The organism is Kitasatospora sp. NEAU-69 (assembly GCF_057158765.1).
Genome location: NZ_JBWXUE010000031.1, coordinates 1 through 95178, shown reverse-complemented (window position 1 = coordinate 95178; position 95178 = coordinate 1). Strand labels below are relative to the sequence as shown.

The following is a 95178-nucleotide window of genomic DNA, read 5'->3' as shown; positions in this document are numbered from 1 at the left end:
GGAACGGAGACTTCCTTCGAGCTGCTCTCGCAGTCCCTCCGGGCCCTTCGTTCTTACTTCGTAGAGCTTATCAGATCCGCCGTTGTGGCTTTTCCGACTCCCTCTCGGTGTTTCCGACCTTAGCAGGTCCTCCACACCGTTTCGGCCTCAAGTGGCCTTCGCCGTAACCGACCTGACGGCCTGTCCGACGTGTTGAACTTTAGCTGAACTCCGCTCCGAAAAGCGAATCCGACCGAAGTCCGCCCACGCAACCGAAATACCGGCACAGCACAGCAGGCCGGCCCACGCCGCCACAGACGGGCAGCACAGAGACCAGCACAGATGTACTGAGAGAGGTACTTCAGGAGAGTGGCCGCCCCGGGACCGTCCGCGCAGATGCGTGTCCGGTGCTCCCAGCCGAGCGACTTGAGAACACTAGGCAACCCGAGCCCCGGACGCAAATCCCCTGGCGCGGCGTCGCGCGGCGCCCAGACGGCGGGCCGGCGACGGGGAGACGGCCGGGCGCCCCACACCTCGAAGGTGCGGGGCGCCCGGTCGCGCGCTGAGGGTCAGGCCGGGCGGATGTGCTCCGCCTGCGGGCCCTTCTGGCCCTGGGTCACGTCGAAGGTGACCTTCTGGCCCTCCTGGAGCTCACGGAAGCCCTGGGCGTCGATGTTCGAGTAGTGGGCGAACACGTCGGCGCCGCCGCCGTCCTGCTCGATGAAGCCGAAGCCCTTTTCCGCGTTGAACCACTTCACGGTGCCGGTAGCCATAGTTTTCTCCTTCTCAAGGGGCACGGATCGGGTCCCGCACGGTGCGGGCCCCGGAGATGATCGCCTTGGTCCGGAGAAGCGCTGAACAGCAAAAACGCCCACGGCGTATCACCGCGGGCGAGAACTTCGGAACCACGACTGCTTAATAAGAACGTTACCTGGTCCGGGCCCCGGTTGCCAGGGGACTCGGGCGCGGGTTCAGGTGTTCTCGGTCGCACTCGCCGGCCGGACCCGGCCCCGCCCGCCCTGGCCTGCCCCGGCCCAGCCAGGCGCGCCTTGCCGGATCCGGCCGGGCCACGCGGGCCGCGCGGGCCGGACCGGCCGGGCAGCCGCGCCGTGGACCCGGGCGCCAGGTTCACCCGCTCGGGCGGAGGGTCCGTCCGGCTGTGCGACGCGGCGGCTCAGTCTTATGGGGTGGTTAGCGGTTGGTTAGCGGTCCTTTCAGACACGAATTCCGACCGTGACACCGGCCATACGATCGCATTTCCCGGATTCTCCCGGCGGCCCGGCGGCCCGGCGCCGAACAACGGATTTTCCTCGTACCGACTCCGCCGGTGACCCTTCCCGAGCGACTTGGACACCACATGACGACCGTCCCGACCGTCCGGCCGGCCGAAGGACTTCCCGAGCTCCTCCCCGAGCGGGCGCCGGTGAAGGTCAGCGTGGACAACAACCGGTGCCATGTGTATGGCATCTGCCAGCAGGAGGCGCCCGAGGTGTTCCGGATCGCCGAGGGCGGTTCGCTCCACAACACGGCGACCGTGCCGGCCCGCCTCGCGGCCGGCGCCCGGCAGGCCGTCCGCTGCTGCCCGATGCAGGCCATCGCCATCCGAGACGCTGCACTGCCCACCGAGGCCCGGCGCCCGCGTCACGGCGGCACCGGCGCCAAGCCCACACCGACGGCGGCTGATCGCCACCGGTGTGGACGCCCGGCGGCTGCCCGAGACGCCGGTGATCAGCGACCGGGTCCGCACCGTCCGCACGCTGGCCGACGCCGCCGCGATCCGGCGGGCGATGGCCACGGCCCGGGCCCGCCATGTGGTGATCCTCGGCGGTGGTTTCGTCGGCTGCGAGCTCGCCTGCACCGCCCGCGCCCAGGGCATGGACGTGACGCTGGTGGTGCACAGCGCGCCGCTGCTGCGCCGGGTGCTGGGCAGCCGGCTGGGCGAGCTGGTCGGCCGGATCCAGCTCCGGGCCGGGGTCGACGTGCGGCTCGGCACCCGGATCAGCGAGTGGACCGACACCGGCGCGGGCCTGCGCCTGCGGCTGGACGACGGAGAAGTCGTTGACGCCGACTTCGTCGTCCTGGGAGTGGGCAGCGTGCCGCGCACCGAGTGGCTGCACGGCAGCGGGCTCGAGATCTCCGACGGCGTGCTCTGCGACGCCACCTGTCACGCGGTGGACCCGGCCGGGCGGCCGGTGCCCGGCGTCGTCGCGGCCGGTGACGTGGCCCGGTGACCGAACGAGCGGTTCGACGCCGTGCCGCGCCGGGTGGAGCACCTGATCCACACCATCGAGATGGGCCAGCACGCCGCCGACGCGTTGCTGCGCGGCCCGGCCGGGGCGCCGGTCTTCACGCCCGTGCCCCGCTTCTGGTCCGAGCAGCACGGCACCCGCCTGCAAGCCGTCGGCATGCCCGCGCTGGGTGAGCGGATGGAGATCGTCGAGGGCTCGCTGCGCTCCGAGAGCTTCGTCGCCGCCTACCACCGCGACACGCCACGCGGCGCGCAGCTGGTGGCAGCCGTCGCCTTCGACATGCCGCGCCAGCTGCTCGGCTACCGCGACCGGATCGGCCGCACCGGCGCGCTCGCGCACGTGCCGGCGCCCCGGCGGGGGCGGCGCCGGTGAGCCGTCGCGCAGCCCGTCGCCGAGCCCGTCGCAGCCTGCTGCCGTACCTGCTGAGCCTGCCCGCGCGGAAGAACGTCCGGCGACGCTTCATCGGCGCCGTGATGATCGCCGCCATCGGCCTCTACGCCCAGCTGCTGCTGACCGCGCCGCCGATGCCGCCCGGCAAGGCGCCACTCCGGGCCGGCGTGCCTGGTCAGCCGCCCGCGGTCACGGCCTTCAGGTCGTCGAGCGACTCGCGCATGAGCTCCGCCAGGTCCGGCCGGCCGGGGCCGTTGATCCACCGCTCGAACGCGACCCGGAACACGACGATCCCCGCCTCGGCCGCGAGCGTCGCCGCCGGCTCGCCCACCCCGCGCCGGCGCAGCGCGTCGGCCAGCGCCGCGCCGAGGGTGGCGAGCTTGATCAGTTCGCGCTCCTGGAGCTCGGCGTTCGCGACGATGACGCGCTGGCGCAGCCGCGCGCCGTCCAGCCGGTCCTCGAACCCGGGGCCGAGCGCCAGCAGGGCCGCGGCCACCGCGTCGATCGGCGTCGCGGACTCCGGCGCGTCGACGACGGCGGCCACCATCAGCTCCTGGAGCGTGCCCGCACCCCCGAAGAGCACCTCGCGCTTGTCGGCGAAGTGCCGGAAGAACGTCCGCGGTGTCAGCCCGGCCCGCGCCGCGATCTCCGCGACGGTCGTCTGCGCGTATCCGCGCTCCACGTAGAGCTCCAGGGCCGCCTGTTCCAGGCGGCCGCGCGCGTTGGGCTCCCATCGAGTCATGCCCTGATCGTACGCGATGACACCGAATGACATCGAGGTGATGACACTGGACGACATCAGGTGTACGTTGATGTCACTGAATGACATCGATGCTCTCCGCCCGGCACCCGGACCAGGGACATCGAAGGACCAGGAGGTTTTCCCATGCGCGTCTTCGTCACCGGCGCCTCCGGCTGGATCGGCTCCGCCGTCGTCCCCGAACTGATCGGCGCGGGACACCAGGTCGTCGGCCTCGCCCGCTCGGACGCCTCGGCCGCCGCCCTGACCGCCGCGGGCGTGGAGGTGCAGCGCGGCACGCTCGACGATCTCGACGGCCTGCGCAGCGCGGCCGCCGCGTCGGACGGCGTGCTCCACCTCGCCTTCAAGCACGACATCGCCTTCTCCGGCGACTACGACGGCGCCGCCGCCGCGGACCGCCGCGCCATCGAGACCTTCGGCGAGGCGCTCGCCGGCTCCGGCCGCCCGCTCGTCATCGCCTCCGGGACGCTCGGGGTCGCGCCCGGCCGGGTGGCGACCGAACAGGACGGGCACACGCCCGCCCCGGCCGGCACGCCGGCGGCCGGCCCCCAGCTCCGGCAGGCCACCGCGCGGGCGACCCTCGCGCTCGCCGACCGTGGCGTCCGCTCCTCCGTGCTGCGGCTGCCCCCGACGGTGCACGGCGACGGGGACCACGGCTTCCTCTCGGCCCTGGTGGGCATCGCTCGGGCCAAGGGCCTCTGCGGCTACCTCGGCGACGGGTCCAACCGCTGGCCGGCGGTGCACCGGGCGGACGCCGCGCGGCTGTTCCGGCTCGCGCTGGAGCAGGCCGCGGCCGGCTCGACGCTGCACGCGGTCGCGGACGAGGGCGTGCCGATCCGCGCCGTCGCCGAGGTGATGGGCCGCCATCTCGACCTGCCGGTGGCCGCCGTCTCCCCCGAGGACGCCGGCGAGCACTTCGGCTGGCTGGGCGGCTTCCTCGGCGCCGACAGCCCGGCCTCGAGCGCGCTGACCCGCGAGCAGCTGGGCTGGAAGCCGACCGACCCTGGGCTGCTCGAGGACCTCGACCAGGGCCACTACTTCCGGCGGACCGCGGACCGGTAACTCGCCTGGCTCTTGCGGCAGTCGGCAGGACCGGCCGGTGCGTCGGCCTGCCGAGGTGCCGGCCGGCGCATGAGGATTCCGTGATGCAATGCGGCGGGCAGGTGCAGAATTCAGTCAACTTCCAGCCAAAGCCGCACCCTTGCCCCACTGCCCGCCACCCCGTTCGCGCACGCCCGTGCGCCGAGCGGGGTGACGTGTATCAGCCAAGTCAGTGGCTTTGGGTAATCGGACGTACACGGTTCGGATACGCTGTGTCCGTCCCAGTCCGGAGTGGGCCGCTCCGGGGACCACTGAACCAACTCCGTTGCCGCACCGGACCATTACCGAATCCCCTGGGACAGCCACGCCATCAACCGGGCCGGGGATCGGTCCGGGCCGGCAGGCGGAGTCGAGCACCGGACGGAACTCACACCAGACGGGAGGTCGACCAGCTGATGACGTTGACCATCGCGGACCTGCGGAAACGGCTGACGGACAGCACGGGCAAGACATTCCAGGTGACGGGCGCGGAGATCGGTGCGCCGGACCTGATCCAGCGGCACCTCGGCGGAACGCTCACCGTCGAGCAGACGGCCAACGGCGCGGACCTGACGGTCACCGGGACCTCCTCCCTGCCGGACGCGGCCGACCTGCCGGTCACCGTGACCTTCACCGCGGACGAGAGCGGCACCCAACTCGCCGGATTCGAGATCGCGTTCACCCTCAAGACCTGGACATTCCAAACCGCGTCGGCCGGCCTGGACTTCAGCTACCTCCCCGACTACGGCTTCGACGCGCCCAGGTTCGTGCTGCGCGGCGGCGAGGTCGGCGCGGTACTGGGCTGCACGCTCGGCGGCGCCGCGTATCGAGTGCCGATCGACGGGGACGGTCCGCCGGTGGCGGACGGCGACGGCGGCGCGTCGCTCCAGGCGGTGACGAAGGCGTTCGGTTGCGCGCTGGCCGGGGACCTGGGTGTCAGTCTCACCGGCGTCTGGTTCCGGTACGACCAGGAGAAGAAGACCCTGGTGGTGTCCGGGACCGTCGCGCTCGCCACCGGCAGCTCGCCCGCCACCTCCGGCTCCACCGTGACCTGGGCCCTGCTGGCGCTGCCCAAGCGCGGCAGCGAGCCCCGCCGCTACGTCGGCGTGGTCAAGGTGGATCTCGGCCTCTCGCTGTCCGGCCTGCCGATCGTGTCGGGGCTGGTGCCGGCCGCGAACGACCTGGTGATGCAGCACGTGGCCCTGCTGTTCAGCACGGCCGGGCTGGACCAGAGCGATGTCACCGACGTCAACGAGGTGCTCAAGGGCGTCCAGAGCGACTTCCCCGGCGCGGCGGCGCCGCAGCTGCCGGACGGCCCGCTGGACAGCGGCGTGACGGCGTCGCTGGCCTACGACCTCGGGGGCAAGCCCCGGGACCTGGTGAAGGTCCGACTGGGCGGGGCGTCGAAGAGTTGGACCGTGCCGCAGCAGGACGACGGGCCGAGCAAGGCGGCCGACGCGCCGGCGAAGGCGGAGTCCAGCGGCCCGTTCCGGCTGGGCGGGATCAACCTCGGCTACGCCGGCGGCGCGATCCAGGTCCTCGCGGACTTCACCGTCACCGCGCACGGGCTGGCCTTCGAGGCGCGCGGCTTCGGGTTCAGCGTGCCGGTGGCCGACCCCACCGCCACGACTCCGGTGCTCGACGGCCTGGGCATCAGCGCGAAGATCGACCCCATCGCGCTGGGCGCCGCCCTGCGCTGGCGCCCGGACGCGGACTGGCCGGTGCGCTTCGACGGCGCGGGGATGCTGACGGCGCCGGTGATCAGCGTCGGGATCGCCGGCTCCTACGCGCGCAAGGCGGACGGCACCCTCTCGCTCTTCCTCTTCGGCCAGCTCGGCACGGGCAGCAACCCGGAGTCGGGCTTCGGCCCGCCGCCCTTCCGGGTCAAGGACGTCTCGCTGGGCTTCGGCTACAACAGCGAGGTCCGCGTCCCGGAGATCACCCAGGTGGACACCTTCCCGCTGCTCAACCTGACCGACGCGGACACGACCCCGATGGGCGTGCTGGACAGGCTCACCGGCGGGACGGCGCCCTGGGTGGCGCCCAAGGTCGGTGAGGACTGGGTCGCGGCGGGCCTGCACTGGACGACCTTCGAGTTCGCCGACTTCCGCGCGATGGCACTGGTCGAGTTCGGCGACTCGCTGGTGATCTCGCTGCTCGGGCTGGGGCGGTTCGACTTCCCCAAGGACCGCGAGGCGGGCAAGGACCCGGCGGTGCGGGTGGAGATCGCGGCCCGCGCGCTGTACCGGCAGAGCGACGGCCTGCTCTCGCTGTCGGCGCAACTGACCGACGAGTCCTACGTCCTGGACAAGAACTGCAAACCGACCGGCGGCCTCGCGCTCTGCACCTGGGTGAACCCGAGCCCGTACGCCGGGGACTTCGTGGTCACCGTCGGCGGCTACCACCCGGCATTCAGCAAGCCCGACCACTACCCGGACGTGCCCCGGGTGGGCATCAAGTGGTCGATCAGCAACACGCTCACGCTGACGGCCCAGGCGTATGCGGCCGTCACGCCGCACGCGGCGATGCTGGGCGGCGCGCTGGCGCTGGTCTTCGACACCGGTCCGCTGCGGGCCTGGTTCACCGCGCACCTGGACGCGCTGATCCAGTGGTCGCCGTTCTTCTTCGACCTCAGCATGGGTGTCAGCATCGGGATCCGGGTCTCCATCAAGGTCTGGTTCGTCCACATCACCATCAGCCTGGAACTCGGGGTGGACGTGGATCTGTGGGGACCGCCGATCGGCGGCATCGCCACGATCCACCTGTGGTTCATCAGCTTCCACATCGGCTTCGGCAAGAGCCGCCCCGACCACCTGCCGGCGGCCAGCTGGACGCAGTTCCAGGTCCATCTCCCGCCCAAGCAACGGGCGTTGCAGGTGAACCCGGTGGACGGGCTCTCCTGGCAGCCCAGTTCGCCCTCGTCGGTCGCCCGGGTGCGCGACGGCGACACGGACGACCAGCCCTGGTACGCCTCCACACACGGGTTCAGCTTCACCACCTCCTCGGCGGTACCGGCCAGCCAACTGGTGTTCGGCAGCCGGACCGTGGCGGGCGGCGACGAGGACCTGCTGCACATCCGCCCGATGCAGAAGGGCGGTCTGACGGCCACCCACACCGTCACCATCACCCGGGACGGCAAGGCGATCGAGCACTCCGACTGGGCCGCCGAGCCGGTGTCCGCCAATGTGCCGCAGGCGCTGTGGGGGCCGGGCGAGAGCACGCTGACCGGCAGCGGACTGCTGCCGGACCGGCTGACCGGCCTGAAGGTCACCGTCCCGCCGCCGGCGTTCGGCGGGCAGCTGACGACGGTACCGGGTGCGCTCGACCTCGCCCCGCTCACACCGCAGGGCGCGCTCCCGCTGGACCCGGCGGCGGCCGCGGCGGGCCGGGTGCCCGAGGCCGACGCGCAGACCGTGGCGGCCATCACCGCGACTGCGACCGGCATCGCCGCGCAGGCGACGGCCGACCGCCGCGAGGCCCTGCGCACGCAGCTGGGCTCGCTCGGCTACCCGCTCGACGCCGCCGACCCGCTGACCCGCTACGCCGGCCTCGCCCGCACCGACCTGGCCGCCGAGCCGCTCCTCGTCCCGACAGGAGACTGATGCCCCGATGAGCAACCAACGCCTTGAGACGGCAAGCGGGTTCGAGTTCCACGACAATCTGGTCCCGGCGCTGGAGGCCGGCACCTACCAGATCAGCACGACGCACGGCATCGACGGCCTGGACACCGGCGACTACTTCGACACGCCGGTGGTGCGCACCCTGGAGGTCCAGGCCGCGCGGTTCGCGCTGCCCGCCGGCGCGGTGCACGGGGTGTATCCCACCGACGGCGCCACCGGCACGTTCGACCAGCTGCTGCCGCACATCACCCTGGACACACCGCCGCTGCCCTGGGAGCGGACCCTCACGGGCGAGGCGCCCGTCCCGGGGCAGCCGGTCGTGCCGTGGCTGGCCGTGCTGCTCTTCGCCGAGGGCGAGCTGCCGGGCGATCCGACCGCCGCCGGGCGCACCGTGACCAGGACCGTGGCCGACCTGCTGGCCACCTCTGCCGACCAGGCCATCGCCCCGGCCCTGACCGACGTGGCGGAGCAGGACCAGGCCGCCGTCTGCCAGACCGTCGACGTGCCGGCCGAGTTGTTCGCCGCGATCGCACCGCGCGCCGGCGAGCTGGGCCGGCTGGTCCACCTGCGGCGCGGCGACGACGAGCCGAGCGGGCTGCGCTCGCGCAGCGACCGCGCGGGGGTCCGCTCGCTGCGCGGCGTCCCACGCGCCGCCCCGCCGCGCTGGTGGCGGACGGCGCTGAACGACGACGCCTCGTACGAGGGGCTGCACGCCGTCGTCGTGGGCAACCGCTTCCCCAGCGCCGCCGGGGGCCAGTACGTGGCCCACCTGGTCTCGCTGGAGGGCTTCGCCGACCACCTCGACGGCACCCCGGCTAGCGCGCCGGTGCGCCTGGTGTCGCTGCGCGCCTGGTCGTTCCGGTCGCTGCCGGACTCCGGGGCGCACTTCGGGACGCTGATCGAGAACCTGGCCGCCCCCGGCCGCGACGACGCCGCCGCGCTGGGCCTGCGGCTGCCCCCGGGCACGGCCACCGGCGAGGCCGCCGACCGGCTCACCCAGGGCTACACGCCGCTGGCCCACCGGCTCGGCTCAGGTGAGCAGAGCTACGCCTGGTACCGGGGACCGCTCACCCCAGTGCCCGCCCAGGCGCTCCCGGACTCCGTGGCGCACAGCGCGAGTTCGGATGCGCGGCTGGTGTACTTGGAGGAGCACGGCCTGTTCGACGTCAGCTACGCCGCCGCGTGGAACCTGGGCCGGTCGCTGGCGCTGGCCGACCCGGCCTTCCCGCCCGCGCTGATGGCCTGGCGCACGGTGGCGCGAGCGCGGGCCGGCCGGATGCTCGCCGCGCGCGGCCGGGCCGGCCAGGGCAGCCTGGCCGGAACCGGCGCCGCGACCGGCCGCCTGAACGCCACGGCGGCGATCGGTGCCCGCCGGGCCCGGCAGGCGTTCGAGACCAGCGTCCGCGGCGGCCTTTCCGGCACCCTCGGCACCGCGCTGGCCGCCCCGCTGGACCCGGCCGCCGCCGGCCGCCGGCTGACCGCCGCCGTGCCGGTCCCGCCGCAGCAGGCCGCCGCGCCGTGGCTGCGCGGCCAGTTGGCGCAGCCCGACACCCGGGAGGCGCTGCGGGCGGCCACGGCCGCGCAGGCGGACCCGGTGCTGGACTGGCTGGACCGCCTCGCGCTGCTGTACCCCGTGCCGCTGGAGCACCTGCTGCCGCGCCAGGAGCTGCTGCCGAACGAGAGCCTGCGCTTCTGCTATGTGGACCGCGCCTGGCAGGAGGCGCTGGTGGACGGGGCGTTGAGCATCGGCATCGCGGGGAGCCTGGACAGCGAGCTGACCACCCTGCTGCACGAGGTCCTCACCGACCTGCCCGCCCGGATCTCGGGCTTCCTGGTCCGCTCCTCGCTGGTGCCCGGCTGGCCGGCCCTGCGCATGCACCTGTACGGCGGCGACAGCGGCGCGGACGAACTGACGGTGCTGCGCGCCGACGTGCTGGGCGAGGACGTGCTGCTGGTGCTGGCCGACGGCATCGTGGACCGGCTCGTCGTGACGGAACCGCCGCAGGGCCTGCACTTCGGCATCCAGGACGGCGACATCCTGCAACTGCGCGACCTCAGCGACCAGATCGGCACCGCCCTGCCGGACGTCAAGATCCCCCAGGTCAGCGGCTACCTGGACCCGGACACCCGGGTGCTGGACGTCAACCGGCTCGGCGACGCGATCACCGCCGCGCTCGGCGACCACGCCCAGCCCCACGGCCTGAGTTCGGCCGGCTGGGCGATCCAGATGGTCAAGGCGGCCCAGCAGATGACCTTCCAGCGCTCCTGACGCCCCAGCGCTCCTGACGAAGACGAAAGCGAGCACCATGCCGAACAACGACACCGGACCGCTGGTCGTCCCGGTCCAGGTCGACGCCCTGGCGGTCAACGACGAGGTCCGCTTCAGCGTGCCGTTCCTGCGCTGGAAGGCCAACTTCAAGCTGCTGCAGGAGAACACCTCGCCGGAGGGACAGCCCTTCGACAACAACGAGGCCGCGCACTGGGCCGACGATCCGACGGCCAACGGGGTCTACCTGCAGTGGCAGTTGCCGCAGGCGCTGCGCAACGGCCGGCACGACCCGGAGACCGGCGAGACCGGCTTCCCGCTGGTGCCCAACCGGTGGCTGGTCGTCCGCTACAGCGGCCCGGCGACCGACCGCTCCGCCACCGCCTGGGTGGTCGAGAGCGACTGGATCCCGCCGGACGACACCGCCACCGGCACCACCCCGTACCTGCGGCCGGGGACCAGCAGCAGCGTCCACATCGGCCGACGCCTCGCGGCGGGCGACTGGCCGGGCGAGAGTGGCGGGCAGCAGCCGTACGTCACCGCCGCCGGGCCGGGCCTGCTCACCTTCTCCGCCTTCCAGCCGTACAACGAGAACGTCCTCTCGCTGCACGACGACCTCGCCGGTGTCGCCGACCGGGACACCCTCGGCTACCTCGTCGCGGGCTGGTACTCCGCGCCGGACGCCGACCCGCTGCACGACGCGACCAGCCTGGCCGAGCTCGGCTGGGTGCTGGCCGGCGACCCCGGCACCGACCCGGCCGCCGACACCCCGCCCGCCGACCGCTCCCTCTACACCGGCCAGGTGCTGGGCCTGAGTTGGGACAGGACCGGCAGCCCGCCCGCCTCGGACCGGCCCGAGGGCGTGCAGGTGGACGTCGCCGTCGGCAACAGCTCGATCGACGCGCTCACCGCACTGCTGGTGGGCAAGGGCACCGATCCGGGCGAGGCCGCGCAGCTGGAGGCGCTGGCGCACGGCCTGCTCGACAGCCTGGACGACTCCGGCACCGAAGCCGTGGACCAGTCGATCCACCGTGCCTGGTTCGGCTCCACCCACGGCGGCTACACCTGGGACCTGGTCGCAGCCGACACCGACAGCCCGGCCGCGACCAGCGGCGATGACAGCGACAGCGATCTGGAGCAGCTGCGCACCCGGCTCAACACCGACCAGGCCGCCCACGACGCGAAGGTCCGTGAACTAGCCGACGCACAGTGGAAGTTGTACGGCGCCTGGTGGCTGAACAACGAGGACGACCAGCCCGACGCCTACACCGGCACGCTGCCGGCGGCGCTGGATCCCGGTACTGACGGCAGCCTCGCCGCCCGGGTCACGGCGCTGATCGCCGACATCGCCGCGCGCCGCACCCCCGGCTCCGGTCACCAGCAGCCGATCCCGTGGGGGGCCACCGACGAGGAGCTGGCCACCGCCGCGCAGGCGTACCTGACGGCGCGCGGCGCCGACCCGACCGCCTTGACGCTCAAGCGCTCACCGCTGGGCGAGTTCCACCACGCGCAGGACCCGGTGGTGCTGCTGAACGGCGTCAGGTCGCCGGCCCCGGCCGACCTCAGCGCCGCCCTGCCCTGCCGCACGCCCGATCAGCTGCTCACCGGCATCGACCTGGGCGGCACCATCGCCCCCGCGCCGGCCCCAGTGCCGGGGTGGCCGCTGGCGAACCTGCCCGAGGCCGCAGCCGCCACCGTCGACGCACTGCTCGGCGAGTTCTGGCTGCTCGACCAGGCCCAGGCCGCCGGCACGCTGGCCGACGCCGTCGCCGACCCGGGCGGGCGCGTCGCCGGCACCCTCCCAGCGCTGGGCACCGACAGCTGGCAGCAGCCGTGGAAGCCGCTCTACCTGCTCTACGAGCTGTTCTACTACCCGCTCCCGCACGACAGTGCCGACGGCGCCTGCTGGTCGTTCGACGGCACCCGCTACCACTGGAACCGGACCGGCGTACCGGCCACGTACCAGGTCTACTCCGGGCGGATGTTCCTCACCCCGCACGCCACCTTCAACCTCGCCGCCCAGATCAGGCAGTACCGGGCCAGCCACCCCGACGCACCCCAGGACGACCTCCAGCAGCTGGCCGACCGGGTCGCCGGCTGGGACCTGCTCAGCCAGGCCGTCGACGGGCTCACCACCCGCATCGCCCTGCGCGACCAGGCCCTCAGCGCCCACCCCGGCGACAGCACCGCGCCGGCCCCCCTGGTCGGCAACCAGCACCAGACGACCCCCGTCCCCGGCAAGCTGTCGTCAAGCGGCAAGTGGCAGGCCTCGGTCTTCCCCCACCTGCGCGCCGGCCAGTTCTACTTCAACCGGATCGCCGTCGTCGACCAGTTCGGCCAGGTCAGCGACCCGATCAACCCGCAGGGCAGCGGCAGCGAGACCGACAGCGACAAGAAGGCCCTGGTGCTCGCCGACAGCGTCCGGCCGGACGACGGCGCGACGGTCCTGCCGGAGTTCCCCGGCCGGTTCACCGAGCTGCGCCCCCGCCTGCTCCAGGGCGCCCGGCTGCGCTTCGACGCCGTCTCCGCCACCGACGACAGCCAGGTGCTCGACCTTCACGAGGGCGTGAACCCGGTCTGCGGCTGGCTGCTCCCGAACCACCTCGACGCCGCCCTCGACGCCTTCGACCCGGACGGCGGCGCACTCGGCCAGTGCCGGACCGTCTACACCGCCGACGGCGGGCAGCAGGTCGTCTGGGACCAGGCCCCCGGCTCGGCCTACGCCACGCCGGACGGTTTCGCCGCCGACATGCCGCACCTGGCCGCCTTCCTGAACGGACTGGTCGCCGCCGGGCCCGAGGCCCTCGCGGCGACGCTGACCGCGATCGACGAGACGCTCTACACCGTCAACCCGCTCGGCGGCTGGGACGACACCACGATGACCGTGCTCGCCGGGCGGCCGCTGGCGCTGCTGCGGACCCGGCTCGCCCTCGAACTCGACGGGCCGCCGGTGATGGACCCCAGTTGGTCACAGTGGCAGTACGTCCTCGACCCGGGCAAGACCGCGCCCCGGCCGCCGTCCCTGGACTACCCATGGGGCGTACGGCTCGGCGCACTGGAGAACCTCGCCGACGGCCTGATCGGCTACGCCGCCGGCGACGACTACGGCACCCTGCACGCCGTCCACCCGCCGAAGGACGCGCCGCCGTACCTGAGCCCGATCGGCGCCGGGTTCACCCTCACCACCGACGGTGCGCCGCAGTACCTGACACTCCTCGCCGACCCCCGGGCCCTCGTGCACGCGGTCAGCGACATCCTGCCGGTCTCCGTCTTCGGCGTCCCGGCCGAGTTCGTCGGGCCGGCGCTGTCCCGGATGGAGGTCTCCTTCCGGCTCGGCCCGTTCCTGACCGGCCCGCAGGAGGTCACCGGCGCCGACGGCCGGCCCACCACCGGCTGGACGCTGCCCCGGCCCTCGGTCCGGCACGGCGACTGGACCTGGACCGAACCCACCGCCACCGGCTGGCAGGACGCCCCGCCGGCGCCGTCCGGCGCCCCCGGCCACGTCCCGGCCACCCCGCTCAGCGCCCGCACCGGCCGGCTGCGGCTGCGCGGGGCGATCACCGACGCGCAGTAACCGGCTTGCCCTGAGAAGGAGTTCGAACCGTTGTTCATCAGTGCTGCCGCCACGGCGGACACCACCCTGAAGTACCTCGTCACCACCAGCCCGTCACCGCTGGAGATCACGCCGGCGGGCACCGCGCCCACCCCCGCCAAGATCACCGTCACCGCCGCCAACCCGGGTACCGACCCGGTTCACGTCACGATGGTCAAGTTCACCCTCCCCGAGGGCACCGGCGCCGGCGACCTCACCGAACACCTCGACCAGATCACCCTCACTGTCTCCCCCGCGACCGACTGGACCTTCACCCGCGAGACCGACGGCACGTTCCTCGCCGTTCCCGCCGGTGAGCAGGACTCCGTCGCGGTCACCGGCAAGGCCGTGCTGTTCGAACTCGGAGGCATCGCCGTCAACGGCGAGATCGGCGTCACCACCGTGACCATCGATGAGAAGACCCAGGACGACGAAGGCGACACCGTCAAGGGCACCGCCAGGTTCAACCTCGGCAAGTGCTATCCGAGCTTCCAACTCAGCGATCTACGAGCGACGTTCCTCGACAACGGCAAGACCAGCGTGAAGAACGGCGATCCGGTCACCCTGACCTGGACGGGCTCGTACGGCGTCAAGTACGACGTGCTCTACAACAACAAGTCCTACCCCGTGAGCGAGGCCGACGGCTACACCTGGACCTCGCCCGACCCCTTCCACTGCGACACCACCTTCTACCTGAAGGCCAGCCTCACCACCGACGGCCAGAGCGTCACCCACTACCTGCACACCACCGTCACCGTCGACAAGCCCGACCTCGACCTCGGCACCGCGTCGGTGGGCGGGGCGCTGTCGGTGGGAGGGGCGCTGACGGCGGCCGGAGACCTCAGCGTCGCCGGACAGAGCAACGTCAACGGACTGCACGCCGGGGGGACACTCGAGGTCGCCGGGGAGATCCACGTCGCCGGGACCGTGCACGGAGCTGACGCGAGCCATCCCGTCAGCCTCGGCGCCGCCGACATCGGCGGCACCCTCACCGTCGGCGGCCTGCTGACCGCAAACGGGGACCTCGACGTCTGGTACAAGGCGAACAACCAGCAGAAACTGACCACGAGCGGCGTCACCGGCGGGGTCCGGTTCCCGGGCAACACCACCACGGACGGGGACGCGACCGTCACCGGGGGCCTCACCGCCAACGGGGCGACGGCCGTCAACGGCACGCTGTACGTCGGCGGCGCGACGGACATGCTCGGCAACCGCTTCGTCCACAATTACGGGGGCAACGACTCCTTCAGCTGGACGGCCCCCACGGACGGGCTCCTCACGGCGGTCCTGGTCATGCAGGACCACACGAGATACGACGACAACGTCGGCCTGCTCGCTCGGCTCTTCCTGACGGTCGGCGGCAACGAATACTGGATCGACGCACCGATCCTCAGGCAGTCCGGCGTTTCCGGCCAACGCCACCCGCTGAGCGTCCTCGTCCGCAAGGGACAAGCCATCTCCGGCTACGCGCAAGCCACCGACAAGATCGTAGACATTAGCAGCGTCCCGATGCAGCTGTACTGGTTCCCGATCGGCCCCTCCAAGGACCTGATCGCCGCATAGCAGCAGGCCAACACCAGTCCGGGCCCACACCGGACCGTGCGGCTGCCCCGTCCCCTCCGGCGGGGCAGCCGCACATGTGCGGCGCTCCGTCAGGCCGCGTGCAGCCGGATCCCCGCGGCCACGGACTTGCCGCGCGTCCGCCGGGGCACGACGGCCCAGACGTCGCAGAGCGCGTCGACCAGCAGCAGGCCCCGACCACCGCACGCCTGCGGGTCGGGCGAGGCGAGGACGGGCCGACCGGACCCCGGGTCGGAGACGGCCAGCCAGTAGTGGCGTCACGGTCCAGGTCATCCCGTTCTCCGCTGGGGCGTTTCCCGGCTCGGGACAGTCCATGGTCTATGCCGAGGGGGACGTGCCGAGTCTGGACGTGGTGCAACTGGATCGAACAACTGCCGCCGAGTTCCTGCATCTCGAAGCACAGCTTCGCAAGTTCTCACTCCACCTTGATCAGATGCAGCGCATCGCACTGCCACCGGACCAGTCGCATGACCTGATCCACTCCATCGCACAACAGCTCTAGGAGAAGCCGCATGTCAGAAATTACGTGGGACGCGCCCTTTTGCCAGGATTCCGGGAGTTGCTTCCGCCTCGGCACGGACGCCGACGGCAACGCCTTCATCGCCGTCAACGGCCAAGAGGAACACGCCATCACCGATTCCATGACCGCCCTGCGCACCATGATCCTCGACATCAAGGCAGGCAAGGCCGACCACCTGCTCTAGGCAGTGTCCTGGCGATCACGAGCGGAGCCAGATGACGAGCGCGGCTGCGGTAACGGTTCCGAGGTAGACGCAGCCGCGCGTGTCGAACCTGGTTGCAAGCGCGCGGAAGGTCTTCAGTGCGTGGTGGTGTGCGCGCACGGACGTCGAGTCGACCGAGACGTCCCGGTCGATCTCGCCGGCCGCGTCCGCCTCGGCCTGGATCCGCCGCAGGAGCATTTCCCACGTTCCGTCCGCCGACCAGCGGCGATGCCGCTCGTGCACCGTCTTCCACGGTCCGTACCGCTCCGGCAGATCGCGCCAGTGCACGCCCGTGCGGATCCGGTACAGCACCCCGTTCAGGACCTGGCGGTGGTCCCGACACCTGCCACAGCGCCCATTGCTGACCGGTAGAAGCGGCTCCAGCCGCTTCTACCGAGCATCCGTCAAGTCACCTCTGTCTCCCACAGTCCTACCAACGACTGGACTGATCGTCGGGACGTCTTCCAACCCCCGGCGATGTTCGGTACTGACCGCTGAATACGGTGGAGGGGCCCGGTTGAATGAGAGGACGCGAAGACGTGGATGTGTATGAGGCCGTGGACAGTCGCCGGGCCGTGCGGGCGTTCAGCGATGAGCCCGTGCCCAAGGAGGTACTCGAACGAGTGCTGACCGCAGCGACGCGGGCTCCGTCCAGCGGGAACCTCCAGCCGTGGCATCTGTACGTCGTGACCGGTGAACCCTTGGCGGAACTCAAGCGGACCGCGACGGCCAGGGCACTGGTGGGGGACCCCGGCGACGAGCGTGAGTACCCGATGTACCCGGAGGGGCTGGCCTCGCCGTATCTGGACCGCTTTGCTGCTGCCGCCGCCCAGCGGTACGAATCGCTGGGGATTGAGCGCGACGACCCCGACCGGCCCAGGAAGATCGCTACCTTGAACTCGGAGGCGTTCGGGGCGCCGGCTGTCCTGTTCTGCTACCTCGACCGGACGATGGGGCCCGGACAGTGGGCTGACGCGGGGATGTACCTGCAGACGGTCATGCTGTTGTTGAGGGCCGAGGGGCTGCACAGCTGCCCCCAGGTGATGTGGACCGTGTACCGGGAGACTGTCAGCCAGGCAGTCGGAGCCGATGACGGACTCGTGCTGTTCTGCGGCGTCTCAGTGGGGTTCGAGAAGGAGGGCGTGCCGCAACTGCGCACCGGGCGGGCGGGCATGACGGAAACGGTGAGCTTCATCGGAGTGTGACCGTTGGACGGCCGAGATCGACAGGACAGGCCCTGACCCCATGGCAGTCGGGGCGGGCTCCACCCCGGCCGGGCCGGCCGGGATCGCCGGACTTCACCGTCAACCTTCGAAGCCATCAGGGCTGTTGACACAGTTGGACGTACAGCGTCGGACGGGGGCCGGCCCGCTGGCCGTTCAGCCGGAGCGGGGCAGCCACCGACCAAGGAGGATCCATGGCGCAGGTCGAACAGATTGAGCCGACCGAACAGGTCGTCATCGCCGGAGCGGGCCCGGTCGGGCTCTGGCTCGCCGCCGAACTCCGGCTCTACGGTGTGCCCGTCACGGTGCTGGAGAGCCGGGCCGAGCCCGACTCGCACTCCCGCGCGCTCACCATCCACCCGCGCACGCTGGAGCTGCTGGCCTGCCGTGGTGTGGCGGAGCCGTTCCTCGCCGAAGGGGTGCGGATACCCAGCGGGCACTTCGCTGCACTCGCCGAGCGGCTGGACTTCAGCAGCCTCAACACGCCGTTCCCGTTCACCATCGGGCTCCCGCAGGCCCGGACCGAGGAGCTGCTGGCGGAGCACGCCCGCTCGGTCGGCGTTCGACTGCTGCGCGGGCACCGGGTGACCGGCCTACGCCAGGACGCCGACGCGGTGACCGTGGACGTCGAGGGCCCGGACGGCCCACGGCAGTTGCGGACCGCCTACCTGGTCGGCTGCGACGGCACCCGCAGCACCGTGCGCACCGCGGCGGGCATCGCGTTCCCCGGCACGGACGCGACCGTCTGGGCCTGGCTGGCGGACGTCGTGCTGGACGAGGCGCCGCCGCGGCACTCCGTCTCCGGCCCGCACGGCACGCTGATGGCCTTCCGGCTGCCGGACGGGCTGTACCGGGTGGTCGGCAACGACGCCGAGAGCGTCCACACCCGCGCCGGTACGCCGACCCTGGAGGAGCTGCGCGCCAAGGTGCGGCGGATCGCCGGCACCGACTTCGGCATGCGCGACGCCCGCTGGATCTCGACCTTCGGCAACGCCACCCGGCAGGCCGCCGAGTACCGCAGGGGGCGGGTGCTGCTGGCCGGCGACGCCGCGCACCAGCACTTCCCGGCCGGCGGTGCCGGCCTCAACGTCGGCCTCCAGGACGCCGGCAACCTCGGCTGGAAGCTGGCCCAGACGCTGGCCGGCACCGCACCCGCCGGGCTGCTCGACAGCTACCACGCCGAACGCCACCCGGTCGGCGTCGAGTTGCTGCGCACCACCCGGGCAAAGACCGGTCTGATGACCGACTACACAGCCGAGGGACTGGCGTTGCGCGAGGTGCTCGGCGAACTCATCGGCGGTGTCAAGGAGTTCTCGGACGAGCTGGCGGTGCGGGCGGCCGGGCTCGCGATCAGCTACCCGCCTGCGCAGGGCGCCTCGGCGCACCCGCTGACCGGGTCCCGGGCGCCGGACCTGGCGCTGGCGCTGGCGCCGGCCGGCACCGACGGGCTCTTCGCGCTGCTGCGCCGGGGCCGCTACCTGCTGCTCGACCTGACCGGCCGGGCGGGCGCCGCGCTCACCCCGCTCGCGCACGACGTGCTGCCGGGCCTGGACGTGCACAGCGCGCCGCTCGACGAGGCGCAGCTCGACGAGGCGCGGGCCGACTGGTCCGGGGTCGGCGCGGCGCTGGTCCGGCCGGACGGCCATCTGGCCTGGCTGAGCCGGGAGACCGACCCTCAGGCGCTGTTCGAGGCCGCCCGGCGGGCGGTGGCAGCGACCGTGTCGCGGGTACCGGCGCTGCGCTGAACCACTGCCGGACCACTGCCGAACCGGCCTGGCGTGAGGCCGGTCCGAGCCTGAGGGGCGCCGGTCAGGCCGTAGCGGCGGCGGGCGACAGGCCCGCCGGCTCCGCCAGGCCGGCGGCCGCCGTGGCCGTCGTGGCCGGCCAGGCGGTGACCGGGCCCCGGGCGCGCAGGCCGACCCGGCTGCCGGTCGGCCAGGCCTCCCCGTCGGTCAGCCGGGCGGTGATCTCCAGCCGCTCCCCCGCCGCGCCCCGGCCGAGGCCGTCCAGCATGCAGCGGACCACGGCGTCGTGACCGTGGTACCGGGAGTCGATGACGACGGCGGTCACGGCTTCGTCCCCGGTCCCGTCCCCGGTCCCGTCTCCGGCGACAGGGTGGACCTCGACCTGCTCCGGGCGGAGCAGCACCACGGCCTCCCCGGCACCGGCGCTGTCCCCGTCGGACGCGGTGCGGGCGTGCAGCGGCAGGCTGCCGAAGACCGTCCGGATCGTGGCCGCGCCCTCGCCCTCGCCGGCCCGCGCTTCGAGCGTGCCGGGCAGCAGGTTCGCCTCGCCGACGAACGCGGCGAGCTGCGGATCCGCCGGCCGCTGGTAGAGCTCGCGCGGGGTCGCGCACTGCGCGATCCGCCCGTCCCGGACCACCGCCACCAGGTCGGCCATCGACAGCGCCTCGTCCTGGTCGTGCGTCACCAGGATCGCGGTGGCGCCGAACTCGCGCAGGATCGCCTGCACGTCCGCCCGGATGCTGGCCCGCAGCCCGGCGTCCAGCGCGGAGAACGGCTCGTCGAGCAGCACCAGCTCCGGCCGGACGGCCAGCGCGCGGGCGAGCGCGACGCGCTGCTGCTGACCGCCGGAGAGCTGGTGCGGGTAACGCCGGTCCAGGCCGCTCAGGCCGACCCGCTCCAGCAGTTCGCCGACCGTCGCGGTGTGCCGGCGAGCCCGGCCGGGCAGCCCGAACGCGACGTTGCCCGCCACCGTGAGGTGCGGGAAGAGGCCACCGTCCTGCGGCACGTAGCCGATCTTGCGCCGCTCGGGCGGCAGTTGGCGCCGCCCGTCGTCCACCACCAGGCCGCCCAGGCTGACCGTGCCGGCGTCCGCCCGTTCGAACCCGGCGACCACCCGCAGCAGCGTGGTCTTGCCGCTGCCGGACGGGCCGAGCACGGCGGCCAGCGCGCCGGTCGGAATCTCCAGATCGACTCCGTGCAGCACGGGTTGCCGGCCGTAGGACTTGGCGACCCCGCTCAGCGTCAGACTCGTCATGCGGTGTGCTCCTGTCGGGCTCGGACACGGTCGAACCAGCGGCCCAGCACGTAGCTCGGCACGGCGGCGATCGCCACCATCAGCGCCGCGTAGGGGGCCGCGGCGCCGTAGGAAAGATTCGACTCGTACTCCCAGAACCGGGTGGCCAGGGTGTGCGCGCCGGTCGGGATCAGAATCAGCGTCGCGGTCAGTTCGGTGACCACGGAGAGGAAGACCAGGCAGAAGCCGGCCGCCAGCCCCGGCGCGACCAGCGGCAGCGTCACCCGCAGCGCGACCGACCAGCGCGGCCGCCCGAGCGAACGCCCGATCTCCTCCAGCCCGACCGGCGCGGACGCCACCGAGGCGCGCACCGCGACCAGGGCCAGCGGGAAGAACATCACCGCGTAGCCGATCACCAGCAGCTGCGGGCTCTGGTACAGCGAGAAGGCGTAGCGGATCCCGAAGAACACGAGCCCCAGCGCGATCGCCAGCCCCGGCAGGCCCTGCACCAGGTAGGTGCTGCGCTCCAGCACCACGGTGAACCGGCTGCGGTGGCGCACCGAGAGCAGGCCGACCGGCAGCGCCAGCAGCGTGGTTAGCGCGGCGGCGCTGACCGCGTAGAGCGCGGTCTGGCCGGCCGCGCCGAGCAGCGAGGCGGGCGGCAGCGTGGTCGAGCCGCCGACGATGCACCAGTAGGCGAGCGTGCCCACCGGCAGCAGCAGCGCGATCGAGCTCAGCGCGGTCAGCGCCAGGCTGATCGCCAGGCCGCCGAGCACGCCGGGCCGGACCCGGCGCGGCGCGCGGACCGCGACCTGCCGGGCCACCCGCCCGCCGCCGCCCGCCGCGTACTCGGCGAGCAGCACGGCCAGGCTGAGCACCACGAGGACCAGCGAGAGCGCGCAGGCCGCGGGCCCGTCGAAGCTCTGCAGGTACTCGGTGAAGATCTCGGTGGTGAAGGTCTGGAAGCGCAGGATCTCGAACGCGCCATACTCCGCGAGCAGCGCCAGCGCCACCAGCAGGCAGCCGCCGAGCAGCGCCGGACGGATCTGGCGCAGCGTGACCTCGGCGAACGCCCTCAGCGGGGTGCGGCCGAGGCTGCGCGCCTGCTCCTCCAGCGCCGCGTCACCGGCCCGCAGCGCCGCGGCGACCGGGAGGTACACCAGCGGGTAGAGCGAGAGCGACATCACGATCACCGCCCCGGTCAGCCCGTGCGCGAACGGCACCCAGGAGGACCAGGCGTAGCCGACGACGAAGTCCGGCAGCGCGACCGGCAGGACCAGCAGCACGCCCCAGATCCGGCGGCCGGGCAGCGCGACCCGCTCCACGCAGTACGCGGCGGCCGTGCCCAGCACCGCGCAGCAGAGCGTGACGACCACCGTCAGCTCGACCGTGTTCTGCAGGAGGTCCCAGGTGAGCCGACGGAACATCAGCCCGGAGATGCTCGACCAGCCGGCCTGGTTCGCCTGGAGGAGCAGGAAGCAGAGCGGCAGGAGCAGCAGCGCGGCGACCGCGATCGAGAGGCCGGTGAGCAGCAGCGGGAGGCGGCGGCCGCGCCGGGCCTTTGACGGGCTCCGCAGGCTCGACGGACTCGACGGGCTCGACGGGCTTGACGGACTCGACGGGCTCGACGGGCTCGACGGGCTTGGCAGCACGCCGCCCGCCGGGCCCGCGGCGGATGCAGCGGGCCCGGCGGGCGAGGCGGTGTCGATGGGTTTCGTCATGGGTGCGCGCTCCTAGAGGAGCTGGGCCTGCTGGAGCAGGCTGACCGCCTGCGAGCCGTCACCGAGGTCCGCGATGCTCAGGTCGTTCGGCTTCAGCTGGTCGAACGGCTGCTCGGACTGCGCGGTCGTCACCCCGGAGCCGACCGGGTACTCGAAGCTGTCGCTGGTGGCGATGATCTTCTGGGCCTCGGCCGAACCGAGGAACGCGATGAACTTCTGCGCCTCGGCCTGGTGCTTGCTGGAGGCGAGGATGCCGGCGCCGGAGACGTCCAGCAGGTAACCCGGGTCCTTCGGTGCGAAGGCGGCGATCGCGGAGCCGATGGAACCGTTGTTCTCGGCCTTCATCCGGTACCAGTAGTACTGGTTGATGACGCCGATCGCGGACTTGCCGCTGCTCACCATCGAGGTGAGCGTCTCGTTGTCCGGGTACAGGTTCGCGGCGGCGTTGTTCTTCACCGCGCCGAGCCAGTTCTTGGTGAAGTCGGCGCCCTTCGACTTCAGCATCGAGGTGACGATCGGCTGGAAGTCGGTCTCGCCCGCCGCGAGGCCGAGCTTGCCCTTCCACTGCGGGTCGGCGAGCTGGGCGAGCGAGGTCGGCAGCTGGGCGGGGGTCAGCAGCTTGGTGTTGTAGATCAGCACGCTGACCCGGGCGGAGACGCCGATCCAGTCGCCCTGCGGCGAGTCGTACTGCGCGGGGACCTGCGCCAGCGCGGCCTTGTCCACCGGCACGAGCAGGTTCTTCTCCTGCAGCTTCATCAGCGCCGGCGAGTTCTCGGTGTAGAAGAGGTCGGCGGGCGCGTGCGAGCCCTCCGCCTGGATCTGGTTGGCCAGCACGGCCTCGTCGTTGCTGCGGATGCTGACCTTGATCCCGGTGTCCTTGGTGAAGGCGGCCACCAGCGCGTCGGCGGTCTGCTCGTGCTGCCCGTTGTAGAGCGTCAGCGAGCCCGCGCCGGAACCGGACGCCGTCGAGGAGCCGGAACACCCCGCGAGCGCGGCGGCGCACAGCGCCACGACCGCGAGCAGGCCGACCGGCCTCTTGGCAAAACGTCGCATGGGAATGCCTTTCCGACACAGGCACGACGACAGCCGGGCATGCCTGAGCTACGAACACTGAGGGTGCGCCACCTCAGAGAGTGAGGAAGCCTCGCTAAGGTATACCTAAGTTCTGGGAGTCGGAGCCACCCCCCTGCCTCTCCCGAGACCCTTCTCCCAGGAAACGCTCAGCTTTCTCCCAGCTTCCGCTCAGGAATCCGGAACTCGACTCCGCTGACTACTATGCAATCTCGGCCACCCGGGCACCGCTGCGCCCAGCGACCAACTGCCAGTTACCGGTGGCCAGGCACCACCCCTCACGCACCACTGCTCACGTACCACTGCCCGAGTACCGCGAGGACGCAGGGGGAGCACGGATGGAGCTGGAGCTTCGACACCTACGGGCCGTGTGCGCGATCGCGGCCACCGGCAGCATCGCCCGGGCCGCGGCCGAGCTGGGCTGCTCACAGCAGGCGATGAGCACCCAACTGCGGCGGATCGAGAGCCACTTCGGCGAGCCGCTGTTCGAGCGCAACACCCTGGGCGTACGGCCGACGCGGTACGGCGCGGAGCTCGTCGCCCAGGCCCGCGACGTGCTGGCCCGCGCCGAGTCCCTCGGCCGGCGACCGGCCGAGGGGGCGACGGCGCGTCCGGTGCTGCGCCTGTCCGCCACCAACTCGCCGATCCTGCCCGGCATGGTCGGGCGACTGCGCACCGAGCTGCCCGATCTGCCGCTGACCGTGAACAGCGTCTACGCGTCCTCCCAGATGGTCGAGTTGCTGGAGAGCGGCCGGCTCGACGCCGCGATCGGCGTGGACTACCCGGGGCTCGAACTGCGGCACTCCAGCGCCGTCGAGCACCGCGGGATCGTCACCGAGCCCACGTTCGTCTCGCTGCCCGCGGACCACCGGCTCAAGCACCGCGTGGAGGTCGCCCTCGCCGACCTGGCCGAGGACTCCTGGTTCCTCACCCCGGACGACGGCGCCGGCTGGCCGGGCGTCTTCTACGCGGCCTGCGCGGCCGTGGGGTTCACCCCGGCGGTGGTGCACAAGTTCCTCGGCGACCGGCTTCAGTTACAGGGCATGATCGCCGAGGGCCTCGGCGTCTCGCTGGTCCAGGCGACGATGCGGCCGATCCCCGGCGTGATCGTCAAACCCCTGCTCGGCACGCCGATCTGGTGCCGTTACCTGCTGGCCTGGCGCAAGGAGAGCGTTCCCGAGGAGCTCGCGACCGCGCTCTTCGACTCCGCCTACGCGTCGTACCGGGATCTGATCGCCCGGGCGCCGCACTTCCAGGCCTGGGCGGCGCGGACCTACCACGGGACGCTTCCGTAAAGGCACGGCAACGGGTGTTGTGGCGGGGACATTTCAATCGCTGTTTCTGATCTCGTTGTCCGGGCTGCCGCGCGGTGAGACGGTGCGTCAACCGCTTCCCCCACGGTTCGCGAAGCGGACATCGCCCCCGAAGGAGCAGTGATGCGCCACCGATCCGTCCTGCCCAGAATCCTGGCCGCAGGGACCGCGACACTCGCCCTGCTGATGGGGGCGTCGACCGTTCCGGCCCTCGCCGCGACCGGCTCGGCGACCCTCCCGCACCCGCTCCCCCACACCGCAACCGCCACCGGATCACACGGCCCAGCCACGAACGCGCCGACGGGCGCCGTCATCGGCGGCACCGACGCGGCCGCCGTCCAGCACGGCCGGCTCAGCGCCACCCAGCTCCCACCCCAGCGTCCCACGAGCTCCTCGGCGGCCGCGAAGGCAGCGGCGAAGGCGGCGAAGGCGACCGCGCACCCTGCCCCCTCCCAGGCCTGCACCCCCGCCGCCTTCGGCGCGCTGAGCGGCCCGGCGCTGGCCTCGTTCGTCGAGAGCTCGACCACCGACTGCATCAACACGCTCTTCACCATCACCGGCGCCAACGCGCAGGCGGTGTTCAAGGAGTCCCAGATGGTCTCCGTCGCGCAGGCCTACCAGAGCCTGGCGTCGAGCTACACCGGTGACGACTCGACCGGCATCTGGCAGCTCGTGCTGTTCCTGCGCGCCGGCTACTACGTCCAGTACGGCGACCCGACGGACGTCGGCTCCTACGACGCCACCCTGTCGGCCGACGTCCAGAGCGCCCTGAACACCTTCTTCGCCGACCCGAAGACCGCCACCGTCTCCGATGCCAACGGCGGCGTGCTGGGCGACGCCGTGATCCTGACCGACAGCGCGAACCTGCAGGGCGACTTCCTCAACGTCTACAAGAAGCTGCTCACCTCGTACACCAGCGCGTGGGACGCGTCGTACTACATGGACGCCGTCATCTACGACGTCTACACCCCGCTCTGGCGCGGGCAGTACAACCCGGCCTTCGTCACCGCGCTGACCGCGGATCCGAGCGTCATCGACACGCTCGACAGCTTCGCGCTCGGCCACACCGCGATGCTCGGCGGCAACAACACGTTCATGGTCGCCGACGCCGGCAACGACCTCGCGACGTACGTCCAGTTCACCGCGCTCCAGGCCAAGGTGCGGCCGCTGATGCTCGGGCTGCTGCAGGGCTCGTCGATCTCCGGCCCGACCGCCGCGCTCTGGGTCTTCGTCGCGCAGCAGGCCAACGCCTATGATGCGGCCGACTGTTCGTACTACGGCGTCTGCAACCTGGTGGCCCAGGCCACCGCGGCGGCGCTGCCGAGCACGCACGCCTGCAACCCGGAGATCACCATCCTCTCCGAGGCGCTCAGCACGAGCGACCTGAGCGCAGCGTGCAGCGAACTCGCGGGCCAGGACGCGTACTTCCAGGGCGTGGCCAAGGACAGCGGCCCGATCCCGAACCAGTACAACAACACCGACAACATCGTCGTCTTCGCGAACAACCTCGACTACCAGATCTACGGTCCGGTGATCTACGGCATCACCACCGACAACGGCGGCATCACGCTCTACAACACCCCGTCCACGCCGGGCAATCAGGACTACTCGATCCTGTACCAGGACCCCAGCCCCGACGGGTACACGGACAACATCTGGAACCTCAACTACGAGTACACCCACTTCCTCGACGCGCGCTACGACACCATGGGCACCTGGGAGCAGATGGAGACCGAGCCCAACATCTGGTGGATCGAGGGCATTTCGGGCTACATCTCCTACAGCTACCGGGGCATCACCGACACCGACGCGGTGACCGACGCCGGCGAGCACACCTACCCACTGAGCACCCTCTGGCAGACCACCTACGCCAACAGCAACGACGACCGCGTCTTCCCCTGGAGCTACCTGGCGGTGCGCTACATGCTCACCGAGCACCCCGCCGACATGCAGGCGATCCTGGGTGACTTCAGGGCCGGCAACTACACCGCCGGCTACGACTACTACGCCACCACCATCGGCACCCGCTACGACGCCGACTTCAACACCTGGCTCACCGGCATCGCGGGCACCACCTCGGGCACCCCCACGGCCGCGTTCGGCGTGACCGTCAGCGGACTGACGGCCGCCTTCACCGACCACTCCACCGAGACCGGCAGCGGCAGCATCACCGGCTGGTCCTGGAACTTCGGCGACGGCGCGACCGCCACCACGCAGAACCCCTCGCACACCTACACGGCGCCCGGCTCCTACACCGCCACCCTCACCATCACCGACACCAACGGCCAGACCGCCACCACCACCCAGCCGGTCACCCTGACCAGCCCGGTCAGCCCCTGCACGGCCGCGAACGTGCAGGAGATGGACCGCAACTGCTCCCGGGCCAACCAGACCGAGAGCGCGGGGAACCTGGACTACCTGTGGATCTACCTCCCGGCCGGCACCACCACCCTGACCGTCACCACCACCGGCGGCACCGGAACCGCCTACCTCTACTACGACCCCACCAACTGGGCCACCAGCACCAACTACACCGCCGAATCGACGAATTCGGGCACCATCCAGACCCTCACCATCACCAACACCACTGCCGGCTACCGCTACATCAGCCTGCTCGCCCACACGGCGTTCAGCGGGGTCACGGTGACCACGCAGTACTGAGCCCGCCGCAATACTGAGCTACCCAAGCGCTGAACCCGCCCCGGGACTGCCTGGCCACAACGGCCGGGCACTCCCGGGGCACTCGGGACTGCGAAGTCGAGCACGCCGACTTTACGAGTCGTCCCGCAGTGACGCGGCGCCGACGAGCTGCGATCATGCCGGCGTGGACATAGCTTTCTTCGTCGCTCCGGACGACGACACCGCCGCCGCGACCCGCAACAGGGGCCCGGGGGCGGCGCTGGCGCCTCTGACCTGCCACGACTTCTATCCCGACGACGCCACGGTCGAGTGGGCCATGTACTTCGAGGCGCCGTCTGCCGAACTTCCGCCCATCGAGGAGTTCCACAGGAGGAGCGGTCCGCGTTACGTCGCTCCCGTCGTCAACGACGGCACCGGGGTGTTCACCTTCGACCGCAGCCTGACCAGCGCGCTCGCCGGTGCCAGCCTAGGCGAACTGGACGAGCTCGCCGTTCGCTGGCACCAGAGGCTCTGGCAGGAGGACGGCGAGGAGATGACCGATGACTCCCTCTTGGAGATCCTGCAGGGAGTCGCTCAGCTTGCCGCGATCGCTTTGAATACGGATGCCGGCCTCTACTGCTGGCACTTCTGAGGCCGTGTTTGAGATCTGCCGTGTCCCGGGGCTGCAGGGACCGTTGAGGTCTGTATGGCTGGTTTCGGGGGTGGGTATCCGTCGGACCTGACGGACGAACAGTGGGCGCTGGTGGAGCCGTTACTGCCGCGAGCGCGGGTGGGTCCGAAGGGCGGGCGGCGGGAGAAGCATCCCCGGCGGCGGATCGTGGACGCGATCTTCTACGTGGTGCGCTTCGCCGGCCGCCTGGTCGAGTGGACCGCTCAGGTGCTCGGCCGCGAACTGGAAATCGCCCGCAAGGACCCCGACCAACGCGGATTTCCAAGTCCAGCCCAAGCGGTGGGCGGTAGAACGCACCTTCTCGTGGCTCACCGCCCACCGGCGCCTCGCCCGCGACTACGAGACCAGCCCGGCCCACTCCGAGACGATGATTCGATGGGCCATGATCGGCGTCATGGTCTGCCGGCTCACCCGGGGCCGTGTTGCGACGCGCCCCGGCCCATGGCCACTTGTTCGGCAGTCCTCATAGACAGTGGGCCTGGCCCCGCCGACCGCAGCCACTGTCGGCGACCTACAGAGCCAGGAACCCCTCGACCTCGCGTTTCAGGGCAGGCGGCACGTCGGCCAACTCCGAGACGATCAAGCGGACCTCCGACCTGAGTTCCGGGGACTCGCCCCAGACCTCCGCACCCCTGGTGAGCGCGGCAGCCAGCAGATCGCCCTCGTACATGTCGCCTTCCGCCAGTGGGTCACCCCGAAGGACCTCCACCGCCAGCGGCAGAAGATGGCCAAGGCCCACGTCCTGCCTGATCAGCAGCCGCAGGTCTTCGACCGTCAGGTCGCCGATCGGCTTGCGCCGAAGCTCGCGCACGGTCGCCATCAGCCGGGTTTCGTCGCCCGACGGGGCCGACCAGCAATCACGCTCAAGCTCCTCAAGCGAGCGGCCACGGTCCATGATTCGAGTCACCGACCGATCGTCCCATGTCAGATCTCAAAAGCGGTCTGAGTTAGCGTCACACGGGTTGCGTGCGAAAGCCCTTGATCGGCGGGCTCGGCGACACTCGCAGCCGGCAGGAACTGCTCGCTTCAGGAGTGAAACCGCAGGCGGACCAGAAGCGCGTCCTCGGCCAGATTGTCGAAGTAGCGGTCGGCGAAGTCGAAGTACCGGTCGCCCACCAAGGCATCGGGATCACTGGACGTACAGGCGCCGTCCAGCCAGCTGCCGTCCAGAGTGAGCAGCACGTTGGTCGGCACCACGCGGGAGACCTTGCGACGCACGTACTGCTCGCGAGTGCCGGCGTAGTGGGCGATCGGGTCCTGCATGCCGGCCCACCGGGGAACCTGTGAGCCGCTCACACGCAGGGCAGCCACCGCCCGGACGACCGGCTGCTCGAAGAACGCCGCCCGCCCCGCCCAGCCGTCCGAAGCCTGCGCGATCATGGCGCGCTCCGACAGCGCGGGTTCGAAGTCGGCTCTGAAGGCGGCCCAGCCGTCCCAGTCAGCGCCGGCCGCAGCCGCCGCTGGGGCACGATCGACGTCCAGGTCGAGCAGGCCGCGCGGCCCGCCGTCGCAGCGCCCGGCCGGCTGTGGCTCCCGGGCGCTGCCGTCGGACCAGAGCGGGTTGCGCACCAGCCGCGGGTCATCCTCGAAACCGGCGCGGACCGCCAAACCCTGTGCGCCGTCTCCGCCGAAGATGTGCCACCACTGCCACTCGCCCTGCCAGACACCATCCGGCGAAGGCTGGGCGTCATTCCAGAACGGGGCCATCGCGGCAGCCAGCGGACTCGCTTTCCTGGGTGGATCAGGACCGTTCGATGGCTCGCACGGCAGCAGTGCGAGGTCCACCCGCCGGGCTGATGATTGACGGGTGGGCCCGTGGGGGTCTGCTCAGGCCTGCGGGCGAGGCCATCGAGGATGGCACCGAGGTCGCCGGCCTGACGATCTTTCGCACGGTGCCCGGTCGGCGAGCCGAGTGGGGGGTCGGCTCGGCCTCGCCGGAACCGTCAGGCGGCCACGTCCCGGGGCGGATCGCGGTGTTCGGGCAGGGGTTGGGGATCGGATCCGGGCATCCTGAGCGTTGCGATGACGCCGAGGGCGACGACGGTGATCGCGAGCGCGAGGAGGAGTGCGAAGGTCACGCCGGTCAGGAAGTCGGCGGTACCGGGTGTCATCGGTGAACGCCGATGAGACGGTGGCCGAGGTGGGCGGCGAGGCCGTGCAGGAGTTCCTCGGCCTGCTCCCGGGTGAGGACGAGCGCGAGCTGCTCGCTCGGGCGGAGGTGGATGTCGAGGTCCACGGCCACCCGGACCTGGACCGCCGCGTCGGGGACGGCCTCGACGTCGAGATAGGCGAGCGTGGTCCGCTCGACGTATGTCGCCGGGGTGTTGAAGGGGATCACGACTCCCACGCTTCGCCCCCTTCGGCTTCGGCGCTCTGGAGGAGAGCGAGGAGGTTGAGGAGCGTGCTGACCGGGGCGTTGCCGAAGTTGACGAGGACTCGGCCGTCGACCACCCCGTTGGTGTCGGCGGAACCCCAGAGCAGGCCGAAGCGGCTGCCGCGCTCCTGGAGTTCGCGGAGCAGGGCGGTGACCTGCGGCTCGGTGTAGTCGCGCATCCGGGGGTCGGCCGGCGCGATCGGCTCGCGGTAGGGGCTCATGCGGCGGCGTCCAGCTCGAACCAGACGGCCTTGCCCCCACGCTTGCGCGGCGCGCTGCCGAACCGGTGGGTGAGCGAGCGGACGAGGTGCAGGCCCCGCCCGGAGAGCTCGTAGGGGTCGGCCGAGGCGGCGGAACGCTGCTCGGGGAGGGTGGGGCTGTCGTCGGCGACGGAGACGCGGAGGGTGCGGTCCGCCAGGAGGACGACGACCACGACGGGCGCGAGGCTGCCGCCGTGCTTCCACGCGTTGACGAAGAGCTCGTGGAGCGCGAGCTCGGCGTCGGAGATGAGGTCGGCGGGCCAGCCGGCGGTACTGAGGACGTCGCGCAGCTCCTCGCGGGCGGCGGACCAGTCGGGCGGCTCGGGCGTTCTGGGCAGGCTGAAGGTGCACATGAGGGAACCTCCGTGAGGCTGGCGGCGTGGTGTGTGGTGTGCGAGGCGGCGGATACGTCGCCGTGAGCCAGGCCAGGGCGGGACTGGTGATGCCACGCGTGGCTGCTCTGCGGTGCGAGGGCAGGAGGCGCCTACTGCCCTGGTGACAGGCGTTACTGACGATCCGTCGGATCGATGTGAGACCGACCATAGCGCAGGTCACCTAAAATTTATGGCGCCCTTCGGGAAGTTCCCTCTTTCGTGGCTACGGCGAGGCTGGGCGCTGAGGCAGACTGATCCCAGCATCCGCAGAGAGGACACCATGGCCCTTCGATCGAACCCGACCCTCCGCCAACGGCGAGTGGGCGTCGAGTTGCGGAGGATGCGGGAGCAGGCCGGCCTCGGAGGCAGCCAACTCGCCCGCCTGCTCGGCGTCGCTCCAGCTCAGATCACGCAGATCGAGACCGGGAAGACTGGCATCAGCGTGGAACGTCTCTACACTGTCGCCGAGTTGTGCATGTGCGACAACCAGCCCCTGATCGACGCGCTGGCCGACGTCATCACGGAGCGGGGAAAGGGCGGCTGGTGGGACGAGTACCAGGGAGCCCTGCCGGCCGACTTCCTGGACGTGGCAGAGCTCGAAGGCCACGCGCAGGAGATCACCAACTTCGCCATGGCCTACGTACCAGGACTACTTCAAACGCGTCCATATGCCAACTCGCTGTTCGCGAAAGGGACCCTCCCACTCCCTCAGCAAGAGATCGAACTCAGGGCAACGTTCCGCATGCGCAGGCAGCAGGAAGTCCGATCCTGCGGAACACCGTACGTGGCGCTGGTACACGAAGCCGCCCTACGTGGCCAGTACGGCGGGCGCGAGGTCCTCGCCGATCAACTCGCCTCACTTGTCAGGGACTCCGAACATCCGGGCATCTCCATCAGAGTCGTGCCTTTCGAGGCGGCCGTCCTCCCGATCCCGAGCGAGGATCTCGCCCACATGAAAGGGCCTGTGCCAGAACTGGACACGGTCCAGGCCGATGCCTCGTACGGCTCGCATATCTTCGATCAACCAGCGCAACTTGGACGCTACCGTTTGGTCCTTGACCGCATCAGATCCTTTGCTCTACTCGAAGACGAATCACGAGTCTTCATTCGCTCGATCATGAGAGAGATACAGAACAGGCATGACTAGCTCACCGTGGCAGAAGGCCAGCTACAGCGCCAACAACAACGAATGTGTCGAGGTGCGAACGGTCGACGGCCTGGTCGAACTCCGCGAGTCCGACACCGGCGACATCATCGTCCGCACCACCCCCGTCAAGTTCGCCAAGTTCCTCCAAGGCGTCAAAGCCGGCGAGTTCGACCACCACGCCGACTACGCCAACTGACCCAAAGCAACCTCTCCCCCAAGCAAGGGGATCGCTTCGCCTCCCCACCCGGTTCCTCCACGAGGGAAATGAAGGACAAGCATGACTGACACCGAGTGGCAGAAGGCCAGCTACTCCGGCTCAAGCAACGCATGCGTCGAAGTACGCACCGTCCACGGGCTAGTTGAACTCCGTGAGTCCGATACCGGCGACATCATCGTCCGCACCACCCCCGTCAAGTTCGCCAAGTTCCTCCAAGGCGTCAAAGCCGGCGAGTTCGACTATCACGCCGACTACGCCAACTGACCCGGAAGGACAGGAATGACCGACATCGAGTGGCAGAGGTCCACTTACAGCACCAACTCCAACGAGTGCGTCGAGGTGCGCACGGTCGACGGCCTGGTCGAGCTCCGCGAGTCTGACGACGGCGACATCATCGTCCGCACCACCCCCGTCAAGTTCGCCAAGTTCCTCCAGGGCGTCAAAGACGGCGAGTTCGACCACCACGCCGACTTCACCAGCTGACCTCTCCAATCTGCGAACGGCAGGTACCGTTTGATGTACACAACAGAGCCGACAGAAGCCCGCATCGAGGATGCGAGCAACATCCTGGTTGCGCCTTCGATGCCGCAAGACCATGACCTGGTCAGAGACTTCTTCGGGTCCACGATCACGCCAGAGGACCTTGCCTCCGGTTCACCCGACCTCGCGCAGAGGACCGTCTACCTCTGCGGTGACATATCCGGGATCAGCACCCACCATCTGCGCCCAGCTGCCCGGGTATTCGTCATCCGAGAGCTGTCACACGGTTACCACGAGGATGCCGACAACCAGTGGCCCATCGTCGATCTCGGCCAGGTCCCCATCCGCGTGCACGGTGTCGGCGTGTACTACCGCCGCTTCTTCGGACTCGGCGACGACCACTTCGGGCGGATCCGCGCGGAGCACGAGTTCCAGTCCCTGACGGAGTCCACCAAGCCCGGGACCGCCCACCGCAGCGGCATCTATCTGACGCCCGTCACACGAGACGGCGACGAGCTGCACTTCCGCCTGCTCCGGTGCTCCACGAATCTCTCGGGGCCGACCGAGGGCTTTCGCCCGACCGACACGCGCATCGTCGACGCCCTGAACCGCGAGGCCGCCACCGTCTTCCGGGGCCAGGCACCGCTGAATCACGTCCTCGCTCAGATCTACCACAACACCCTTGCCACGACCGAGCGCAAGCAGTCCAAGGCCAAAATCTCCGCTCATGCCGACAAGACCAAGGACATGCCCGCCAACGGCATCATGGCCTTCTGCACCTTCTATGACGGGCTCGACAAGCTGCAGCCGCTGGCCGGCGACGCCTTCGACTACGGCGTGAAGAGTGCCAGTGGGCTGACCAAACTGCACTTCCGCCTCAAGGAGCAGACCGAAGAACCAAGCGGCACAGCGCTCCCCCAGCAGTTCACCGTGACGCTCTACCCTGGCTCGGTTTTCTTCATGCCGCTCTCCACCAACCGCCTGTATTCGCACGAAATTCGGCCCTCGGCGCTGGACGCCGAACTGCTCCCGACCCGCCTGGGCTACGTGGTGCGCTGTTCGAGCGCCGAAGCCGTTCACAAGAACGGAAACACGTTCCTCAAGGTGGCCGGAGACCTGGTGGAGCTGGGGCCGCCCACACCGGCCGGCATGGACGAGCTGCGCAGGTTGTACGCCGAGGAGAACAGGACTTCGTCCTTCATCGATTACGGCGACGCATTCCTCTTCAGCATGAACACGGGAGACTACCTTGCCCCCCGAGCCTAGGATCTCGGACGAGATCCTCTCCTGCACCCTGCCGACCGACGAGAACCTCTTCGCGGAGCTGTCCACGTCGACTCGTTGGGAAGACGTGGGAAAGGGCCGGCGAGGCGCCGTGCTCACCAGGATCGACGAGGCGGGTGGCGTGCCCCTCGTACGCACCACCACCCGATACGGCAGCCCGGCGCAGAGCTTCCGCGCGGTGCACGAGCGGCTGGCGCAACGGGTCCAAGAGCGTGCGGCGCTTCCGGTCGGCTTCAACAACGCTCTCATCGAGAGCTACACGAACGCCTACAGGACCATGGGCGGCCATTCCGACCAGGCGCTCGATCTGGCCGACGAGTCGTTCATCGCCGTCTTCTCCTGCTATCAGCATCCCGAAGCGAGCCCACCGAGGAAGCTGATCTTCGAATCCAAGGGCTCCGATGATGAGAAGTTCGAGATTCCCCTTGCCCAGAACAGTATCGTCGCGTTTTCGGTCAGCTCGAATCGGCGACTCCGGCACAGAATCGTCCTGGAGGCACCCGCCCAGCCGGCGGACAACCAATGGCTGGGCGTGACCTTTCGAACGTCAAAGACGTTCGTTCGGTTTCACGACGGACAGGCATACCTCCCGCAGGGTGCGCGCCTCATGCCGGCCGACGACGAGCAGCGGCGCGAGTTCTACCAGCTACGGCGCCGCGAGAACACGGAAACGGACTTCGTCTACCCCCCGCTGACGTACACCATCAGCGAGAGCGATCTGCTGCCGCCCGTCTGACGTCGAGGACCGGTCGGGTGACCATCAGCGGCTCCCACTCACCGAGTCGGCATCCCTCCGTGTGGACTGTTGACCACCAACGGCACCGACCCTTCAGCAAGGTAGAAGTGCCCGGGGTAGTAGTCGATGTGGACATGGCCTCCGTCCTCGGCGGAGGCCATGCCACGCAAAGTGTCCGCAAGCACCGCCCTCCCGGCGGCGCCACCGCTGATCACAAGGATCTGCCGCTCGGAATCACGATGGATGAGGACTCCGGGGCCGGACGTCCTCCTGACCTCGACCCCGGTCAGGGCGTCGCTGTTCGACGGCGTGGAGCTGAGCAGCCCCTCACCCTCGGCCACCGCATCTGCCAGACGATTCAGCTCTTCTGCCGACGCCGTGAGATCCACTTCGTCGCACACGGGGTCACAGTCGAGTATCACCAGTAACACTCCCTCAAGGTTGGACTCCCATGATGCCCGCCGGTCGGGTGATCACCAGCGGCTCCCTTGTCGCTCCTGACCCTCCGGCCACGGCACATCACCCACAACTCCCTTGTCCCCCAAGGCGATCGGCTGACGCGTGACACCGGCGGCGCCTATCCTCTGCGGTACGCGATGGATGGAGAACCCATGTTCGGCCCGGCGGCCGTGGGTGGGGTTCGGAGGAGGAACTGTGACGGGTCAGCTTCTTGTGCGGTTACGCGCGGCCGACGATGACCGGGAGAGCCTCGCGCGGGCGACGGCGCAGCTGCGCGCCGAGTTGCTCCAGCTCGATGTCGAGGATGTCACCACCGTCAGCGCCGGGCCGGCGCCTGCGGGGACGCGGGGGCTGGATGTCGCCGAGATCGGCAGTCTGCTGGTGACGCTCGCCGATACGCCCGAGACGTTGCGCCGGCTGGCCGTCGCCGTGCGGGGCTGGCTGCGCCGGGACAGCGGCGAGCACAGTGCCGAACTCACCATCGGTGGCGACACCTTGGTGGTGCACGGGGTGTCCGCCGAGACGCAGGAGCGGCTGATCGAGGCGTGGCTGCGGGCCCACGACCTGGACAGCGCGGAGCGGGGCTGAGCGCGATGGCCGACCGCTTGGCGCTGATCGTGGCCAACGACGTGTACCAGAACGCGGATCTGAGCCGGCTGGCCGCTCCGGGCCATGACGCCGAGGCACTGGAGTCCGTGCTCGCCGACCCGGAAATCGGCCGGTTCGACGTCCGGGTGATCCGCAATCAGCCGTCCGACGTGATCCGGCGCGAGATCGGGGAGTTCTTCGCCGACCGCCGGCCCGACGACTTCCTGCTCCTGCACTTCTCCGGCCACGGCCTGAAGGACGCCGACGGGTCGCTCTACTTCGCCGGCACGGACACCCTGCCGACCCGGCTGAGCTGGACCGCGGTCCCGGCCGAGTACGTCAACCAGGAGATGCTCGGCAGCCGGGCCCGGCAGATCGCGCTGTTCCTGGACTGCTGCTACGGCGGCGCGTTCGCCAAGGGCATGCTTCATCGCGGCACCGGGGCCGACCCCGTCGACGTGGCGCGCGCGTTCCCGGCGCCGGCCGCCGACGGGCGCGGCCGGGTGGTGATCACCGCCTCGAGCGCGACCGAGTTCGCCTTCGAGGAAACCCAGTTGAAGGTGAGTGCGGAACTCAGCCCGTCGGTGTTCACCGGTGCCGTGGTCCAAGGCCTGCGCAGCGGAGAGGCGGACACCGGCCAGGACGGCATGGTGGACGTGGACGAGCTCTACGAGTACGTCTACGCCAGGGTGAAGGCCGCCACCGGCGACCAGACCCCGCAGAAACGGGCCGACCTGGAGGGCAAGCTGATCATCGGCTGGGTCCCGGCCGCCGTGCGCCTGGTGCCCGGCGAACTGCCGGAGGACCTGGTCGCCAGGGTGCGGGCCGCGCAGCCCGCCGACCAGCCGCTCGCCGGCGTCCGCGAGTTGCGCCGGATCCTGCTCGACGAGGACCACCGGGCTGCCGTCGGTGCGCTGGAGCTGCTCCGTGAGCTGACCGGCGACGACAGCAAGCAGGTCTCCATGGCAGCGGCGGCGACCCTGACCGAGGCCCAGCTCAAGGCGCTGCCCGGCCGGATCGACCTGCCGCCGATCCGCCGCGGGGAACCGACGCCCCCGCACACCGTCCAGCTGGTGGGATCGCCGCTGGCCCGGGTCTTCCAGGCCACCACGACCGCCCGCTGGCTGCGGGTGGAGCAGAGCGAGCCCACCGACCCGGCCGGCGCCTGGATCCGGGTGACCGTCGTGCCCGGTGCGCTGCCGGACCAGGCGGGGGCGCTGGAGGGCTCGATCACCCTGCGCAACCGCCTCGGCGAGGTCGAGGTGCCCGTCCGGGCCGAGTCCGGCTTCGGGCCGCTGTGGCCACGGGCGGCGACGCTCGCCGAGCCACGGGCCGCCTGGGCCCGGGACTGGCGGATCTCCACCGGTCTCGCCGCCGTGACCCTCACGGTCTGGCCGCTGGCCTCGGCCTCGGTGCTGCACGGATCGAGCCTGGTCGGGGTCGGGTACTTCGCGCTGCGGGCCGCGCTGCTCCTGCTGGGGATCTTCTGGCTGCACCGCTCGCAGGCCCGGCGCACCGTCGGACTGGGCCTGGTGTGCGCATCCGCCGTCTACTTCCTCGCCGACTCGGTGGAACTGCTGCACAGCAAGGCCGATGTGTTCGGCTGGCTGGAGTTCCTCGCGGTGCTCGGCCTGATCGCCGGGCTGGTGGTCAGCTACTGGCCGTTCGCCGCCGTACCGAGACGGCTCCCGCTGCGGCCACCGAGCAGCCGCCCGCTGGCGGGCCTGGCGCTGGCGGCGGTGGCCCTGCAGGTGGTACTGCTGTTCGTCTCCGTCTCCGCCGCCGTCGAAACGGACCTCGGCACGATGACTGGCACCATCACCGTCAGCGACATAGCCGGGCCGCTCGGCAGCGTGGTCGTGCTGGTCCCGATGAGCGCGCTGTGCGTCGCCGTCGCCATCGGCGAGGTGACGGACGCCGACCAGCGGTCCGTCATCAGCTGGGCGATCGCGGCGTACTACGGGCCCGAGTTGTACTTCCTGCTCGCCTCGCTGCTGCTCGGCTCCAGGTTCAGCTACCTCGGGGGCGACACCGGCATCACCGGCCTCGACTCGACCTGGTTCGTCCTGCTTCAGGCCGCGACCACCGGCGCGCTGCTGTTCGCCACCCTCGCCCTGCTCCAGCCCGGTCGGCTGCGGCTCGGGCGGGCTCGGTAGACCCGAGAGCTCGGGCCGGTCGTGCGCCCGACGGGTCAGGCGGCGCGGATCAGGACGAGCGATCCGTTCAGCTGGGGCCGGCGGCGCAGCTGACCGTGGCGTCCGTCCCAGGTGCCGTCTGCGAGGTCCCGCCGGAGGTGCTCGGTGTACTGCTGGGCCAGGTCCTGCTCGACGAAGCTCCAGGCCGAGCAGGAGGCGGACGGTTCCACCGGGGTCACGTCGAACGCCGCCGACTCGTACGATCCGGCCCCGGCACCCACGTTGAGCACGGTTCGGGCGCCGGCCAGTGCCTGCTCGATCAGTGCGGCGATCCGCGGCTCGGGGCGGCGGTGGGCGGCGTACGAGCCGCCGATCGTGCCGTAGTCCGCGTCACCCGCGCTGCCGTCGGCGGTTCGCTCGGTCGGCTTCGTCTGCGTGGTCTGCTCGGTCTGCTCGGTCATGAGGTTCCCTTCAGCCATGTCAGTACCTGCCCGGCGTGCTCGCCGGGCTCGTCGATCGGGTGGAACACGTGCTCGATGACGCCGTCGAGCACGATCATGGTGAGTCGCGAGTACAGCCGGTCGCCGCCGGCCTCGAAGGTCGGCAGGCCGAGGGCGGCGGCCAGCTCCAGGCCGGGATCGGAGAGCATCGCGAACGGCAGCCGCAGCCGCTCGACCACCTCGCGCTGGTACTCCACCCCTCGGCCGGACAGGCCGTACACGCCGGTGGCGCCGGCGTCGAGGAGCTCGCGATGGTGGTCGCGGAAGCCGCACGCCTCGGCCGTACAGCCGCGCGCGCCGGGGCAAGGTCAACCACCCGTGCCCGTATCCGCGTCCCACCTGTGCCGTGGTCAGCGCTCGGTGCCGCCGTGGATCCGCAGCAGCACCTGCTGGACGGCGTCCGCGCCGGCCGGGCCGCTGACCTGGAGGAGGAAGTTCTCGTCGTACCACGTGCACAGACTCCGGTTGGCGTGCTGGTCCTGGTAGCACGTGGTGGTGCCGGCGATCGGCAGCTGCGGGTGGGTGAGCGTGGCGCCGGCCGGGGTGGGGACGTTGGCGGCGAGCCAGCGCCCCACCTGGCCGTTGCTGTTGCGCGCCGTGGTCACCACCCAGATGGCGGCGCTGCCCGGGGCGTCGCCGTAGGAGGCCTGGCTCATGTCGGAGAGCCCGGAGTAGGAGAGCTTCGTCCCGTCGGTGTCCGGGTCGTCGGTGTCCGGGTCGTCCTCCGTCAAGCCGGTGGACGAGCGCAACTGGCGCTTCTGCTCGACCGTCTTCGGCAGGTTGATGGTCACCGGATCGTGCCCGCTGCCTTGCCCGCCCCCGCGCGAGCCGTTCTCCAGGTACAGCGCCCCGAGCAACACGGCCAGGGCGACCACGATCAGCAGGCAGCCCGACGGCCCGCACCCTGTGCCTGGGCTTGTACCTGTGCCTGTGCCTGCCCGGCCGGTCTCCCCCGCAGCCATCGCCAAGCCCCCCGTTTCCCCCACCCGTCAGGCCGTCAGACTGTCAGACGGCTCCCGGGCCTGCCCGGTTGCGAGCGGCCCCGGCTTCGCCGAGCCACGGACCGTACGTGCCCGACCGCTCGGGCGCTGGCCCGATCGGGTGACGGGGCCCCGGCCACCCGGCGCGGCGCCGCAGCGCCGTCTCACCACCCCGCGAGCGGCGGGCTACGGTCGGCCGCGTGACCGGTAACGACGTGATGCTGACGCTGGTGGTGGCCACAGCGCTCGGCTTCGACTTCACCAACGGCTTCCATGACACCGGCAACGCGATGGCGACCTCGATCGTCACCGGCGCACTGAGACCGCGCATAGCGGTCGCCGTCTCCTCCGTGCTCAACCTGGTGGGGGCGTTCCTGTCCACCGCCGTCGCGGCGACCATCGCCAGCGGCCTGGTCAGCGCCCAGGCGGTGACCCTGACCGTGGTGTTCGCCGGCCTGGCCGGCGCCATCCTCTGGAACCTCGCCACCTGGTACATCGGTATCCCCTCCAGCTCCTCGCACGCGCTGATCGGGGGTGTGGTCGGGGCCACCATGGCCGCGGCCGGCGGATCGGCCGTCAAGTGGCAGGGCCTGGTCTCCAAGGTGATCGTGCCCGCCGCGCTCTCGCCGTTCATCGCGGGCCTGGTCGCCGCCCTGGGCACCTACCTGGTCTACCGGATCACCCGGGGCGTGGCCGAGACCCCCCGCAGCGCGGGGTTCCGGGTCGGTCAGGTGGGCTCGGCGTCGATGGTCTCACTCGCCCACGGCACCAACGACGCGCAGAAGACCATGGGCGTCATCACCCTCGCGCTGATCGCCAACGGCTCGCTGCACGCCGGCGCGAAGTCGCCGGACTGGGTCATCGCCTCCTGTGCGGTGGCGATCAGCCTGGGCACCTACATCGGCGGTTGGCGGGTGATCCGGGCGCTCGGCAAGGGACTCGTGGAGATCGAGTCCGAGCAGGGGATGGCGAGCGAGTCGTCCTCGGCGGCCGTGATCCTGGCCTCCACCAACTTCGGCTACTCGCTCTCCACCACCCACGTGGCCACCGGGTCGATCCTGGGCTCCGGCCTGGGCAAGAAGGGTGCGGTGGTGCGCTGGCACATCGCCCGCCGGATGGTGCTCGCCTGGGTGCTCACCCTGCCGGCCGCCGCGGTGGCCGGCGCACTCGCCTTCGGCGCCGCGCACGGCATCGGCGGCACCATGGGGGTCGTGGTGATGTTCGTCGTGCTGATCCTGGCCTCGGTGGCCTTCTTCGCCGCCTCGCGCCACCCGGCCGTGACGCCGGAGAACGTGAACGCCGCCTGGACCGGCTCGGTGGTGCCCGCTCCTGCCGAGGCCGAGGTGATCTCGTGAACGCCTGGATCAACCTGAACGCGCTGTGGAAGATCCTCGTGGTCGGCCTGCTCGCCGGCGCCGGGCTGCCGGCGCTCTTCGCCGTCGGCCTGCGCGCACTGCACCCACCGGCCGGCGGACTCGGTGGACGCGGTGAACTCGGTGAACCTGGCGACGGCGGCGTCCCCGCTCCCGTCCCCTCGCCGTCGGCCTCGGCCGAGAGTGGGCCGTTCGGGCGCGTGGTCGCCGGCCTCTGCTTCGCCGTGGTGCTGGCCGCGATCGGCTGGGGCATCTCCGTCATCATCGACCACAGCTGACTGGCCGCAGCCGCGGCACATTTGTGGCTTTCGCCAGTACGACGCCCCGGCCGGCGAGAGGGAGACTTCCCGCCAGGGGGTGCGGCCCGTACCGGGGCCGGCGCCAGGGACCGAGGGGGATCAGCACGATGAGCGGTCAGCTGTACGACGAGATCGGCGAGGCGTTCGAGGGCTTCAAGAACCTCCCCCTGGCGCGCTACGCGGAGGTGCCCGGCTTCCTCTCCCTCGTCGGTGACGTGAAGGGCCGGTCCATCCTCGACCTGGCCTCCGGAACCGGCTTCTACAGCCGGGAGTTCAAGCGCCGGGGCGCATCCCACGTGCTCGGCGTCGACATATCCTCCGCGATGGTCGAGGCCGCCCAGGCCCTGGAGGACGGCGACCCGCTGGGCGTGCAGTACGAGGTCGGCGACGTCGCCGAACTGCGCACCTTCGAGGAGCCGTTCGACATCGCGGTTGCCGTCCAGTTGTTCAACTACGCCGAGGACGTCGCCACCATCGAGCGGATGTGCCGCACCATCCACCGCAGTCTCGCGAGCGGCGCCGAGTTCTTCGTCTTCACCCAGCACCCGGACCTGCGGTTCGACGGGCCGTCCCTGGCCAAGTACGGCTTCCTGTGTGAATCGCTCGGCGAGGAGACCGAGATCGGGCCGCGCGTGCGGATCACCGCACTCCTGGACCCGCCGATCTCGTTCGTCGCGAACCCGCCCAGCCGCGAGGTCCTCGAGAAGTGCCTGCGGGCGGCCGGGTTCCAGGAGATCACCTGGGTCCCCCTGGAGATCTCCCCCGCCGGCGTGCGCGAGTACGGCCAGGAGTTCTGGGACGACTTCGCCGCCAACCCCCCGCTGACGATGCTGCGCTGCCGGGCCTGAGCCCAGCCCGGCCGGGCTCCGGAGGCTGTTTCAGAGTGCTTTCAGAGGCGGTTGGCCATGCGCAGTCAACCGCCTCTTCGGCATGCTGGTTCCGCCAGTGCACGGCGCACAGCAGCGATGCGCCCACTACCCCTGGAGGACCCATGCCCGAGCTCAGTGCTGCCCGTTTACGGGTGGCCGTTCCCGCCGCACTGCTCTGCCTGGCGGTTTCCTGGATCCACGTGCAGGACCAGGGCGGCTTCCCCGGCAACAAGACACCCGGATACGTCGGCGTCGGGTACTACCTGCTGGAGGCGGCCGGAGTGGTCACCGCGCTGCTCCTGCTGGTCGCGGGCCGCGGCGCCGTGGCGGTTCCGGTATGGCTGCTGGCGGCCGGGATCGGTATCGGCCCGCTGGTCGGCTACGTGCTGTCGCGAGGTCCGGGGCTGCCCGACTACTCGGACGACAAGGGCAACTGGACCGAGCCGCTCGGCCTGGTCAGCGTGGCGGTCGAGGTGGTCCTGATCGCCGTGTCGCTGGCCGTCGTACGGACGGCGGCCGGCCGAACGCGCGGATCGCAGGTGGCCGAAGCACCGGCGCGCTGACCGGCCGCCACTGCCTCCGGCTCCGACACCGGCTCCGACACCGACGCCGAGGACCAGGGCGCGGCGGGGAGTCAGCGGCTGGTGACGCCGGTCAGCACGACGGCATCGGGCCAGCTGAAGCGCAGCTTGTCGGGGGTCCCGTTCAGCCGGGAAGGCACGCCGCCCGGGGGTGAAATCGGCACCTTTTCAACGTAGTTGCCACCCATGGCGCGATAGAACCGCTGGGCGGAGACGTTCTGCTCCTGCACCCACAGATACATGGACTTCCCGATCGCCTCGTCGGCGATGGCCTCGACGGCGCGGGCGAGCAACTCCCGTCCCACGCCGGTGCGCTGACGGTCGTGGGTGACGTGCAGGTTGTCGATCAGGCTGCCCCAGCGATCGTCCTCGTCGAAGACGACGTGCACGAAGCCCGCCAGCCCGGCCTGATCCTCGGCGACGAGCGTCATGCTGTGGGCCGGGGCGGCGAGCCGCGAAGACCACACGGACAGCCTGTCGGTGAGGATGTCGCCGTCCAGGTAGGAATCGGCATAGGCGCCACGGTAGTGCCGGCGCCAGCTGTCGGCGTGCAGCAGCGCCACCCCTTCGGCGTCGTCGGGACCTGCCATGCGCAACCGTGGCGACATCGTGCGACCCTTCCCCGTCAACTCGTATCCGTCGCTTGATGATCGCATCAGCGCCGTACCGGGCGCACTGCCGGGTCAGCGTGCGGAGTGGGGGGTGGTGACGGCTACTGGAGCTTCCACTGCTGGTTCCAGTCGTTGTTGCAGGTCCAGACGCCGAGTGCCTTGGCGTCCTCGTCGTAGGTCAGGCAGTCCTGGTCGGTGATCCGGATCTGGTACTGGCCGCCACCCTTGCTGACGAGCTGCCACTTCTGCGCGTCGGCGCCGGTCCAGGGCTTGGCCTCGGCGAAGAAGGTCTTGGTGTTCTCGGTCAGGGCAAGGCCCGAGACGGCGCTGGTGATCTCGTATCGGCCGTTGCCCGCCGGACTGAACCGCCAGGCGGAGTTCTTGGCCCCACTGGCGCCGGCCAGGATCGAGGACCCTGAGAGCACCGGACCCCGGCCGGTCTTCACCTTGGGATAGCGCAGCCCGGCGACGCTGTCACCGCCACCGCCACCGCCGCCGCCCTTGCCGCCGCCCTGGTGCGCGGGCACGCCGGGGGTGGCGGGGGTGCCGGTGATGGGGACGGCGTCGGTGTCGCCATTGCCGTCACTGCCGCCATCACCGTCACTGCCGCCATCGTCACCGCTCCCGTCGCCGTCGCCGTCGTCGCCACCGCCGTGCACCGGGACGGCCGGGGTGGCGGGGGTGTCGACGATCGGGGTGCCGCTGCCCTTGGCGGCCGTGATGCTGACGGCGGGGAAGTGGATGATCCGCTTGCTGTCGACGCACCGGATCAGCACGCAGGAGCGGGTGGTGCTGACGGTTCGGTCGGAGTCGTTGCCGACGAAGGCCCAGTTCCCGTAGCCGCCGTCGCCCCTGTTGGTGAAGGTCGAGTCGCCCGAGAAGACCCAGATGCGGAAGTCGTCGTAGCCGGCCGGGCCGCCTTCCGAGTCGTGGTGCTGCAGCTTGACGGTGGTGTCGACCAGCACCCCGTTCATGTCGGCTTCGTAGGTGTTGCGGAACCAGACGGTGTCATAGAGGTCGGTTCCGTCGTACTTGAACACCATGACGTTGAAGCCCGGTGCCGCAGCGCTCAGTTGGCCGGCCATCTGCTGGGTGAAGGCGGCGTTGTCGGCCTGCGCCTGGAGGGCAGCGCTGCGGAAGCCTCCGATCATGGCACCGATGGAGTTGATCAGAGCGGTGGTGCAGTTGCCGCCGCCCACGCTGCTCTGACCGTCACAGTCGGCCGCTGCGGCCCGCTGCGGCGAGGCCATCAGGCCCGCGACGGCCAGACCCGAGAGCAGGGTGCCCGCAATGGCGCGTTGGGCGGGCGTGTGGGAGCGGCGGGAGAGAGAGCGCATGCTGAAGTACCTCGATCGCTGGGCGTGCTGACGTTCGTCTACAGAGGAGTGACGATTGCTCGGATGCTAGGGCCGTCCGAACGCCCCACCCCGGACTCCTGACGCTTCCCTGATGGATCACTGATGGATCACTGACGATCTGTCGGCGAACGATGCGGTCACGATGTGAGGGCGCGACCCGGGTCGTACTTGTAGCCGACCCGCGGGCCGGGCCGGTCAGTTGCCGGCCGGTCAGTTGTCGGCGTGCCAGCCGGCGACCAGGCGGGAGGTTCCGTCGGCGCCGGCCACGGTGCGCCAGCGGGTGTGCAGCCGGACCTGCGCAGCGGCCTGCCCGTGGCCGCCCTGGCGGGCCTGCCCACGGGCCTGGCGGCGGACCTGCCAGTGGACCGGCTGGTGTGCGGCCCGGTCGGCGGCGATCGCCAGCCACACCGGGCTGTCGGCGGGGCTGTCGGCGATCCGGCGGACGACACCGGCGAGCGCGGCTCGCACCCTGAGCCACCTGACGGTGGCCGCGTACCGGGCCGGTCGGGTGGACGGGCGGACATGGGCCTGGGTTTGGCCTTGGGCTTGGAAAGCGGTGAAGACGGACACGATGAGCTCACCTCGGGGAGGCCGTGGCCGATTTCGGGCACGGCAGGGCAGGACTCTGCGAGAGCGCACGCCAAAGCACCGGAACGACCGATGGCCGTACGGGAGTTGGGGAAAGGCGCAGAGCAGGGGGTTACCGCGTGCCAGCGGAGTACGAGCGCTGGCAAGGGGTTGGACAGGCGCAGGGGCAACGGTGACTCACTGGCACGCGGAAGCCCACCGATCCTGCGGCAATGCGGCGTTGATGGACAATCAGATGCGCGGGGGTGGCGTGCCGGGGCCGTCCGGGCCGGAGCGCTCCGCCTGCTCGCCGATGCAGCGGGCAGCCGCGGGCGGCAGGTCGAGGTGCTGGGCGAGCCAATCGGGGCGATGGCCCTGGAGGGTCAGCTGGTAGGCCGTGTGCACCCGGGCGTCGTACGCGACGTCGGGCGAGGTGGTGGCGGCGAAGTCGCGGGGGTCGAGCAGGTACAGCCGTGGTTCGCCGTCCTGCAGTGTCAACCGCAGGCACCCGCGGGCCCTGCCGGTGGCGGGTGCACTGAGGGGTACCGCCGGGCAGCAGGGCCCGGTGGTGGACGGCGCCCGCCCGGTCCACTGCAGGCCGAGCGCGCGCAGCAGGCGTCCGGCTCGGCGGTCGTGGTGGTGGCCGCCGCTGTGCGACGCGACCGTGGCGGACTCGCGCACGGCCGGGGTGAACGTGAGGCTGGACATGGCTGACCTCCGGGAGCACAAGGGCTGTTGGAGGGCGCGCGCAGCGCATCGACCGGGCACCCACGCCACCGTCGGGTGGATCGTGGCCAGTGTCGATCGAGGAGTCAGCGCGCGCCGATGAGAGGTGAGGACGGGCGGACGCAGGGCCGTTTACGGCCCGGACTACTGCTGTCCAATGTCTTCGCCTCCTCCCGGCCGGGGCGCGCGACGGCGCCTGATCGACACGGCAAGGAGCTCGCCGACGCACGGAAACCGCCGGCTCACCCCAACTCGTCAGAGCTTTGGCACTCCACGGCGTGATCCCACCCGGCATGGGCGGGAAGCCACTTGGGATCAACCCTTAGGTCGGGAAGATCTGTCCTGAACCTGGGCGTCTCTCGACGTCGTCGGGTCAGTGGCCTGTGTCCGTGAAGACGCCTCACCGAACGAGGTGCCTTTCTGAAACACCAGCCACTATAGACCTCAGGGCCGGCCGCGCAAGCCCGTTCCGACTCCGGCCGCCGCCTCGTCGGCTGACGTCACGTCAACTCCTGTGACCCGCACGGCCCGCCCCGCCCGCACGGCCCGCCCGGCAGCGCGCCCGGCCGCATCCCAGCCGCCGCTGCGGTCGACCTCCGGCGGGTCACGCTTCGGACCGTGGGCGCGGTTGACTGGTCAGCCATGGTTGTCACCGATCTCTCATGCGGGAGCCTCTTCGGGGCGAAGAAGAGTGTCGATCCGCGCGGCCACGGAGAGCAGATCCCGGTCGGCCAGCCGTGGGCCGACGAGCTGGAGGCCGACGGGGGCGGACCCGGTGACCGGGAGCGGGATCGTCAGTGACGGCAGGCCCGCGGTGGCCGCCGGGGAGGTGTTGCGGATCAGGGTGGGGAACGTGGGTACGTCCCGGCCGTTGAGGGGCAGGGACGCCTCGTACCGGTGAAGGGACCGGGCACACACCGGGACGGTCGGGCTCAGCATCGCGTCGAGACCGTTCGCGGTGAACAGGTCGTGGTAGGCGGCCTGCATCGCGTGGCGTTCCCCGAGCGCAGCGGCCAGCGTGATGGGCGACGCGGTGGCCTTGAGCAGCTCCGCGATGACCGGGTCGGCGACCGCGTCGAGGACCTCGGCGAGGGTGAGTCCGATGCGGTGCTCGCGGAGGTAGCGGCCGAAGGCTGCGGTGAACTCGCCGAGGACGAGGGGGAATCCGATCCGGGAGTCGTAGCCGGCCAGCTGCGCCGTGTCCACGGGAACCCACCGGATCCGCGCCGCGCCGAGGCGGTCGACTGCCGCCTCCCAGGCGGTGCGGACCGGGCTCTCCAGGTCCTCGGTGAACACGTGCCTCGGCAAGCCCAGCCGGAGCGGGCGCCGCGGGTCACGGGTGCCGCCGGTTTCCCCGGTGACGAGGGTGTCCAGCTCGATCAGGCGGTCCAGGGTGCGGGCCAGCGGTCCGGGGGTGTCCCGGGTGGTGGACAGCGGCGTGACACCTGCCGACGGGTAGCGCCCGGCGCTGGGGCGCAGACCATAGATCCCGTTGAGCGCGGCGGGAACGGTGATGGAACCGCCGGTGTCGGTGCCGAGTCCGGCGTCGGTGACGCCTGCGGCCACCGCGGCGGCCGTACCGCCGCTGCTGCCACCCGCGAACAGGGCCGGGTCGGTGGCGTTGGCGACGGCGCCGAAGGTGCGGTTGCACGAGGTGGCTCCCATGGAGAGCTCGTGCATGTTCGTCTTGCCCAGGACGATCGCCCCCGCCGAACGCAGCACCGCGACCACGGGCGCGTCGGTGTCGGGAACGAAGCCGGTGAGCGCGGGGGTGCCGGCGGTATTGGGCAGGCCCGCGACATGGATGTTGTCCTTGACGACGAGACACCAGGGCGCCTGGCCGGCCCGAGCGTCGTGAGGCTCGTGAGAGTCATGGGCGTCATGGCGAGAATGAGCGGCATGGCGGGCCGCCTGCGTGTGTGCCCTCTCGGCGTCCAGCGTGATGAACGCGTTGAGGGGCCCGGCGGCGGCGGCCCGGTCGAGTGCGGCCGAGACGACCTCGTGCGCGGGGCCCCGGTTCGCGGGGCTCAGCAGGAGAGGGCGCCGCCGCCCACGTCGGTGCCGAGGACACCGACGAACTGCTTGTAGAGGTTGATCCGGTCGTTGCGCTCGTCCGGGTTCTTGCCGTTGCACTCCAGGTCGCCGTTGATGCTGCGGATCGTCTCGCCGAAGCCCCTCGCGTTGACCATCGCGTCGTGCGGGGTCGTCGTCCCGGCCCCCTTCACGCTGTTCCAGAACCACAGGGCGGTCTTCCACGACACGGTGGCGTCACGCTGGACCAGGTTGGGGTTGTTCAACAGGTCGATGTGGAGGGCGTCACCGGCCGCCTTGTAGTTGAAGTTCCAGCTGAGCTGCAGCGGGCCGCGCCCGTAGTAGGCGCTCCCGCCGGCCGGGCAGCCGTAGGGCTGGCTCTGGTCGCAGTAGTGGCTGTAGTTGGCCGTGTTCTGCTCGACGACGAACCTCAGGCCGCCCGTCTCGTGACTGACGTTGGCCAGGAACGCCGCCGCCTCCCGCTTGCGGACCGCGTCGGCACCGGTGGTGGTGAACTGCGGGTAGGCGCTCAGCGCGTCCACCAGGCCCTGGTAGCTGTAGAAGGGGTTCCGGCTCGGGAACAGCTGGTTGAACTGCGCCTCGCTGACCACGAACGACCCGGCGGCGGACGCCTGGGCCGCAGGCAGCCCGACCGCCAGCCCGGCCGTGACCGCAGTCGCACTCAGCACGGCCAGGAGACGGGACCGGGCGCGGGTTCGGCTTCGGGACACGGCAGGGGCTGCGGACATCGGCACTCCTCGGGCGGCCGACCGTCCCGCCCACGGCTCCGGGCCGGTCGGAATCGGATCGGATATTCGGCGCTTCGTTGACAAAGTGATCGGAAAGCAAGGGAAAAGCGATGGCCTCAGCATTGCGCATGTCATCACCCCGACGGAATTGATTCGGCAACGAATCACCCGACAGATGGCCTTCCTGGTCAGCCGGTTGACGATCAGCCAGCCGCCGGCGGTGCCGTCGGCCGCCCTGCCGGTTCCGCGTCCGCCCGAGGTCGACCCGAGGGCCGGCCCGAGGCCGGGCCATGCTCAGGCGCAGTGCTCGGGCGCGGACGCGGCGGACTGCGTCGTGTCCGGATCTGTGGGATCCATGGCCACAGGGACATGGCACGGCCCACCTCGCCGAGGGAGTGTGGAGGCACACCACCGATCCAGCGGGTGGCGAGCGAGACGACGGAGGAGCGATGAACGAGACGATCGCGGGCGTGCGGATCCCCGACAGCGACCTGGCGCGGGAGGCGACCGAACTGGTCCGCGAGGCCGCCGGGCCGCTGCTGTTCCACCACTCCCGGCGGGTCTTCCTGTGGGGCGCATTGCGCGGGCGGGAGCAGGGGCTCGAGTTCGACCCCGAGCTGCTCTACGTGGCGGCGATGTTCCACGACCTCGGACTCACCGCACGCCACCGCCGCAACGACCAGCGCTTCGAGATCGACGGCGCCGACGAGGCCCGCCGGTTCCTGCACACCCACGGCATCACCGGCGAGCCGGCCGAGCGGGTCTGGACCGCCATCGCCCTGCACACCACGCCCGAGATCCCGCTGCACATGGCGCCCGAGATCGCCCTGGTCACCCGGGGTGTGGAACTGGACGTCCTCGGGATCGGCTACCACGCGGTGCCGGACGGGAAGCGCGCCGCCGTCGTGGCCGCTCACCCCCGCCCGGACTTCAAGAACCAGATCCTCGCCGCCTTCACCGAAGGCATCGAGGACCGCCCCGACACCACCTTCGGCAACGTCAAGGCGGACGTGCTGGCGCACTTCGTGCCCGGTTTCGTGCGCGGCGACTTCGTCGAGGTCATCAAGAACTCCGACTGGCCGGAATGACCGGCCGGACCGGGCAGACCACTGCCACGAGCTGCTGCCACGGGCCTGCCGCAGGCTCCCGGCGCAGGCCCGGGCGCAGGCCCTGGCGCAGGCCCTGCCAGGGGGCGCCTCTCGCAGGGCCACGACCGGGCAGGCGCAGCGTCGCACCCACTCGTTAGGCTGCCACCATGACCGATGATCGACTGACTGTCCGCGAGGCCCTCGAAACGCTGCTGGCCGGCAATCGGCGTTTCACCACGGGCATCCCCGAGCACCCCAACCAGGACGCCGCCCGCCGGGCCTCCACCGCCCCGGCCCAGAGCCCGTTCGCGGTGCTGTTCGGCTGCTCGGACTCGCGCCTGGCCGCGGAGATCATCTTCGACCGGGGCCTGGGTGACCTGTTCGTGGTCCGCACCGCCGGACACGTCATGGGCCCGGAGGTGCTCGGCAGCATCGAGTACGGCGTCAGCGTGCTCGGCAGCCCGCTGGTCGTGGTCCTCGGGCACGACTCCTGTGGCGCCGTCGCCGCCGCCCGAGCCGCCGTGGAGGACGGCACCAGCGCCGCCGGCTACGTACGGGACGTGATCGAACGGGTCACCCCGAGCGTGCTGGCCGCCCGCGCCGCCGGCCACACCGACGACGCGGACTTCATCGACACCCACATAAGGCACACCGTCGACCTGCTCCTGGAGCGCTCCCGCATCGTGGCCGAGGCCGTCGACGCCGGGCGCGCCGCCGTGGTGGGCCTGTCCTACCGGCTCGCCGACGGCGCGGCCCGCCTCGTCACCACCCGCGGCCTGGCCGAGCCGGCCCTCGACCAGAGCTGACGCGCCGAGTCGAGCGGACGCCGGGCCGGCCTGCGGTAGACGGGATCCCGTCTACCGCAGGCCGTCCAGGAACTCGATGACACGCCGGGTGAGCAGCTCGGCCGCCGCTCGGTCGTAGGACGGCAGCGAGGAGTCCGCGAACAGGTGCTCCTTGCCGGGGTAGAGGAACAGCTCGGCACGCTCGGTGGCGGCGGCCAGCTCCCTGGCAGCGTCGAGGTCGCCCTCCTCGGCGAAGAACGGGTCACCGTCCATCCCGTGCACCTGCACCGGGACGTCGGCCGGCCAGGCCCCGCCGAACTCGGACACCGGCAGGCAGGAGTAGATCAGCAGGGCGCCCTTGGCACCGGCGCGGGTCTGGGCCAGGCGCTGGGCCGGCATGACGCCGAGCGAGAAGCCCGCGTAGACGACCTCCGGCCCGAGCGACGCGGCGGCGGCCAGGCCGCGCTCCATGACGGTGTCGAACCCGGTCCGGCTCGCGTAGCCGATGCCCTGCTCCAGGGTCTCGAAGGTGTGCCCCTCGTAGAGGTCCGGCAGATGGACGGTGTGGCCTGCCCGACGCAGCTCGGCCGCGAAGGCCGTGACGCCCGGAGTCAGTCCCTGAGCGTGGTGGAACAGCACAACCTCGGCCATGGCCTGCCCGCTTTCGACTCGCTGAATGATCCAAATTTCTCGAACGATCGGCGATGCTAGTCTCATTCGATCATGTCGAGCAACACCCCTGACTACGACCTCGACGAGACGATCGAGCTCACCACCGCCGAGCAGGTGCGGGCCATCAGCGACCCCCTGCGCACCACCCTCCTCGGCCTGCTGCACGAGCGCGCCGCGACCGTCACCGAGCTCGCCGCCGCGGTCAAGCGGCCGAAGAGCACCGTCGCGCACCACGTCGGGGTCCTGGCCAGAGCCGGCCTGCTGCGCGTGGTGCGGACGCGCCGGGTCCGGGCGATCGAGGAGCGCTACTACGGCCGCACCGCGCGGATGTTCTTCGTCGGCCTCGGCCGGCAGGCGGCCGACGGCGCACTGCCGCCGGACCTCAATGACTTCGAGGTGGCGGCGAAGGAGTCGGCCCCGGCCTACGAACTCGGGCGGCTGCGCCAGTTCATCCGGCGGGCCCGGATCTCGGAGGAGCAGGCGGCCGAGTTCTGGGAGCGCATCGAGCAGGTGATCCACGAGTTCGACCGGCTTCCACGTTCCGGTGAGACGGTCCACGGGTTCGCCGTCGGCGTGTACCCGATCCCCGACTACCCGACCCTGCCGCCGACCCCGGAAGCCGGAGAACAGGGCTGACGCGTCGCCTGGTCGGGGGCGACGGCGACCGCGACCGGCACGTCGCCCACCACCACGCGCCACAGCGCGGGCCGGCTGGTGGTCTTCATGCCCGGCCTCCTGCCCGGGAGTTGACGGCGAGGCCGATGATCTCGACGATGATCCGGCGGAACCTCCGGCGGCGGCGCATCCGAGCGCCGAGGAAGCCGGCGGCCGGAACGGTGACAGGGATTCGGGCGCCCTCGGTGGACGCGGTGGGCTGGGTCTCGGGGGTGATCACGCTCGTTCTCCTTGGTCGCTCTGCTCGCTCAAGAGGTGCCGGCACTCGGCCCGGTCAGAGGTCCGGTGCTCAGCCGGGCGTGTCCACCGTGTGGCAGTTCGCGCAGACGCCGGCCAGCTCGACCGTGTGCCGGACGTCCGCGAAGCCGGACATCTCCGCGACCTTCTCGGCCCAGGACTCGACGACGGCGGAGTCGACCGGCAGGCTCAGGCCGCACTGGCGGCAGATCAGGTAGTGCCGGTGGTCGCCGCCCGGCCGATAGCGGAAGAGCTTCTCGCCGTTGGCCTCGCGGACGACGTCCGCGCGGCCGGCGTCGGTGCGGCCGCTCTGGCGTCGGTCACGGTCTCCCCCGGCTCCCGCGCTGGTCGGTCAGTGGACGCTCAGCGTCCCGTCGCCTGCTTCAGCGCGTCCTCGATGCCCTGCAACTCCTGGACCTGCCAGGCCTGGAAGGTGTCGCTCGCCGGAGCCAGGGTCTCGGTGACCCGGGCGACCGGGATCCCCTGTGCCTTGGCCGCGTTCACCTGGGCGACCACATCGGGGTCGGAGTTCTGGGTGTTGAACACGTAGACCTTGATCGCCTTGGTGGCGATCTGCTGGTCGATGGTGGCCTTGTCGGCGACGGTCGGGTCGGTGCCCTCGCTCTCCGCGTCCAGGAAGGTTTCGGGGGTGAGCATCTTCAGGCCCACGCTCTCGGCGAGCGGCGTCACGATCGATTCCGAGGCGCCGATCGGGGTGCCGGCGTACTTCGCCTTGATGTCGGACTCCAGCTGGTTGTACTGCGCCAGCGTCTGGGTCTCGAAGGTGGTCTTCCGGGTGTCGAAGTAGGCCGCGTCGGCCGGGTCCATCTTCCGGTAGTCGGCGGCTATCCGGTCGATCACCTGGTACAGGCTGTCGTGCGAGTACCACTGGTGCGCGTTGTCCCCCTCCTTCTTCCCGACCAGGTCGCCGACCTTCAGCACGGTGCGGCTCGGCGCCGGGTTCGCGGCGAGCAGCTTGTCCGACCACGTGTCGTAGCCGATGCCGTTGGTGATCGCGTAGTCCGCGCCCGCGATGGTGCGCCCGTCGCCGGCGGTCGGCTCGTAGGCGTGCGGGTCGGTGTCCGGGTTGGTGATGATGCTCGTCACCTTGACGTGTGAGCCACCGAGTTGGGTGGCGATGCTCCCCCAGAAGTTCTCCGCGGCCACCACCTGGATCACCTTCGAGCCGCCGGCCGCCGCGGTGGACGAGGTCGCGGCCTTCGATGCGGTGGAACACGCGCTGGTGGCCGAGAGGGCGGCGACGGCGGCGGCGCCGAGCACGACTCTGAGCGGCTGACGGCGAAGCTTGCTGGACAGGGCGGTGCGCATGGTGGGTTGCTCCTCACATGCGGGCCCGGCCGCAGACACGGCGGGGCCCGCTTCGGGTGGACGACTGGTGGACGACGGGCGCGGGCGGGACGGCCGGCGGCGACTGGGGCCGGCCGGCTCTAGGAGGTGACGGTCAGCAGTCCGCGCTCGTAGGCGCGGACCAGGTTGCGCGGCACGAGGTGCTCGCGGCCGTCCACGGTGATCGGGACCAACTGGGGCACGGTGGCCTTCCACTGGGCCCGGCGGTGCCTGGTGTTGCTGCGGGACATCTTGCGCTTGGGGACGGCCATGCCGGGGTTCTCCTTCTGAGGGGTGGCTAAGCGTGGGCGTGGTCGGTGTAGTCGGCGTGGTCGGCGTGCTCCTGGAGGGCGTACTCGTCCCAGGCGGGGAACGGATCGTCGAAGGCCCGCCAGAGCGCCGGACCGGCCGCCGCCTCGGCGTCGTCCAGCAGGCAGCCGGTGAGCGCGGCTTGCAGCCGGTCCTCGCGCAGACCGGTGCCGATGAAGACCAACTCCTGCCCGTGCTGGGCCTGTTCGCCGCCGATGCCGGCCAGGGCGGTGGCGTTGGTCAGGCCGGCCGGGCCCGTCCGTTCACCCAACGCGGAGCGCATGCCGGAGGGTTCGAAGCGGGCGACCGAACCGGCTTGGGACCACAGCCCGGTGACGGCCGGCCGGGAGGCCAGCCAGAAGAACCCCTTGGAGCGCAGTACCGTGCCGAACTCCCCGGCGTCGAGCCTGCTGCTCACCAACTCCCAGAGCCGGCCCGGGTGGAAGGGCCGTCCGGCGCGGAAGACCAGACTCGCGATCCCGTACTCCTCGGTCTCCGGAACGTGGTCGCCGTTGAGCTCGGCCACCCAGCCCGGAGCCTCCTGGGCCTTGGCCAGGTCGAAGAGCCCGGTGCCGAGCAGCTCGGCGGGCGGCACCCGGCCGCCGGTCGCGCGGACGATCCGGGCGGCGGGGTTGAGCCGGCTGAGCGCGGCGGCGAGGCGGTCCGCGTCGTCCGCGCCGACCAGGTCGGTCTTGTTCAGGACCAGGACGTCGGCGAACTCGACCTGGTCCATCAGCAGGTCGCTGACGGTGCGTTCGTCGTCCTCGTACTGGTCGAGCCCGCGGGCCGTCAGCTCGTCGCCGCCGCGCAGCTCGGGCAGGAAGTTCGCGGCATCGACCACCGTGACCATGGTGTCCAGGCGGGCGACGTCGCCCAGGGTGGCGCCGTCGTCGCGGGCGAAGGCGAAGGTGGCCGCGACGGGCATCGGCTCGGAAATGCCGCTGGACTCGATCAGCAGGTAGTCGAACCGGCCCTCACGGGCCAGGCGGTCGACCTCCTCCAGCAGGTCGTCGCGCAGCGTGCAGCAGATGCAGCCGTTGGTCATCTCGACCAGGCGCTCCTCGGTCCGCGAGAGAGCGCCCCCGCCGTCGCGGACCAGCGCCGCGTCGATGTTGATCTCGCTCATGTCGTTGACGATGACCGCGACCCGCAGGCCGTCCCGGTTGTTCAGGAGGTGGTTGAGCAGCGTGGTCTTGCCCGCGCCGAGGAACCCGGAGAGCACCGTGACCGGGAGCCGCCCGCTCACCGGCAGCCCGCTCACCGACGGCCCGCTCACCGAGCCGCTCACCGACCCGCCCTCGCGGTGGCCGTCGCACTGGAGACGTACGGCAGCAGGGCCATCTCGCGCGCGTTCTTCACGGCGCGTGCCATCGCGCGCTGCTGCTGGACGGTGAGCCGAGTGACCCGCCTGCTCCTGATCTTGCCCCGGTCGGAGATGAACTTCCGGAGGAGATTGGTGTCCTTGTAGTCGATGTAGCTGATGCGTGCTTCATACAGAGGGTTGGGGCGCGGCTTGCGATCCCGGCGCGCGGGGGCGATCTTGATCACGTCTTTCCTTGTTTCCGAATGAAGTTGACGGTTCGTCAGGCTGTGCGTTCAGGCAACCGGGTCGAGTAGTTCCTCGAAGGCGTCCGGCAGGGCCTTCCAGCCCGATTCGCCGCTCGCGAGTTCGGCGTCGGTGAGCAGGCAGGAGTCGAGCAGGCCGGTGACCCCGTCCACGTCCAACCCTTCAGCGGTGAAGCTCAGTTGCTGCACCCGGTCGCCATGGACCGCGTCCCAGTCGAGCGCGGCGGCGGCCCGCCGGGCGGGCGGGTAGAGCTCCCATGCGGCGTCCGGCAGCGTGGTCAGCCACGGGCCGCACTCCTCCACCGCGAGGTTGGCGCCGGCCGCGTCCCAGGCGAGCATCAGGTCGGGACGGTTGGCGAGCCAGAACCGCCCCCGGCTGCGCTGGGCCGCCGGGACGAGCTGATCGAGGGCCTCGTAGAAGCGCGCGGGGTGCAGGGGGCGACGCCGCTCCCAGACCAGCGTGGCCACCCCCGCCTCGTCGGCCTCCTGCGGCAGCAGGGCCATCGCCGGGTTGACCCGGTCCCGCGCGGCCGCCACGTCGAAGCCCCCGGATGCCGCGCCGACCAGGACCCCGGTGCCCAGCCGGGCGAGGCGGGCGGTCGGGTGGAGCTGACGCAGCATCGCCAACCCGGCGTGCAACTCCGGGCTCGCGTAGGCCTCCTGAGCGGGCGCGACGGCCAGCACGTTCGCGTACTCGATCTGGTGGGAGAGCGCCTCGGCGACGGTTCGCTCGTCGTCGGCGCAGGTGTGCAGGTGGTGCTCGAAGAGCTGGTCCGAGACCGAGAGCTCCGGGACGACCCGCAGCGGGTCCACGGCGGTGACCACCCCGACCACCTCCACCACCTCGTGCATGCAGCGGCCCTCGGACTCGCCGCCCGCCAGCACCTCCACCAGAGGATGCGGGTCGCTGCCGCCCCACAGCTCCACCACCGCGAGTTCGTGACCGCCCGCCTGGGCGATCCGCACCAGCTCGGGCAGCAGATCCTCGCGCAGGGCGCAGCACGGGCAGTCGTTGGCGAGCGGCACACCGGTCTCGTGCAGCGCGCCCGAGGCCTCCTGCACCCGGCGCAGCACGCGACCCTCGGCGGCGCGGGTCAGGTCGTGGTGCAGGACCACGGCACCCTCGCAGCTTTCGAGCAGTTCGAGGACGGCCTGGCGGCGCGCGGCCTCGTGCAGGCCGCCGACCACCACCACGGGCAGCGAGTTGGGCTGGGACACCGGTTCTTCCTTCCTGGGATTTCGGTGCAGTGGAGTGGAGTGCGGTGCGCTACCAGCTGGCCTTGCGGACACCCGGCAGGAACCCGGCGTGGGCTTGGTTGCGCACGCCGATGCGGGAGAGGCCGAAGGCGCGCAGGTAGCCGCGCGGGCGGCCGTCGACGGCGTCGCGGTTGCGGACCCGGGTGGCGCTGGCGTCGCGCGGCTGGCGCTGCAGCTCGGCCTGCGCGGCGAGGCGGTCCTCGACCGCGGTCGCGGGCGAGGCGATCAGGCGCTTGAGCTCGGCCCGGCGATCGGCGTACCGGGCGACGACGGCCCGGCGCTGCTCGTTCTTGGCGATCTTGCTGCGCTTGGCCATCAGACCTTCTCCCCCCGGCCCCGCACGACGGCGACGGCCCTCTCGATGCCGAGCTTGTCGACGGTCTTGATGCCCTTGGCGCTGAGCGTCAGGCGGACGAACCGGCCCTCGCTCGGCAGCCAGTAGCGCTTGCTCTGGATGTTCGGATCGAAGCGGCGCCGGGTGCGCCGGTGCGAGTGGGAAATGGCGTTGCCGAAACCGGGCTTGCGGCCGGTGAGCTGGCAGTGGGCGGACATGGCGACTCCGTGCCGGTGATGACAGCGGCGGCAGGCGGGGCCGGCCCGACGGGGCCGACCCGTGGGAATGCGGCCGCTGCCGCGAATGTTGAGCTGACAGTACACTAGATGAAAACGAAAACCATTACGTTATGGTGAGGCCCGCACCAGCCCGACACCCCAGGAGGACCCCGATGGCCCGCAACGAACTGCGCCCGATCATCAAGCTCCGCTCCACCGCCGGCACCGGCTACACGTACGTGACCCGCAAGAACCGGCGCAACGACCCCGACCGCCTGGTGCTGCGCAAGTACGACCCGGTCGCCCGCCGGCACACCGACTTCCGCGAAGAGCGCTGAGCACCCGCCCCAGCCACCCCGCTCACCCCAGTCACCCCACCCGCCGACAGGAGAACCCCATGCAGCCCGGCATCCACCCCGCGTACCGCCCCGTCGTCTTCCGCGACAGGGTCGGCGGCCTCACCTTCCTGACGCGTTCCACCGCCACCAGCGACAAGACCGTCGAGTGGCCGGACGGCAACACCTACCCCGTCATCGACGTCGAGATCTCCTCCGCCAGCCACCCCTTCTACACCGGCAACGCCCGCGTCATGGACACCGCCGGTCGCGTCGAGCGCTTCCAGCGCCGCTACGGCCTCACCAACTCGAAGCCCGGCACCGGCACCACGAGCTGACGGATCGTCAGTTCTCGGTACGCACCGAGCCGCCACACCGAGGAGGAACGAGTTGCCCCTCCCCCAGCCTTCGGCCGGGAGGTCCCCCCACGGCGAGCCCCGCCCGCTGCCCGTCACCGTGCTCGGTGGCCTCGCCACCGGCGTCCGCGACTGCGTCGCCGACCTCGCACGGATCGAGATCCCGGGCCTCGCGGTGCTCGCCGTGCACGTCGACTCCGCCGGCCGTACGGTCTCCTGGCAGGTGTACGAGCGCCGCGGGCCGGTCGGCGGCACGCTCACGCCGGCGCGGCCGTGCTCCCGCCCTCGGGATGGACCGCTGGCGACTGCCCGACGATCCCTTCGCCGAAGCCCTCGGGGCCGACCCGCCGCCGCACCGAATGCCAGGTTTACCTATATCAGTAACATCTTTTTCATTTGCGTAACATAGCCCCGGGATCTACGGTGGGAGAGCCCTCGGAAGGGGATCGCGGCGGCGGGATCAGCCGCCCCAACTCCCTTTCACCGCAGCACTCCAGTGGAGGCAGCCATGTCTCGCGATCCCGGCTTCGGCCCACCGACCGTCCGGCGGACGCGTCACCCGCTACGACCCGGCTGACGCGTCCGCCCGGTTCTGCCAGCGCCGGACGGCCGCCCGGAGCAGCGATCCCACCTCGTCGCTGCGGCCGTCGATCTGCTCGTGCCGCCCGATCGCGACCAGCGCGGCGTCCACCGGGCCGTCACCCTCGCCCTCGCCGCCGCCCTCGCCCAGCGGCACCGCGACCGCCGAGACCTCGGGATCGCCGAGACCGCGACTGAAGGCCACCCCGGTCCGCCGGATCTGCTCGATCCGGTCGAGGAACTCCGCGGTCTCCCGCCGGTGCTGCTCACCCTCGGCCGCCAGATGCGCGCGCAGGTCACGCTCGTCCGCGAAGGCCAGGATCACCCAACCCGCGGTGGTGCAGAGCATCGGGGCGGCCCGGTACTCGGTCGCCCGGTAGGCGAGGCGCTGGATCGACCAGGGACCGGCGTGGCTGGTGTAGACGACACTGTCGCCGACCCGCACCGCGACCAGCACGTCGGTGCCCACCTCGGCCGCGAGCTCCTCCAGGTCCTGCCGGCCGACGCCGGCCGCGGGCCGACGCCCGGCAGCCAGGTTGAGCACGTAGGTGGCGGGGCCGAGCAGGAACCGCTTGCCGTCCTCGGTGAGGTAGCCGACCGCGGTCAGGCCGTTGACCAGCCCCTGGATCGAGCTGACCGGCGCTTCGAGCCGGGTGGCCAGCTGACTGAGCGACAGACCCATGGGTGCGCGGGCCACCGCGTCGAGAATGGCCGCGACGCGGTCCACCGTGCGGTGGTGCGGACGGCGCGGCGCGGCGGCGGTCCCGGACTGCCCGGCGGCCGGCCCGGCGTTCCGCTCAGCGACCTGCTCGGCGGTCTGCTCGGCGGCCTCGCCACTCTCGGTCTTCTTCGTAGGCATTGGTAGTTGGAGGCGCGGTGCCCTTTCGAGCCCGGTTCCTCCGTCCCCTTTCAATCCGTGCATGCGGTTTTCCCGCACACGGCTTACCGATGATCTTCTTGGCATGGTTACGCCGCCTTCGGATAGCGGATCGTGCCGCGCAGACGGTGCAGGCCATGCCCGTTGAACCACTCTTCCGTCCACACCCCGGTCTGACCCGCCCGCAGGTTGCGGCCCCGCTTCTTCACCATCAGTCTGCGGAGTCGCCACACCACGTAGCGGTCGATCTGGATGAACTTCTGGGCAGCGTTCCCGGTTCGGAAGTAGTTGCCCCAGCCGCGCAGGATCGGATTCAACTCCGCGATCACCTCACGGATATCCGCTCCCGACCGGCGGCGGTCAGTCCGTTCATGGACCTTGTCCCGGAGTCGCTTCATCGCCGCTTGCGACGGCCAGCGATGCAGGAAGTAGCGCACCTTGCGGTACTTCTCCCACATCCTGCCCGAGAAGCGGGCTCTGAAGTGGCAGCCGAGGAAGTCGAGTCCTTCCCGGCCCTCTCTGAGGTCAACGATCTTCGTCTTGTCCGGATGCAGCTCCAGCCCGAGCGAGCCGAGGATCTCCCCGACCGCCGCCAAGGCCTTCCTGGCGTTGCTCACCGACCGGCACAGGACGACACCGTCGTCCGCGTACCGCACCAGTTCGCCGACACCGCGCTCAACGAGCTCAGTGTCCAGGACGTGCAGGTAGATATTGGCCAGCAGAGGTGAGATCACCCCGCCCTGAGGAGTCCCGGCGACCGTCCGCTGGAGTTCCCCGTCCACCATCACACCCGCCTGGAGCCACAGACGCAGCAGCTTGAGTACCCTGCGATCCGACACCCTACGACCAACCTCCGCGAGCAGCCGACCATGGTCAATCTCGCCGAAGAAGTTGCGAATGTCGAACTCCACGACGACACAGCTGCCCTCGATGAAACCCGTCCGAAGACGTTCCATCGCCTGCGTCGCCGACCGCTTCGGCCGGTATCCGAACGAGGAAGGGGTGAACCCCGCCTCGAACACCGGCTCCAATACGATCTTCGCCGCCTGCTGGGCCACCCTGTCACGCACCGTGGGGATACCCAACGGCCGCTTGCCACCCTGTGATTTCGGGATGTCCACGCGCCTGGCCGGCGCGGGACGGTATGTGCCTGTGCGGAGAGCTTGCTGGAGTTCGCCGAGCATCCGCCGAACCCCGTAATCGTTCTCCACGAACGCCAGAGTGACCCGATCCACCCCAGCACTCCCTCTGTTGGCCCGGACTCGCTCCCATGCCTCCCACAGGACGTCACCCCGGTGGATACGGTCGTACAGAGCATGGAAACGCCGCTCCGGAGACTGCTTGGCCGCAGCCCATAGCCCGCGTTGCAGTTTTCGCACTTTCAGGACGGACGCACGCCCGTCCACTACGGCGGGGGTCTCCCCGCCGGGGTAGTTGACCAGTCTCTCTCCGGCCATGCCCTCGCGCTTACCTCCGCCACGGACGTGATCAAAGTGAGGGCCCTTCCCTCCTGGCGCGTTATGTTGCACGCCGATCAGCGGTACTACGGCCCCCTCGGACTCCCGCTGCCCTCCGGACGACTTCACCATCGGCTTATACGTCCGGTCTCTTGCCCGACGTCAGGCGTGGTCAGACGGGTCTCTCCTGTTCCGGTCCAGACTGTGCACACGTGCCGCCCTCCCTACCCCGGGAGAACCCTGAGGGCTGACCCCGGAACAGGGCCCCCAAGGCATGGCCTTCGCCCTGACATGAGGGGCTCGGCTTCTCCGCTGTGAATCTGACGAGGCTGCAAGGTTCGCTTCACGCTACGGCCCGCGTGCTTGCTCCCTCCAAAGAGGCTCTTGACATCCCGCTCAGCCCGCCGCGTCTCCACGACGAACCGGGACCTACTACCGGGCACTCCGGTGTCTACCCGGACGGGACTTTCACCCGCGAGCCTGGACCAGCTTTCAGGACGCACCATGGCCGGAATCCTATTTGTACGTATTTACGTAGTCAACTCTTCATTTGCATAACCATGCCCGGTGCGGCATCGGCCGCACCCCGTCCGAACGGCGCACCGACATGACCTCAGTACGTACCCACGGACGCCGCCTGCTCGTCGAGCTGCTCGCCACCTGCTGCGTGGCACTGGTCCCCTGGACCGTGCACCTGGCCACCAGCCTGCCCCAGCAGCACCTGGCGCGACAGTGGGACACCCTCTGGGTCGGCTTCGACACCATGCTGCTCGCCGCCCTGGCCGGCACCACACTGGCCGGCCTCAGGCGTCTGCACCTCACCATTCCCCTCATGGTGATCAGCGCCACCCTGCTGGCCTGCGATGCCTGGTTCGACATCATGACCAGCTGGGACACCGCGGATCTGCCGGTCGCCCTGGCCTCGGCGCTCCTCCTCGAACTCCCCCTGGCCGCAGTGCTCGTGCTCGCCGCCCGCCGACTGCTGCTCAACTCGATCCGCACCGCCGCCCGGCTGGGCTGGAAGCCGGCCGACGGCGTGGCCCTGCACAGACTGCCGCTCGCACCACCCATCGACTCCGCCGACTCCTCCGACTCCGCCGGCGAGTCGAAGGCCGGCCACTGAGGGTACTTTTACGTATACCAGTACTTCGTATTTTATTTGCGTAACTTGAGCCTCATCGCCTACGGTGAGGGAGCACTCGCGAGAGCCCCGGAAGGCGCGGAGAACACGCCCGCACTCGGCCGGCACGCCCCGACCGGCGACCGCACGTCAGAAATCAGGTGGAGACAGCGATGACCAGCTCCGGACAGACAGCGGCCCCCGAAGTGGCGCCCCCGGCGGGCTCCATGAGCCACCGGCAGATCATGGAGGCGCTCTCCGGCCTGCTGCTCGGGATCTTCATGGCGGCGCTCTCCTCCACCATCGTGACCAACGCGCTGCCCCGGATCCTGACCGACCTGCACGGCGGCGAGTCGGCCTACACCTGGGTGATCGCCGGCACGCTGCTGGCGAGCTGTGCCTCAACCCCGCTCTGGGGCAAGCTCTCGGACCTGGTCAGCAAGAAGCTGCTGGTGCAGATCTCGCTGGTGCTCTACCTGCTGGGCTCGATGCTGGCCGGCCTCTCGCAGAACCCCGGCGAGCTGATCGCCTGCCGGGTGCTCCAGGGCCTGGGCTCGGGCGGCATCACCGCGCTCGGCCAGGTGTGCATGGCGAGCCTGGCCGGCCCGCGCGAACGCGGCCGCTACAGCGGCTACTTCGGGATGGCGTTCGCGCTGGCCACGATCGGCGGACCACTGATCGGCGGCACCATCGTGGACACCTCCTGGCTCGGCTGGCGCTGGTGCTTCTACGTCAGCGTCCCGTTCACCCTGATCGCGATCGCGCTGCTACAGAAGACGCTGCGCCTGCCGGTGCAGAAGCGGGAGGCGAAGATCGACTACCTCGGCGCGGCGCTGATCGCCTCCTCGGCCACCCTGCTGCTGGTCTGGATCACCCTGGCCGGCACCGACTACCCCTGGCTGTCCTGGCAGACCGCGGCGATGGTCGGCGGCAGCGTGCTGCTGGGCCTGCTCGCCGTGCTGACCGAGCGGCGGGCGAGCGAGCCGATCATCCCGCCCTCGCTCTTCGCCCACCGCACCGTCACCCTCGCCGTGCTCGCCAGCTTGCTCATCGGTGCCTGCATGTACGCCGCGACCACCTTCCTGAGCCAGTACTTCCAGCTCGGCCGTGGCAAGTCGCCGATCATGGCCGGGGTCGAGACCATGCCGATGATGCTGGGCCTGGCCGTGGCCGCCATGGTGGTCGGCAAGCTGATCACCCGCCACGGCCGGTGGAAGGGCTACCTGGTGACCGGCGGCGTGCTGCTCACCGTCGGCTTCACCCTGCTGGGCACGCTGCGCTCCGACAGCTCGTACGGGTTCACCGCACTGGCCATGCTGCTGGTCGGCACCGGCATCGGGATGACCATGCAGAACCTGGTGCTGGTGATCCAGAACACCGCGCCGGCCGCCGTCTTGGGCGCCGCCAGCTCGACGGCCAACTTCTGCCGCTCGATGGGCGGCGCGCTCGGCGTCTCCGCACTCGGCGCCGTGCTGAGCCACAAGGCGGGACGTTACGCGGCACAGAACCTCGCCGCGGCGCACATCCCGGCCGCGGCCGCCAAGGGCAACGGCTCCGGCATCCCCGACCTCGCCGCCATCCCGGCCCGGGTCCGGCCGCTGATCGAGGACGCCTTCGCCCACAGCCTCGGTGACGTCTTCCTGCTCACTGCCCCGCTCGCGCTGCTGGCGCTGCTCGCGATGCTGCTGCTCCAGGAGAAGCGCGAGCAGACGGCGGGCCGGGTGGACCCGGTGCGGCGCGGCGGCCGGGAGGCTGCCCCGGCCACCGGCGGGGAGCAGGCGGCGGTGGCGGCTGGCCGGGCTGCTTGACCCCCTCGGGGTGTCGGCACGTGCCTTCGGGCCGGCGTCGTGAAGACGCCGGCCCGAAGGTGTGTGCCGAGCGGGCTGTTCGAGGCCGCCGGGTGGGCCGGGGCTGGGTCCGGTCAGCCGGCGAGGCGGGCGAGCAGCTCCGGGTGGTCGGCCAGGGCGCCGGCGAGCACCTGCTGGGCGAGTGGCCGGTAGCTCTCGGTGTCGGTGCCCGCCCAGTCGATCGGGCCGAACGGCGGCTGCGGGTCGTACTCGATGAGCAGCTGGATCTCACGCGCGAGCTCTTCGCCGGCCACCCGGGCGACCAGTTGGAGCGCCATGTCGATGCCGGCCGAGACGCCGGCGGCGGTGACGTAGCGGCCGTCCTCGACCCACCGCTCGGCGACCGGGGTCGCGCCGAAGCGGGTCAGCAGGTCGCGGTACCACCAGTGCGTGGTGGCCCGGCGGCCGTCCAGCAGCCCGGCGGCGCCCAGCAGCAGCGAACCGGTGCAGACCGAGCCCACCAGGTGGGCCTGGTCGGCGGCTTGACGAAGGCGGCCCAGCAGATGCTCGTCGGCCAGCGCCGTGAGCGTCGGGGCGAGGCCGCCGGGGACCACCAGGGCGAACGGCTCGGGCACCTCGTCGAAGGTGTGGCTCGGCAGCACCGCGAGCGGGGTGTCGGTGCCCATCGGCTCGATCCGCTCGCCGAGCACCACGGTGCGGAAGTTCGGTGACAGGTCCTGCAGTGCGGAGCAGACCTGCAGCGGGCCCACCAGGTCGAGCAGCGTGATGCCCGGGTAGGCGACGAAGGCGATGGTCCGGATCGGGGTCGCGGGGTCCGCACTCGCTCCGGTGAGGGTCTGGGACATGGTCAGGCTCCTGGTGGGTCGAATTCGGCTCTGGCCCAGGCGGCTTGCGCTGGACCGGGCGGCCGTTTTCGACCGCCGCTCTCACCGTCGCCCACACCGCGCCCCGCTCCGGACCGGGTCCGGACACCGTGTCCGAAATCCTGCGATCCCTGTCCGTCGGACCGGTCGGGCGTAGGCTGACCGTCATGACAGCCCGCGTGACAGCCCGCGCGACAGCCCTCGCCCGGCAGGTCGTGATCATCGGCTTCGACCAAGCCGAACTCCTCGACATCGCCTGCGTCAGCGACACCCTGGACGCCGCCAACCGGCTCGGAGCGGACCCCGGCTACCGGATCCGGCTCGCCTCGCTGCAGGGCCGCCCGGTGCGTTCGGCCGGCGGGCTGGCGCTGGCGAGCCAGGCCGCCGTCGAGAAGCTCCGCGGCCCACTCGACACCCTGGTGATCGCCGGTGGCCCCGGCCACCTCGACGCGGCCGCCGACCCCGCCCTGCTGGAGCAGATACGCCGACTGGCGGCCGGGAGCCGGCGGGTGGCCTCGGTCTGCACCGGCGCAAGCGTCCTGGCCGCGGCCGGCCTGCTCGACGGGCGGCGGGCCACCACCCACTGGGCGTACGCCCGCGAACTCGCCGGCCGGCACCCGAAGGTCACCGTGGACCCGCGCCCGCTCTACGTCATCGACGGCGGGGTCTGCACCTCGGCCGGGGTCACCAGCGCGCTGGACCTCACGCTGGCCCTGGTCGAGGACGATCACGGCCCCGACCTGGCCCGCTCGATCGCCCGCTGGCTGGTCACCTACATGCAACGGCCCGGCAACCAGGCCCAGTTGTCACCGTACGTGAAGGACGCCCCGCCGGCCCACCGGCTGCTGCGCCAGGTGGTGCAGTACATCACCGGCCACCTGGACGCCGACCTGTCCACCGCCGCGCTCGCCGCCCGCAGCGACGTCAGCGAGCGGCACCTGTCGCGCCTCTTCCTCGACCAGCTCGGCGAACCCCCCGCCCGCTACGTCCGCACCGCCCGCACCGAGGCCGCCGCCACGCTCCTGACGAGCACCGCACTGCCGCTCTCCTCGATCGCCCGCCGCTGCGGGTTCCGCTCCACCGAGACCCTGCGCCAGGCCTTCCAGGCCCGCTACGGCACCACACCCTCCGCCCACCGCACCGCACTTGGCCGGGGGACGGCGCATCAGGACCTCTCGCTGAACACCTCCCGGTAGACCGACGGCGTGGTCCCCGCGATCCCGATTGCCACGATAGGTGACGGGTTGCACACTCCCAGTCCCGAACGGGGCGCCGCCGGGTCGCGGCGCCGCCCGAACCCCGCGCATCCGCCCGCACGTCTCGGCAGGGACGGGTGCACTGGCAGCCGCCACCGGACAGGCGCAGGCTGAGAGGTGCCCCAGAGGTGCCCCGAACCCTTGGAGGTCTCCCATGGCCGATCCTCCCGTCCCCCACCCGGGCGGCCCGATCGTGGTCGGCACCGACGGTTCGGCCCCGGCCCGGCAGGCCGTGCTCTTCGCGCTCCGCGAGGCCCAGCTGCGCGAGACCGGCCTGCGGGCCGTCTGCGCGTACGAGTACGCCCCCACCCAGCACTCCGGCTTCGAGCTGACGCCGGGCTCCGGGCCCGACAGCAACCCGATCCCGCAGCAGCGCGATCTCGTCATGCAGGCCATGGCCGACTCCGTCAAGGAGCTGCTGCTCCAGCTCGGCGGGCCTTCGGTGGCCGTGGAGATCGTCTGCGAACGCGGCCGGCCGGCCCAGGTACTCCTCGAAGCCAGCGAGGACGCCTGCCTGCTCGTGGTCGGCTCCCGAGGATCGGGCACCTGGGGACGCCTCACCCTCGGCTCGACCAGCACCGAGGTGGTCCACCACGCCCACCTCCCCGTGGTCGTCGTACCGGCGGGCCACGAGGCCCCGCAATAAACGCCTAGCCGCGGCACCGCCGAAGCGCCGACAATCAGTTGGTGAACGACACTCCACGCGCCGACTTCACCCACAAGCCGACCCTCACCGGATCCAAGGTGCGGCTGCGCCCCTTCGAGCCGGCCGACGTGGCGGCGCTCGCCCCCGCCTTCGAGGACCGCGAGCTGCTGCGCCTGACCGGCAGCGCGAACCGCTCCGACGCTCCGCTGCGACCCCAGGACCCGGAGCGCTCCGAGCAGTTCCGGCAATGGCGCAACGCCCAACCCGACCGCCTCGACCTCGCGATCGTCGACCTGGCCACCGGGGCATGCGTCGGCGAGGTCGTCCTCAACGAGTGGAGCCCGGCCAACCGGCACTGCAACTTCCGCATCCTGCTGATCCCTTCAGCACAGGGCCGGGGGCTCGGCACCGAGGCGACCCGACTCGTCCTCGCCCATGGCTTCGAACAACTCGGCCTGCACCGGATCTCGTTGGACGTCTACGCCTTCAACCCCCGTGCCCGCCGCGTCTACGAGAAGGTCGGCTTCGTCGCCGAGGGCACCCTGCGGGACTTCCTCCAGTACGACGGCCAGTGGGTCGACGCCACCGTCATGTCCGTCCTCGCCCCCGACTGGGCCCGCCACCAGGGCCGCCCCTGACGCATGCCCGGGGGCCTCGCACCGACCGAGAACGCGTGACGCCCTGCCGGTCGATCCCGGCAGGGCGTCATGACAGCTCCGGTGCGTCAACTGCCCTGCTGCGCCCCAGCCTCCGGGTCGAGCGCAGCGTGCAGGAGCTCCCCGAGCGCGGACTGCTGCCCCGGGGACAGCCGCGCCAGCGGCGAGCCGGCCGCGAGGCGAGCCAGTGCCCGCTCCCGCAGCGCCGCCCCCGCCTCCGTCAGCACGAGTACCTTCGCCCGCCGGTCGATGGGGTGGGGGCGGCGCTCCACCAGCCCGGCGTTCTGCAGCCGGTCGACGACGAAGGTCGCGTTCGACGGCTCGCAGCTCATCCGCTCGGCCAGCTCCCGCATGGTCAGCGGCCCCGACAGCTCCCGCAGGGCGACACCCTGCGAGGTGGTCAGACCCAGATCGGCCACGGCCGTGCGGACATGCTCGTCGAGCCGGCGGGCCAGGCCGGCCACCAGGCTGCGCAGTTCCTGCTCGCCGTCCTCGCTCGATGGCCCACTCGGGACCTCACCCGGAAGCCCACTCGACGTCCCAGGGGGCCGTTCGCTGCTGGTCATGACCCCAGCCTAGCAAGTTCATCTAGCTCACATATTTACAACTCGGATAGTTATAGCTTTAAGTAGTGCCTGTTCGCGACACCACTCCGCGACACCACTGCGCGACACCACTGCGCCGCACCACCCCATCGCACCGGAAGGGCCCAGCCATGTCCGCAACCGAGCCGTCCACCACCCAGCGCAACCTGGCCGTCATCGGCGCCGGCCGCGTCGGCACCCCTGTCGGCCGGCACTGGATTCGCGCCGGCCACACCGTCGCCTTCGCCTCCCGCACCCCCGAGCGCCTGCGGCCCCTGGTCGGCGAACTCGGCCCACGGGCCACAGCCGTCACCTGGCGGCAGGCTGCGGAATCGGCCGAGGCCGTCCTGCTCGCGGTCCCGAGCTCCTCCCTCCTCGCCGTGATCGCCGAGATCGGCCCGCTGCTGGACGGCAAGATCGTCATCGACGCGACCAATCCACTGACCATCTCCCCGCAGGGCCGGGTGGTCTCCGCGCTCGGTCCGGACCGGACCGCGGGTTCACGGACGGCAGACCTGCTCCCGGGAGCCCGGGTCGTGCGGGCGTTCAGCCACATCCTCGACGAACTGCTGGAGACCCGGGCCTTCTTCGAGCCGCTGAGGGTCGCGATGGCCTATGCCGGTGACGACGCCGCCGCCAAGGCGGTCGTCGCCGGTCTGATCGACGACGCCGGCTTCGCGCCGCTCGACCTCGGCACCCTCGCCGCCTCCACGGCCCTGGACCCGGGTGGGGCCCTGTTCGCCGGCCTCCACACCGAAGCCGACGCCCGCCACCGCCTCCTCAGCACGGCCGCGGCATCCTGATACCGGAGCTGCGACCGTCACGTCACAGCGGCGGCGAGCGGCGAGCGGCGCGGGAGCGTTCGGGCCGTGGCCGGGAACCGCGCCACTCGCAGCTGAAGCCCTCTTGCTCGCCGTCTCAGGCGTCGGAGTAGCTGAGGTCCCCGATCGTCCAACTGCTGATGTCTTCGATGGCGATGCGGTACATGCCGCCCGTGTGGGGCAGCCCGAAGTCGCCCTGGAGGATCTTCGCCCGGTGGAGGTGGAGGTGGGTGGGCCGAGCGGGCGCGCCGCCGGCGGGCGGTGCGAAGAGGGCGGCGAACGGCTTGAGGTGATCCGAGGCCTGGAGGACCTCCGCCACCCGCTCCCACCACAGGGACACCGGCGCGAGCCTGCCGGTGATCACCGCTCCGGGGACCACCACGGTCAAGGACATCTGGTTACTGTGCTCGGACTCGACCATCGCGGCGATGTCGACGAGCAGCCCGTCGGGGTTCGACATGCTCCCCAGGTTAGGACACGGCGGCAGCGGTCCGGACGCCCACCCCGGAGCGGTGAGGGCGACGCAGGGCAGGCGGGCCGCCGGGCTACACGGCCGGGGCCGCCCGCGAGCAGTCCAGCGCGGCCAAGCACAGGGGCCGCCGGAGTGCTGCTGATTTCGTCATTCCTTGCAGCATGCGCCGGAAATCACAGGAACGGGCGGCCGGGGCAGTTCGGCGGGACTCCACACGCCGCGTTTCGGGTGCTTTTCCGCGCTGAATCGCGGGCGGATCCGCCGCCCCGGACAGTGCGCTGGGCAGCCAACAGCCTTGCCTGGAAGGCGTGTTGATGCCCCTGGCCGTTCGGGTTCGGCGGCCCTGGGGGAAGCTCCCGCGAAATCGGATGTGGAAATATTCCACCGTTGCGGGCCGGGAGCTGCTAGAGTCGTGATAGTTGCAGTAGTGGTTCCCATGAAATTTGTGTGCGCCTGCTGAGTGTGTCGCAGGCGTATTTCTGTTTTTCCCGGCTCTTCCCCGGGTGGGCGCTCATCGCGGCGACTCGAAGCGCGCACTGTGCACGCTTTCGGACAGCCCCTTGAAGGAGATTTTCTTTATGACTCATGGCACTGTGAAGTGGTTCAACGCGGAAAAGGGCTTCGGCTTCATCGAGCAGGACGGTGGCGGCGCTGACGTCTTCGCCCACTACTCGAACATCAACGCCAACGGCTTCCGTGAGCTGCTCGAGGGCCAGAAGGTCGAGTTCGACGTCACGCAGGGCCAGAAGGGCCCGCAGGCGGAGAACATTCGTCCGCTGTAGTTCTTTTCCGTCACGGAACCCGCCCGGGCCCTGTCCAGCCTCCCGCCGGACAGGGCCCGGCAGCGAGGGGCCCGCACCGCGTACATGCCCGGTGCGGGCCCCTCGCCATTGCGCCACCACGCACTCCCCCGGCCCCTGAGGCCCCCTGGCTCCGCCACCGGCGACCATCCCCACGCGAGACGCACGACTCTGCGTCCGGCTCCGCGTCGGGATCGGCGCCCTGCCGTGACATCCCACGGTTCGAGGTTCTCGCTCCCGCTCTTCGCCGGTGAGCGCCGACCGCAGGTGAAGGTGCCGCACGGTTCTACCGTCCACGCCCCGCCCGTACCATCTCCCGGCCCGTTCCCTTGCTGTCTCCAGTCGGCGCCCCGCGCTGCGGAGCCTTCCTCGTGACGTGCCGCCCCGAGGAAGGTTTCCCACATGACCAGCTCCAGCCGTTCCAGTCGTTCCAGTGGCTCCAGCCGTTCCAGTCGCTCCCCGCAGCAGAACACCAACTCCCGCTCCGGCAACGCCGGCTACGGCTCCCGCTCCGGCGGCAGCTCCTTCTACGGCGACCGGCCCGCGGGTGGCCGGGCGGGTGGCCGGCCTGCCGGTGGCCGTAACTCCTCCGGTCGCAGTTCCCGTCCGGGGTCGTCCTCTCAGGGTGAGTTCGCGATGCCGGTGAGCACCACCCCCGCGCTGCCCGCCGTGGAATCGTTCGACGAGCTGGACATGCCCAGGGCGCTGCTGTCCGTGCTGACCCGCCAGGGCGTCACGGTGCCGTTCCCGATCCAGGCCGCGACGCTGCCGAACTCGCTGGCCGGCCGTGACGTCCTCGGACGTGGACGGACGGGCTCCGGCAAGACCATCGCGTTCGGTCTCGCGGTGCTGGCCCGCACCGCCGGCCGGAAGGCCGAGCCGCGCCGGCCGCTGGCCCTGGTGCTGGTGCCCACCCGCGAGCTCGCACAGCAGGTGACCGACGCCCTCACCCCCTTCGCACACGCGGTGCGGCTGCGGATCGCGGCCGTGGTGGGCGGGATGTCCATCGGGCGTCAGGCGCAGGCGCTGAACCGCGGAGCCGAGATCGTGGTGGCCACCCCCGGGCGGCTCAAGGACCTGATCCAGCGCGGCGACTGCCAGCTGGACGGCGTCGACATCACCGTGCTGGACGAGGCCGACCAGATGGCCGACATGGGCTTCCTGCCGCAGGTGACCGAGCTCCTCGAGCAGGTCGCCGAAGGCTGCCAGACGATGCTGTTCTCCGCGACGCTGGACCGCAACGTCGACCGCCTGGTGCGGCGCTTCCTCAAGGACCCGGTCACCCACTCGGTGGACCCGTCCGCAGGAGCGGTCAGCACGATGGAGCACCACGTGCTGCACGTGCAGAACTTCGACAAGAGCGCCACGATCGCCCACATCGCCTCCCGTGACGGCGGGGTGATCATGTTCACCGACACCAAGCACGGCGCGGACCGCCTGGTGCAGGACCTGCTCGCCAGCGGCGTGAAGGCCGCCGCCCTGCACGGTGGCAAGTCCCAGCCGCAGCGCACCCGCACGCTGGAGCAGTTCCGCACCGGCCAGGTGACCGCGTTGATCGCCACCAACGTCGCCGCCCGCGGCATCCACATCGACGGGCTCGACCTGGTCGTCAACCTGGACCCGCCGGCCGACCACAAGGACTACCTGCACCGCGGCGGCCGCACCGCCCGGGCCGGCGAGTCCGGCACCGTCGTCACCCTGGTCCTGCCCAACCAGCGCCGCGAGATGGCCCGCATGATGGCCACCGCCGCCATCACCCCCGTCATCACCCGGGTAAGCGCCGGCGACGAGGAGCTGGCCCGGATCACCGGTGCCCGGGTGCCCACCGGCATCCCCACCGTGATCCCCGACCCCGTCATCGAGCGCCCGCGCCGCAGCCCGTCCACCAGCCGCGGCCGCCGCGGCCGCCCGGCCCCCAGCGGCGGCAACGGCAGCAACGGCAACGGCAGCAGCGGCTCCCGAGCCGTCGCCGGTCGCGACAGCCGGGGCTCCGCCGGCCGCCGCAGGGCGCCCAAGCGCATCGCCCTCGCCGCATAGCACCCGGCTGCCCCACCACCAGTGCCCCCGACAGTGCCCCGATCGCCGCCGTCACCGGCGGGAGACACGAAGGAGTCCGTCCATGCCCATCATCCTCGAACGCCCCGCGACGGTCGGCGACCTCATGAAGCACCCGGACATGCAGATCAGTGACGACGTCATGGTCGACACGGCGATGGACATCCTGCAGAGCTCCGGCGCGGACCACGTCCTGGTCCGCGACGACGACGGCCGCTGCGCCGGGCTACTGACCCGCCTGCACCTCGCACCGTTCCAGACCCGGTCCTGGTACACCGAGCGCACCGCGGTCCGCTCCATCGTCCTCGACCGCGCCCCGTTCGCCACCGCCGACATGCCCGCCACCGACGCGATAGCCACCATGCGCTCCCGCGGCCTCGACGCATGGCCGGTGGTGGACCACGACGGCCACGTCATCGGCCTGCTCAGCCTGTAGCTCCCCCACGGGGGCGGTCACCCATGTGACGCCCGCTCAGGCCGCGCCGGACGTCGGTCGCAGGACTGCGGTTTGTGCCACGGCCTCCGATCGGCCCTCCCTGCCCCCGCAGGGCCCCGGCCGGACACCTCGCGCCAGAATGGGAGCATGCCCTCCCTGGAGACCACTCCGAAGATCCGTGCCCGGATGAGCCATCAGCGCAGCCGCGACACGGACATCGAGATCACCCTCCGCCGAACCCTGCACGCCACCGGCCTCCGCTACCGGGTCCACCGCAGGCCGCTCAAGGGTGTCCGCCGTGAGGCCGACATCCTCTTCGGCCCGACGCGCGTCGCGGTCTTCGTCGATGGTTGTTTCTGGCACGGCTGCCCCGAGCACGCGACGTGGCCGAAGAACAACGCCGAGTTCTGGCGGGAAAAGATCGAGAAGAACCGGGCCCGGGACCGCGACACGGATGCCCGCCTCGCCGAGGCAGGCTGGGTGTCGGTCCGTGTCTGGGAACACGAGAAGGCCTCGGAGGCAGCCGAGCGGATCGCCGCGATCGTCCGCGAACGGCGGGCGGGCCGACGGCCGAGGTCCGGCCGACGGCCCTCGACCGCTCGTCCTGAGTCGAACGACACCGAGCCCGTGCCGGAAGAGGATCCGGTGGGAGCGCCGATCGAGTAGGTCGCACCGACCGTCGCCGGCTAGACTCTCGCCACATGACCAGCTCGGACGCCGCCGCTCCAATCCTCGAGAATCCTCACGTTCTGGACCTCTTCGCCGGTCCGGGGGGTCTTGACGTGGCTGTGGAGGTGCTCGGGTGGCGCTCGCTCGGGATCGAGTGGGACAAGGACGCCTGTGAGACGCGTTACGCAGCCGGGCTCAGGACGTGGCACGCGGACGTGAGCGAGGTCCGACGGGAGCGGTTCCAGAAGCTTCCCGCGGACCTCAACGTGTTGGCCGGCGGTCCGCCCTGTCAGACGTACTCGGTGGCCGGCAACGGCGCGGGACGCAAGGCCCTGGACAAGGTCGAGAAGCTCATCCACCGGTTGGTGGCCGGGGCTCGCGATGAGGAGATCGACGAACAGCTGGAGAAGATGGGTGGCGATCCCCGGACCGCTCTGGTCCTGGAACCGCTCCGGTACGCGATCAAGGCCCTCGGCTGCCCGAACAGGAACGGACGACCGTTCGACGTGATCGTCCTGGAGCAGGTGCCCGCGGTCAAGGCGCTCTGGAACGTCTACAAGGACGCCCTGGAGACGGGGCTGCCCCGAGAGGACGGGACAAAGGTCCGGTACAAGGTTGCCGAGGTCAAGACGCTGCACACCGAGGCGTACGGCATCCCGCAGACCCGCCGCCGCACGATCCTGATCGCGCGGCTCGCCTCGTACGATGCTCCGCAGCTCCCCGCCCCCACCCACCACACCTACAATCCGCACAAGCCGGAGCAGGGCGGCCCCAAGGAGGCCCAGACCACGCTGCCGGTGGGCGGAGCCGTGGCGTCGCTCAGGCCCTGGGTCTCGATGGGGGAGGTGCTCGTCGGCCGACAGCCTCCCTTCGAGGTCGTGTCGAACTACGGCAGTGGCGGCGACCCGAAGAAGCGTGGCATCCGCACGGACGAGCAGCCATCGTTCACCGTCACCGGGAAGGTCTCGCGCAACGCCGTCCGGCGGCATCCGAACGGCAGTGCTCTCGACCCGGACCGCCTGACCATCCCGGAAGCCGGCATCCTGCAGACCTTCCCGCCGGACTACCCCTGGGAGGGCGGCGACCGGTCGCAGCAGGTGGGCAATGCCGTGCCGCCGCTGTTCGGCATGCACGTGCTTGCGGCGGCACTCTCCTGGACGCTCCCGCCGGAGGAGACGCTGCGGGAGAGCTGGAGCCGACTCGACAAGGACGACCAGAAGTACAAGGAGCTCCGCACCGAAGGCTGCGAGGCTCCGGACCGCTGTGGCACCAACTGCCCGAAGCCCGAGGATCAGGCCTCCTCCTCGACCTCCTCCGACTCGTCCCTCCCCCGGACCGGCGCGTCCGCGAAGAGGTCTGCGAAGTAATCCACCAGCGTGCTCACGGCCGACTCCGGCGCGGGCTCCTCATCGGGCCCCGCCGGGAGCGCGTTCCGTGACACCTGGCGGGCGTTCTCGGCCTCGTCGATCCAGTCGAGCAGCGGACGGGACTCGCGCTCGACGTCGGGGGCGATCACGTCGTACATCAGCGTCGCTGCGGAGGCATTGACGGCTCCGACCAGGGCGTTCAGCTCACGGCCGGTGGTGACCGTGCCCTTCGCGACCAGCCGGACGATCGCCTGGGCGGTGGGCCGGTGGTTGATCACGGACATACGCAGCGCGGTGTTGAGGATGTCCTGGTTGCCACAGGCCGTGACCACGGGGTCGTAGTCCGCACCGTCGCGGAACAACTCGGCCGCCCACCAGAGACGGGCGAAGGCTTGCTTGTGGTACTGCCCTCGGAAGCGGTCGGCCGCCACCTTGGCGACCTTGCCGTCCTTGGGCTCCGAGAGGTGCCGCCAGACCACGTAATCCGGGGCGACGCCGAGGGCGAGGTAGTTCCAGAACCCCGGGTCGGCCGCATCGCGGCGGGTGAGCCGAAGCGCCGCGTGGAGCCGAGGTGCCAGCCAGGCGTCGGCCTGAGTGGCCTTGAGCCCGTTGTGCCGGCAGTAGGCCATGGCGTCCTCGATCAAGTCCCGGACGGGACGCAGCTCGCCGCGCCGATCGGCGTGCGGAAGCGGCTCGGCGACCTGGTTGATCTTGATGCTCGGCACGTTCTCACGGCCGGTGAGCAGCCCTTCGGTGACGAATTCCGTCGCCTCGGCACCGGGCAGCATGGCGAGCCGCTCGGGGAGGTGATCGGGCCGGTCGGTCATGCGTCTTCCCCCTGCGTGAGGCGTTCCAGGTCGTGGATGGTGGTGGAGAGCGTCCGGGGGACGCCGGCACGCCGGGAGGCGGCGTAGTGGATCCGGGACTGGAGGTCGCCCCAGCCGGCGGCGGACACTCCGGTGCGGGCCGCGTGGACCTCGCGCAGGGCGGCCTCCGGCTCCTGCTCGGGGGACACGTCGGGGAGCATGTCCCGGAGCACCTCGCCCTGCCAGCCCTGCGGGAACACGGGGGTGCCGTCCTCCTCGACCTCCAGGTCGCCGACGGCGGAGTGAAAGACGGCCGTCCAGACCTCGGAGCACATCTGGGCGAGGAGGAGTTCCCGGACGGTCTTCTCCGCGCTGCTGCCGCCGTCGGCACCGATCAGGTCGCCGAACCCGTCGAAGTCGGTGTTGACGCGGACGGCCGGGATCCGGCCGGTGGTGTCGACCAACCAGGGCGAGTCCTTGAAGCGCTGGAGCCGACTCGCCCCGGCAGCGAAGTTGACCATCCTGACCTCGAGTTCGCGGGCAAGCGAGGGTACGGCCTCGATGACATCGACGAACCACTCCGTGTCGGAGGTGGCGATCACACGCCCGGGGACGCCGTCGACGGTGGCCACCACGTGCACAGACAGGGAAGCCCGGTCATGGAGGTCGCAACGGTGCACGTACAGCTCGGCCGCCCGCTCGCGGCCGTTCTCGGAGCCCGCGGAGAACTCCACCGTCGAACGGGTGTTGGTGGCGCGCTCGGTGAGGACGGCGACGACCTTGACGTCCTGCCAGGGCCCCGTCGGGTCGAGTGCCTTGGCCGGGAGGCCGACAGAGAGGCGCAGCCGAGCCTGAGTCCAGTCGGGGCGGTCGTCGTCGGGTCCCAGGGCGACGACCCGTTCGACGGTGGAGAGGTACTTGCTCTCCACGTCCTCCCAGGGTTCCCCCTCGGCCTTGAGCTGGGCGCTGTCGACGCGCCACGACACGTTTCCGGTGAGCCGCCGGTAGGGGTAGACCTTCACGCCTGCTCCCCCTTTCCGCTGCGGAGTTCGACGACGAGTCCGGTGAGTTGGGCCCGGACCGGGTGACGGGAGACATCGGTGACGCCCCGGAAGACGGCCTTGCGGCTCCCCGGCGACAACTGCAGGGCCCCATCGACGACCTCACAGCCGCTGACGGCGACGAGATCCTTCCAGGGTGCGGCGGGGCGGGGACCGGAACGCACGTCGAACTTGGCGACCGGCGTGATCTGACGGTCCGTGTCCACACCGGACGGCACCCGAAGGTCCACCGTGACCGACCAGGCTCCGGTCTCGTCGATCAGCGCGTCAACGTTGTCCAGTTCGGGCAGCACCGCGGCCGCCGCGGGGCGCGGCTTCTTCGTGCCGCCGCCCACCTTGAGCCGGCCGGCGATCTTGGCCTCTCCCCCGTTGCGACGCTTTGCCCGGGGCACGGCTACCAGGTCACGCACCGCGGTGTTCGCCGCGGTGGTCAGGGCGGCGATGCGCCGGTAGGCGGAGGGCGAGAAGGCGAGTCGCAGTTCCTCTGTCTGCCCCCACTTGTTGTGCTCGGGCGGCTCCGAGGCGCGCAGGAACTCCTCGGCCGCATCGGCGCCGGGGGCATCCGGGCCGGCCGCGCGTCCGGTGAGAAGGATCGCCTGGAAAGGATTGGTGCCGATCGGGAGGTTGGTGACAGCGCCGTCCTTGACGGTCATGCGGTTGCCCCGCATGGAGACCAGTCGGTTGGAACGGCCGTCTGCGTCCTCGGCGGCGGTCACCAGGACCACCGCCTCGTGCAGCACGCCACCGCGCACCTGACCTCCGTGCAGGGGCACGTTGAGCGTCACGGTGGCTCGGGCGACCTGGCCGGGGCCCGTGAGGCGGTCTACGGTGGTTCCCTCCAGGAAGGCCCGCAAGGCGCGAGCACGGGAGGGCTGGGCCACGGCCGGATCCACGTGCTCCTCGTCGATCAGCACCTCACCGTTGCGGTAGGTGCGAACGGACGCCTCCAGGTGCGGCTTGTGGTCGCCGCCACCGGTCATCGCGGCCCAGAAGTTGCGGCCGAGCGCATCGACGAGCCGGGCGTGCATGCGGTGGACGGAATCGTCGTCCTCGGTGGTCTCCTCCTCGTCCGCGGCGGGGTCGGCGGCCACCAGACTGGCGACGTCGTGGGCACCGACGATGAGGAAGGAGGTGCCGGGAGCCGCGCTCTCGCGGGTGAGGTGGAGCTTCTCGACGGTCTCCTCGTCGGCCCACCAGGAGCGGGCCACGTCAGCGGCCCTGGTGGTCGGGTCGGGACGGCCGAACCAGGCAGGACCGGCGAACTCCCGGCCGCCGACCTCGCGCCAGGGGAGGTCCAGCCGGCCGATGAGGCGTCGCTCGGTACGCCCCTCGTGGGGTTCGGAGAGGGTGGAGTTGATCAGTACGAGCCCGAGTCTGCTGGTGGCCCACAGGGTGGCCTTGCCCAGACCGTAGGACCCGCCCGCCCCGAGGTCCCGCTTGTGGCTGTCGAGTTGACGGCGCACCACGGCGGCGAACAGACCGTCCTCGTAGTCGCCACCAGTCAGACCGGTGGCGTTGTAGTCGTCTACGCGGAGCAGCACGAGGCGGTCGTGCTGGTACATGTCGCGCAGTCCGGCCGCGATCGTCCGCGAGACCTTGCTCTGCTTCCCCCCGTCGGCCGTGAGCGCCTCATAGTGCGGGAGCAGCCGCTCCCAGTCGACGGCCTCGCGGAACCGGGCGAGGGCCTCGCCGGTGAGTTCGTGCAACGTGTAGCGGACCCGGACCGGCTCTGCGCGGTCGAAGCGAGCGTCGAGACTGTTCTGCGTGGCCTCGCGAGCGAGGACCGAGACGTCGGCCGCGAAGGCGAACGCAGCCGCGTTGCCGTACTCGCGCCCGCCGTCCTCATGGGCCGGCCGGTGGTACCAGGAGACGGGCAGCCCGAGTTGGGCGTCGGCGCTGCGTGTGTGGATCGTCTCCAGGTCGGTGTTGAGCACCTCCGCGATCGACCTGATGGTGTCGTCTCTCGGCACGGAGCGGCCGACGATCCAGGCCGATACGGCGGCTCGGGTCACGCCAAGGTCGTCGGCCAGATCGGTCTGGCTCTTCCCTGCGTTCTTGAGCTGGCGCGCCAGCCAGGGGCCGAAGTCCTCAGCCGCCTTCACGTCCCACCTGCTTCCGCATGGCTTGTTTCACAAGGTGACGACCACGCTACCGCATCCCTGTTGACAGTGACACCCCCTTGTCAATCGACCTTTGACAGGCGCCATGCCCGAGCGGACGACTCTCGAACGCGCATCGAAAAAATCGAGCCGACAGCTTCTTCAATTTGCCCGGATTCTCCCGGAAGTCCCGAATCGACCCCATTTGGGATGGGGGTTGCGCACCGGCGCGATCCATGGCAGGGTTGTTGCCAATTCCACGGCGGATGCCGAAGGAATCGGCCCTGAAGCAGGGTCAGGCACGCCTGTTTTCCTGGGGGGGAATTCTTTTCGGTCGCCTCCGGAATCCACGTGGGTTCCGTGTGTTCCTGCGCGACCCGCTCCCCTCCCGCACCACCTCGCATCATTCCATCGTGTACGTCCACGAAAGCGAAAGCGCAGGTACCTCGGTGTCCCCTCAGAATTCCCCGCTCCACCGCATGCGTTCCCTCGTCGCCACGTACGACCGACTCGCCGACGACCCCCAGGCTCGGGAGACCTTCCTCGGCCTGGTGGGCATCGACGACGGCATGGTCGCCTCGTACCGGGACGCGCTCCGCCACGCCGCCGCTCCGTCCCGTCGCCCGGGCCGCTGTCGTCACGCCGACCATGTGACCGTCACGTTCCATGTGCGGCAAGCACGTTGACGGCATCGCCGTCCGCCTGAGTCCAGCTCTCCGTCCCGCACCCGAAGTGGAACCATTCGTGGCCGATCCGCAGTCCCCCGTGATCCGCACCGTCGTCGAACAGTCCCGCCGCGTCCTGGAGACGTATGGAATCGACCCGGGCCTCATCCCCGAACACGCCAACGGCGAACGCCGCATCACCCAGGGCGGGTACGGCGACCGCCAGCTCTTCGAGCTCGTCCAGAACGCGGCCGACGAGCTGCGCAACGAGCCCGGCGGCCGGATCCACGTGGTTCTCACCGGCACCCATCTGTACTGCGCCAACCAGGGCGATCCGGTGACGCCCGAGGGCGCGGAGACCATCCTGCGCATGAGCATGTCCCGTAAGCGCGGCGGGCAGATCGGCCGGTTCGGCGTCGGGGTGAAGTCCGTCCTGGTGGTGACGGACGCACCCGAATTCTTCAGCCGCGAGGGCAGCTTCGGTTTCGACCGAGCCTGGTCGTACGAGCTGATCCGCAACGTCCCCGGCGTGCGCAATCAGCTCGGCGATGCCTTCGAGGCGCCCGTGCTGCGGATGGCTCGCGAGCTGGACATGGCGGCCGAACGCCTCCGGGACCAGGTGCTGGACGAACTCCTCGAGTGGGCCACCACGGTGGTCCGCCTGCCGTTGCTGCTCGGCGCCGCCGACCGCCTGGGCAAGGACATGCACGGGCACCAGGGCGTCGCCGGTCACGACACTCGCGAGGAGTTCCCGTCCGGCTTCCACCTCTTCTCCCCGCACGTGGGCCAGGTGGTCCTGGAGGACCGTCGGCCCCGCCCGATCACGCGCCGCGCACTGCGCTCCGAGCGGGAGGGCAGCCTCCACACGGTTCACGAAGAGCGCGTCGGCCGGCCGCCGGCCGCCTCGCAGTGGCGGGTCTTCACGCACACCCACGAGCCGACCGAGGCCGCCCGCAGCGACGCCGGCGAGCTGCACGACCGCGTGTCCATCGATGTGGCCTGGGCGGTTCCGGCCTACCGCGCGGACGAGCGCACCGGTCTGCTCGGCGCCGTCGAGGCCCGGGGGCGCGGCCGGTTCTGGTCCTTCTTCCCGACCAAGTACGAGATGACCCTGAGCGGCATCCTGAACGGAGCCTGGAAGACCAACGAGGACCGTCAGAACCTGCTGGACTCCTCGCCGTTCAACGTCGAGATGATCCAGGTCGCGGCCCGCCTGGTGGTCGAGTCGCTGCCCGAGCTGGCGCCGCCGGAGGATCCCGGCGCGTACCTCCCGCTGTTGCCCGGTCGCGCCAAGGGCGTGGAGACGATCAGTTGGGCCGACCGTCTGCTCACCGAGCAGATCTGGTCCACCACCGCGATGCGCCCGTCGCTGCCGGACCAGAACGGCGTCCTGCATACGCCCGGCGACCTGAACATCCACCCGGATCTGGGCAAGGACAGTGCTGCAGTTAACCGCTGGCTGCAGGCGTGGCACTCGTACACCGGCCGTCCCCGTAACTGGGTGCACCCCTCGGTGGAGGCCACCGACCTGCGGTCGGGCAAGGTCCAGCACATCCTGAGCGCCGCCGGCCGGCAGCGGGCCTCGATCGTCGAGTGGCTGGAGGCGCTGGTCTCCGACGGCTCGGCGGCCGCTTCGGCAGCCGCCATCCGGATCGTCGCCGACATGATCGGCTCGAACGCCTCCTGCGCCGCCGAGGCCCGCAGGGCCAGGATCGTGCTCACCGAGGAGCACGGGCTGGTCGCCCCGCTGGGCAGCGTGGTGTACCGCCGCACCGAGGAGGACGGTCTGCCGGAGTCGCTGGTCTACGTCGACCGCGCACTGTCCGACGACCCGTCGCTCTCCGCCGCCCTCACCACGCTCGGCATCCAGGAAGCCGACGTCCGGGGGCGCTTCGTGAGCGTCCTCGACCAGGGCTTCGGCTCGTACGGGCCGCCGGAGTGGACCCGGTTCTGGGAGCTGTTCCACCGGGCGGGCGCGTCGGTGGTGGGCCACGAGGTGACCAACCGGGTCCCGACGCCGGCGGACACCCTGATGGTGCGAACGGCGGACGACCGCTTCCACCTCATGCGCGACTGCATGCTGCCCGGCGTCGTCGTCAGCGCGGAGAGCGACCCCGAGGTTGCGGTGGACATGCGGTTCCACGCCGACGACGTCGCTTTCTTCCGAGAGTTGGGCCTGCGGGACCGTCCGACGCCCGGGCACAAGGTCGAACCGGAACCCTGGTTCGACGAGTACCGCGAAGCCGTGCACGCGGCCTACTGCCGCACGCTCGACGGCCGGGCGAGCCGGCCGCCCCTGGCCAGGACCAGGATCGACGGTTCTCCCGTCGGTGGGCCGCTGCACCTGCTGCCCCGGCTCTCGGAGGAGGCCCGCGCGGCCTTCCTCCAGGCACTCTCCGAGGACGCGCTGATCACGAACTGGACGCTGCAGATCGGGGCCCAGGCCGGCACCCGCCGTGCGGTGATCTCCCCGATCCGCTGGATGCTCGGCCGGCACGGTCGGGTCGCGACCTCGCAGGGCCTCAAGTCCCTCAAGGAGGCCGTGGGGCCGCAGCTCGACGGATACCGCGACGTGCTTCCGGTGGCATCGATCAGCGACGAGAAGGCCCGCAAGTTGGGACTCGCGGACAGCGTCGAGAAGGTCCGCCCGCAGCAGTGGGAGCAGCTTCTGGAGAAGCTGCAGAAGAGCGAGGAGGACACGTTCGTCGGCTCCACGTACGCCCTGCTGACCCGGCTGGAGATCCCCTTCCCCGAGGACTCGCTGACCCGCTGCCGGATCGGCGACACCTGGGGCACCCGGGCCGACGGCGAGATCGCCGTCGCCGCGAGCCAGGAGGAGTACCGCTCGCTGCAGGCCGAGCGGGTGCCGGCGCTGTTGATGCCGGACCCGGAGTCCGCCGAACTCATGGTCGAGCGGTGGGGCATGCTGCGCCACGACGACGTCGTGAGCCGTGAGAGCCGACACGAGTCGACCGTGGAACCGGTCCCGCTGGTCGAGGAGTTCCCGACGCTGCGCCAGAAGATGGGCGCCTCGGTCGGCACGTACTCCCTGTTGCGCTGCTCCACGCTGGAGGAGGTCGTCCGCACCCCCCACGGCGCGCGGGCGAAGTCCCTGGAGAGCGCCCGCCAGGGCAACGTGATCAAGGTCCTCGACTCGCTGGACCGGCTCGGCACGCTCCGGGCCGTCGACCGTGAGCTGGGCCTGCGGATGGGGGAGGCCGGTTGTCGGGCGGTCCTGGACGCCCAGGAGCGCCAGGAACAGGACGAGCAGGTGCGGTCCGCGCTGAAGGCGATTCGCGAGGCAAAGGACGTGACGGCCAAGCTGGAGCTGCTGATCGGCGCGGAGGCCCTGCGCGACCGGCTCCCCGCCGGGCTGATGGACGCCGAGCGTCAGGAACTGGACGGGCAGGAGCCCACCGGCCGCCGGATCGCCCAGTTGGCCTTCAACGCGCATGGCGACACCGTGCTCAAGGTCCACGTCCGTGACGTCCAGGAACGCTTCCCGAACGCGCCGTCGTCCTACACCGGCGGCTCGGCGGCGGTCTCCTTCGTCGCCGAACTCGGCCTGCCCGCGCCCTTCGCCGGCTACCGGGCGCCGGCCCTCGAGCAGAGCCTGACCGTCGAAGGACCCCGGGACTTCCCCCGTCTGCACGACTACCAGGAGCGGCTCGCCCTCAACATCTTCGAGATGCTGGACCGGATCGCCCCGCAGCGTGCCATGCTGTCTCTTCCCACCGGCGCCGGCAAGACGCGTGTCACGGCCGAGGCGGTCATCCGCTGGGTCAAGCAGACCGGTGCGCTGAAGGGGCCCATCCTGTGGATCGCCCAGACCGAGGAGCTGTGCGAGCAGGCCGTGCAGAGCTGGCAGTTCGTCTGGAGCAGGGCGGGCGCACAGGAGCGGCTGACGATCAACCGACTGTGGACCACGAACGAGGCGGCACCGGTCACCGACGGGCCGCAGCTCGTCGTGGCCACCGACGCCAAGCTGCGGGTATGCCTGGATACCGACCGGTACGCCTGGCTGCGGGACGCAGCGCTGGTCGTGGTGGACGAGGCGCACGTGGCGACCAGCCAGAGCTACACCGGGATCCTGAACCTGCTCGGCCTGACCCAGCACCGGACCGAACGACACCTGCTCGGCCTCACCGCCACCCCGTTCCGTGGCCACAACGAGGAGGAGACCCGCCGCCTGGTCAACAGGTTCGGCACTCGTCGGCTGGACGAGGGCGTCTTCCCCTCCGGCGACGCCTACGGCCACCTCCAGGAACTCGGTGTTCTCGCGCGGGTCGAACACAAGGAACTGACCGGTGGCACCATCGAGTTGTCCCGCCAGGAACGAGAGAGCGCCGAACAGTTCAGCCTCCTGTCCAAGGCTGCCGAACAGCGGTTGGCCGACGACCACGACCGCAGCCGTCGCATCGTCGCGGAGATCGCGGCGATGGACGAGACCTGGCCGGTGCTGGTGTTCGCCACCTCGGTGGAGCACGCCAAGTACCTGGCGGCAAGGCTGAAGGATCATGGGATCTCAGCATCGTCGGTGGACTCCACCACCTCGGACAACGACCGCCGGGCCCGGATCCGGGAGTTCCGCGACGGCAGGGTGCGGGTGCTCACCAACTACGGCGTCCTCACCCAGGGTTTCGATGCCCCGGCCACCCGCGCGGTGGTCGTGGCCCGACCCGTCTACAGCCCGAACGTGTACCAGCAGATGATCGGACGCGGTCTGCGTGGGCCCCGCAACGGCGGCAAGGACACCTGCCTCATCCTCAACGTCCGAGACAACATCCGGAACTTCGACACCGCCCTCGCTTTCACCCGCTTCGAGCACCTGTGGAGCACCCGGTGACACTCTCCCCCGTGGACGGACCCGTCCTCACGACCGAACAGCAGGCCGTGGTCGACCAGCCATGGGACACTCGCCTCCTGGTCATCGCGGGCGCGGGCACGGGCAAGACCCACACGCTCGTGCGCCGCATGGACGCGCTCATCGGTCACACCGACCCGGACGAGGCGCTGGAGGCGTCCGAACTGCTGGTCCTCAGCTTCTCCCGTGCCGCGGTCCGCGAGCTGCGGGACCGGATCGCCCGGCAGGGTGAGCACGCGCGGCGGGTACGGGTGCAGACCTTCGACTCGTGGGCGTACTCGCTGTTGCTGCAGGCGTACCCGGACGGGGAGTGGTCGGCACTCTCCTTCGGCGAACGCATCCGGGCCGCCACCGAGGCGATCGAGAAGGGCGCGCTCGAGTCCCTGGAGTCCGGTCCGCCCGCGCACGTGATCATCGACGAGGTGCAGGATCTGGTGGGTGCACGCCGGGAGATGGTGGAGTCGCTGCTCGACCGGCTCCACGGCTCCTGCGGGTTCACCCTGGTCGGCGACCCCGCCCAGGCGATCTACGACTTTCAGATCGAGGACCCGGAGGAGTACGCCGACCGTGCCGACCTCTTCCTCCGCTGGGTGCGGATCTCCTACGCCGACGACCTGGTCGAGCTCCGTCTGACCCGGAACTTCCGGTCGGTCACCACCGAGGCGCGCACCGCGCTCGCACTCGGCCCCGCCGTCCAGGGCATCGGCAGCGCCGCCGAGGGCGCGGACGCGGCAGCCGAGCGTCTTCACGGGGAACTGCGCGAGCTGCTGCTCGACCTCCCCGACCTGGGCCCGCTCACCGACAGCTTCACCCTGGACTCGCTCCGGTCCTACCCCGGCACCTGTGCAATCCTGTGCCGCGACAACCGGCAGGCCCTGGTGATCTCGGAGCTCCTGCACACCCACGGGGTCCCGCACGCCCTGCGGCGCTCGCTCCAGGACCGGCCCGTGCCGTACTGGGTCGCCGAAGTGCTTCGCCGCAGTCAGGCCGCCAGTCTCACCGAGGAGCAGCTGCGCGTGCTGCTCGCGGAATTTCCGTTGCCCGAGGGGACCGACATCGACCGCGTGTGGCGCTCCCTGCGGGTGGCAGCACGCGGTGCCGGTCGGGGCACGCTCGACATGGCGCGGCTGAGCCGTCTGGTGGCGGAACGCCGGTTCCCTGACGAGCTGGCGGATCCGGAACCCGCGCGCCTGGTCGTGTCCACGGTGCACCGCTCCAAGGGCCTGGAGTTCGACCGGGTGGTCCTTCTCGATCCGCCGACCATGACCGAGCTGCGCCGGCGCACCGACGAACTCGACGTCCCCGCCGAGGCCCGCGCGCTATACGTGGCGATGACCCGGGCGCGGGAGGACCTGTACCGGATCGCCGCGCCCGACACGGTGACGGTGCTCCGGCACAAGCCGACCGGCCGCTGGTACCGGGGAGTCCCGAACCCGCGCCACAGATGGCGCCGCGACGGCGTCGAGGTCCGGGCGGGCGACGTGGACACGTTGGAACCCGCCGACGCCTCGATCGACGCCACCGCGGCCCAGGCATACCTCCTGGAGCGGGTGCGGCCCGGGGACGCGGTGACGTTCCGGCTGCGCGACACCCTCCCCGCAGGCCCCGAGCAGAGCCCCCGGTACGTACTGCTGCACGGAGAACGGGAGATCGGCGACGCCTCCGAGGCCTTCAGGAGCCAATTGCACTCCGTCCTGAAGGTCGGCACGGCCTGGGAGATCCGCTGGCCCGAGGAGATCACCGGGCTGCGGATCGCTTGCCTGGAATCGATCGCGGGCAGCCGGGCCGCCGGAACCAACGCGGGCCTGGGCGACCGAGGGGTGTGGATCGCCCCACGCATCAGTGGAATCGGACGGTTCCGGCGCGCCGCCGGAACCGAGGAGGAGCAGGAATGACCATCCACGCAGGACGGCACGCCGGGCACTACGAGGTCCGTGAGGACTTGGTGGCCCGGCTCCGCCGAGAGCTGCTCGGCCCTGACGTCGAGGCCTCCGCCGAGGACCGCGCCGAGGTCCTGGACCAGGACGCCCCGATCACCCGCTACCTCGCCGGGGTGCTCTACCCCCGCCCGGCGGACACCGAGGCCGGCCGTCGTCTCCGGGAGGACGTCGCCGAACAGGACGGCCTGGACGAGGAGCCCGTGACCAGGGCCGAAGGCCTCGACGAGTCCGGGGCGGCCGCCGAGCGCCCCGCCCCGGGCGGCCGCCGCCCGTCCTCCGTCGGTCTGACCTTCGCCGTCGACCTCGAGGTGTGCCGGGAGATCGTCGTCTCGGCCCGCGCCGCCGTCTACGAACCCGAGGACGCCCACGGACGCAAGGTCTCGGCCCGCCGCAGCGAGGCCCGCACCACCGCCGACCAGCGGGAGCACTGGCGTCGGGTGGAGCTGGACCTGCCGGACACCAGGGTCGATGTCACGTACCCGGGCCGCGGTGCCTCCCACGACCTGATCGACGGCACGGCCCGACTGGAGGTGCACGTCCGCCGACCGTCGCCCGACACCGGTACGGTCACCGTCACGGTCACCCTGGTCAACATCCAGAGGGTCAGTGAGCGGGAACTCCAGGACGCCTTCGCCCTCTTCCAGACCGGGCTGACGGTCCGCGCCGGCAATGGGTCGAGCGCCTTCGTGGAACGCCCGACCGCCCTGTCCGCCGTCGATCCCGAGCTGGACACCAGCCGACTGCTGTACAGGCACGCCCCCACCTTTGCCGCGGGCCACGGCTGCGCGGCGGTATGGGACTGGACCCCGCCCCCGATCGGCCTCACCGACGTGGTGCGGGCGGGCGTGGCCGAGGTGCGCACCGAGTTCGTGCCCACCCACGAGGTGCTGCTCACCGACTCCAATCCGACGATCGACGCCGAGGCCCTCACCATGCTCGGCCTCGCCGAGGCCGAGGACGCCGAGATCGTCGCCGCTCTGGAAAGGCTGGCCGCGGGCTACGAACGATGGATCGCGCGGAAGCAGGACGAGGCCGCCGCGCTCTCCGGCACCTCGTACGAGCAGGCCGCGGCCGACCAGGTCCGCTCCTGCGGCGAGGCCTTGGACCGGATCCGCGAGGGCATTGCGCTGCTGCGCGACAAGCCCGACCTGATGTGGGCGTTCCGTCTGGCCAACCGGGCGATGGCGACCCAGCGGGCCCGGGCCGCCTGGGTCAAGAACGGCCGCACCGGAGAACCGGACCCGGCCTCCGCGCGCTGGCGCCCGTTCCAGATCGCCTTCATCCTGCTGTGCCTGGCCGGAGTGGACGACCCGAACCACTCCGACCGGGACGTGTCCGACCTGCTGTGGTTCCCCACCGGCGGTGGCAAGACCGAGGCGTACCTGGGTCTGATCGCGCTGACCACCTTCCTTCGCCGGAAGCGGCTCGGGTCGGCCGGCGGTGGGGTAACCGTGCTGATGCGCTACACCCTGCGCCTCCTCACCCTGCAACAGTTCGAGCGTGCCGCGATCCTGATCTGTGCCATGGAACGGCTGCGCCTGGAGAACCGCGAGGAACTGGGCCACGAGGAGATCTCCATCGGCATGTGGGTGGGCCGCTCCGCCACGCCGAACAAGCTGGACGTGGCCTCCCGACAGCTCGACGCCGCCCGCGCCGGCCGGGTGCTCCAGACGGAGAACCCCGTCCAACTGCACGCCTGTCCGTGGTGCGGCACCGCCCTCGACGCCCACCACTACTCGGTGGACGAGGAGGCCCAGCGGATGGACGTGCGCTGCCCGGGCACGAACTGCGAGTTCTCCGACGGGCTGCCCGTGCACCTGGTCGACCAGGCCGTGTATGCGGCCCGGCCCACCCTCGTGATCGCCACCGTCGACAAGTTCGCCTCGATGCCCTGGCGTGCGCAGACGGCCGCCCTGTTCAATCGGGACCGTCAGGACTCCACCCCTCCGCCGGAATTGATCGTGCAGGACGAGCTGCACCTGATCTCCGGCCCGCTGGGCACCCTGACCGGCCTGTACGAGACAGCCGTCGACGTACTCGCCGACCGTCCCAAGGTCATCGCCTCCACCGCAACCATCCGACGGGCCGCCGACCAAGGCAGGGCCCTGTTCTCCCGCGAGGTACGGCAGTTCCCGCCCGCCGGTCTGGACGCACGCGATTCCTGGTTCGCTGTGGAGACCCCCGCGGGCGAGAAGGCCTCCCGCCGCTATGTGGGTCTGCTCGCCCCAGGCACCAGTCAGTCCACCCTGTTGATCCGTACCTATGCCACGCTGCTCCACCAGGCGATGCGTGCCGGCACGACGGACGAGGTGCGTGACGCGTACTGGACGCTGGTCGGCTACTTCAACAGCCTGCGTCTGCTGTCCGCCGCCGAACTCCAGGTCCATGACGACGTTGCGGCCTATCTGGAGCACCTCGCCGATCGCGACGGGTGCGAGCCTCGCTCCGTCGGCAACCACTCCGAGCTGACCAGCCGGGTCGACGCCAGTGAGATCCCGGCCCGCCTGAAGCAGATCGAGCGCAGGTTGACGGACGGTGACACGGTGGACGTGCTCCTCGCCACGAACATGATCGCCGTCGGTGTGGACGTCGACCGCCTCGGCCTGATGGCCGTCATGGGCCAGCCCCAGACCACCGCCGAATACATCCAAGCCACCAGCCGGGTGGGCCGCGCCCACCCCGGTCTGGTCGCGGTGATGCTCAACGCGGGCCGCTCCCGCGACCGTTCGCACTACGAGAACTTCCAGCACTTCCACTCCGCGCTCTACCGCGAGGTCGAGTCCACCTCGGTGACACCCTTCTCGGCCCGTGCCCGCGACCGCGGTCTGCACGCGGTGATCGTCGCCCTGGCCCGCCTCACGATCCCCGCGGCCCGCAGGGACGAGGACGCCGGGGCGATCCACCTCTTCCGGGACGAGCTGCGGAAGACGATCCGTCCGCTGATCCTCGAACGGGTCGGGAGCGTCTCCCCGGAAGAGACCGCGGCGGCGGAGATCGCCCACGTCGGCGCAGCCTTCGACGAGTTCGTGGACTGGTGGTACGACGAGGCCGAGGCGCACGGCGGTCTGTACTACGAACCGAAGCGCGGCCGCTCCGTCCCCTCGCTGCTCAAGCCCTACAACGACGCCCTGGAGGACGTCGAGGCGTGGGAGACCTTGTGGTCCCTGCGCGACGTCGACGCCGAGTCCGCCCTGTTCATGGAGGCATCCCGATGACCCCACCCCCGTCCCGGCGCCGGCGCGGCGCCGACGGTTCCGCCGCACCGGCCCGCAACCTGCCCCGCCGCGGTGCGGTTCGCCGGGCCCAGGCCATCACCACCTACGGCGTGGGGTCGCTGATCGCCGTCGACCAGGAGTCCTTCATCGTCGCGGGCATCGACGGCGCCGCGGAGCAGTGGCCCCGAGACGAGGCACCGGTGATCCGCGAGCCCCGCCTCGCCCGGGTACTGGGTGTGCGGCACTTCCGGCTCCCCCCTGCGTCCGGCGACGACAGTCGGGACGGCATCCGGGTGCGCCGATTCCCGCTCTGGCACCATTGCCCCGAGTGCCACGCCCTGGACCACGTAAGGAAGTTCAACAGTCCCCCCGGACGCAACGAGTGCGGCGAGTGCGGCGAGCCACTGGTCCCCTCCCGTTTCGTGGTCGCCTGCGAGGACGGACACATCTCCGACTTCCCGTACTGGGGGTGGCTGCACCGACGGCTGCGTGGAGAGGGCATGGTCGCCGGCTGCGGGGGTCGGATGAGCCTCAGGTCATCGGGCCGCACCTCCTCGCTCCGTTCGGTGGTGCTCTCCTGTTCCTGCGGCGTGCCCGACGTGTCCATGGAGGGCTCCTTCCGGGCCGGCGCACTGAGGGAGCTGAGCATCGGCTGCGGGGGAGAGCGGCCGTGGCTGAAGGACGCACCCAAGGCTTCCTGTTCCCTGACACCCCGTACCCTCCAGCGCGGTTCCTCCTCCGTCTGGCAGCCGGTGCTCCGCTCCGCCCTGTCCATCCCGCCGTGGAGCGATACCCGGGTGAACGCCCTGGACAAGCACTGGGACAAGCTCCGCGGCTGCACCAGCCTCGTCGAGATGGAGATCCACCTGAAGCACATCTTCGACGGGGAGCCCTCCCCCGTGAGCGCCCAGGAAGCTTTGGACCTGGTCGCCGCGATGGAGGCCGAGGACCTCTCCGGAGAGGACGTCCCCGACCGCGACCAGGAGCAGCGCTACCGTGCCCTGCGCGACGTCGAGTACCAACGCCTTTGCGCCGGGAACCCGGAAGAGTCCGGCCGACACACCCAGCAGTTCGTCTGCGAGCCGCCGATCGGCGACCGGAAGCCCCTGGCCGGCTTGGGCCTGGTCACCCCGATGCTGGTGAAGAAGCTCCGTGAGGTCCGTGCCCTCAAGGCCTTCACCCGGGCCATCGATCCCGAGACCTCCCCCGAGGGCCACGAGGCGCAGTTGTCCCTCACACCCACCGACTGGCTTCCCGCCATGGAAGTGCACGGCGAGGGGGTGTTCCTCCGCTTCGACGAGGAGAAGGTCGACGCCTGGGCCGAACTGCCCGCCGTCGCGGCCCGCGTGGCCAGGATGCGGCACCGCCACCTGCAGGTCCTCTCCGAGAGGGCCTCCGACCCGACCCGAGTCCCGGTCTCACCTGTCGACCCCCGCATGACGCTGCTGCACACCTTCGCGCACGTCATGATCAACGAGTGGAGTCTGGACTCGGGCTACCCCGCCGCATCGCTGCGCGAACGGGTCTACTCGGGCGACGAGATGGCCGGGGTGCTGATCTACACCGCCACCAGTGACTCGGCCGGGAGTCTCGGCGGGCTGGTCGCCCAGGGCGAGATCGACCGGCTCGCCCGGTCCGTGCACTCGGCCGTCCACCGTGCCGAGTGGTGCTCCGCCGACCCGCTCTGCATCGAGACCGAGGTCTCCGGTGCGGGCGGCACCAACCTGGCCGCCTGCCACGCCTGCGTGATGCTCCCGGAGACCAGTTGCGAGCACAACAACAGCCTGCTCGACCGGGCTCTGCTCGTCGGCACGCCCGAGGACCCGTCGATCGGCTTCTTCTCGCGCCTGCTCACCCACTGAGCCCCGAGCGGTGACGCCGGGCGGGACCACAGGCCGTGCCGTCCCGCCCGGCGCCAAGCGGTGCGCGCCGCTCTGCTCACCTCACCGGTCGCTCGGTGGCGCCGGGGCGGGATGACCCAGAGCGGCGCGGATCGCGAGCCCGAGGACCCGCCCCACCGGGGGCGGCGTCGCGTGGCCCACCTGGCGATAACGAAGAGTCTTGGCGCCGGCGAAGGACCAGTCGTCGGGGAAGCCCTGCAGGCGCGCCGCCTGTTCCACGGTCAGCTTCACCATGTCCGTGCCCTCCGGTGACGGGTCCCAGGAGTCCTCGGGCCCGGGAACCTCGTTGGCAACGGAGGCGCCGTTGACCCGCATCCGAGCCCAGGAACGCTTCGATCCGGACATCCCCAGGTCCGGCCCGCCCCGGTTCCAGGAGCCCCCGACCAGGGTGGGTGCGACCCGATCGGCCTGTGCGGCCCAGGCAGCGGCGTACGGCCAGCCCCGGCCTGCCATCGAAAGACCCAACGCCTCACCCACCGTCAGCGGCGGCCCGCTGTCGGGCTCCGGGGGGACGAAGTCGTAGATGGCACCCCCCTTGAGTGCCACCAGGATCCCTTGCTTGCGATCCTGGGGCACCCCGTGCTCCATCGCGTTGACGACGAACCAACGATGGCGGTAGCCGAGGTGCTCGAGCTCGGCCTCGATCTCCGAACGAATGGGCTCGTACGCGGGTTTGGCGGCCAGCTCGGCGAGGTTCTCGACGAGCAGGGCTCGCGGCTGCACGCCGTGCATGAGCATGACGGTCGCTTCGAGCAGGCGGAGTTCCTCGGCGCTGTCCTCGCGTGTCCTTGCGGCATTCGCTTTCACGCGCGGGAGGCCGGCCGCGAGGAGGTCCACATCGTAGGCCTCCTGATGCTCCTCCGGATCGAAGTCGAGAAGGTCGGTCTCCAGGACGTTCCAACCCGGTCGGTTCAACCGCAACGTCTCACAGGCCACGGGACGGTTGTCCAGGAGCAGCACGGGATCGAAGCCGGCCTGCTCCAATCCGAGCGCGAGGCCTCCTGCACCGGCACACACGGCAAGACAGCTGAGGCGTTCGAGGCGGGACTCTTCCATGACCACCAATCGTGCCAGTCGGGTCGGGAACATGCCTTCGTCGGGCGGCTCCTCGACCCGCAGTTCCCCCTGCCCTGGACAGCGGGTTCTTACGCTGCGGTGGTGAAGCCCTGTTGCCATCCGGCCCGGGTTCCGAGCTGGGTGAGGCACCCGAATCCGGGGGACTTGCGGAGTTCGGTGCGATTGTATTCGACCTCGATGAAGTGGAAGCCGTCGACGCGGACTGCCTCGCGGCTCTCCCGAGCGGCTACCCGCAGCTCACCTTCGACCTCTCCAAGTACGCGGCTGCGCCACACGCGTGACGCTGCCGCGCCAAGCGGCCGCCTGGCGGCAGCGGCCCGTAGCCTGAGGGGATATGGCCAGGTTCGAGTTGTCCCGCAGCACGCGGTTGCCGGCGAGTGAGAGCTGGCGCCGGTTGACCGACTGGCCGCGGCACTCCGCGTATGTCCCGCTCACCCGGTTGCGGGTGGCTGCCGGCTCGCCGGACGGGGTGGGCGGGCGGCTGGTGGCTCGAACTGCCGTGTTCGGTCTGGGGTTCGACGATCCGATGGAGATCGTGCTGTGGCAGCCACCGGACCTCGGGCCGCAGGGGGTGGGGCGCTGCCGGCTGGAGAAGCGCGGGACGGTGGTGCGCGGCTGGGCGGAGATCACGGTTCGGCCGGACGGGCCGCACAGCCGGATCACCTGGGACGAGGAGGTGTTCTGCCGGTGGGTGCCGCGCGCGGGCGACCGTGTGCTCGCGGCGGCCGGGCGACGGATGTTCGGCCGGGTCCTCGACGGGCTGCTCGCTCCGTAGCGGCGCTCCCCGGTAGCGCCCGCCAGGTGCCTTAGCCGCTCTTAAGCGCGGCGGCCCACCATGGATGGCGACTGGCAGGTGGGGTGATCATGAGCCGCGAAGACGAAGACTGTGGCGCAGATGCTGCCGCGCGACAGCGCGGCGGGCGGGCGCGGATGATCGGCGAGCTGCTGCCCCCGGCCGTTTCGGTGGCCGAGGCCTTCGAGGATCCGCCCGGGCGTTCCGCGTTCCCCGAGGAGGAGGCGGTGATCGCTCGGGCGGCGCCGGAGCGCCGGCGGGAGTTCCGCACGGTGCGCGTGCTGGCCCGGACGGCGCTCGCGGAGCTGGGAGTGGCCCCGGCGCCGATCCTGCCGGGGGCCCGGGGGGCGCCCGGCTGGCCGCGCGGTGTCGTCGGGGCCATGACGCACTGTGCGGGCTACCGGGCGGCCGCTGTTGCGGACGGGCGACGGGTCGCGGCGATCGGTCTCGACGCCGAGCCGAACCGGCCGTTGCCGAACCGGGGTGTGCTGGACCTGGTCGCCGGCCCCGGAGAGCGTTCGGCCATAGCCGCCCTGACTGCCCGTCAGCCCCAAGTGAGCTGGGACCGACTGGTGTTCAGCGCGAAGGAGAGCACGTACAAGGCGTGGTTCCCGCTGACCGGCCGGTGGCTCGACTTCGAGGAGGCCGAGATCGAGATCGACCCGGGCGGCACGTTCGCCGCGCGGCTGCTGGTCCCCGGGCCGGTCGTGGACGGTGTGCGGCTGGGCGGCTTCCACGGCCGGTGGCTGGTCCGCCGGGATCTGCTGGTCACGGCGATCGCCGTGGCAGTAGCCGGCGCTTAGGGCTTGCAGATCATCAACTCGCAGTCTTGATCTCTGCCGGAAGAGTGATGCCTTGGGTCGTGGCGAGCTTGTAGAGGGCGTCCAGGTCGGACAGTTGGGCTCCGGCAGGCTCGATGGTGTGGCCTGCGGCCTGGAGGAGGTTGCGGACGTCGCGGATGCGGCGGTTGACGGTCTCGGGTGTGACACAGAAGAGCCGGGCCACGGCGACCTGCGGGAGACCGAGCCGCTGGTGGAGCAGAACGGCCAGGAGGCGGTCGGCCAGGGTGAGAACCGGTCGCCGGCCGGTGGTGCCGTCGCCCTTGACGCGGGGCCGGTGGCCGCGCCGCTTGTCGAGTTGGCCCTCGCGCTGGGTGTCGTGGAGGGACGTGAGCGTGGTGATCAGGGCGTCCCACTCGGGTGCGGGTAGGCCGGTCAGGATCGGGTGGCAGAGCCAGGCGAGGTCGGGGCTGGGTTGGTCGAACGGGTCGGGGGCATCGCTGACCTGGGCGTATTCCTCGGGCCGCAGGGAGTAGTTCCACTCGCCGTGCCAGTCGTGGCGGTCCAGGGGCAGGGCGTCCATCTGCCGGTCGCCGACCGTCACACCGGTGGGGTAGGTGGCCGTGTCGAGTTCGGCGTGGACGGTCAGACCGGTGCGGGTGGTCGTTGCGGCGATGCTGTTCACGATGACCTCGTGGCTGCTCAGGGGCCTGCCGCGCCAGTTCATGGTGATGTGGGAGAACAGCCGGTGTTCGACCCTGTTCCATTTAGATGTACCCGGCGGAAAATGACACACAGTGATGATCAGGCCGGTCTCCACGGCGAGGGCAGCGAGTTCGGCCTTCCAGGCACGGGTGCGGTAGCCGTTGGAGCCGCCGGCGTCCGCGGTGACCAGCAGGCGCCGGGCACCGGGGTAGGCGGTGTGCCCGGCGCCGCGCCACCATCGCCTGATCGATTCGACCGCGAACGCGGCGGTGTCGTGGTCGGTGCCCACGTTCACCCAGCCGGTGTTCGCGGCCAAGTCGTAGATGCCGTACGGGATCGCCTTGCCCAGTTCCTTGTCGGGGAAGTCATGGGTGGAGACCGCGACCGGGTGGCCTGCGCGCTCCCACTCCCGGCCGCCGTTCTTGTAGGGGCCGACGAGCTCTTTCTTCTTCGTGTCCACGCTGACCACCGGGTCGCCACCCGCCTGGTGAGCCTTGGCCTGTTCGTTGATGTAGCGGAACTGGCCGTCCCGGTCGGGATGTTGGCGACCCTCGATGGTCTTGGCGTTGCCCTGGAGGCTGAAGCCCTCCTCGCGCAGCAGGTCCCCGACCGTGTCCGCCGAGATCCGGTACCCCTGGCGGGTGAGCCGGTCGGCGAGGTGGCGGGTGGACTTGGTGGTCCAGCGCAGCGGGGACATCGGATCGCCGCGCTCGTCGGGCTCGACCAGCGCCAACAGTGCGGTTCGCAGGGCGGGTTCCAGGTCGACGGCGCGCTTGCGGCCGCCGCCCGGCCTCCGCACCCGGCCCAGCGGCGGCTCGCCGGACTCCAACTCGTCCACCCCGGCGGACACGGTCGCCTCACGCACCCCGGCGGCACGGGCGACGTGCCTGATCCCGCCATGCCCGATCGACCGGGCCTCCGCACCCAGCAGCAACCGCCGCTGCCGCTCGTCCAGGTGCGGCATGATCGCCTCGAACTTGGCCTGCAGCAAAGCCTGCTGCTCCCGCGATGTTCTCATAGCACATCAACGAGCCAGAACACCGGAAGCCACGGGTTACTTCTCTGCAAGCCCTT

General features: G+C 70.9%; 88 protein-coding genes, 7 pseudogenes and 1 riboswitch. Of the genes and pseudogenes, 52 read left to right on the top strand and 43 right to left on the bottom strand.

Translation table 11 applies throughout. The features are described from left to right. Positions 1–548: 548 nt before the first annotated feature. A complete protein-coding gene (locus AC060L_RS29545; RefSeq protein ID WP_184941582.1) occupies positions 549–752 on the bottom strand; it encodes a cold-shock protein in 204 nt (67 codons plus the stop codon). A gap of 584 nt (positions 753–1336) precedes the next feature. Between AC060L_RS29545 and AC060L_RS29540 the strand changes: the two are divergent. The 3 genes and pseudogenes from AC060L_RS29540 to AC060L_RS29530 form a co-directional block, all read left to right on the top strand. Beyond that, a pseudogene (locus AC060L_RS29540) lies at positions 1337–1570 on the top strand (ferredoxin); the annotation flags it as partial. 19 nt (positions 1571–1589) lie between these two features. Next, on the top strand, positions 1590–2210 hold the full coding sequence (locus AC060L_RS29535) for an FAD-dependent oxidoreductase (protein ID WP_483802010.1): 621 nt from the start codon (positions 1590–1592) through the stop codon (positions 2208–2210). A 21-nt stretch (positions 2211–2231) separates the two neighbouring features. Further along, on the top strand, positions 2232–2600 hold the full coding sequence (locus AC060L_RS29530; protein ID WP_483802005.1) for an oxidoreductase C-terminal domain-containing protein: 369 nt from the start codon (positions 2232–2234) through the stop codon (positions 2598–2600). Between the two features lie 193 nt (positions 2601–2793). Here the strand turns inward: AC060L_RS29530 and AC060L_RS29525 are convergent, their stop codons facing one another. Then, a complete protein-coding gene (locus AC060L_RS29525) occupies positions 2794–3360 on the bottom strand; it encodes a TetR/AcrR family transcriptional regulator (RefSeq protein WP_483802004.1) in 567 nt (188 codons plus the stop codon). 144 nt (positions 3361–3504) lie between these two features. Here AC060L_RS29525 and AC060L_RS29520 point away from each other — a divergent pair, with 144 nt between their 5' ends. The 5 genes from AC060L_RS29520 (at position 3505) to AC060L_RS29500 (ending at position 15499) form a co-directional block, all read left to right on the top strand. Continuing rightward, on the top strand, positions 3505–4440 hold the full coding sequence (locus tag AC060L_RS29520) for an SDR family oxidoreductase (protein ID WP_483802003.1): 936 nt from the start codon (positions 3505–3507) through the stop codon (positions 4438–4440). Between the two features lie 434 nt (positions 4441–4874). Further along, positions 4875–8060: a DUF6603 domain-containing protein gene (locus tag AC060L_RS29515; protein WP_483802002.1), complete on the top strand. Its 3186-nt coding sequence runs from the start codon at positions 4875–4877 to the stop codon at positions 8058–8060. A gap of 7 nt (positions 8061–8067) precedes the next feature. Continuing rightward, complete coding sequence (locus AC060L_RS29510) at positions 8068–10347, top strand: hypothetical protein (RefSeq protein WP_483802001.1); 2280 nt, start codon at positions 8068–8070, stop codon at positions 10345–10347. A gap of 37 nt (positions 10348–10384) precedes the next feature. Then, positions 10385–13918: a hypothetical protein gene (locus tag AC060L_RS29505; RefSeq protein ID WP_483802000.1), complete on the top strand. Its 3534-nt coding sequence runs from the start codon at positions 10385–10387 to the stop codon at positions 13916–13918. Between the two features lie 30 nt (positions 13919–13948). Then, positions 13949–15499 (top strand): hypothetical protein, encoded by a 1551-nt coding sequence (locus AC060L_RS29500; protein ID WP_483801999.1) that lies wholly within the window; start codon positions 13949–13951, stop codon positions 15497–15499. A gap of 89 nt (positions 15500–15588) precedes the next feature. Here AC060L_RS29500 and AC060L_RS29495 read toward each other — a convergent pair. Beyond that, positions 15589–15771, bottom strand: a pseudogene (locus tag AC060L_RS29495) (ATP-binding protein); the annotation flags it as partial. A 17-nt stretch (positions 15772–15788) separates the two neighbouring features. Between AC060L_RS29495 and AC060L_RS29490 the strand changes: the two are divergent. Both AC060L_RS29490 and AC060L_RS29485 read left to right on the top strand, forming a co-directional pair. After that, the gene (locus tag AC060L_RS29490) at positions 15789–16019 is read left to right on the top strand and encodes a Scr1 family TA system antitoxin-like transcriptional regulator (protein WP_483802009.1); all 231 of its coding nucleotides are present in this window, start codon (positions 15789–15791) and stop codon (positions 16017–16019) included. 10 nt (positions 16020–16029) lie between these two features. Further along, on the top strand, positions 16030–16221 hold the full coding sequence (locus tag AC060L_RS29485; protein ID WP_483801998.1) for a hypothetical protein: 192 nt from the start codon (positions 16030–16032) through the stop codon (positions 16219–16221). Positions 16222–16338: 117 nt separating this feature from the next. Here the strand turns inward: AC060L_RS29485 and AC060L_RS29480 are convergent. Continuing rightward, a pseudogene (locus AC060L_RS29480) lies at positions 16339–16623 on the bottom strand (IS5 family transposase); the annotation flags it as partial. A gap of 155 nt (positions 16624–16778) precedes the next feature. On the opposite strand from AC060L_RS29480, the gene AC060L_RS29475 reads away from it, so the two are divergent. Continuing rightward, entirely contained in the window at positions 16779–17444 is a 666-nt protein-coding gene (locus AC060L_RS29475; RefSeq protein ID WP_483801997.1) for a nitroreductase, read from the top strand. Positions 17445–17656: 212 nt separating this feature from the next. Continuing rightward, positions 17657–19207, top strand: a complete 1551-nt coding sequence (locus AC060L_RS29470) for an FAD-dependent monooxygenase (protein ID WP_483801996.1) — start codon at positions 17657–17659, stop codon at positions 19205–19207. 64 nt (positions 19208–19271) lie between these two features. Here AC060L_RS29470 and AC060L_RS29465 read toward each other — a convergent pair whose 3' ends face one another. Genes AC060L_RS29465 through AC060L_RS29455 form a run of 3 tightly spaced genes read right to left on the bottom strand, consistent with a single transcriptional unit; the run spans position 19272 to position 23215 of the window. After that, positions 19272–20462 (bottom strand): ABC transporter ATP-binding protein, encoded by a 1191-nt coding sequence (locus AC060L_RS29465; RefSeq protein WP_483801995.1) that lies wholly within the window; start codon positions 20460–20462, stop codon positions 19272–19274. Beyond that, a complete protein-coding gene (locus tag AC060L_RS29460) occupies positions 20459–22162 on the bottom strand; it encodes an ABC transporter permease (protein WP_483801994.1) in 1704 nt (567 codons plus the stop codon). The genes AC060L_RS29465 and AC060L_RS29460 overlap by 4 nt, the downstream gene beginning before the upstream one ends. 12 nt (positions 22163–22174) lie before the next feature. Next, the gene (locus AC060L_RS29455) at positions 22175–23215 is read right to left on the bottom strand and encodes an extracellular solute-binding protein (RefSeq protein WP_483801993.1); all 1041 of its coding nucleotides are present in this window, start codon (positions 23213–23215) and stop codon (positions 22175–22177) included. A gap of 356 nt (positions 23216–23571) precedes the next feature. Here AC060L_RS29455 and AC060L_RS29450 point away from each other — a divergent pair, with 356 nt between their 5' ends. The 5 genes and pseudogenes from AC060L_RS29450 to AC060L_RS29430 form a co-directional block, all read left to right on the top strand. Beyond that, positions 23572–24528, top strand: coding sequence for a LysR family transcriptional regulator (locus AC060L_RS29450; RefSeq protein ID WP_483801992.1), 957 nt, complete (start codon positions 23572–23574; stop codon positions 24526–24528). Between the two features lie 141 nt (positions 24529–24669). Next, positions 24670–27207 carry a collagenase gene (locus AC060L_RS29445; protein WP_483801991.1) on the top strand — a complete coding sequence of 846 codons (2538 nt, stop codon included), beginning with the start codon at positions 24670–24672 and terminating at the stop codon, positions 27205–27207. Between the two features lie 163 nt (positions 27208–27370). Then, on the top strand, positions 27371–27817 hold the full coding sequence (locus tag AC060L_RS29440) for a hypothetical protein (protein ID WP_483801990.1): 447 nt from the start codon (positions 27371–27373) through the stop codon (positions 27815–27817). 54 nt (positions 27818–27871) lie between these two features. Next, positions 27872–28027, top strand: a pseudogene (locus AC060L_RS29435) (transposase); the annotation flags it as partial. Positions 28028–28115: 88 nt separating this feature from the next. Further along, positions 28116–28325: pseudogene (locus tag AC060L_RS29430) on the top strand (IS5 family transposase); the annotation flags it as partial. Positions 28326–28367: 42 nt separating this feature from the next. Here the strand turns inward: AC060L_RS29430 and AC060L_RS29425 are convergent. The 6 genes from AC060L_RS29425 to AC060L_RS29400 form a co-directional block, all read right to left on the bottom strand. Then, complete coding sequence (locus AC060L_RS29425) at positions 28368–28763, bottom strand: contact-dependent growth inhibition system immunity protein (RefSeq protein ID WP_483801989.1); 396 nt, start codon at positions 28761–28763, stop codon at positions 28368–28370. Between the two features lie 119 nt (positions 28764–28882). Further along, positions 28883–29563: a hypothetical protein gene (locus AC060L_RS29420; protein ID WP_483801988.1), complete on the bottom strand. Its 681-nt coding sequence runs from the start codon at positions 29561–29563 to the stop codon at positions 28883–28885. 236 nt (positions 29564–29799) lie between these two features. Then, entirely contained in the window at positions 29800–29967 is a 168-nt protein-coding gene (locus tag AC060L_RS29415) for a hypothetical protein (RefSeq protein ID WP_483801987.1), read from the bottom strand. Further along, entirely contained in the window at positions 29964–30194 is a 231-nt protein-coding gene (locus AC060L_RS29410; protein WP_483801986.1) for a hypothetical protein, read from the bottom strand. Before AC060L_RS29410 ends, AC060L_RS29415 begins: the two co-directional genes overlap by 4 nt. Continuing rightward, entirely contained in the window at positions 30191–30451 is a 261-nt protein-coding gene (locus tag AC060L_RS29405) for a hypothetical protein (RefSeq protein ID WP_483801985.1), read from the bottom strand. Before AC060L_RS29405 ends, AC060L_RS29410 begins: the two co-directional genes overlap by 4 nt. Beyond that, the gene (locus AC060L_RS29400; RefSeq protein WP_483801984.1) at positions 30448–30843 is read right to left on the bottom strand and encodes an ATP-binding protein; all 396 of its coding nucleotides are present in this window, start codon (positions 30841–30843) and stop codon (positions 30448–30450) included. Before AC060L_RS29400 ends, AC060L_RS29405 begins: the two co-directional genes overlap by 4 nt. Before the next feature lie 211 nt (positions 30844–31054). On the opposite strand from AC060L_RS29400, the gene AC060L_RS29395 reads away from it, so the two are divergent. The 6 genes from AC060L_RS29395 to AC060L_RS29370 all read left to right on the top strand — a co-directional run bounded on the left by AC060L_RS29395 (position 31055) and on the right by AC060L_RS29370 (position 34728). Next, the gene (locus tag AC060L_RS29395) at positions 31055–32011 is read left to right on the top strand and encodes a helix-turn-helix domain-containing protein (protein WP_483801983.1); all 957 of its coding nucleotides are present in this window, start codon (positions 31055–31057) and stop codon (positions 32009–32011) included. Then, entirely contained in the window at positions 32004–32207 is a 204-nt protein-coding gene (locus tag AC060L_RS29390) for a DUF397 domain-containing protein (protein ID WP_483801982.1), read from the top strand. Before AC060L_RS29395 ends, AC060L_RS29390 begins: the two co-directional genes overlap by 8 nt. An 81-nt stretch (positions 32208–32288) precedes the next feature. Continuing rightward, positions 32289–32492: a DUF397 domain-containing protein gene (locus AC060L_RS29385; protein ID WP_483801981.1), complete on the top strand. Its 204-nt coding sequence runs from the start codon at positions 32289–32291 to the stop codon at positions 32490–32492. Positions 32493–32507: 15 nt separating this feature from the next. Further along, entirely contained in the window at positions 32508–32711 is a 204-nt protein-coding gene (locus AC060L_RS29380) for a DUF397 domain-containing protein (protein WP_483801980.1), read from the top strand. Positions 32712–32744: 33 nt separating this feature from the next. Beyond that, positions 32745–33974: a hypothetical protein gene (locus AC060L_RS29375; protein WP_483801979.1), complete on the top strand. Its 1230-nt coding sequence runs from the start codon at positions 32745–32747 to the stop codon at positions 33972–33974. Next, entirely contained in the window at positions 33958–34728 is a 771-nt protein-coding gene (locus AC060L_RS29370; protein WP_483801978.1) for a hypothetical protein, read from the top strand. The genes AC060L_RS29375 and AC060L_RS29370 overlap by 17 nt, the downstream gene beginning before the upstream one ends. Positions 34729–34766: 38 nt before the next feature. Here AC060L_RS29370 and AC060L_RS29365 read toward each other — a convergent pair whose 3' ends face one another. Continuing rightward, complete coding sequence (locus AC060L_RS29365) at positions 34767–35129, bottom strand: Imm32 family immunity protein (RefSeq protein ID WP_483801977.1); 363 nt, start codon at positions 35127–35129, stop codon at positions 34767–34769. A 253-nt stretch (positions 35130–35382) separates the two neighbouring features. Between AC060L_RS29365 and AC060L_RS29360 the strand changes: the two genes are divergently transcribed. Then, on the top strand, positions 35383–35775 hold the full coding sequence (locus tag AC060L_RS29360) for a hypothetical protein (protein ID WP_483801976.1): 393 nt from the start codon (positions 35383–35385) through the stop codon (positions 35773–35775). A 5-nt stretch (positions 35776–35780) separates the two neighbouring features. Beyond that, positions 35781–37931: a caspase family protein gene (locus AC060L_RS29355; RefSeq protein WP_483801975.1), complete on the top strand. Its 2151-nt coding sequence runs from the start codon at positions 35781–35783 to the stop codon at positions 37929–37931. 35 nt (positions 37932–37966) lie between these two features. Here AC060L_RS29355 and AC060L_RS29350 read toward each other — a convergent pair whose 3' ends face one another. The 3 genes and pseudogenes from AC060L_RS29350 to AC060L_RS29340 all read right to left on the bottom strand — a co-directional run bounded on the left by AC060L_RS29350 (position 37967) and on the right by AC060L_RS29340 (position 39285). Further along, positions 37967–38371 carry a class I SAM-dependent methyltransferase gene (locus AC060L_RS29350; RefSeq protein ID WP_483801974.1) on the bottom strand — a complete coding sequence of 135 codons (405 nt, stop codon included), beginning with the start codon at positions 38369–38371 and terminating at the stop codon, positions 37967–37969. Continuing rightward, positions 38368–38643, bottom strand: a pseudogene (locus AC060L_RS29345) (thioredoxin domain-containing protein); the annotation flags it as partial. The pseudogene AC060L_RS29345 and the gene AC060L_RS29350, both read right to left, overlap by 4 nt. Before the next feature lie 117 nt (positions 38644–38760). Further along, positions 38761–39285: a hypothetical protein gene (locus AC060L_RS29340; RefSeq protein ID WP_483801973.1), complete on the bottom strand. Its 525-nt coding sequence runs from the start codon at positions 39283–39285 to the stop codon at positions 38761–38763. Between the two features lie 305 nt (positions 39286–39590). On the opposite strand from AC060L_RS29340, the gene AC060L_RS29335 reads away from it, so the two are divergent. The 4 genes from AC060L_RS29335 (at position 39591) to AC060L_RS29320 (ending at position 42494) form a co-directional block, all read left to right on the top strand. Then, positions 39591–40745, top strand: a complete 1155-nt coding sequence (locus AC060L_RS29335; RefSeq protein ID WP_483801972.1) for an anion permease — start codon at positions 39591–39593, stop codon at positions 40743–40745. Then, positions 40742–41041 (top strand): hypothetical protein, encoded by a 300-nt coding sequence (locus AC060L_RS29330; protein WP_483801971.1) that lies wholly within the window; start codon positions 40742–40744, stop codon positions 41039–41041. Before AC060L_RS29335 ends, AC060L_RS29330 begins: the two co-directional genes overlap by 4 nt. A gap of 128 nt (positions 41042–41169) precedes the next feature. After that, positions 41170–41910: a class I SAM-dependent methyltransferase gene (locus AC060L_RS29325; protein WP_483801970.1), complete on the top strand. Its 741-nt coding sequence runs from the start codon at positions 41170–41172 to the stop codon at positions 41908–41910. Between the two features lie 143 nt (positions 41911–42053). Next, complete coding sequence (locus tag AC060L_RS29320) at positions 42054–42494, top strand: hypothetical protein (protein ID WP_483801969.1); 441 nt, start codon at positions 42054–42056, stop codon at positions 42492–42494. A 71-nt stretch (positions 42495–42565) separates the two neighbouring features. Here the strand turns inward: AC060L_RS29320 and AC060L_RS29315 are convergent, their stop codons facing one another. From AC060L_RS29315 to AC060L_RS29290, 6 genes are all read right to left on the bottom strand, one after another. After that, the gene (locus tag AC060L_RS29315) at positions 42566–43102 is read right to left on the bottom strand and encodes a GNAT family N-acetyltransferase (protein ID WP_483801968.1); all 537 of its coding nucleotides are present in this window, start codon (positions 43100–43102) and stop codon (positions 42566–42568) included. A gap of 122 nt (positions 43103–43224) precedes the next feature. Then, entirely contained in the window at positions 43225–44460 is a 1236-nt protein-coding gene (locus tag AC060L_RS29310) for an RICIN domain-containing protein (protein WP_483801967.1), read from the bottom strand. A gap of 231 nt (positions 44461–44691) precedes the next feature. After that, positions 44692–45051: a hypothetical protein gene (locus AC060L_RS29305; RefSeq protein WP_483801966.1), complete on the bottom strand. Its 360-nt coding sequence runs from the start codon at positions 45049–45051 to the stop codon at positions 44692–44694. A gap of 249 nt (positions 45052–45300) precedes the next feature. After that, positions 45301–45756 carry a hypothetical protein gene (locus tag AC060L_RS29300; RefSeq protein ID WP_483801965.1) on the bottom strand — a complete coding sequence of 152 codons (456 nt, stop codon included), beginning with the start codon at positions 45754–45756 and terminating at the stop codon, positions 45301–45303. Positions 45757–46013: 257 nt separating this feature from the next. Then, positions 46014–46193: riboswitch (M-box (ykoK) riboswitch) on the bottom strand. Positions 46194–46434: 241 nt separating this feature from the next. Beyond that, positions 46435–47907: an amidase family protein gene (locus AC060L_RS29295; RefSeq protein WP_483801964.1), complete on the bottom strand. Its 1473-nt coding sequence runs from the start codon at positions 47905–47907 to the stop codon at positions 46435–46437. Then, positions 47802–48554 (bottom strand): chitinase, encoded by a 753-nt coding sequence (locus AC060L_RS29290; protein WP_483801963.1) that lies wholly within the window; start codon positions 48552–48554, stop codon positions 47802–47804. Before AC060L_RS29290 ends, AC060L_RS29295 begins: the two co-directional genes overlap by 106 nt. Positions 48555–49003: 449 nt before the next feature. Here AC060L_RS29290 and AC060L_RS29285 point away from each other — a divergent pair, with 449 nt between their 5' ends. After that, positions 49004–49642, top strand: a complete 639-nt coding sequence (locus AC060L_RS29285) for an HD domain-containing protein (protein WP_483801962.1) — start codon at positions 49004–49006, stop codon at positions 49640–49642. Positions 49643–49809: 167 nt separating this feature from the next. Then, on the top strand, positions 49810–50448 hold the full coding sequence (locus AC060L_RS29280) for a carbonic anhydrase (protein ID WP_483801961.1): 639 nt from the start codon (positions 49810–49812) through the stop codon (positions 50446–50448). A 51-nt stretch (positions 50449–50499) separates the two neighbouring features. Here AC060L_RS29280 and AC060L_RS29275 read toward each other — a convergent pair whose 3' ends face one another. After that, the gene (locus tag AC060L_RS29275; protein ID WP_483801960.1) at positions 50500–51078 is read right to left on the bottom strand and encodes a dienelactone hydrolase family protein; all 579 of its coding nucleotides are present in this window, start codon (positions 51076–51078) and stop codon (positions 50500–50502) included. Between the two features lie 72 nt (positions 51079–51150). Between AC060L_RS29275 and AC060L_RS29270 the strand changes: the two genes are divergently transcribed. After that, entirely contained in the window at positions 51151–51735 is a 585-nt protein-coding gene (locus AC060L_RS29270) for a helix-turn-helix domain-containing protein (RefSeq protein ID WP_483801959.1), read from the top strand. 85 nt (positions 51736–51820) lie between these two features. Here the strand turns inward: AC060L_RS29270 and AC060L_RS29265 are convergent, their stop codons facing one another. The 9 genes and pseudogenes from AC060L_RS29265 to rpmB form a co-directional block, all read right to left on the bottom strand. Then, positions 51821–51994, bottom strand: a complete 174-nt coding sequence (locus tag AC060L_RS29265) for a hypothetical protein (RefSeq protein ID WP_483801958.1) — start codon at positions 51992–51994, stop codon at positions 51821–51823. A gap of 69 nt (positions 51995–52063) precedes the next feature. Beyond that, positions 52064–52276 (bottom strand): annotated as a pseudogene (locus AC060L_RS29260) (transcriptional repressor); the annotation flags it as partial. 98 nt (positions 52277–52374) lie between these two features. Then, entirely contained in the window at positions 52375–53340 is a 966-nt protein-coding gene (locus AC060L_RS29255) for a metal ABC transporter solute-binding protein, Zn/Mn family (protein ID WP_483801957.1), read from the bottom strand. A 119-nt stretch (positions 53341–53459) separates the two neighbouring features. Continuing rightward, the gene (gene rpmF / locus AC060L_RS29250; protein ID WP_483801956.1) at positions 53460–53630 is read right to left on the bottom strand and encodes a 50S ribosomal protein L32; all 171 of its coding nucleotides are present in this window, start codon (positions 53628–53630) and stop codon (positions 53460–53462) included. Positions 53631–53656: 26 nt separating this feature from the next. Continuing rightward, positions 53657–54913 carry a GTP-binding protein gene (locus tag AC060L_RS29245; protein ID WP_483802008.1) on the bottom strand — a complete coding sequence of 419 codons (1257 nt, stop codon included), beginning with the start codon at positions 54911–54913 and terminating at the stop codon, positions 53657–53659. A gap of 38 nt (positions 54914–54951) precedes the next feature. Then, positions 54952–55206, bottom strand: a complete 255-nt coding sequence (gene rpsR / locus AC060L_RS29240; protein WP_483802007.1) for a 30S ribosomal protein S18 — start codon at positions 55204–55206, stop codon at positions 54952–54954. 57 nt (positions 55207–55263) lie between these two features. After that, positions 55264–56451 (bottom strand): CobW family GTP-binding protein, encoded by a 1188-nt coding sequence (locus AC060L_RS29235; RefSeq protein WP_483801955.1) that lies wholly within the window; start codon positions 56449–56451, stop codon positions 55264–55266. 49 nt (positions 56452–56500) lie between these two features. After that, entirely contained in the window at positions 56501–56806 is a 306-nt protein-coding gene (rpsN, locus tag AC060L_RS29230) for a 30S ribosomal protein S14 (protein WP_483801954.1), read from the bottom strand. Beyond that, positions 56806–57042 carry a 50S ribosomal protein L28 gene (gene rpmB, locus AC060L_RS29225; RefSeq protein WP_483801953.1) on the bottom strand — a complete coding sequence of 79 codons (237 nt, stop codon included), beginning with the start codon at positions 57040–57042 and terminating at the stop codon, positions 56806–56808. Before rpmB ends, rpsN begins: the two co-directional genes overlap by 1 nt. Before the next feature lie 173 nt (positions 57043–57215). Between rpmB and rpmG the strand changes: the two genes are divergently transcribed. Continuing rightward, complete coding sequence (rpmG, locus tag AC060L_RS29220; RefSeq protein WP_483801952.1) at positions 57216–57380, top strand: 50S ribosomal protein L33; 165 nt, start codon at positions 57216–57218, stop codon at positions 57378–57380. A gap of 59 nt (positions 57381–57439) precedes the next feature. Next, the gene (locus AC060L_RS29215; RefSeq protein WP_483801951.1) at positions 57440–57715 is read left to right on the top strand and encodes a type B 50S ribosomal protein L31; all 276 of its coding nucleotides are present in this window, start codon (positions 57440–57442) and stop codon (positions 57713–57715) included. A 580-nt stretch (positions 57716–58295) separates the two neighbouring features. Here the strand turns inward: AC060L_RS29215 and AC060L_RS29210 are convergent. Next, complete coding sequence (locus AC060L_RS29210) at positions 58296–59171, bottom strand: IclR family transcriptional regulator (protein WP_483801950.1); 876 nt, start codon at positions 59169–59171, stop codon at positions 58296–58298. 107 nt (positions 59172–59278) lie between these two features. Next, positions 59279–60646 carry a group II intron reverse transcriptase/maturase gene (gene ltrA, locus AC060L_RS29205; RefSeq protein WP_483801949.1) on the bottom strand — a complete coding sequence of 456 codons (1368 nt, stop codon included), beginning with the start codon at positions 60644–60646 and terminating at the stop codon, positions 59279–59281. A 607-nt stretch (positions 60647–61253) separates the two neighbouring features. Between ltrA and AC060L_RS29200 the strand changes: the two genes are divergently transcribed. After that, positions 61254–61769, top strand: a complete 516-nt coding sequence (locus tag AC060L_RS29200; RefSeq protein ID WP_483801948.1) for a hypothetical protein — start codon at positions 61254–61256, stop codon at positions 61767–61769. Positions 61770–61939: 170 nt separating this feature from the next. Further along, a complete protein-coding gene (locus AC060L_RS29195) occupies positions 61940–63574 on the top strand; it encodes an MDR family MFS transporter (RefSeq protein WP_483801947.1) in 1635 nt (544 codons plus the stop codon). A 113-nt stretch (positions 63575–63687) separates the two neighbouring features. Here the strand turns inward: AC060L_RS29195 and AC060L_RS29190 are convergent, their stop codons facing one another. Continuing rightward, a complete protein-coding gene (locus AC060L_RS29190; RefSeq protein WP_483801946.1) occupies positions 63688–64419 on the bottom strand; it encodes a DJ-1/PfpI family protein in 732 nt (243 codons plus the stop codon). A 185-nt stretch (positions 64420–64604) separates the two neighbouring features. Here AC060L_RS29190 and AC060L_RS29185 point away from each other — a divergent pair, with 185 nt between their 5' ends. From AC060L_RS29185 to AC060L_RS29175, 3 genes are all read left to right on the top strand, one after another. Continuing rightward, on the top strand, positions 64605–65633 hold the full coding sequence (locus AC060L_RS29185; protein ID WP_483801945.1) for a GlxA family transcriptional regulator: 1029 nt from the start codon (positions 64605–64607) through the stop codon (positions 65631–65633). Between the two features lie 214 nt (positions 65634–65847). Next, positions 65848–66339 (top strand): universal stress protein, encoded by a 492-nt coding sequence (locus AC060L_RS29180; RefSeq protein ID WP_483801944.1) that lies wholly within the window; start codon positions 65848–65850, stop codon positions 66337–66339. A 41-nt stretch (positions 66340–66380) separates the two neighbouring features. Beyond that, positions 66381–66977, top strand: a complete 597-nt coding sequence (locus AC060L_RS29175; protein ID WP_483801943.1) for a GNAT family N-acetyltransferase — start codon at positions 66381–66383, stop codon at positions 66975–66977. Positions 66978–67063: 86 nt separating this feature from the next. Here AC060L_RS29175 and AC060L_RS29170 read toward each other — a convergent pair whose 3' ends face one another. Beyond that, positions 67064–67561 carry a MarR family winged helix-turn-helix transcriptional regulator gene (locus AC060L_RS29170; RefSeq protein WP_483801942.1) on the bottom strand — a complete coding sequence of 166 codons (498 nt, stop codon included), beginning with the start codon at positions 67559–67561 and terminating at the stop codon, positions 67064–67066. A gap of 149 nt (positions 67562–67710) precedes the next feature. Here AC060L_RS29170 and AC060L_RS29165 point away from each other — a divergent pair, with 149 nt between their 5' ends. Then, positions 67711–68382: an NADPH-dependent F420 reductase gene (locus AC060L_RS29165; protein WP_483801941.1), complete on the top strand. Its 672-nt coding sequence runs from the start codon at positions 67711–67713 to the stop codon at positions 68380–68382. Between the two features lie 115 nt (positions 68383–68497). Here the strand turns inward: AC060L_RS29165 and AC060L_RS29160 are convergent, their stop codons facing one another. Further along, positions 68498–68860: a hypothetical protein gene (locus tag AC060L_RS29160; RefSeq protein WP_483801940.1), complete on the bottom strand. Its 363-nt coding sequence runs from the start codon at positions 68858–68860 to the stop codon at positions 68498–68500. Between the two features lie 590 nt (positions 68861–69450). On the opposite strand from AC060L_RS29160, the gene AC060L_RS29155 reads away from it, so the two are divergent. From AC060L_RS29155 to AC060L_RS29135, 5 genes are all read left to right on the top strand, one after another. Next, the gene (locus AC060L_RS29155) at positions 69451–69654 is read left to right on the top strand and encodes a cold-shock protein (RefSeq protein ID WP_483801939.1); all 204 of its coding nucleotides are present in this window, start codon (positions 69451–69453) and stop codon (positions 69652–69654) included. A gap of 420 nt (positions 69655–70074) precedes the next feature. Next, positions 70075–71709, top strand: a complete 1635-nt coding sequence (locus AC060L_RS29150; RefSeq protein WP_483801938.1) for a DEAD/DEAH box helicase — start codon at positions 70075–70077, stop codon at positions 71707–71709. 82 nt (positions 71710–71791) lie between these two features. Beyond that, positions 71792–72163: a CBS domain-containing protein gene (locus AC060L_RS29145; protein WP_483801937.1), complete on the top strand. Its 372-nt coding sequence runs from the start codon at positions 71792–71794 to the stop codon at positions 72161–72163. Positions 72164–72310: 147 nt separating this feature from the next. Further along, positions 72311–72829 carry a very short patch repair endonuclease gene (locus AC060L_RS29140; protein WP_483801936.1) on the top strand — a complete coding sequence of 173 codons (519 nt, stop codon included), beginning with the start codon at positions 72311–72313 and terminating at the stop codon, positions 72827–72829. 35 nt (positions 72830–72864) lie between these two features. Further along, a complete protein-coding gene (locus AC060L_RS29135) occupies positions 72865–74199 on the top strand; it encodes a DNA cytosine methyltransferase (RefSeq protein WP_483801935.1) in 1335 nt (444 codons plus the stop codon). Here AC060L_RS29135 and AC060L_RS29130 read toward each other — a convergent pair. The 3 genes from AC060L_RS29130 to AC060L_RS29120 are packed head-to-tail and all read right to left on the bottom strand — an operon-like array spanning position 74124 to position 78168. After that, positions 74124–75026 carry a DUF6339 family protein gene (locus AC060L_RS29130; RefSeq protein ID WP_483801934.1) on the bottom strand — a complete coding sequence of 301 codons (903 nt, stop codon included), beginning with the start codon at positions 75024–75026 and terminating at the stop codon, positions 74124–74126. The two genes, AC060L_RS29135 and AC060L_RS29130, sit on opposite strands and share 76 nt — an antisense overlap. Next, positions 75023–76027 carry a hypothetical protein gene (locus AC060L_RS29125; protein ID WP_483801933.1) on the bottom strand — a complete coding sequence of 335 codons (1005 nt, stop codon included), beginning with the start codon at positions 76025–76027 and terminating at the stop codon, positions 75023–75025. Before AC060L_RS29125 ends, AC060L_RS29130 begins: the two co-directional genes overlap by 4 nt. After that, the gene (locus AC060L_RS29120) at positions 76024–78168 is read right to left on the bottom strand and encodes a helix-turn-helix domain-containing protein (RefSeq protein ID WP_483801932.1); all 2145 of its coding nucleotides are present in this window, start codon (positions 78166–78168) and stop codon (positions 76024–76026) included. The genes AC060L_RS29125 and AC060L_RS29120 overlap by 4 nt, the downstream gene beginning before the upstream one ends. 476 nt (positions 78169–78644) lie before the next feature. Between AC060L_RS29120 and AC060L_RS29115 the strand changes: the two genes are divergently transcribed. From AC060L_RS29115 to drmB, 5 genes are read left to right on the top strand one after another with little or no spacing between them, the layout of a single operon-like run. Next, positions 78645–78851, top strand: coding sequence for a hypothetical protein (locus AC060L_RS29115; RefSeq protein WP_483801931.1), 207 nt, complete (start codon positions 78645–78647; stop codon positions 78849–78851). 58 nt (positions 78852–78909) lie between these two features. Next, positions 78910–83676, top strand: coding sequence for a DEAD/DEAH box helicase (locus AC060L_RS29110; RefSeq protein ID WP_483801930.1), 4767 nt, complete (start codon positions 78910–78912; stop codon positions 83674–83676). After that, the gene (locus tag AC060L_RS29105; RefSeq protein ID WP_483801929.1) at positions 83673–85589 is read left to right on the top strand and encodes a UvrD-helicase domain-containing protein; all 1917 of its coding nucleotides are present in this window, start codon (positions 83673–83675) and stop codon (positions 85587–85589) included. The genes AC060L_RS29110 and AC060L_RS29105 overlap by 4 nt, the downstream gene beginning before the upstream one ends. Next, entirely contained in the window at positions 85586–88849 is a 3264-nt protein-coding gene (locus tag AC060L_RS29100; RefSeq protein WP_483801928.1) for a helicase-related protein, read from the top strand. Before AC060L_RS29105 ends, AC060L_RS29100 begins: the two co-directional genes overlap by 4 nt. Next, entirely contained in the window at positions 88846–90711 is a 1866-nt protein-coding gene (gene drmB / locus AC060L_RS29095; RefSeq protein WP_483801927.1) for a DrmB family protein, read from the top strand. Before AC060L_RS29100 ends, drmB begins: the two co-directional genes overlap by 4 nt. 81 nt (positions 90712–90792) lie before the next feature. Here the strand turns inward: drmB and AC060L_RS29090 are convergent, their stop codons facing one another. Next, the gene (locus AC060L_RS29090; RefSeq protein WP_483801926.1) at positions 90793–91806 is read right to left on the bottom strand and encodes a DNA cytosine methyltransferase; all 1014 of its coding nucleotides are present in this window, start codon (positions 91804–91806) and stop codon (positions 90793–90795) included. A 355-nt stretch (positions 91807–92161) separates the two neighbouring features. Here AC060L_RS29090 and AC060L_RS29085 point away from each other — a divergent pair, with 355 nt between their 5' ends. After that, entirely contained in the window at positions 92162–92602 is a 441-nt protein-coding gene (locus AC060L_RS29085; RefSeq protein ID WP_483801925.1) for an SRPBCC family protein, read from the top strand. Positions 92603–92757: 155 nt separating this feature from the next. Further along, the gene (locus tag AC060L_RS29080) at positions 92758–93423 is read left to right on the top strand and encodes a 4'-phosphopantetheinyl transferase family protein (RefSeq protein WP_483802006.1); all 666 of its coding nucleotides are present in this window, start codon (positions 92758–92760) and stop codon (positions 93421–93423) included. Positions 93424–93436: 13 nt separating this feature from the next. On the opposite strand, the gene AC060L_RS29075 is transcribed toward AC060L_RS29080, so the two are convergent. Continuing rightward, positions 93437–95122, bottom strand: coding sequence for an ISAzo13 family transposase (locus AC060L_RS29075; protein WP_483801924.1), 1686 nt, complete (start codon positions 95120–95122; stop codon positions 93437–93439). Positions 95123–95178: the final 56 nt, after the last annotated feature.

What these genes read in the sequence shown, in the direction of transcription:
- AC060L_RS29510 (WP_483802001.1), top strand. Translation starts at nt 8,068, where the DNA reads ATGAGCAACCAACGCCTTGAGACGGCAAGCGGGTTCGAGTTCCACGAC.
- AC060L_RS29300 (WP_483801965.1), bottom strand. Translation starts at nt 45,756, where the DNA reads ATGTCCAGCCTCACGTTCACCCCGGCCGTGCGCGAGTCCGCCACGGTC.
- AC060L_RS29470 (WP_483801996.1), top strand. Translation starts at nt 17,657, where the DNA reads ATGGCGCAGGTCGAACAGATTGAGCCGACCGAACAGGTCGTCATCGCC.
- AC060L_RS29390 (WP_483801982.1), top strand. Translation starts at nt 32,004, where the DNA reads ATGACTAGCTCACCGTGGCAGAAGGCCAGCTACAGCGCCAACAACAAC.
- AC060L_RS29160 (WP_483801940.1), bottom strand. Translation starts at nt 68,860, where the DNA reads ATGTCGAACCCCGACGGGCTGCTCGTCGACATCGCCGCGATGGTCGAG.
- AC060L_RS29385 (WP_483801981.1), top strand. Translation starts at nt 32,289, where the DNA reads ATGACTGACACCGAGTGGCAGAAGGCCAGCTACTCCGGCTCAAGCAAC.
- AC060L_RS29460 (WP_483801994.1), bottom strand. Translation starts at nt 22,162, where the DNA reads ATGACGAAACCCATCGACACCGCCTCGCCCGCCGGGCCCGCTGCATCC.
- AC060L_RS29395 (WP_483801983.1), top strand. Translation starts at nt 31,055, where the DNA reads ATGGCGCCCTTCGGGAAGTTCCCTCTTTCGTGGCTACGGCGAGGCTGG.
- AC060L_RS29170 (WP_483801942.1), bottom strand. Translation starts at nt 67,561, where the DNA reads ATGACCAGCAGCGAACGGCCCCCTGGGACGTCGAGTGGGCTTCCGGGT.
- AC060L_RS29145 (WP_483801937.1), top strand. Translation starts at nt 71,792, where the DNA reads ATGCCCATCATCCTCGAACGCCCCGCGACGGTCGGCGACCTCATGAAG.
- AC060L_RS29545 (WP_184941582.1), bottom strand. Translation starts at nt 752, where the DNA reads ATGGCTACCGGCACCGTGAAGTGGTTCAACGCGGAAAAGGGCTTCGGC.
- AC060L_RS29210 (WP_483801950.1), bottom strand. Translation starts at nt 59,171, where the DNA reads ATGCCTACGAAGAAGACCGAGAGTGGCGAGGCCGCCGAGCAGACCGCC.
- AC060L_RS29445 (WP_483801991.1), top strand. Translation starts at nt 24,670, where the DNA reads ATGCGCCACCGATCCGTCCTGCCCAGAATCCTGGCCGCAGGGACCGCG.
- AC060L_RS29375 (WP_483801979.1), top strand. Translation starts at nt 32,745, where the DNA reads ATGTACACAACAGAGCCGACAGAAGCCCGCATCGAGGATGCGAGCAAC.
- AC060L_RS29380 (WP_483801980.1), top strand. Translation starts at nt 32,508, where the DNA reads ATGACCGACATCGAGTGGCAGAGGTCCACTTACAGCACCAACTCCAAC.
- AC060L_RS29180 (WP_483801944.1), top strand. Translation starts at nt 65,848, where the DNA reads ATGGCCGATCCTCCCGTCCCCCACCCGGGCGGCCCGATCGTGGTCGGC.
- rpmB (WP_483801953.1), bottom strand. Translation starts at nt 57,042, where the DNA reads ATGTCCGCCCACTGCCAGCTCACCGGCCGCAAGCCCGGTTTCGGCAAC.
- AC060L_RS29525 (WP_483802004.1), bottom strand. Translation starts at nt 3,360, where the DNA reads ATGACTCGATGGGAGCCCAACGCGCGCGGCCGCCTGGAACAGGCGGCC.
- AC060L_RS29290 (WP_483801963.1), bottom strand. Translation starts at nt 48,554, where the DNA reads ATGTCCGCAGCCCCTGCCGTGTCCCGAAGCCGAACCCGCGCCCGGTCC.
- AC060L_RS29135 (WP_483801935.1), top strand. Translation starts at nt 72,865, where the DNA reads ATGACCAGCTCGGACGCCGCCGCTCCAATCCTCGAGAATCCTCACGTT.
- AC060L_RS29400 (WP_483801984.1), bottom strand. Translation starts at nt 30,843, where the DNA reads ATGTGCACCTTCAGCCTGCCCAGAACGCCCGAGCCGCCCGACTGGTCC.
- AC060L_RS29310 (WP_483801967.1), bottom strand. Translation starts at nt 44,460, where the DNA reads ATGCGCTCTCTCTCCCGCCGCTCCCACACGCCCGCCCAACGCGCCATT.
- AC060L_RS29405 (WP_483801985.1), bottom strand. Translation starts at nt 30,451, where the DNA reads ATGAGCCCCTACCGCGAGCCGATCGCGCCGGCCGACCCCCGGATGCGC.
- AC060L_RS29185 (WP_483801945.1), top strand. Translation starts at nt 64,605, where the DNA reads ATGACAGCCCGCGTGACAGCCCGCGCGACAGCCCTCGCCCGGCAGGTC.
- AC060L_RS29090 (WP_483801926.1), bottom strand. Translation starts at nt 91,806, where the DNA reads ATGGAAGAGTCCCGCCTCGAACGCCTCAGCTGTCTTGCCGTGTGTGCC.
- AC060L_RS29415 (WP_483801987.1), bottom strand. Translation starts at nt 29,967, where the DNA reads ATGACACCCGGTACCGCCGACTTCCTGACCGGCGTGACCTTCGCACTC.
- AC060L_RS29280 (WP_483801961.1), top strand. Translation starts at nt 49,810, where the DNA reads ATGACCGATGATCGACTGACTGTCCGCGAGGCCCTCGAAACGCTGCTG.
- AC060L_RS29275 (WP_483801960.1), bottom strand. Translation starts at nt 51,078, where the DNA reads ATGGCCGAGGTTGTGCTGTTCCACCACGCTCAGGGACTGACTCCGGGC.
- AC060L_RS29165 (WP_483801941.1), top strand. Translation starts at nt 67,711, where the DNA reads ATGTCCGCAACCGAGCCGTCCACCACCCAGCGCAACCTGGCCGTCATC.
- rpmF (WP_483801956.1), bottom strand. Translation starts at nt 53,630, where the DNA reads ATGGCCGTCCCCAAGCGCAAGATGTCCCGCAGCAACACCAGGCACCGC.
- AC060L_RS29270 (WP_483801959.1), top strand. Translation starts at nt 51,151, where the DNA reads ATGTCGAGCAACACCCCTGACTACGACCTCGACGAGACGATCGAGCTC.
- AC060L_RS29085 (WP_483801925.1), top strand. Translation starts at nt 92,162, where the DNA reads ATGGCCAGGTTCGAGTTGTCCCGCAGCACGCGGTTGCCGGCGAGTGAG.
- AC060L_RS29150 (WP_483801938.1), top strand. Translation starts at nt 70,075, where the DNA reads ATGACCAGCTCCAGCCGTTCCAGTCGTTCCAGTGGCTCCAGCCGTTCC.
- rpmG (WP_483801952.1), top strand. Translation starts at nt 57,216, where the DNA reads ATGGCCCGCAACGAACTGCGCCCGATCATCAAGCTCCGCTCCACCGCC.
- AC060L_RS29315 (WP_483801968.1), bottom strand. Translation starts at nt 43,102, where the DNA reads ATGGCAGGTCCCGACGACGCCGAAGGGGTGGCGCTGCTGCACGCCGAC.
- AC060L_RS29080 (WP_483802006.1), top strand. Translation starts at nt 92,758, where the DNA reads ATGATCGGCGAGCTGCTGCCCCCGGCCGTTTCGGTGGCCGAGGCCTTC.
- rpsN (WP_483801954.1), bottom strand. Translation starts at nt 56,806, where the DNA reads ATGGCCAAGCGCAGCAAGATCGCCAAGAACGAGCAGCGCCGGGCCGTC.
- AC060L_RS29450 (WP_483801992.1), top strand. Translation starts at nt 23,572, where the DNA reads ATGGAGCTGGAGCTTCGACACCTACGGGCCGTGTGCGCGATCGCGGCC.
- AC060L_RS29520 (WP_483802003.1), top strand. Translation starts at nt 3,505, where the DNA reads ATGCGCGTCTTCGTCACCGGCGCCTCCGGCTGGATCGGCTCCGCCGTC.
- AC060L_RS29350 (WP_483801974.1), bottom strand. Translation starts at nt 38,371, where the DNA reads ATGACCGAGCAGACCGAGCAGACCACGCAGACGAAGCCGACCGAGCGA.
- AC060L_RS29465 (WP_483801995.1), bottom strand. Translation starts at nt 20,462, where the DNA reads ATGACGAGTCTGACGCTGAGCGGGGTCGCCAAGTCCTACGGCCGGCAA.
- AC060L_RS29320 (WP_483801969.1), top strand. Translation starts at nt 42,054, where the DNA reads ATGCCCGAGCTCAGTGCTGCCCGTTTACGGGTGGCCGTTCCCGCCGCA.
- AC060L_RS29075 (WP_483801924.1), bottom strand. Translation starts at nt 95,122, where the DNA reads ATGAGAACATCGCGGGAGCAGCAGGCTTTGCTGCAGGCCAAGTTCGAG.
- AC060L_RS29195 (WP_483801947.1), top strand. Translation starts at nt 61,940, where the DNA reads ATGACCAGCTCCGGACAGACAGCGGCCCCCGAAGTGGCGCCCCCGGCG.
- AC060L_RS29155 (WP_483801939.1), top strand. Translation starts at nt 69,451, where the DNA reads ATGACTCATGGCACTGTGAAGTGGTTCAACGCGGAAAAGGGCTTCGGC.
- AC060L_RS29455 (WP_483801993.1), bottom strand. Translation starts at nt 23,215, where the DNA reads ATGCGACGTTTTGCCAAGAGGCCGGTCGGCCTGCTCGCGGTCGTGGCG.
- AC060L_RS29190 (WP_483801946.1), bottom strand. Translation starts at nt 64,419, where the DNA reads ATGTCCCAGACCCTCACCGGAGCGAGTGCGGACCCCGCGACCCCGATC.
- drmB (WP_483801927.1), top strand. Translation starts at nt 88,846, where the DNA reads ATGACCCCACCCCCGTCCCGGCGCCGGCGCGGCGCCGACGGTTCCGCC.
- AC060L_RS29325 (WP_483801970.1), top strand. Translation starts at nt 41,170, where the DNA reads ATGAGCGGTCAGCTGTACGACGAGATCGGCGAGGCGTTCGAGGGCTTC.
- AC060L_RS29285 (WP_483801962.1), top strand. Translation starts at nt 49,004, where the DNA reads ATGAACGAGACGATCGCGGGCGTGCGGATCCCCGACAGCGACCTGGCG.
- AC060L_RS29255 (WP_483801957.1), bottom strand. Translation starts at nt 53,340, where the DNA reads ATGCGCACCGCCCTGTCCAGCAAGCTTCGCCGTCAGCCGCTCAGAGTC.
- AC060L_RS29115 (WP_483801931.1), top strand. Translation starts at nt 78,645, where the DNA reads ATGCGTTCCCTCGTCGCCACGTACGACCGACTCGCCGACGACCCCCAG.
- AC060L_RS29485 (WP_483801998.1), top strand. Translation starts at nt 16,030, where the DNA reads ATGTCAGAAATTACGTGGGACGCGCCCTTTTGCCAGGATTCCGGGAGT.
- AC060L_RS29420 (WP_483801988.1), bottom strand. Translation starts at nt 29,563, where the DNA reads ATGGCCCCGTTCTGGAATGACGCCCAGCCTTCGCCGGATGGTGTCTGG.
- AC060L_RS29515 (WP_483802002.1), top strand. Translation starts at nt 4,875, where the DNA reads ATGACGTTGACCATCGCGGACCTGCGGAAACGGCTGACGGACAGCACG.
- AC060L_RS29505 (WP_483802000.1), top strand. Translation starts at nt 10,385, where the DNA reads ATGCCGAACAACGACACCGGACCGCTGGTCGTCCCGGTCCAGGTCGAC.
- AC060L_RS29355 (WP_483801975.1), top strand. Translation starts at nt 35,781, where the DNA reads ATGGCCGACCGCTTGGCGCTGATCGTGGCCAACGACGTGTACCAGAAC.
- ltrA (WP_483801949.1), bottom strand. Translation starts at nt 60,646, where the DNA reads ATGGCCGGAGAGAGACTGGTCAACTACCCCGGCGGGGAGACCCCCGCC.
- AC060L_RS29200 (WP_483801948.1), top strand. Translation starts at nt 61,254, where the DNA reads ATGACCTCAGTACGTACCCACGGACGCCGCCTGCTCGTCGAGCTGCTC.
- AC060L_RS29215 (WP_483801951.1), top strand. Translation starts at nt 57,440, where the DNA reads ATGCAGCCCGGCATCCACCCCGCGTACCGCCCCGTCGTCTTCCGCGAC.
- AC060L_RS29100 (WP_483801928.1), top strand. Translation starts at nt 85,586, where the DNA reads ATGACCATCCACGCAGGACGGCACGCCGGGCACTACGAGGTCCGTGAG.
- AC060L_RS29140 (WP_483801936.1), top strand. Translation starts at nt 72,311, where the DNA reads ATGCCCTCCCTGGAGACCACTCCGAAGATCCGTGCCCGGATGAGCCAT.
- AC060L_RS29130 (WP_483801934.1), bottom strand. Translation starts at nt 75,026, where the DNA reads ATGACCGACCGGCCCGATCACCTCCCCGAGCGGCTCGCCATGCTGCCC.